We start from the raw sequence: 115343 nt of genomic DNA, 5'->3' as shown, positions 1-115343 counted from the left end.
AGCACGCTCTTTAACGGCAAAAGTACCAAAACCTACCAGTGCTACATCATCCCCTTCTTTCAGGGATTCAGTTACGGAAGCAATAATAGCATCTAACGCACGGCCAGCCGCAGCTTTAGAGATATCAGCCCCTGCAGCAATCTTGTCAATCAATTGAGATTTATTCACTCTTCTCTTCCTCTTTATAATTTATCTCGCACTTGAATCCTTCAAGGTGCGAACGCGCAGCAGTTATATCAGGCCAGCCATCCCCTTACAACACCCCTTAATAAGGGCAAGCCTAATCCGCCCTCTAACTTAACGAGACAAAAAAAGGCTGGCAAGTCCGAATTTACCTGCCAGCCCTTTTTTTATTAGTGCATTTTGCGCGAGGTCACTATTTTGCGGTTACAACCTGCATGCCAGACGGTTCATTTTGCAACGCGAGAGTCAGAACTTCCTCAATGCGTTTCACCGGATGGATGTCCAGATCGGCAATCACGTTGTCTGGAATCTCTTCCAGATCGCGTTTATTTTCGTAAGGAATTAACACAGTTTTAATTCCACCACGATGCGCCGCCAGCAGTTTTTCTTTCAAACCGCCGATTGGTAACACTTGACCACGCAAGGTTATCTCGCCCGTCATCGCCACATCGGCGCGAACCGGGTTACCGGTCAGGCAAGAAACCAGCGCAGTGCACATGGCAATACCGGCGCTCGGACCATCTTTCGGCGTCGCACCTTCCGGTACGTGCACGTGGATGTCGCGTTTTTCGTAAAAATCTGGATTGATCCCCAGTTTTTCCGCACGCGCACGAACCACCGTTAACGCCGCCTGAATGGACTCTTGCATCACTTCGCCCAGCGAACCGGTATAAGTGAGTTTACCTTTGCCAGGTACACATGCAGTTTCGATGGTCAGCAAGTCGCCGCCGACTTCTGTCCACGCCAGACCCGTTACCTGACCGACGCGGTTTTCGTTATCCGCACGACCATAGTCGAAACGCTGTACGCCAAGGTAGTCATGCAGGTTATCGCCGTTAATTTCGATATGTTTTAATGACTTATCGAGAAGTAACTGCTTAACCGCTTTACGGCACAGTTTGGAGATTTCACGCTCCAGACCACGCACGCCAGCCTCACGGGTGTAGTAACGAATAATGCCGATAATGGCGCTATCGTCGACGGTCAGCTCACCTTTTTTCAGCGCATTACGTTCAATCTGCTTCGGCAGCAGGTGACGTTTGGCGATGTTCAGTTTTTCATCTTCGGTGTAACCGGAGAGACGAATCACTTCCATACGATCCAGCAGCGGCGCCGGAATATTCATGGAGTTCGATGTCGCGACAAACATCACGTCGCTCAGGTCGTAATCCACTTCCAGGTAATGGTCGCTGAACGCCACGTTCTGCTCGGGATCCAACACTTCAAGCAGAGCGGAAGCCGGATCGCCACGCATGTCAGAAGACATTTTGTCGATTTCATCGAGCAGGAACAGCGGGTTTTTAACGCCCACTTTCGCCATTTTCTGGATCAATTTACCCGGCATTGAACCGATGTAAGTACGACGGTGGCCGCGGATTTCCGCTTCGTCACGCACGCCGCCCAGCGCCATACGAACATATTTACGTCCGGTAGCTTTGGCGATGGACTGACCCAGGGACGTTTTACCTACCCCCGGCGGCCCTACCAGGCAGAGGATCGGCCCCTTGATTTTGTTTACACGGCTTTGAACCGCAAGATACTCAAGGATGCGATCTTTCACGCGCTCCAGACCATAATGGTCGGTATCGAGGATCTCTTGCGCCTGACGCAGGTCTTTTTTGACCTTGCTACGCGCATTCCACGGCACCTGCACCATCCAGTCGATATAACCACGCACCACGGTTGCTTCAGCCGACATTGGAGACATCATTTTCAGCTTCTGCAATTCTGCTTCTGCTTTTTCTTTTGCCTCTTTTGGCATTTTCGCCGCATCGATTTTACGCTTCAGGGCTTCGTTTTCGTCCGGCGCGTCGTCCATTTCGCCGAGTTCTTTCTGAATGGCTTTCATTTGCTCGTTCAGATAGTACTCACGCTGGGATTTCTCCATCTGCTTTTTCACGCGGTTACGAATACGTTTCTCAACCTGCAGCAGATCGATTTCCGATTCCATCATCGCCATCAGATATTCCAGACGCTCGTTAACGTCGGACATCTCAAGAACGGACTGTTTGTCAGCCAGTTTCAGCGGCATATGCGCGGCAATGGTGTCTGCCAGACGCGCAGGATCGTCGATGCTGTTAAGCGACGTCAGCACTTCTGGTGGGATTTTCTTATTCAGCTTGATGTAGCCTTCGAACTGGCTGATTGCAGTACGCACCAGCACTTCCTGTTCCCGCTCCTCAATGGTCGGCGATTCCAGATACTCCGCCTTCGCAGAAAAGTGTTCGCCATTGTCAGAGAGCGCAGAAATACGCGCGCGCTGTAACCCCTCGACCAGCACTTTGACAGTGCCGTCAGGCAGCTTCAGCATCTGCAATATAGAGGCCACGGTCCCGACGGTGAAAAGATCGTTTACACCCGGCTCATCCGTTGAAGCTTCTTTCTGCGCGACCAGCATAATTTTTTTATCATGGTCCATCGCCGCTTCCAGACAACGGATAGATTTTTCCCGCCCGACAAATAAGGGGATGACCATGTGCGGATAAACCACCACATCGCGCAGCGGCAATACGGGGATTTCAATGCGTTCAGAACGCTCAGGATTCATAGAGCTCTCTCTTAGTTTAATTTCCGCCAGGTAATCAGATGACACAACTGTGCTTCACGCCATCTATTAACATGTACGTCAGTATATGGGGATGTTTCCCCCACATTCAACGTCGAGAATAGAGGAAAAATGAAAGGGGAGATAAAATCCCCCCTTTTTGGTTAACTGACTGTATGAAAATGGTTAATTATTCACCAGATGCCTGTTGTGCTTCCGGCTTACCATAAATCAGCAGCGGTTTGCTCTGGCCATCAATTACCGATTCGTCGATAACCACTTTTTCAACATCTTCCATAGACGGCAGATCGTACATGGTATCGAGCAGTGCGGCTTCTACGATGGAGCGCAGACCGCGGGCGCCGGTTTTACGCACCATCGCTTTCTTCGCGATAGCATCCAGCGCCTCGTCACGGAACTCCAGATCAACACCTTCCAGATTAAACAGCGCCTGATACTGCTTGGTCAGGGCGTTCTTTGGCTCTTTGAGGATCTGAATCAGGGCTTCTTCACTCAGTTCATTCAGCGTTGCTACAACTGGCAGACGACCGATGAACTCAGGGATCAGACCAAACTTGATCAGATCTTCCGGTTCAACCTGCGCCAGCAGCTCGCCTTCGCTTGCTTTGTCGGACTTCGCTTTTACCGTCGCGCCAAAACCAATGCCGGAGCCGGTTTCTACGCGATGGGAAATCACTTTATCCAGACCGGCAAACGCACCACCACAGATAAACAGGATCTTAGAGGTATCTACCTGCAAGAATTCCTGCTGCGGGTGTTTACGTCCACCTTGCGGCGGAACAGCAGCAACTGTACCTTCGATCAGTTTCAACAGTGCCTGCTGTACGCCTTCACCGGAAACGTCACGGGTAATAGACGGGTTGTCAGACTTACGTGAAATCTTGTCAATTTCATCGATGTAGACAATACCGCGCTGTGCTTTCTGTACGTCGTAGTCGCACTTCTGCAACAGTTTCTGAATGATGTTCTCAACGTCTTCGCCCACATAACCGGCTTCGGTCAGCGTGGTCGCATCGGCCATAGTGAACGGAACATCCAGCAGGCGTGCCAGCGTTTCAGCCAGCAGCGTTTTACCGGAACCGGTCGGACCGATCAGTAGAATGTTACTTTTGCCCAACTCGACGCCATTGCTGGTATCGCCATTGCGCAGACGTTTGTAGTGGTTGTATACCGCGACCGCCAGCACTTTTTTCGCCTGTTCCTGACCGATAACGTAATCGTCCAGGTGGTTGCGAATTTCATGCGGCGTCGGTAGCGCACTGCGTTCACGATGCGGTGCAACTTCTTTAATCTCTTCGCGAATGATGTCGTTACATAAATCAACACATTCGTCGCAGATATACACGGATGGTCCGGCAATCAGCTTGCGCACTTCATGCTGGCTTTTGCCGCAAAAAGAGCAGTACAACAGTTTGCCTGAGCCATCTTTGCGTTTATCTGTCATGGGTCAAAACCTCTTCTTTGTTCTTTGTGCCGCACACGACGACGCAAATGCCATTCTCAGGCGCAAGTCGCTTATAGCGTTGTGCCGCCCTGGATAAGTATAGCGGCACAGTTGCGCCTCTGGCATCAATTACGATGGGTCAGAATCGAATCGACCAGACCGTATTCCACCGCTTCAGGAGCAGAAAGGAAGCGATCGCGCTCGGTATCTCGTTCAATCTGTTCTAATGATTGACCCGTATGGAGCGCCATAAGTTCATTCATGCGCCCTTTAACTTTCAAAATTTCACGGGCATGAATTTCGATATCGGTCGCCTGGCCCTGATAGCCGCCCAGCGGTTGGTGAATCATCACGCGCGAGTTCGGCAGGCAGAAACGTTTACCTTTTGCCCCTGCGGTCAGCAGGAATGCGCCCATCGAGGCCGCCTGGCCCATACAGATGGTGCTGACATCAGGCTTGATAAACTGCATGGTGTCATAGATAGACATCCCGGCAGTGATCACTCCGCCTGGGGAGTTAATGTACAGATAGATATCTTTTTCTGGGTTTTCCGCTTCCAGGAACAGCATCTGCGCCACAATCAGGTTAGCCATGTGGTCTTCAACCTGGCCAGTCAGAAAAATAACGCGTTCCTTAAGTAGACGAGAATAGATATCAAAAGAGCGCTCACCGCGTGAGGTCTGTTCAATGACCATCGGCACCAGCGCCATATGGGGTGCAAAATTATCTCGTTCGCCGCTGTATGACATTTCCGTCTCCTGGATAAAATTGAAAAAACCTGCTGTACCGATTGTAACCTTATGGACGGATTATCAGCTAGTCCCTGTGTTATGGGTACGGCATCATCCTATTTCAAGCATAACAATCTTTTGTTGTTACGCTAACACCGAAAGAGCGTTTTCGCACGGTTCCATGCAAAATTCATGACAAAAAAAAGCCCACCACCTGGCGGTGACGGGCCTTTATGCGAATTTAGCGCGTTATGCTGCGTAAATTACGCCTGCTGGTTCATCAGCTCGTTGAAAGTGGTTTCTTTTTCAGTCACTTTCGCTTTCGCCAGTACAGCTTCAACAGCCTGTTCTTCCAGAGCCACGTTACGCATGTTGTCCATCAGCTCTTTGTTTTTGCTGTAGAACTCGATAACTTCTTTCGGATCTTCGTATGCAGAAGCCATCTCTTCGATCAGACCTTTCACACGCTCTTCGTCAGCTTTCAGCTCGTTGGTGCGGATAACTTCGCCCAGCAGCAGGCCAACAACTACGCGGCGTTTAGCCTGTTCTTCGAACAGTTCACGCGGCAGTTCCAGCGCTTGTTTCTCATTGCCGCCGAAACGCTGTGCAGCCTGGCGACGCAGAACGTCGATTTCGCTGTCGATCAGCGCAGCCGGAACGTCGATGTCGTTAGCTTTTACCAGACCTTCGATCGCCTGAGACTTAACGCGGTTACGAATGGCGCTCTTCAGCTCGCGTTCCATGTTTTTACGCACTTCAGCGCGCAGACCTTCTACGGAACCATCTTCAACGCCGAAACGTTTGATGAATTCAGCAGTCAGTTCCGGCAGTTCACGCTCTTCAACTTTCTTCAGGTTGATAGCGAATTTCGCTGCTTTACCCTTCAGGTTTTCTGCGTGGTATTCTTCCGGGAAGGTCACGTCGATGGTGAACTCTTCGCCCGCTTTGTGACCTTTGATACCGTCTTCAAAGCCCGGGATCATACGACCCTGGCCCATCGCCAGTACGAAATCAGACGCTTTACCGCCTTCGAACTCTTCGCCGTCTACAGAACCGGTGAAGTCGATGGTTACGCGGTCTTCTGCTTCAACAGCGCCGTCTTTTTCTTTCCAGGTCGCCTGCTGTTTACGCAGTGTATCCAGCATGCCGTCAACGTCAGCGTCGGTCACTTCAACGATCGGTTTTTCAACTTCGATCGCTTCCAGACCCTGCAGTTCAACTTCCGGATAAACTTCAAACTCTACAGAGTAGGTGAAGTCTTCACCCAGCTTGTATTCGCCCGGAACATAGGTCGGTGCGCCAGCCGGATTGATTTTTTCTTTAATGATGGCGTCAATGAAGTTACGGCTCATCAGGTCACCCAGAACGTCCTGGCGTACAGACGCGCCATAACGCTGAGCAACGATATTCATTGGCACTTTGCCTTTACGGAAGCCGTCAATACGTACTTTTTTCGCAACGTTGACCAGCTCGCTTTTAACAGCGGTTTCGATGCTGTCAGCAGCGATAGTAATCGTTACACGGCGGCCAAGGCCTTGAGTGGTTTCAACTGAAACTTGCATCTTGTTACCTCAAAAAATCACAGTGCTCGGTCAACTCTTACCCCGCGAGCACAGGTTGTTGGCTTCGCGGTACCGGGATGTTCTTATAATCAATCACATTCCCTGTTACCAGAATCATCCCGAAAGCATTCAAATGGACGCGGCATTATAGCGACATCACTTTTATGAGTCGAGAACGGTTATTGCACGCTACCGCGTATTTTTTCACAATTCCCGGGGAATTTTCGTCTGAATGCTGGGCAAAAAGCGCAAAATCCAGACAAAACAAAACGGCCCGTAGGCCGTTTTTCATAAAATCTTTAGCAACATACTGGAAAAGCGCCGACGGTTGCAAATGCGTTTTTACGCAATGCTTCCTGCTCCACGACAGGGAGGAGAGGCAAAAATGGTATCCTGCAACCCTTCCCATTCCTTAATAGTGTAAGTATGCAGAGCCAGCGCATGAACGGTAGTAGAGAGTTCCTCCGCTAAAGTACTGTAAATCATTCGATGACGATTCAGAAAACGTTCACCCATAAAACGATCGCTGACCAGCACAACTTTAAAATGGCTTTCAGAGCCGGCTGGGACATTGTGACGATAGCTTTCATCCACAACTTCGAGGAATACGGGTTGGAACGCAGTCCTTAATTTTTCTTCTATCCGCTCACGTATCATCATGAAATATCTCCTCCGACAACGCTGAGATGTCACCCATCCCTTTAAATACTAGCCGCTTTTACCGTTTCCATTACAGCTTAACAACAAATAATTAGCTTTCATCCTATTTTTTCTGTCAAGCGTATGAAGTTTACTGATTTAAAGATTGATTCACTGGCTTCACATCAGTGTTTCTTTTACTCAAGGCGATTATTTCGTCAACATAATGAATTTACATGTCTTACCCACTTCCCCTCGTCGTTGGCGATGTTATGATGGCGGGAATCTTTACCAAACACGCTTAAAAGTCTCTGAGAGCCAGAACATGTTCAAAAAAATCCTCTTCCCTTTAGTTGCTCTGTTTATGCTTGCAGGATGCGCAAAACCGCCAACAACCATTGAAGTTTCTCCGACAATGACGCTGCCACAGCAGGACCCAAGTCTGATGGGCGTCACCGTTAGCATTAATGGTGCCGATCAACGTACCGATCAGGCGCTGGCGAAAGTGACCCGCGATAATCAGATTGTCACCCTGACCGCCTCTCGCGATTTGCGTTTCCTGCTGCAAGAAGTACTGGAAAAACAAATGACCGCGCGTGGTTACATGGTCGGCCCAAATGGTCCGGTGAACTTGCAAATCATCGTTAGTCAGTTGTATGCGGACGTATCCCAGGGCAACGTGCGTTACAACATCGCCACCAAAGCAGATATCGCCATCATCGCTACCGCGCAGAATGGCAACAAGATGACCAAAAACTATCGTGCCAGCTACAACGTTGAAGGCGCTTTTCAGGCTTCCAACAAAAATATCGCCGATGCGGTTAACAGTGTGCTGACCGACACCATTGCTGACATGTCTCAGGACACCAGCATTCACGAATTCATCAAGCAGAACGCGCGTTAATTTCTGCCTTCTGGCCCGGTGAAAGCCGGGCCTGTAGACGCCCATGTCCAGTCAATATTTACGTATTTTCCAACAGCCACGTTCAGCCATTTTGCTGATCCTGGGTTTTGCTTCCGGGCTACCACTTGCCCTGACATCCGGCACGTTACAGGCGTGGATGACCGTTGAGAATATCGATCTTAAAACCATCGGTTTCTTCTCTCTGGTAGGCCAGGCTTATGTATTTAAATTTCTCTGGTCCCCGCTGATGGACCGCTACACCCCACCGTTCCTCGGACGTCGACGCGGTTGGCTGCTCGCTACACAAACTCTATTGTTACTGGCCATTGCGGCGATGGGTTTTCTCGAACCTGGCACCCAATTACGCTGGATGGCGGCACTGGCGGTGGTGATCGCTTTTTGCTCCGCCTCCCAGGATATCGTCTTTGATGCGTGGAAAACGGATGTACTTCCTGCGGAAGAACGCGGCGCAGGTGCAGCAATCAGCGTGCTGGGTTACCGTTTAGGGATGCTGGTTTCTGGTGGTTTAGCCTTATGGCTGGCAGATAAATGGCTGGGCTGGCAAGGCATGTACTGGTTGATGGCGGCGCTGCTGATCCCCTGTATTATCGCGACGCTTCTTGCACCAGAACCAACCGACACCATTCCTGTACCCAAAACGCTGGAACAAGCTGTTGTAGCACCGTTGCGAGATTTCTTTGGCCGTAATAATGCATGGCTGATTCTGCTGTTAATCGTTCTTTACAAACTGGGCGATGCTTTCGCCATGAGTCTGACAACCACCTTTTTGATTCGCGGCGTCGGATTTGATGCCGGTGAAGTGGGTGTAGTTAACAAAACGCTCGGTCTACTGGCAACCATCGTCGGCGCATTGTTCGGCGGAATTTTAATGCAGCGCCTGTCATTGTTCCGTGCGCTAATGATTTTCGGCCTTTTACAAGGTGCGTCCAACGCAGGTTACTGGCTGCTTTCCGTGACTGATAAGCATCTCTACAGCATGGGCGCGGCAGTCTTTTTCGAAAACCTGTGCGGTGGGATGGGTACATCGGCGTTTGTAGCGCTGTTAATGACTTTGTGTAATAAGTCATTTTCCGCCACCCAGTTTGCCCTGCTCTCGGCACTTTCTGCTGTCGGACGGGTTTATGTAGGACCTGTAGCAGGTTGGTTTGTTGAAGCTCACGGCTGGCCGACGTTTTATCTGTTCTCTGTTGCCGCCGCCGTACCTGGACTTATTTTGCTGCTGGTCTGCCGACAGACGCTGGAGTACACGCGGGTCAATGACAACTTTATCCCACGTACCGAGTATCCGTCAGGTTATGCCTTCGCCATGTGGATCCTTGCGGCAGGCTTCAGTTTGTTAGCCGTGTGGCTATTGCTGTTAACGATGGACGCCCTGGATTTGACCCACTTCTCCTTCCTGTCTGCTCTGCTGGAAGTCGGCGTTTTTGTCGCCCTGTGCGGAGTCGTGCTTGGTGGTTTACTGGATTATCTGGCGCTACGAAAAACGCATCTGACGTAATCTGTGAATATTATTTAGCTGTAGTAATCACCCGTCGTAATTATTACGGCTAAATAAACATCAGCATCGCTTAATAATATTTGTTCTTTTGTGCGGCTTAGATTTCGAAAATTATTGACGCTATTTATAGATTCTATTTTTTTACACGATTCAGCTAATGACACTTTATTTCCCCTCACCTGAAATGTCACATCAATGATAATTGATTGTTAAATAATTGTTTTGTTTTAAGATTGGTTATACCAATTGCCCTGCTACCACCCTTCTGTGCCTCCCTTTCGTTATAACGCCCTTTTGCAACAGCTTCTTAAAATCAACTTGATATGTTTTGCAACATATGTGACCCGACAGCCAAATCCAAGCAACAGGAATTTAATCATGTTTACAGTAATGTAACCTTCCCGTAAAATGCCCACACACTTTAAACGCCACCAGATCCCGTGGAATTGAGGTCGTTAAATGAGACTCAGGAAATACAATAAAAGTTTGGGATGGTTGTCATTATTTGCAGGCACTGTATTGCTCAGTGGTTGTAATTCTGCGCTATTAGATCCCAAAGGACAGATTGGTCTGGAGCAACGTTCACTGATACTGACGGCATTTGGCCTGATGTTGATTGTCGTTATTCCCGCAATCTTGATGGCTGTTGGTTTCGCCTGGAAGTACCGTGCGAGCAATAAAGATGCTAAGTACAGCCCGAACTGGTCACACTCCAATAAAGTGGAAGCTGTGGTCTGGACGGTGCCTATTTTAATCATCATCTTCCTTGCGGTACTGACCTGGAAAACCACTCACGCTCTTGAGCCTAGCAAGCCGCTGGCACACGACGAGAAGCCCATTACCATCGAAGTGGTTTCCATGGACTGGAAATGGTTCTTCATCTACCCGGAACAGGGCATTGCTACCGTGAATGAAATCGCTTTCCCGGCGAACACTCCGGTGTACTTCAAAGTGACCTCCAACTCCGTGATGAACTCCTTCTTTATTCCGCGTCTGGGTAGCCAGATTTATGCCATGGCCGGTATGCAGACTCGCTTGCATCTGATCGCTAACGAACCCGGTACTTATGACGGTATCTCCGCCAGCTACAGCGGCCCGGGCTTCTCAGGCATGAAGTTTAAAGCTATCGCCACACCAGATCGCGCCGCATTCGACCAGTGGGTCGCAAAAGCGAAACAGTCGCCGAACACCATGTCTGATATGACTACGTTCGAAAAACTGGCTGCGCCTAGCGAATACAACCAGGTGGAATATTTCTCCAACGTGAAACCAGATTTGTTTGCCGATGTGATTAACAAGTTTATGGCTCACGGTAAGAGTATGGACATGACCCAGCCAGAAGGTGAGCACAGCGCACACGAAGGTATGGAAGGCATGGACATGAGCCACGCGGAATCCGCCCATTAAAGGGGTTGAGGAAGAATAAAGATGTTCGGAAAATTATCACTTGATGCAGTCCCGTTCCATGAACCTATCGTCATGGTTACGATCGCTGCCATTATTTTGGGAGGTCTGGCGCTCGTTGGCCTGATCACTTACTTCGGTAAGTGGACCTACCTGTGGAAAGAGTGGCTGACCTCCGTCGACCATAAACGCCTCGGTATTATGTATATCATCGTGGCGATTGTGATGCTGCTACGTGGCTTTGCTGACGCCATTATGATGCGTAGCCAGCAAGCCCTTGCCTCGGCGGGCGAAGCGGGCTTCCTGCCGCCTCACCACTATGATCAGATCTTCACCGCGCACGGCGTGATTATGATCTTCTTCGTGGCGATGCCTTTCGTTATCGGTCTGATGAACCTGGTGGTTCCGCTGCAGATCGGCGCGCGTGACGTTGCGTTCCCGTTCCTCAACAACTTAAGCTTCTGGTTTACCGTTGTTGGCGTGATTCTGGTTAACGTTTCTCTCGGCGTGGGCGAATTTGCGCAGACCGGCTGGCTGGCCTATCCACCGCTATCGGGAATAGAGTACAGTCCGGGAGTCGGTGTCGATTACTGGATATGGAGCCTCCAGCTATCCGGTATTGGTACGACGCTAACCGGTATTAACTTCTTCGTTACCATTCTGAAGATGCGTGCGCCGGGCATGACCATGTTCAAGATGCCAGTATTTACCTGGGCATCACTGTGCGCAAACATTCTGATTATTGCCTCCTTCCCAATTCTGACGGTTACCGTCGCGTTGCTGACCCTGGATCGCTATCTGGGCACCCATTTCTTTACCAACGATATGGGTGGCAACATGATGATGTACATCAACCTGATTTGGGCATGGGGACACCCGGAAGTTTACATCCTGATCCTGCCTGTTTTCGGTGTGTTCTCCGAAATTGCGGCAACGTTCTCGCGTAAACGTCTGTTTGGTTATACCTCGCTGGTATGGGCAACTGTCTGTATCACTGTACTGTCGTTCATCGTCTGGCTGCACCACTTCTTTACGATGGGTGCGGGTGCGAACGTAAACGCCTTCTTTGGTATTACCACGATGATTATCGCCATCCCGACCGGGGTGAAGATCTTCAACTGGCTGTTCACCATGTACCAGGGGCGCATCGTGTTCCATTCTGCGATGCTGTGGACCATCGGTTTTATCGTCACCTTCTCGGTGGGCGGTATGACTGGCGTGCTGCTGGCAGTACCGGGCGCGGACTTTGTTCTGCATAACAGCCTGTTCCTGATTGCGCACTTCCATAACGTTATCATCGGCGGCGTAGTCTTCGGCTGCTTCGCAGGGATGACCTACTGGTGGCCTAAAGCGTTCGGTTTCAAACTGAACGAAACCTGGGGTAAACGCGCGTTCTGGTTCTGGATCATCGGCTTCTTCGTTGCCTTTATGCCGCTGTATGCGCTGGGCTTCATGGGCATGACCCGTCGTTTAAGCCAGCAGATTGACCCGCAGTTCCACACCATGCTGATGATTGCCGCCAGCGGTGCAGTACTGATTGCGCTGGGTATTCTCTGCCTCGTAATTCAGATGTACGTTTCTATTCGCGACCGCGACCAGAACCGTGACCTGACTGGCGACCCGTGGGGTGGCCGTACGCTGGAGTGGGCAACCTCTTCCCCGCCTCCGTTCTATAACTTTGCCGTTGTGCCGCACGTTCACGAACGTGATGCATTCTGGGAAATGAAAGAGAAAGGCGAAGCGTACAAAAAGCCTGACCACTATGAAGAAATTCATATGCCGAAAAACAGCGGCGCCGGTATCGTCATTGCGGCTTTCTCCACCATCTTCGGTTTCGCCATGATCTGGCATATCTGGTGGCTGGCGATTGTTGGCTTCGCAGGCATGATCATCACCTGGATCGTGAAAAGCTTCGACGAGGACGTGGATTACTACGTGCCGGTGGCAGAAATCGAAAAACTGGAAAACCAGCATTTCGATGAGATTACTAAGGCAGGGCTGAAAAATGGCAACTGATACTTTGACGCACGCGACTGCCCACGCGCACGAACACGGGCACCACGATGCAGGCGGAACCAAAATCTTCGGATTTTGGATCTACCTGATGAGCGACTGCATTCTGTTCTCTATCTTGTTTGCTACCTATGCCGTTCTGGTGAACGGCACCGCAGGCGGCCCGACAGGTAAGGACATTTTCGAACTGCCGTTCGTTCTGGTTGAAACTTTCCTGCTGTTGTTCAGTTCCATCACCTACGGCATGGCGGCTATCGCCATGTACAAAAACAACAAAAGCCAGGTTATCTCCTGGCTGGCGTTGACCTGGTTGTTTGGTGCCGGATTTATCGGGATGGAACTCTATGAATTCCATCACCTGATTGTTAACGACATGGGTCCGGATCGCAGCGGCTTCCTGTCAGCATTCTTTGCACTGGTGGGTACCCACGGTCTGCACGTCACTTCTGGTCTTATCTGGATGGCTGTGCTGATGGTGCAAATCGCTCGTCGTGGACTGACCAGCACTAACCGTACCCGCATCATGTGCCTGAGCCTGTTCTGGCACTTCCTGGATGTGGTGTGGATCTGTGTGTTCACTGTTGTTTATCTGATGGGGGCGATGTAATGAGTCATTCTAACGTGAGCGGCGGCGCATCCCATGGCAGCGTAAAAACCTATATGACAGGGTTTATCCTGTCTATCATTCTGACGGTAATTCCGTTCTGGATGGTGATGTCAGGTTCTGCCTCACCGGCCGTAATTCTGGGAACAATCCTGGCAATGGCAGTGGTACAGGTTCTGGTGCATCTGGTGTGCTTCCTGCACATGAATACCAAATCAGATGAAGGCTGGAACATGACGGCGTTTGTCTTCACCGTGCTAATCATCGCCATCCTGGTTGTAGGCTCCATTTGGATCATGTGGAACCTCAACTACAACATGATGATGCACTAAGAGCGGCGGTTATGATGTTTAAGCAATACCTGCAAGTAACGAAACCAGGCATCATCTTTGGCAACCTGATCTCGGTGATTGGGGGATTTTTGCTGGCCTCGAAGGGCTGCATTGATTATCCCCTGTTTATCTACACGTTGGTTGGGGTGTCACTGGTTGTGGCGTCGGGTTGTGTGTTTAACAACTACATCGACAGGGATATCGACAGAAAGATGGAAAGGACGAAGAATCGGGTGCTGGTTAAAGGCCTGATCTCTCCTGCTGTCTCGCTGGTGTACGCCACGTTGCTGGGTCTTGCTGGCTTTATGCTGCTGTGGTTTGGCGCGAATCCGCTGGCCTGCTGGCTGGGGGTGATGGGCTTTGTGGTGTATGTCGGCGTTTATAGCCTGTACATGAAACGCCACTCGGTTTACGGCACGTTGATTGGTTCTCTCTCTGGCGCAGCGCCGCCGGTGATCGGCTACTGTGCAGTGACCGGTGAGTTCGATAGCGGTGCAGCTATTCTGCTGGCTATCTTCAGCCTGTGGCAGATGCCTCACTCTTATGCCATCGCCATTTTCCGCTTTAAGGATTATCAGGCGGCAAACATTCCGGTTCTGCCGGTGGTGAAAGGCATTTCGGTGGCGAAGAATCACATCACGCTGTATATCATCGCCTTTGCCGTTGCCACACTGATGCTCTCTCTTGGCGGTTACGCTGGATATAAATATCTGGTAGTCGCTGCGGCAGTTAGCGTCTGGTGGTTAGGTATGGCCCTGCGCGGCTATAAAGTTGCTGATGACAGAATCTGGGCGCGCAAGCTGTTCGGCTTCTCTATCATCGCCATCACTGCCCTCTCGGTAATGATGTCCGTTGATTTTATGGTGCCGGACTCGCATACGCTGCTGGCTGCCGTTTGGTAACGCGACATTTCTGTTAAAAAGGTGCTACGGCACCTTTTTTCTTAGCATTAGAAACATATCCCCCACGAAATATTTACTAAAAAATCCGCTTGTTTACCCCAATCGTTTACCGCTTTACACTAGTCGCGAATTTAAAATAGAGGTGGTAATGAACGATTATAAAATGACACCAGGTGAGCGGCGTGCGACCTGGGGTTTAGGAACCGTATTTTCATTGCGCATGCTGGGCATGTTTATGGTTCTGCCGGTTCTGACCACGTACGGCATGGCCCTGCAAGGTGCCAGCGAAGCGTTAATCGGTATTGCCATTGGTATTTATGGTCTGACCCAGGCCGTTTTTCAGATTCCGTTTGGCCTTCTTTCCGACCGCATTGGCCGCAAACCATTAATTGTTGGCGGGCTGGCGGTGTTTGCTGCCGGTAGTGCTATCGCTGCGCTCTCTGACTCCATCTGGGGAATTATTCTGGGCCGGGCGTTACAAGGCTCTGGCGCGATTGCAGCTGCCGTTATGGCGCTGCTTTCCGATCTTACGCGCGAACAAAACCGCACCAAAGCGATGGCATTTATCGGCGTGAGTTTTGGCATTACCTTCGCCATTGCGATGGTGCTTGGCCCAATTATCACTCACAAACTTGGGCTACACGCGTTGTTCTGGATGATCGCTATACTGGCAACGACTGGCATCGCGTTGACCATTTGGGTTGTACCCAACAGCCGCACGCATGTACTTAATCGTGAATCCGGGATGGTGAAAGGCAGTTTCAGCAAAGTGCTGGCAGAACCGCGGCTACTGAAACTCAACTTTGGCATTATGTGCCTGCATATTTTGCTGATGTCGACCTTTGTCGCTCTTCCTGGGCAACTTGCTGGCGCAGGTTTTCCGGCGGCTGAACACTGGAAGATCTATCTGGCGACGATGTTAATCGCCTTTGGCTCGGTCGTGCCTTTCATTATCTACGCCGAAGTTAAGCGCAAGATGAAGCAAGTTTTTGTTTTTTGCGTAGGACTGATCGTGGTTGCGGAAATCGTGCTGTGGAACGCACAAACGCAGTTCTGGCAACTGGTGGTCGGCGTGCAGCTGTTCTTTGTGGCGTTTAATTTGATGGAAGCCCTTCTGCCCTCGCTTATCAGTAAAGAGTCGCCAGCAGGTTACAAAGGTACGGCGATGGGCGTTTACTCCACCAGCCAGTTTCTTGGCGTGGCGATTGGCGGTTCGCTGGGCGGCTGGATTGACGGCATGTTTGACGGTCAAGGGGTATTTCTCACTGGCGCAATGCTGGCAGCCGTGTGGCTGGCAGTCGCCAGTACCATGAAAGAACCGCCGTATGTCAGCAGCTTACGCATTGAAATCCCGGCGGACATTGCCGCAAACGGTGCGTTAAAAGTGCGTTTGTTGGAAACCGCGGGTGTCAAAGAAGTGTTGATTGCAGAAGAAGAACATTCGGCTTACGTGAAAATCGACAGCAAAGTGACGAATCGCTTTGAGGTTGAACAGGCAATTCGTCAGGCATAAAAAACGAGGCGAAATAGCCTGCTTCGCTACGCTTATCAGGCCTACAAAGTTGCAGCAATCTTTTGAATTTACAAACTGTTGTAGGCCTGATAAGGCATTCATGCCGCATCCGGCATGAATAAAACGCACGTATTCGCGATTAATCGCGGAAGTTTTTGAACTGGAACGGCTGACCGAGATCGCCACCGCGAACCATCGCCATGACAGCCTGCAAATCATCGCGAGATTTGCCCGTTACGCGGATCTCATCGCCCTGAATTTGCGCCTGCACTTTCAGTTTACTGTCTTTGATCATCTTAACGATTTTCTTCTGGGTCGCGCTTTCAATGCCCTGTTTCAGTTTCGCTTCCACAAACCAGGTTTTACCGCTATGAACGATATTTTCCGGTACATCCAGCGAACTGCCTTCAATGCCGCGCTTCAGCAGCTTGGCACGCAGAATATCCAGCAACTGATTGACCTGGAAATCGGACTCGCTCAACACTTTGATGGTTTTGCTGGCGTCGTTCAGCTCAAATGAGGCTTCAACGTTACGGAAGTCAAAACGGGACTCCACTTCGCGGCTCGCGTTATCTACCGCGTTACGCGCTTCCTGAAGATCAACTTCAGAAACAATATCGAAAGATGGCATCTTTTCCTCTCCCTTCATTTTTGATGCGAAGCATAATACCTGCAAAGTTAAATAACCGACAGTCCTGCACCAGGACGTATCCCTTAATTGTGCATAGTCACAACAGCATGCACAATTAAGGGATAGCCTTATTGAACACCCGGAGTGGTTGCGGGTGAGGAGGAACAATGAAAATTACCGTATTGGGATGCGGTGCCTTAGGGCAATTATGGCTTACAGCACTTTGCAAACAGGGGCACGAAGTTCAGGGCTGGCTGCGCGTGCCGCAACCTTATTGTAGCGTGAATCTGGTTGAGACTGACGGTTCGATATTTAACGAATCGCTGACCGCTAACGATCCCGATTTTCTGGCCACCAGCGATCTGCTACTGGTGACGCTGAAAGCCTGGCAGGTTTCCGATGCCGTCAAAAGCCTCGCGTCCACACTGCCTGTAACCACGCCAATACTGTTAATTCACAACGGCATGGGCACCATCGAAGAGTTGCAAAACATTCAGCAACCGTTACTGATGGGCACCACCACCCATGCGGCGCGGCGCGACGGCAATGTCATTATTCATGTGGCAAACGGTATTACGCATATTGGTCCGGCCCGTCAACAGGATGGCGATTACAGCTATCTGGCGGATATTTTGCAGACTGTGTTACCTGATGTCGCCTGGCATAACAATATTCGCGCCGAGCTATGGCGCAAGCTGGCAGTCAACTGTGTGATTAATCCACTGACCGCCATCTGGAATTGCCCGAACGGTGAACTACGCCATCATCCGCAAGAAATTATGCAGATATGCGAAGAAGTCGCGGCAGTGATCGAACGCGAAGGGCATCATACTTCAGCAGAAGATTTGCGTGATTACGTGATGCAGGTAATTGATGCTACAGCGGAAAATATCTCGTCGATGTTGCAGGATATCCGCGCGCTGCGCCACACTGAAATCGACTATATCAATGGTTTTCTCTTACGCCGCGCCCGCGCGCATGGGATTGCCGTACCGGAAAACACCCGCCTGTTTGAAATGGTAAAAAGAAAGGAGAGTGAATATGAGCGCATCGGCACTGGTTTGCCTCGCCCCTGGTAGTGAAGAGACTGAAGCGGTCACCGCTATCGACCTGTTGGTTCGCGGTGGTATTAATGTCACCACTGCCAGCGTCGCCAGCGATGGTAACCTTGCGATTACCTGCTCGCGCGGCGTGAAGCTGCTGGCGGATGCGCCGCTGGTCGAAGTTGCCGATGGCGAATATGACGTGATCGTACTGCCTGGTGGCATTAAAGGCGCGGAGTGTTTTCGTGATAACACTCTGCTTGTTGAAACTGTCAAACAGTTCCACCGTTCCGGGCGTATCGTCGCGGCTATTTGTGCCGTGCCAGCCACAGTGCTGGTGCCTCATGATATCTTCCCGATTGGCAATATGACCGGCTTCCCAACGCTGAAAGACAAAATTCCCGCTGAACAATGGCAGGACAAGCGCGTCGTCTGGGATGCACGTGTAAAACTGCTGACCAGCCAGGGGCCAGGTACAGCTATCGACTTTGGTCTGAAAATTATCGACCTGCTGGCTGGGCGCGAGAAAGCCCATGAAGTGGCATCACAACTGGTGATGGCGGCAGGGATTTATAATTATTACGAGTAGTGTCGGATGCGGTAAGCGTCGCATCTGGCCAGATGCGACGTAAAAACCACCAATTACGGGCGATACACCTTCACATTCTTAAAGCCCTGCTCGCGCAGATAGAGCGCCTGCAGACGGCTCATCACCCCACGCTCACACCACAACAGCCAGGTTTTGTTCTGGTCGAGATCGCCAAATTTGGTGCTCAGTTTATAGAACGGCAGAGAAACCACGTCGATGCCTTCAACTTTCAGCGGCTTATCTTCTTGTTCATCGATAGAACGGATATCGAGGATCACGTCGTTCGGGCCGAAACCATTGACGGTTTCCACTTCAACCACTTCCTGCTCGGTCTGCTGGGCGATTTCGCGGATATCAACGTTATTCGCTTCCTCAACCACTTTATCGAGAATGCTGAAGTCGAACTTCTCTTCTTCCGCTTCAATCTTCGACTTAACCGCTTTCACCGTCGGGCTTTTGGAGATCACGCCGCAATATTCCGGCATGGTGCGGGCAAAATCTTCAGTGCCAATCTGGCGAGCCAGGTTGATGATGTGTTCTTTGTCGTAAGAGATCAGCGGACGCAGGATCAGCGTATCGGAGACATTATCAATTAAACGCAGATTAGTCAGGGTCTGGCTGGACACCTGTCCCAGCGCCTCGCCGGTCACCAGTGCCTGTACGCCGTAACGTTCAGCCACTTTCGACGCGGCACGCACCATCATACGCTTGAGGATAACGCCCATCTGACCGTCGTCGATTTTCTCGAGAATTTCCCCGACTACCGGTTCGAAATTAATGGCGACAAAACGCACGCGGTGGGAGCTGCCAAAGCGATTCCACAGATAATGCGCCACCTGACGCACGCCAATTTCGTGTGCCGCGCCGCCGAGATTAAAGAAGCAGTAATGCACGCGGCAGCCGCGACGCATCAACATATAGCTGGAAACTCCGGAGTCAAAACCGCCGGAAATGAGCGACAATACATCTTCCTGAGTGCCGATCGGGAAACCGCCAATGCCTTCGTAGCGGCCTTTGATCAGCAGGAGACGATCGTCTTCGACTTCCAGATGGACAGTCACATCTGGATTCGTCAGCTTCACGCGTGCGGATTCAATATGTTGATTCAAACCGCCACCGACGTAACGTTCTACATCAATTGAGCTAAAATCATGCTTACCGCGGCGCTTCACGCGCACGCAGAAGGTTTTGCCTTCCAGCTGATCGCGATACTGAACCAACGCTTTCTCAAAAATATCGTGCATGTCGGTAAACGGCACGTCTTCGACTTCGAGAATATGGTGGATACCCGGAATGCGAGTCAGGGCGTCGCGGATGGCCAGACGCTGGTTTTCATCTTTCGCGCGAACTTCGATGTTATCCCAGTGGCGGACAACAGCGAGCGTCTCATCATAGTGCTTTAAAACGTTACGAATGTTCCCGGTAAGGATTTTTATAAAGCGCAAGCGCACAGATTGGCTCTTGATGGTGATTTCCGGGAACAATTTAATGATAAACTTCATGGCGGCAATGGTTCGTTGGCAAGTCTTAAGCGACTTGTTTAGGGAAAAATACAGCAGCCCACACCTGCGGCTGCATCCAGGCGCGGAAGTATACCACTAACATCGCTTTGCTGCGCACATCACCTTACCATTGCGCGTTATTTGCTATTTGCCCTGAGTCCGTTACCATGACGGGGCTAAAAATATTGAGAGTCAGACATTCATTATGCCGAAGAAAAATGAGGCGCCCGTCAGCTTTGAAAAGGCGCTGGGCGAGCTGGAACAGATTGTGACCCGTCTGGAAAGTGGCGACCTACCGCTGGAAGAGGCGCTGAACGAGTTCGAACGCGGCGTGCAGCTGGCACGTCAGGGGCAGGCCAAATTGCAACAAGCCGAACAGCGTGTACAAATTTTGCTGTCCGACAATGAAGACGCCTCTCCAACCCCTTTTACACCGGACAATGAGTAATGGACTTTCCGCAGCAACTCGAAGCCTGCGTTAAGCAGGCCAACCAGGCGCTGAGCCGTTATATCGCCCCACTGCCCTTTCAGAACACTCCCGTGGTCGAAACCATGCAGTATGGCGCATTATTAGGTGGTAAGCGCCTGCGGCCTTTCCTGGTCTATGCCACTGGTCAGATGTTCGGCGTAAGCATGAACACCCTGGACGCACCCGCCGCCGCCGTAGAGTGTATCCACGCTTACTCATTAATTCATGATGATTTACCGGCAATGGATGATGACGATCTGCGTCGCGGTTTACCAACCTGTCATGTGAAGTTTGGTGAAGCCAACGCAATTCTCGCTGGCGATGCTCTGCAAACGCTGGCGTTCTCGATTTTAAGCGATGCCGATATGCCGGAAGTGTCGGACCGCGACAGAATTTCGATGATTTCTGAACTGGCGAATGCCAGCGGTATTGCCGGAATGTGCGGCGGTCAGGCATTAGATTTAGATGCGGAAGGCAAACACGTACCTCTGGACGCACTCGAGCGTATTCATCGTCATAAAACAGGCGCATTGATTCGCGCCGCCGTTCGCCTTGGTGCATTAAGCGCCGGAGATAAAGGACGTCGTGCTCTGCCAATTCTCGACAAGTATGCAGAGAGCATCGGCCTTGCCTTCCAGGTTCAGGATGACATCCTGGATGTGGTGGGAGATACTGCAACGTTGGGAAAACGTCAGGGTGCCGACCAGCAACTTGGCAAAAGTACCTACCCTGCACTTCTGGGTCTTGAGCAAGCCCGGAAGAAAGCCCGGGATCTGATCGACGATGCCCGCCAGTCACTGAAACAACTGGCTGAACAGTCACTCGATACCTCGGCACTGGAAGCGCTAGCGGACTACATCATCCAGCGTAATAAATAAACAATAAGTATTAATAGGCCCCTGATGAGTTTTGATATTGCCAAATACCCGACCCTGGCACTGGTCGACTCCACCCAGGAGTTACGACTGTTGCCAAAAGAGAGTTTACCGAAACTCTGCGACGAACTGCGCCGCTATTTACTCGACAGCGTGAGCCGTTCCAGCGGGCACTTCGCCTCCGGGCTGGGCACGGTCGAACTGACCGTGGCGCTGCACTACGTCTATAACACTCCCTTTGACCAGTTAATCTGGGATGTAGGACATCAGGCTTATCCGCATAAAATTTTGACCGGACGCCGCGACAGAATCGGCACCATCCGTCAGAAAGGCGGCCTGCACCCGTTCCCGTGGCGCGGCGAAAGTGAATATGACGTATTAAGCGTCGGGCATTCATCAACCTCCATCAGTGCCGGAATTGGTATTGCTGTTGCTGCTGAAAAAGAAGGCAAGAATCGCCGCACCGTCTGCGTGATTGGCGACGGTGCGATTACCGCTGGCATGGCGTTTGAAGCGATGAACCACGCGGGCGATATCCGTCCTGATATGCTGGTGGTCCTCAACGACAATGAAATGTCGATTTCCGAAAATGTTGGCGCGCTCAACAACCATCTGGCGCAGCTGCTTTCCGGTAAGCTTTACTCTTCATTGCGTGAAGGCGGGAAAAAAGTTTTCTCTGGCGTGCCGCCCATTAAAGAGCTGCTCAAACGTACCGAAGAACATATTAAAGGCATGGTGGTGCCTGGCACGTTGTTTGAAGAGCTGGGCTTTAACTACATCGGCCCGGTTGACGGTCACGATGTGCTGGGGCTTATCACCACGCTTAAGAACATGCGCGACCTGAAAGGCCCGCAGTTCCTGCATATCATGACCAAAAAAGGTCGTGGTTATGAACCGGCAGAAAAAGACCCTATCACCTTCCACGCCGTGCCTAAATTTGATCCCTCCAGCGGTTGTTTGCCGAAAAGTAGCGGTGGCCTGCCGAGCTATTCAAAAATCTTTGGCGACTGGTTATGCGAAACCGCGGCGAAAGACAACAAGCTGATGGCGATTACGCCGGCGATGCGCGAAGGTTCCGGCATGGTCGAGTTTTCACGTAAATTCCCGGATCGCTATTTTGATGTAGCGATTGCCGAACAACACGCGGTGACCTTTGCTGCTGGTCTGGCAATTGGTGGGTACAAACCGATCGTAGCAATTTACTCCACCTTCCTGCAACGCGCCTATGATCAGGTGCTGCATGACGTGGCAATTCAAAAGCTGCCGGTCCTGTTTGCCATCGACCGTGCGGGCATTGTTGGTGCTGACGGTCAAACCCACCAGGGTGCTTTTGATCTCTCTTACCTTCGCTGCATTCCGGAAATGGTCATTATGACCCCGAGCGATGAAAACGAATGTCGCCAGATGCTCTACACCGGCTATCACTATAACGATGGCCCCTCGGCGGTGCGCTACCCGCGCGGCAATGCCGTCGGCGTTGAGCTGACGCCACTGGAAAAACTACCGATTGGCAAAGGCATTGTGAAACGTCGTGGTGAAAAACTGGCGATCCTTAACTTCGGTACGCTGATGCCGGAAGCGGCAAAAGTCGCAGAGTCGCTGAACGCCACGCTGGTCGATATGCGTTTTGTGAAGCCGCTTGATGAAACGTTAATTCTGGAAATGGCCGCCAGCCACGAAGCGCTGGTAACCGTTGAAGAAAACGCCATTATGGGCGGCGCAGGCAGCGGCGTGAACGAAGTGCTGATGGCACATCGTAAACCCGTGCCAGTGCTGAATATTGGCCTGCCGGACTTCTTTATTCCACAAGGAACTCAGGAAGAAATGCGCGCCGAACTCGGCCTCGATGCCACCGGTTTGGAAGCCAAAATCAAGGCCTGGCTGGCATAATCCCTACTCCACTCCTGCTATGCTTAAGAAATTATTCATGGCAGGAGTGGCAGCATGCAATACAACCCCTTAGGAAAAACCGACCTTCGCGTTTCCCGACTTTGCCTCGGCTGTATGACCTTTGGCGAGCCGGATCGCGGTAATCACGCATGGACACTGCCGGAAGAGAGCAGCCGTCCCATAATTAAACGCGCGCTGGAAGGCGGCATAAATTTCTTTGATACCGCCAATAGCTATTCTGACGGCAGCAGCGAAGAGATCGTCGGTCGCGCACTGAGGGATTTCGCCCGTCGCGATGACGTGGTCGTCGCGACAAAAGTTTTCCATCGCGTTGGTGATTTGCCAGAAGGTTTATCCCGCTCGCAAATTCTACGTTCTATTGACGACAGCCTGCAACGTCTCGGCATGGAGTATGTTGATATCCTGCAAATTCACCGCTGGGATTACAACACGCCGATTGAAGAGACGCTTGAAGCCCTGAATGACGTCGTAAAAGCCGGGAAAGCGCGTTATATCGGTGCGTCATCCATGCACGCCTCGCAGTTTGCTCAGGCGCTGGAACTGCAAAAACAGCACGGCTGGGCGCAGTTTGTCAGTATGCAGGATCACTACAATCTGATTTACCGCGAAGAAGAACGCGAGATGCTGCCGCTGTGTTATCAGGAGGGCGTGGCGGTGATCCCGTGGAGCCCGTTGGCGCGGGGTCGTCTGACACGCCCGTGGGGAGAAACCACTGCACGTTTGGTGTCTGATGAGGTGGGAAAAAATCTCTATAAAGAAAGCGATGAAAATGACGCGCAGATCGCAGAACGGTTAACTGGCGTCAGTGAAGAACTGGGCGCGACACGAGCACAGGTCGCGCTGGCCTGGTTGTTAAGCAAACCGGGCATTGCCGCACCGATTATCGGAACGTCGCGGGAAGAGCAGCTTGATGAATTGCTGAACGCGGTGGACATCACCTTGAAGCCGGAACAAATTGCCGAACTGGAAACGCCGTATAAACCGCATCCGGTGGTAGGTTTTAAATAGAAAGGTCGGCCTGATAAGACGCGACAAGCGTCCTATCAGGCATCGGTGCACAATCGCCGGATGCGGCGTGAACGCCTTATTCAGCCTACGACAGAATACCCAGCGGCCAGTGATGACCGATAAAGTACAGTATGCCAGCAGAAATCACCCCTGCGACAATATCGTCGATCATGATCCCCATACCACCATGCACATTGCGATCAAACCAGCGGATCGGCCACGGTTTCCACATATCCAGAATACGGAAAATAACAAACCCGGCGGCGACCCACTGCCAGTCATTGGTCGGCAGCGCCATCAGAGTGATCCACATGCCGATAAATTCGTCCCAGACGATACTGCCGTGATCGTGCACGCCCATATCTTTCGCGGTCTGATGGCAAAGATAAACGCCAATACAGATCCCCAGCATCACCACCAGAGAATAGAGCTGCCAGGGTAAAAAGGTCATCAGATACCAGAAGGGAATCGCCGCCAGCGACCCCATCGTGCCTGGAACGATCGGGCTTAACCCACTCCCGAATCCGACAGCAAGCAAATGCCACGGATTACTCATTTTCAGGCGACTTTTCGCGACATCTTTATGGCGTGGCAAAATGGTCATATCCTTTCCAGTCTAACGTGACAGGTTCGCCGTCACGAATAAAACAAAGCCCTTCGATATCGGCGGTCATTTGCCCGATACACGTAAACGGTACGCCAAGATGACCCAAAGCGACATCCAGCGCGCCACGGTTAAGTTCCGGCACAGTGAAACACAATTCGTAATCTTCGCCACCAGAGAGCGCCCAGCGCAACGCCTGTTCCGGTTCAACGTGGCGAGAAAGTGCGTCAGAAAACGGCAGCAATGTCAGATCAATACGTGCGCCGCAGTCGCTGGCTTTCACGATATGCCCGAGATCGGAAATCAATCCATCAGAGAGATCGATGGCTGAATTCGCAAGATCGCGCAGCGCCTGTCCCTGTAAAATACGCGGCGATGGGCGGAGATGGCGTTTGATTAAGTAGTCCGCATCTTTAGCGTCGGCCATATGGAGACGGTTCTGCAAGAGAGCCAGTCCGGCGGCGCTATCGCCCGGCGTGCCGGTCACATAAATCCAGTCCCCCGGCTTTGCACCAGAACGCGTTAAGGCTCGTCCCATTGGGACAAAGCCGTGGATACCCAACGTCATCGACAGTGGTCCACGCGTGGTGTCGCCACCAATGAGTTGCATATCGTAATAATTGAGGAGCTCAAACAAACTGTCGCTGAAGGACTCAAGCCACGGTTCGTCTACGTCCGGTAAGGTTAATGCCAGCGTCAGCCAGGCCGGATCGGCACCCATTGCCGCCAGATCGCTTAAGTTTACCGCCAGTGCCTTATACGCCAGATCCGCAGGATCGATATCAGGGAGGAAATGGTTGCCCGCTACCAGCGTATCGGTACTGATCGCCAGAGTCTGTTTTTCGGGGATATTGAGAAGTGCGCAATCGTCGCCGATGCCCAGTTCGACATCAAGACGAGAACTTCTTACACGGTCAAAATAACGGGCAATCAGGGAGAACTCGCCACATGCCATACGTTATGCCTCAGCAGGTAAAAAAGAAAAGGCCGGCGAGTGCGGAACTGTTTTTCCGTTACTCTGCCGGCCTGGATATCACTTTTTGTTAGGGCGAATCACAGGTGCTGCTTTATCCAGTACGCCGTTGACGAACTTATGGCTGTCTTCTGCGCCGAACGATTTCGCCAGTTCGATCGCTTCGTTAATGGCCACTTTGTACGGCACATCGCTACGTTTAGACAGCTCGTACAGCGCAATGCGCAGTACCGCTTTTTCTACCTGGCCCAGCTCTTCCAGCAGGCGGGACAGGTATGGCTTCATCAGTCCGTCGAGGTATGCGGTGTTAGTCGCCACCCCGGCCAGCAGCTCACGGAAGTACAGGATGTCAACGTCTTTTACATCCTGTTCAGCCAGGAACTGGTATTCAACATCAGCGATGTCGTTCTGGGACAACTGCCAGGAGTAGAGCGCCTGGACGGCACACTCACGAGCGCGGCGACGAGCAGCAGGTTTCACGGATTTCCCCTTACTAATTTCAGGCCTTGATGGCTTTCAATACATTAATCATTTCAAGCGCGGTCAGTGCAGCTTCTGCACCTTTGTTGCCAGCTTTGGTGCCAGCACGTTCAATCGCTTGTTCAATGCTTTCAGTGGTCAACACCCCAAAAGCAACCGGAATTTCGCTATCCTGGGCAACATGCGCCAGGCCGTTGCTTGCACCGCCAGCCACGTATTCAAAGTGGGCAGTGCCACCACGAATAACCGTCCCCAGCGCAATCACCGCGTCGTATTTACCGGTTTTAGCCAGTGCACCAGCCGCCAGCGGCAGCTCGTAGGCACCAGGCACCCAAACAACGGTAATGTTTTCATCTTTTACCTGACCGATACGTTTCAGTGCGTCAATCGCACCTTCCAGCAGGCTGTCATTGATAAAGTTGTTGAAACGCGCAATGGTGATGGCGACGCGAGCGTCCGGGGTAGCAACGTTAGCTTCAATAATGTTCATTTTCTTCCTTCGGGTTCGAGTATGGCCCCGCAGGGGGGCGGATTTTAGCATAATATTTCGTGCGCTGCTTCCCTTTCGAGCCGGGAGATCATGCACCCACTAAATGCAGGCAAACATCCGGGCCTACATGACGTATCTCTTTGAATTTAAATTGGGGGGCGTCGGCTAATTTCTCAAGCCCCGGCAGCGTACATAATCCGCGGGCGTCGCTACCTAATAGTTTAGGTGCGATATAGACAATCAGCTCATCGACTAAACCAGCCTGTAGCAATGCACCAGCGAGCGTTGGCCCCGCTTCCACCCAGATACTGTTAATCTGTTGCTTGCCGAGTTGCATCATCAGCACAACCAGATCCAGATGATCTTTATGCTCTGGAATCAGCAATGTACGCACCGTTTCCGGCCATTCACGAGAATCTTCCTGTGTACGCGCAAACCAGGTTTCGCCCGGCTGTTGCACGATTCGGTGTTCCGGCGTTACGCGATTTTGGCTATCAATGACTATCCGTACCGGCTGACGTAGATTTTGTTGCGGATAGAGCGCCTGAGTTTGTTCATCCAGTTCAGACCAACGCACCGTTAAGGCTGGATCGTCTGCCAGCACCGTGGCGCTGCTGGTTAAAATGGCATGACTTTGCGCGCGCAGACGTTGTACATCGCGCCGCGCCTGAGGTGAAGTGATCCACTGGCTTTCACCGCTGGCCATCGCTGTGCGGCCATCTAGTGACGCGCCAAGTTTCAACTGGATATAAGGAAAGCCGGTGCGCATCCGCTTGAGGAAGCCTTTATTCAATTGCTCGGCTTCACTCATCATCAGGCCGTGGCTGACGTCAATGCCGGCCTGTTGCAAACGGTAAAGTCCACGCCCAGCGACCTGCGGATTAGGGTCCTGCATCGCAGCAACCACGCGCGCAACGCCAGCAGCAATTAATGCGTCACAACAAGGTGGTGTACGACCATGATGACTACAAGGTTCGAGTGTCACATACGCCGTTGCGCCTTTGGCTTTTTCACCTGCCATGCGCAACGCGTGTACCTCGGCATGCGGTTCGCCCGCGCGGTGATGGTAACCTTCACCGACAATTTCGCCATCTTTCACAATGACGCAACCGACATTCGGATTAGGGTGAGTGGTGAAGCGTCCTCGTTGCGCCAGCTTTAGCGCCCGCGCCATGTATAACTCGTCCTGCACGGTTTAATCCTCCAGGCGCGCAATCTCTTCGCCAAATTCTTTGATATCTTCGAAACTGCGATAGACAGAGGCAAAACGGATATAGGCGACTTTATCGAGCTTTTTCAATTGCTCCATCACCAGATTGCCAATCATTTTGCTCGGCACTTCGCGCTCACCGGTGGCGCGGAGTTGCGATTTAATATGGTTGATCGCCATTTCGACGTCATCGGAACTCACCGGACGTTTTTCCAGCGCCCGCAGCATTCCGCTACGCAATTTTTCTTCATTAAACGGTTCGCGCACGTCGTTGCTTTTCACGACACGCGGCATAACCAGTTCCGCCACTTCAAAAGTAGTGAAACGTTCATTACACACCAGACACTGCCGACGGCGGCGTACGGAAGAGCCCTCGCTCACGAGACGAGAGTCAATTACCTTAGTGTCCACGGCGAAACAGAATGGGCAATGCATACGGCGTCCTGACCAGGTGATTAATAGAAATCTATTTTACCCTGAACTGACGATACAACAAAGGCGCAACGCTTTTGAGATAAAGGATCGATGCTTTCACGGCTTTAAGCCTCTACCATTAGACTTACTGTGACGAGAAAGGGACTACCTATGAACATTAACGTATGTTTTCGACTACTCCTGCTGGGAAGCCTGTTCAGCCTGAACGCCTGCGTACAGCAAAGCGAAGTGCGCCAGATGAAACACAGCGTCAACACGTTGAATAAAGAGATGACTCAGCTCAACAAAGAAACCGTCAAAATCACCCAGCAAAATACGCTAAACGCAAAATCCAGTAGTGGGGTATACCTGTTGCCAGGTGCAAATACACCGGCACGACTGGAAAGCCAAATTGGCACTTTACGTATGTCGCTGGTGAATATTGCGCCAAATGCAGATGACACCACTTTGACGTTACGGATTCAGGGCGAGTCCAATGATCCCTTACCCGCTTTCAGTGGAACCGTTGAATATGGGCAAATTCAGGGAACAACTGACAACTTTCAGGAAGTCAATGTGCAGAATCAATTGATTAACGCACCTGCCAGCGTCCTCGCTCCGAGCGATGTTGACATTCCGTTACAGTTAAATGGCATTTCAACAGACCAGTTAGGTTTTGTTCGCATCCACGACATTCAACCTGTTATGCAGTAAACGTTTTTCGGGGCGTTTTGTGCGTCCCGCAACATCCCCCCCTTCATTTTGTTACTCTGCTTACATCACCTGGATTGATAGTAAAAGTTTGCAACAAGGGTGAAAGTCAGTACAATTCCCGCCCGAATATGTGTATTCGTGAACGCAATCGATTACGTAAATGATAGAACTGTGAAATACAACATATTTTTGTGAGCAATGATTTTTATAATAGGCTCCTCTGTAATAGGAAATATTTAGAAACGCAATTTGCGCCTTTTTCACTCCCGCAAGGGATTTTCAAATAGTGGCATACATATGAAAAAAACATTACTGGCGGCCGGTGCGGTACTGGCGCTCTCTTCGTCTTTTACTGTCAACGCAGCTGAAAACGATAAACCGCAGTACCTTTCCGACTGGTGGCACCAGAGCGTTAACGTAGTTGGTAGCTATCACACTCGTTTCGGACCGCAGATCCGTAACGATACTTACCTGGAATATGAAGCATTCGCTAAAAAAGACTGGTTCGATTTCTATGGTTACGCGGATGCGCCGGTATTCTTCGGCGGTAACTCCGATGCCAAAGGTATCTGGAACCACGGTTCTCCGCTGTTTATGGAAATCGAACCGCGTTTCTCCATCGACAAGCTGACCAATACTGATCTTAGCTTCGGTCCGTTCAAAGAGTGGTACTTCGCGAACAACTACATTTACGACATGGGTCGTAACAAAGATGGTCGCCAGAGCACCTGGTATATGGGTCTGGGTACTGACATCGACACGGGTCTGCCGATGAGCCTGTCCATGAACGTGTATGCGAAATACCAGTGGCAGAACTACGGCGCAGCGAACGAAAACGAGTGGGACGGTTACCGTTTCAAAATTAAATACTTTGTGCCGATTACCGATCTGTGGGGCGGTCAGTTAAGCTACATCGGTTTCACCAACTTCGACTGGGGTTCCGATCTGGGTGATGACAGCGGTAACGCAATGAATGGTATTAAGACGCGTACCAATAACTCCATCGCTTCCAGCCATATTCTGGCTCTGAACTACGATCACTGGCACTACTCTGTCGTTGCACGTTACTGGCATGACGGTGGTCAGTGGAACGATGATGCAGAGCTAAACTTCGGTAACGGCAACTTCAACGTTCGCTCTACCGGTTGGGGTGGTTACCTGGTGGTAGGTTACAACTTCTGATTGTGAAAATGCCGGATCTTGTATCCGGCATTTTAGATTGTAGACAACGTACGCTTTGTTCATGCCGGATGCGGCGTAAACGCCTTATCCGGCCTACAAAAGCTACAAAAGCACGCAAATTCAATATATTGATGAGATTATGTAGGCCAGATAAGGCGTAGCGCATCAGGCAATTTTACGTTTGTCATCAATCTCAAACAGCGGATTTTATATCCGGCATTTTTTATCACTTCTTCTTATTCATCATCGCTTTTAAATCAGCAAACGGGTTGTATTTCGCTTCACCGACATCTTTCTGCGCATCTTCCCCGGCGATAACTGTCGTACCATACTGATCCGCTTCGGTATATTTCGAATGCTCATGATCGTGGCAATAGAGACAAAGCAATTCCCAGTTACTACCATCTTCCGGGTTATTGGTATGGTCATGATCGATATGGTGCACAGTTAGCTCACGCAAGTTGGAATAGACAAACTCGCGGGAACAGCGACCGCAGACCCACGGATAGAGCTTTAATGCTTTTTCGCGATAGCCGCTTTCTAACCGCGCATAGTTTTTTGGGATGATAGCCATGAAAAGTTACCTGGATGAAATGTAGGGTTACGCGCAGTTTCCCAAGATGGGGAGATTTTCGCAATCCTGAGTAAATAAATTCTCACATTACCAGTGACGGCGAGGTTCCATCTGCTGATGAAGAATTCGCGCAATGAGGATGTCATCTACTCTTATAACGTAATAAATAGTGTGAAACCTAAATGCGATCTTCTTTACCTCTGGAACCGCATCATAGTCTTGCCCTATCTCGGGCATTTGAGAGAGTGTATCCAGAAAAATGCCGAGAGAGTCGGTATAGCAATCCGCCTGCTCCTCACCAAACTTTCCCAGCGTGTAGTCATAGATCCCTCTGAAATCTTCAACAGCTTTTCCGCTAAGCTTATACACGATGTTTTTGCTTCCTTTCTGCTGCGATATCACGAAGCGTCATCGAACTTTCACCACTCTCAAGACCTTCAATAACAGCATTTCTAACAGCTTCATCCCTGGATTCTTGTTGTTCCAATAGACGAAGTGCCGAACGCATTACTTCACTGGCCGAGCCATAACGACCAGACTGGACCATCCGGGTAATGAAACTATCTAATTGTTCGCCAACGCTTACTGAGGTAATTTTGCGCATAAGCGATCTCCACGTATTAACTATTAATACAAAGTATATGTCAGAACTCTTTCTACAACCAAAGCTGTATTCAGTTGAATGTGCGGCAGGCGAAAAAAAACCGCAGCGCCAAAACGCCACGGTTTTTTTAACTGAACTGATTTAAAACACCCTTAAGGCAGAATTGACGGCTGATCCGCCCCTTCTTTTTCCACTTTCTGCTGCAGCATGTGTTCGCGCTTCATACCCAGTTTCAGAGCCAACGCAGATGCTACATAGATGGAAGACGCGGTACCGATGGTTACACCGATAAGCATGGTCAACGAGAAACCTTCCAGCACCGGGCCACCGAAGAGATACAGCATCAGGATAACCATCAAGGTGGTACCGGATGTGATCAAGGTACGGTGCAGCGTCTGAGTCAGCGACACGTTAAAGATTTCGTAAGGCGTACCGCGACGGATTTTGCGGAAGTTTTCACGAATACGGTCCGACACCACGATACTGTCGTTAAGCGAGTAACCGATAACCGACATCAACGATGCCACAATGGTCAGGTCTATCTCGATATGGAATAACGACAAAATACCCAGCGTAATGATAACGTCGTGCGCCAGTGCGATAACGACCCCTGCCGCCAGTCGCCACTCAAAACGGAAACCAACGTAGACAAGGATAGACAGCAACGCTGCCATCAGCGCCATCGCGCCGGTTTGCGCAAGGTCTGCCCCCACGCTCGGACCGACGAACTCAATACGCTTCACCGCCGCGTTCTGGTTAGTGGATTCGTTAATCACCTTCAGAACCTGGCTGCCCAGCACCTGACCGCCAGTTTCGCCTTCAGCAGGCGGCATGCGGACCATGATGTCGTGGCTGCTACCGAAGTTTTGCAGCATCGGCTCTTCAAAGCCCGCTTTCTGCAATGCATCACGCATTACGTCAATTTCAGCCGGTTTTTCGAGCGTAATTTCGATAACCGTACCACCGGTGAAATCCAGTCCCCAGTTAAAGCCGCGAACGCCCATAATGACGATAGCGGCAATTAACAGCAGACCAGAGATGCCAAAAGCCCAGTAGTCCCAGCGCATAAAGTCATAGACTTTACGGCCGTGGTTTAGTTGTTCAACAGTATATTCCTGTGCCACATCGCACTCCTCAGATTGACAGCTTCTTGACGCGCTTGCCGCCATATAGCAGGTTTACGATGGCACGCGTACCGACAATCGCGGTAAACATCGACGTCGCCACACCGATACCGGTAGTAATCGCGAACCCTTTAATTGCCCCGGTACCCACTGCATACAGGATGATGACTTTAATCAGCGTGGTGATGTTCGCATCGAAGATGGAACTGAATGCGCCACGATAACCTTCATCGATTGCCTGCTGAACAGTACGCCCATTGCTTAACTCTTCTTTAATACGTTCGTTGATCAGTACGTTCGCATCGACCGCTACCGCAAGGGTTAAGACGATACCCGCGATACCCGGCATACTCAGCGTCGCGCCAGGCAGCAGCGACATAATGCCGACAATCAAGATCAAGTTCGCAATCAGAGCACTGGTCGCAATCAGACCAAACTTCTTATAGAAGAGGATCATGAACAGAATAGAAACCAACAGACCGGCGAGACACGCCTCCAGCCCCTGTTCAATGTTCTGCATACCCAGGGTCGGGCCAATGGTACGTTCTTCAACAATCTGAATCGGTGCAATCAACGCACCGGCACGCAGCAGCAGCGACAGCTGACGCGCTTCGTTCGGGTTGTTGATACCGGTGATACGGAAGCTGTTACCCAGACGAGACTGGATATTCGCGATGTTAATCACCTCTTCCTGTTTCACCAGAACCGCACGACCGTTAGCATCTTTCTTGCCGCTGTCTTTGTACTCCACAAACAGGGTCGCCATCGGTTTACCGATGTTGTCCTTAGTGAAGTTAGACATGATGTTACCACCTGCGCTGTCGAGCGAGATGTTAACCTGCGGCTGGTTGTATTCGTCCTGGCTGGAAGTGGAGTCGGTGATATGATCACCGGTCAGAATCACGCGTTTGTACAGCACAACCGGCTGACCTTCGCGGGTCTGTTTCACTTCAGAGTCTCCCGGTACACGGCCAGATGCGGCAGCGGCCTGGTCAACGTTGGTGTTTACCAGACGGAACTCCAGCGTCGCGGTCGCGCCAAGAATCTCTTTCGCACGAGCGGTATCCTGAATACCTGGCAGTTCAACAACGATACGATCTGCGCCCTGACGTTGTACTACAGGCTCCGCCACACCAAGCTGGTTTACACGGTTACGCAGGATGTTAATGTTCTGCTGCACCGCATATTCACGCGCTTCACTTAGACGCGCATCGCTCATGACCGCGCGCAGCTGATTGCTGCCCTGGCTGCTAATGACCAGATCGGGATGGCGTTTGCTCAGATACGCAATGGCTTCATCACGGGCGTTGCCATCGCGGAAAGTGATGCTCAGACCGTAATTATTTTCTTTACGAACAGTGGTATACGGGATGCCTTTTTCACGCAGGTCGCTGCGCAGGCTATCGATATTTTGTTCCTGGAGCTTGCCAAGCGCGGTGTCCATATCCACTTCCATCAGGAAGTGAACGCCGCCACGCAGGTCAAGACCGAGCTTCATCGGTTCAGCGTGAATAGCTGCCAGCCAGCGCGGCGTTGCCGGGGCAAGGTTAAGCGCCACGACGTATTTGTCACCCATAACGCCCATTAATGCTTCACGAGCGCGTAACTGGGTGTCAGTGGAGTCGAAGCGCGCAAGAATAGCGCCCTCTTCCAGTGCCACAGACTTAGCAGTTATTTTTTCTTCTTGTAACGTTTTCTGGACCTGGATCAGCGTTTGCTCACTGGCGGCGACTCCGCGCGCGCCAGTGATCTGAACAGCCGGATCCTCACCAAACAGGTTGGGAAGCGCATACAGCAGACCGATGACAATCACCACGATCAGCATGACGTACTTCCACAAAGGATAACGGTTTAACACGGCAATTCCCTTAGGGAAAAATTTTAATTACAGCGCCTTCATGGTGCCTTTCGGCAGAACGGCGGCTACGAAGTCACGTTTAATAACTACTTCAGTGGTATCATTCAGCGCGATAGCAATGTAGCCGTTTTCTGCTACTTTGGTTACGCGACCGACCAGGCCACCGTTCGTCAGCACTTCATCACCTTTCGCGATGGAGTCCATCAGCTTTTTGTGTTCTTTGGTGCGCTTCTGCTGTGGGCGCAGGATCATGAAATAGAAAATCAGACCGAATACCACCAGCATCAAAATCAAAGACATCGGGCTACCTTGTGCCGGAGCACCCGTTGCCGCTACCGCATCAGAAATAAAAAAGCTCATTAAATTTCCCTCATTATTAATATTAATCAACGTTCAAAGGTGGTACTTCTCGCCCCTGACGCTGGTAAAAATCAGCTACGAAGCTCTCTAATTTACCCTCTTCAATAGCCTTGCGTAAACCCGCCATCAAACGCTGGTAATAACGAAGGTTATGAATGGTGTTGAGTCGCGCGCCTAATATTTCGTTGCAACGGTCGAGATGATGCAAGTAGGCACGTGAATAATTGCGACAAGTGTAGCAATCACACTCAGGATCGAGCGGCCCCGTGTCGCTCTTATACTTCGCATTGCGGATTTTCACCACGCCATCGGTCACGAACAGATGACCGTTACGCGCATTACGTGTTGGCATTACGCAGTCAAACATATCGATACCGCGACGCACGCCTTCAACCAGGTCTTCCGGTTTACCAACGCCCATCAGGTAACGCGGTTTGTCTGCCGGAATTTGCGGACACACATGCTCCAGAATACGGTGCATATCTGCTTTCGGCTCACCCACTGCCAGACCGCCGACAGCGTAGCCATCAAAACCGATATCTACCAGACCTTTAACAGAGATATCACGTAAATCTTCGTAAACGCTACCCTGAATGATACCAAACAACGCATTTTTGTTACCGAGGCTGTCAAAACGTTCGCGGCTACGCTTCGCCCAACGCAGCGACATCTCCATCGAACGTTTAGCGTAATCCCAGTCAGCAGGATACGGCGTACACTCGTCAAAAATCATGACGATGTCTGAGCCAAGATCGTATTGAATCTCCATCGATTTTTCAGGATCGAGGAAAATCGGGTCGCCGTTGATGGGGTTACGGAAGTGCACGCCCTGTTCGGTGATTTTACGGATGTCGCCAAGGCTGAAGACCTGGAAGCCGCCGGAGTCGGTAAGGATCGGGCCTTTCCACTGCATGAAATCGTGCAGGTCGCCATGCAACTTCATGATTTCCTGTCCTGGGCGCAGCCACAGGTGGAAAGTGTTGCCGAGAATAATTTGTGCGCCAGTGGCTTCAACTTCTTCCGGCGTCATCCCTTTTACGGTGCCGTAGGTGCCAACAGGCATAAAACAAGGCGTTTCCACTACGCCACGATCGAAGACCAGGCGGCCACGGCGTGCGCGACCGTCGGTGGTGTCCAGTTCAAATTTCATGTTTTCTCCACTACGTCAGAAAAACAGTCCAACGTTTAAACCTGCGCCGCGGAATTACTCCCCGACGCGCTCATTAATTGCCTGCGGATTGTACGTGATAAACATCGCATCACCGTAACTAAAAAAGCGATATTTCTCTTCTACCGCCGCTTTATAGGCGTTCATCGTGTGTTGATAACCGGCAAATGCTGAAACCAGCATAATCAGCGTTGACTCCGGCAGGTGAAAGTTAGTCACCAGCGCATCGACCACTTTGTACTGGAAGCCGGGATAGATAAAGATTTGTGTATCATCGAAAAACGGTTCAATCAGATCGTTTTTCGCCGCCTGGGCCGCGCTCTCAAGCGAGCGAACAGAGGTGGTGCCAACCGCAATCACCCGGTTACCGCGCGCTTTCGCCGCCAGCACCGCGTCTACCACATCCTGCGGCACTTCAGCGTATTCTGAGTGCATGATGTGGTCTTCAATGGTGTCGACACGTACCGGCTGGAACGTCCCCGCCCCCACGTGCAGGGTCACGAATGCCATCTCCACGCCTTTGGCGCGTAATTTTTCCAGCAGCGGTTCGTCAAAGTGCAGTCCGGCGGTCGGTGCTGCTACCGCGCCTGGTTTTTCGCTATAAACCGTTTGATAAAGTTCGCGGTCTGCATCTTCATCCGGACGGTCGATGTACGGCGGCAGTGGCATATGGCCGATGCTGTTGAGAATATCCAGCACCGAACGTTGATCATTAAATTCGACTTCAAACAGCGCGCCGTGACGAGCGGTCATTGTTGCTTTGATGCTTTCGTCATCGCCCAGAATCAGTTCAGCGCCCGGTTTTGGCGCTTTCGAGGCGCGAATATGCGCGAGAATGCGTTTGTCGTCGAGCATCCGCTCAACCAGCACTTCAATCTTGCCGCCGCTGGCTTTACGCCCAAACAGACGCGCCGGGATCACGCGGGTATTGTTAAAAACCAGAAGATCGCCAGGGTTGAGCTTGTCGAGTAAATCGGTGAAAGTACCGTGCGTCAGCGCGCCCGTCGGCCCGTCCAGCGACAGTAAACGACAGCTACTGCGTTCAGGCATTGGATAGTGGGCAATCAGGGATTCGGGCAATTCAAAGGAGAAATCTGTAACGCGCATGACACTGACTCAGACTAAAATAAGAGGCGGGTAGTCTAGTGCCGGGGCGCTCTCCCTGCAACCTTTACCCCCTTTGGATAGAATATAATCGATGAATTTTTTAGCTCACCTGCATTTAGCTCACCTGGCGGAAAGCTCGCTCTCTGGCAACTTACTGGCTGATTTTGTTCGCGGAAATCCTGACGAAAGTTTTCCGCCCGACGTGGTCGCAGGTATTCATATGCATCGGCGTATCGATGTGTTAACTGACAATCTGCCGGAAGTCCGCGAAGCGCGGGAGTGGTTTCGTAATGAAACGCGCCGTGTCGCGCCTATTACGCTGGATGTGATGTGGGATCACTTTCTTTCCCGCCACTGGTCGCAGCTGTCGCCCGATTTTCCGCTACAGGAATTTGTCTGTTATGCCCGCGAGCAAGTGCTTACCATTCTGCCGAACTCACCGCCGCGCTTTATTAATCTGAACAACTACTTATGGTCAGAGCAATGGCTGGTGCGCTATCGCGATATGGATTTCATCCAGAACGTGTTAAACGGCATGGCAAGCCGTCGCCCACGCCTGGATGCTCTGCGTGACTCCTGGTACGATTTAGACGCCCATTACGACGCCCTTGAAACCCGCTTCTGGCAGTTTTATCCGCGGATGATGGCGCAGGCTTCACGCAAAGCGTTATAAGGCATTAATTCATCCACACCGTGGCTGATATCGCGGGCAACGTCAGGATCCCGTCCACCCGTTGTCCGTTCCCTTCTTTGCATTGCCATTGCGCAACATTAAGCAACGGCGACGCGGGTAGCACTACTTCACACGCTTCACCACGGTTGATTGCCACCAGCACACGCTGCTGATTGAGCACACGCACAAACACCACCACGTTATCTTCGGCATACAACACCTGACAGCCGCCACGACGCAATGCCAGACTCTTCTTACGCAGCGCAATCATTCGCTGGTACAGCGCGAATAGCTCCGTATCTTGTTTTTCCGGGTCCCAGGGAAACGGTTTACGACAAAACGGATCGTTCTTGCCGTCCACTCCCACTTCATCGCCGTAATAAATACACGGCACGCCAGGCCAGGTGAACAGCCAGACGACCGCCAGTGGCAGACGTGCAACATCCCGCCCAAGTAACGTTTTAAATCGCGCGGTATCGTGACTGTCGAGCTGATTAAACATACGCAGTTGCTGTTGATGAGAAAGCCCGGCACGGTAATTGTCCATCCAGGTCATACAAATTTGAGCGTCAATCTGCTGCGGATCGTAAGAGACGTCGGTATTAGCGAGAAAGCCCCACAGCGGAAAAGTAAAGCCGCGATAGTTCATTGAGGCATCTTCCACATCGGCCTGTAACCATTGCCGCGCATCGCCAAAATACTCACCGACAATGTACGCTTCCGGCTGGGTTTCTTTCGCCGCCTCAGTGATGCCGGCGACATGCTGCAAATTATTGCGCGCCCCGCCCGCTTCCCCCAGCATATGCACCACATCCAGCCGCCAGCCGTCCATATTCCACGGCGCTTTCAGCCAGTGACGGACAATGCTGTCTTCACCGCGATAAATTTCATTCACCAGACTTTCCGACTGATAATCCAGTTTTGGCAGGCTGGCATAGCCCAGCCAGTCGAGCGCCGTGCCGTCATCGCGAAACGAGTACCAGTCGCGCCAGGGCGATTCGGGGTTGTGACAAGCGCCGCCCGTCCCGCGATTGTGCCTGTCAAACCAGGCATGAGAATCACCACTGTGGTTAAACACGCCATCCAGCATCAGCCGCATCCCTTGCTGCTGCGTGTTGTGCCTCAAACGCAGCAACGCTCCGTCGCCGCCAAACTGTGGATCGACGTGGCGATAATCTTCAGTATCGTATTTATGCACGCTGGGCGCTTTAAACACCGGATTAAGATACAGCGCCGTCACGCCAAGCTTTTTCAGGTACGGCAGTTTTTCGCTAATCCCGTCCAGATCGCCGCCATAGAATGTTGATCCGCCCGCCTGTGCCGTGATTGGTTCATCCCAGTCACGCAATATGATTTCCTGCCCGGCGGCGTGATGATAATAGACATGATCCTGATCGGCATTACGAGGCAGACTCCGGGCAAAACGATCCGGGAAGATCTGATAAAAAATCTGATCTGCCGCCCATTGTGGTCCGATATCCGGCACATCGACGGCAAACTGTTCCAGCCGTGCTGGCGGTACTGAGCTGAAACCTTGCGGCGTAAACCAACGCTGGCGATCGTGCCACAGCAATTTGAAACTGTAGCGCCGCCGTGGTTGCCCGGTAGCGAGAGAGAGCGCTCCCCGCCACGCCGTCACGCCAGGCTGCGGCTGACTGCGCTGTTTACGCATTGGTACTGACGTTTCTTCGTTATCGTTTTCCGTGCGCAGCATAATGCGCTGTGGCGGCTCTTCGCCCGTCAGCCACAGTGTAATAAGCAGTTGATCTTTGCTTTGCTTAACAAACGGGGACACCGGCAGGTGCCATGCATTCAACATCATAATTCCCCTGCGATTAAAATGTGATCACCTTGCCATAGCCTGATGCGGGATCAATCATCATCTGAAGGATATTTAAGGGAGGAGGACGGGGGCGGATAACTTTCGGAAGAGCCGGATCAGGTTTTGCTCCCGATCCGGCGACAAAAGGCAGGAATTAGTGGTTTTCTGCTAACTGTCGATCGTGGCGGCGTTTAAACATCCAGCCAATCAACAGCACCACAATCCACGCAAAACCGACATACAGAGAGATGCGCGTTTCAGGGTGATAACCAATCAGTCCGATGATAAAGACCAGGAAAATCAGCCCCGCGGTGGTTGTTGCCACCCCGCCAGGAACTTTAAATTTCAGCGCTTTAACTTCTTCTGGCGGTAGACGGCGACGGAAGGCAATCTGCGACAGCAGGATCATAATCCACACCCACACGGTGGCGAAGGTCGCCAGCGAAGCAATCACCAGGAAGACGTTTTCCGGCATGATGTAGTTCAGATACACCGCAAACAGCAGCGCAGTAGTCATTACCAGCACCGTGACCCACGGAATGCCGCGACGCGACGTTTTGCTGAAGATTTTCGGCGCGCTCCCCTGCTCTGCCATGCCGTGCAGCATACGGCCTACGCCAAACACGTCGCTGTTAATTGCCGACAGCGAGGCAGTCAGCACAACGAAGTTAAGAATGCTGGCGGCAAAGGTAATCCCCAAATGCTGGAACGTCAGCACGAACGGGCTACCAGCAGTACCTACCTGATTCCACGGATAGATAGACATAATGACGAACAGCGTACCAACATAGAACACCAGAATACGCATCGGCACTGAGTTAATCGCGCGCGGAATGGACTTCTCCGGCTCTTTCGCTTCACCGGCGGTAATACCAATAATTTCAATACCACCGTAGGCAAACATCACCATTTGCAGTGACATCACCATGCCAAGCCAGCCGTTACTGAAGAAGCCACCGTTGCTCCACAGGTTATGGATACCGGTCGGTTGCCCGCCGTTGCCAATCCCCCAGATGATGATGCCGAAACCAGCAACGATCATGATGATAATGGTGGCAACTTTAAAGAACGAGAACCAGAACTCCAGTTCGCCAAACACTTTCACGCTCATCAGGTTAATGGCGCAGATGATCAACACCACGCTCAACACCCAAATCCAGTGCGGCACCGTCGGGAACCAGACGCCCATATAGATACCGAAAGCGGTCACATCGGCGATGGCGACAATAAGGATTTCAAAGCAGTAGGTCCATCCGGTGATATAACCTGCCAGCGGGCCAAGGTTTTCCTGCGCATAACGCGAGAAAGAGCTGGCTGCCGGGTTATGTACCGACATTTCCCCCAGCGCCCGCATAATGATATATGCCGCGACACCACCGATAATATAGGCCAACAACACGCTCGGTCCGGCCATTTTGATGGCATCTGCCGAACCGTAAAACAACCCGGTGCCAATTGCTGAACCCAGTGCCATAAAGCGTATGTGTCGGGTACTTAGCCCACGCTTTAGCTTGTTCTTACTTTCCATCAATTCCTAACCCATCAACACAATAAAAAACCACGGGGCATCGCAGCCCCGTGGTTAAAACAAATGTTCAGTGATTTAGTGAGCGCTGGAGGTCACCTGACGACCTGCCGCGCGATCCCAGATAATGGCCAGAACCACCATCACCACTGTTGGCATTAACCACGCCAGACCTTGTTCGGCCAGCGGTAAACGCTGCGCCCAAGACGGTAAGATATCGCTGAATGCAGATGCTTTGATCCCGTCGAGAATACCAAAAAGCAGGCTGATAAACATCGGCGGAGCAATCACGCGGGACGAATTATGCCACCATGAGCGCGTAAAACTTAATACAACCAGTGCGATACACGGCGGATAAATAGCGGTCAGCACCGGTACAGAGATCTGAATCAGCTGGCTCAAGCCGAGGTTAGACACCACCATCGAGAAGCCGCCGAGGATAAACACCAGCGTACGATAAGAGAGTGGTACGTACTGAGCGAAGAATTCTGCACAAGCACAGGTCAGGCCAACAGCCGTAACCAGGCAGGCGATGAAGATTAACGCCGCCAGCAGGAAGCTACCGCCACCGCCAAAGGTGTGCTGAACGTAAGCATGCAGAATTGCCGCACCGTTCGCGGATTGATCAACCAGCGACGCGCTGTCTGACCCCAGACGGAAAAGCGCCAGGTACAGCAGAGTCAAACCAACACCCGCCATCAGGCCAGCCCAGACGGTATAACGGGTCAACAGACGCGCTTCGGTTACGCCGCGAGAACGCGCCGCGTTAACAATAACGATACCAAACACCATAGCGCCCAGCGTATCCATCGTCAGGTAGCCATTGACAAAACCGTTCGAAAACGCAGCGTTTTGATAGGCCTCAGTCGCCGTGCTAATCGAGCCCGCAGGCCAGACAATCGCCGCAACAGACAGGATGACCAGCGCAATAATTTTCAGCGGCGCGAGGAAGTTGCCCACGGTATCCAGCAGCTTGCCCGGATAGAGCGAAACCAGAATAACGATAGCGAAATAGACCAGGCTGTAGATAAACAGCGGCAATGCTGAGTCACCCGTCAGCGGCGCAATGCCCACTTCAAAGGAGACGGTTGCCGTACGCGGTGTTGCAAACAGCGGCCCGACAGCCAGGTAGCAGACCGTTGCCAGCAGCACACCTGCGACTTTACCGATTGGTGTGCTCAGACTGTCAACGCCGCCGCCAACTTTCGCCAGCGCCACTACCGTTAATACCGGCAGACCAACGGCAGTAATGAGGAAGCCGAATGCCGCAGTCCAGACGTGTTCGCCTGCCTGCAAACCGACCATAGGAGGGAAAATAATGTTACCTGCGCCAACGAACAACGCAAATGTCATAAAGCCCAGAGCGATGATATCGCGCGATCTTAATTGATGGGTCATAAATCATACTGCCTGTGGATGTGGTGTTGTAACGTTAAATTTTTGTGCCAATCCCTGGGGATGATACAGCGGTATATTTAAACAATTTTAGCGGGAAATACTCCCAACCAGGCGCGGCGAAGAATAGTTTTTCGATTTACCGCGTGAATGCAGTCAGTATGACAGCACCTGAAGCGCAATTTAAACGCTTATAACGTTTTAAAGCAAGAAGGGATCTAAAAACCAGAGGGATATAACGATAAGAAATCATTAACCAGTATAAAACGCTATTTCAGCGAAAAAGTTATGGCTAATCATGCGAACAAAAAATCACCAGGCATTGTAAAATTCAGCGCCCATTTTTTGACTGCAAAGAAAAAAAGCCAGCGTCAGCTGGCTTATGGCAATAAAAAATGACAAAGGCGGATTAATCGTTGTTTTTGGCAATTAAACGTTCCGGCAGAACAAAACTGAAACGCGTGCCTTTGCCCACCGTACTTTCAATATTGAGCCTGCTTTCGTGATGATTTACCGCATGCTTCACGATCGCTAACCCCAACCCGCTACCGCCGGTTTGTCGGGAGCGCGCTTTGTCTACACGATAAAAACGCTCGGTCAGGCGCGGAATATGCTCTGGTGCGATGCCCGGTCCATTATCTTCAACGCTAAATTCAGCACCGTGCGGCACTCGCTGCCAGCGCACCGTGATATGTGTGCCTTCCGGCGTATGATTCACTGCGTTATAGACCAGATTCGAAATCGCACTGCGTAGCTGGTCTTCATTGCCAGACACTTTGAGGTCGTTATCTATTTCAAAGGTAAATGTCTGTTTTTTATGGCTAAGAGTCTGAGCCTCACGCTCAACGACGCGCAGCATCATCGGCACATCAACCTTCTCATTAAGCAACTGCGTCGGTGCGGCTTCGATTTTCGACAGTGTCAGCAATTGCTTCACCAGCCCTTCCATCCGCTGGGTCTGCTCACGCATGGTGTGCAACGCTTTTTCGCGTACCGCGCCTTCCAGCGGCTGCTCATGCATCATCTCCAGGTAACCCTGTAACACCGTCAATGGCGTGCGTAACTCATGGCTTACGTTGGCAAAAAAGTTGCGCCGCGCCCCTTCCAGTTGATGCATTTGCGTGACGTCACGCGCCACCATCAACAGCTGTTTATGGGTATAAGGCATGACGCGAATTTCCAGATGCCGCCCGGTGTTGAGCACCAGATTGAGCGGGCGAGAAAAATCACGCGTTTTCAGATATTGCGTAAACTCCGGGTAACGCAGCAGGTTAAGGATGTTCTGCCCGTTATCTTCTGGCCAGCGCAGACCAAGAACTTGTTGCGCCAGACCATTACACCAGAAAATACCCCCCTCTTCCGTGGTCAGTACCACTGCATCGGGCAGTGACTCCGCCCCGCTACGAAAGCGTTTAATCAGATTGCCCAGTTCGCGGCGGCGTTTTTTATTACGCAGCTGCATCTGGTGTAAGCCATACAGCAGCGGTTCCCAGCTACCACGCCCCGGTGGCGGGGTCATACTGCGATCCACCCATAGCCACCATGAAAGGCGCAATAAATTCCAGAAATGCCAGATAAGCAGTCCTGTTACCGATGCCAGCAAAAACCAGGGCAGGTAACCAAAAAAAGCACCCAGGATGAAAGCCGGGATGCAGCAAAGTAGCAGCTCCAGCACCAGCCTTTTCCACGACAGCCGTTCCAGCACGTAAGATACTCCAGTTATGAAATTATAAGCCCTGCTCTGCGTCCGAAGAGCAAGGCGTTAAAAGCGGGTTGAAAAACGATATCCTGTACCGCGCACCGTCTGCACCATGCGGTCATGCCCGCCGGGTTCCAGTGCTTTACGCAAGCGGCGAATGTGAACATCGACCGTGCGGTCCTCCACATACACATTGGTTCCCCAGACGTGATTTAACAGCTGCTCGCGGCTGTACACGCGCTCGGGATGCGTCATAAAAAAGTGCAGCAGTTTAAATTCAGTCGGCCCCATCTCCAGTGGTTCTTCGCCCGCCATCACCCGGTGAGATGTCGGGTCCAGACTTAGCCCCTGCATCTCAATCACCTCTTCCACCGCCATAGGCGATATACGGCGCATCACCGCTTTAATCCGCGCCACCAGTTCCTTCGGGGAAAACGGCTTGGTGATATAGTCATCGGCGCCGGTTTCAAGGCCGCGCACGCGATCTTCTTCTTCCCCTCTGGCGGTCAACATCACTACCGGAATATCCCGGGTCATCGACTCACGCTTGAGATGTTTGATGAACTGGATACCGGAGCCTCCGGGTAACATCCAGTCGAGGAGAATTAAATCCGGCCAGGGTTCATTAAGTTGATTCACAGCACTGTCATAATCTTCCGCTTCGACCGGCTGAAAGCCATTTTGCTCGAGCACGAAGCAGACCATTTCGCGAATTGGAGCTTCATCTTCTACGACCAGAATACGTCTCGCCATGATTTGCCCTGTTGTAATAAATAGATTGCGATCGTTAATGCGACGTCATTATGCGTCAGATTTATGACAGATTTATGAAAAGCACGTCGCACATCCCTTCAGGTTATTGATTTCCGTGGCGCAGAAAAAAGCAAATAACATATCTGTTTGGGTATAATCGCGCCCATGCTTTTTCGCCAGGGAATCGTTATGCGCATCCTTCACACCTCAGACTGGCATCTCGGCCAGAACTTCTACAGTAAAAGCCGCGAAGCCGAACATCAGGCTTTTCTTGACTGGCTGCTGGAGACAGCACAAACCCATCAGGTGGATGCGATTATTGTTGCCGGTGATGTTTTCGATACCGGCTCGCCGCCCAGTTACGCCCGTACTTTATATAACCGTTTTGTTGTCAATTTACAGCAAACTGGCTGTCATCTGGTGGTACTGGCGGGAAACCATGACTCGGTAGCCACGCTAAATGAATCGCGCGATATCATGGCGTTCCTCAATACTACCGTGGTCGCCAGCGCCGGACATGCCCCACAAATTTTGCCTCGTCGCGACGGGACGCCGGGCGCGGTGCTATGCCCCGTTCCTTTTTTACGCCCGCGTGACATTATTACCAGCCAGGCGGGGCTTAACGGCATTGAAAAACAACAGCATTTGCTGACAGCGATCACCGACTATTACCAACAAAACTATGCAGATGCCTGCAAACTGCGCGGCGATCAGCCTCTGCCCATCATCGCCACGGGGCATTTAACGACCGTTGGCGCCAGTAAAAGTGACGCTGTGCGTGACATTTATATTGGCACGCTGGACGCTTTCCCGGCACAAAACTTTCCGCCAGCCGACTACATCGCGCTCGGACATATTCACCGCGCACAGATTATTGGCGGCATGGAACATGTACGCTATTGCGGCTCTCCTATCCCACTGAGTTTTGATGAATGTGGCAAAAGTAAATATGTCCATCTGGTGACATTTTCAAACGGCAAATTAGAGAGAGTGGAAAACCTGAACGTACCGGTAACGCAACCGATGGCGGTACTGAAAGGCGATCTGGCGTCAATTACCGAACAGCTTGAACAATGGCGCGATGTGCCACAGGAGCCACCTGTCTGGCTGGATATTGAAATCACTACTGATGAGTATCTGCATGATATTCAGCGCAAAATCCAGGCATTAACCGAATCACTGCCAGTCGAAGTATTGCTGGTACGCCGGAGTCGTGAACAGCGCGAGCGTGTGTTAGCCAACCAACAGCGTGAAACCCTCAGCGAACTTAGCGTCGAAGAAGTTTTCAATCGCCGTCTGGCACTGGAAGAACTGGATGAATCGCAGCATCAACGTCTGCAACATCTTTTCGCCACGACGTTGCAGACCCTCGCCGGAGAACACGAAGCATGAAAATTCTCAGCCTGCGCCTGAAAAACCTGAACTCATTAAAAGGCGAATGGAAGATTGATTTCACCCGCGAGCCGTTCGCCAGCAACGGGCTGTTTGCGATTACCGGCCCGACCGGCGCAGGAAAAACCACGCTGCTGGACGCCATTTGTCTGGCGCTGTATCACGAAACCCCGCGCCTCTCTAACGTTTCGCAATCACAAAATGATCTAATGACCCGCGATACCGCCGAATGTCTGGCGGAAGTGGAATTTGAAGTGAAAGGTGAAGCGTATCGCGCGTTCTGGAGCCAGAATCGGGCGCGTAACCAGCCGGACGGTAATTTGCAGGTGCCGCGCGTAGAGCTGGCGCGCTGCGCAGACGGTAAAATCCTCGCAGATAAAGTAAAAGATAAGCTGGAACTGACGGCAACGTTAACCGGGCTTGATTACGGGCGGTTCACCCGTTCGATGCTGCTTTCACAAGGGCAATTTGCTGCCTTCCTCAATGCGAAACCGAAAGAACGCGCGGAATTGCTAGAGGAGTTAACCGGCACCGAAATCTACGGTCAAATCTCCGCGATGGTCTTTGAACAGCATAAATCGGCCCGCACTGAACTGGAGAAACTGCAAGCGCAGGCCAGCGGCGTAGCGTTATTAGCGCCAGAACAGGTGCAATCGCTTACAGAAAGTTTGCAGGTACTCACTGACGAAGAGAAACAGTTACTCGCCGCGCAGCAGCAAGAACAACAATCACTTAACTGGTTAACGCGGAAGGATGAGTTGCAGCAGGAGGCCAGTCGCCGTCAGCAGGCACTGCAACAGGCGTTAGCTGAGGAAGAAAAAGCACAACCGCAACTGGCGGCGCTCGGCCTGGCGCAACCCGCGCGGCATCTACGTCCGCACTGGGAACGAATCACAGAGTATTCAACAGCGCTGGCACATACTCGTCAGCAGATTGAAGAAGTGAATACTCGCTTACAAAGCACAATAGCGCTTCGCAGCGGCATTCGTCACCAGGCGGCAAAACAGTCGGCAGAATTACAACAGCATCAACAAACACTGAATGCATGGTTACAGGAACACGACCGTTTCCGTCTGTGGAACAACGAACTGGCTGGATGGCGCGCGCAGTTTGCCCAACAGGCAAGCGATCGCGGGCATCTGCGGCAATGGCAACAGCAGTTAACCCATGCGCAGAAAAAACTTAATGCGCTTCCGACGCTCTCTTTGGCATTAACTGCCGATGAAGTTGCCACCGCCCAGGCGCAACATGTTGAACAACGTCCGCTGCGTCAGCGCCTGATTGCGCTGCATGGGCAGATTATTCCCCAGCAAAAACGCCTGGCGCAGCTACAGGCCGCTATCCAGAACGTCACTCAGGAACAGACGCAACGTAACGCTGCACTTAACGAAATGCGCCAGCGTTATAAGGAAAAAACGCAACAGCTTGCCGACGTCAAAACCATTTGCGAGCAGGAAGCACGCATTAAAACGCTGGAAGCCCAACGCGCGCAGTTACAGGCGGGTCAGCCGTGTCCGCTTTGTGGTTCCACCAGCCACCCGGCGGTCGAGGCGTATCAGTCGCTGGAACCAGGCGTTAATCAGGCCCGGCTATTAACGCTGGAAAACGAAGTGAAAAAGCTCGGCGAAGAAGGCGCAGCGCTGCGAGGACAACTGGACGCATTAACAAAGCAGCTTCAGCGTGATGAGAACGAAGCGCAAAGCCTCCGGCAAGATGAGCAAGCACTTACTCAAGAATGGCGTGCACTAACGGCCAGTCTCAATATCACCTTGCAGCCGCAGGACGATATTCAACCGTGGCTTGCCACCCAGGAAGAGCACGAAAAACAACTGCAATTACTCAGTCATCGTCATGAATTGCAGGCGCAAATTGCCGCGCATAATCAGCAAATTTCCCAGTATCAACAACAGATTGAACAACGCCATCAGCAACTCTCTGCAGCGTTAGCAAGTTACTCGCTGGCATTGCCACTGGAAGATGAAGAAGAAAGCTGGTTGTCGGCGCGCCAGCAAGAAGCACAGAGCTGGCAGCTGCGCCAGAACGAATTAACCGAGTTGCAAAACCGTATTCAGCAGTTGACGCCAATTCTGGAAACGCTGCCGCAAAGTGATGAACTACCGCATAGCGAAGAAACGGTGGCGCTGGAAAACTGGCGGCAAGTTCACGAACAATGCCTCGCGTTACAAAGCCAGTGGCAAACCTTACAGCAACAGGAGGTTCTGGCAGCGCAAAGTCTGCAAAAAGTTCAGGCGCAGTTTGACTCCGCGCTACAGGACAGCATTTTTGACGATCAGCAGGCATTTCTTGCGGCGTTAATGGATGAACAGACGCTAACTCAGCTGGAACAGCTGAAACAGAATCTGGAAAACCAGCGTCGTCAGGCACAAGCGCTGGCAACTCAGGCGGCAGAAACACTGACACAACATCAACAGCAACAGCCTGGCGGACTGGATCTCACGTTGGCTGCGGAACAGATTCAGCAGGCGTTAGCACAAACTAACCAAAAATTACGTGAAAATACCACTCGCCAGGGGGAAATTCGCCAGCAGCTGAAGCAGGATGCAGACAACCGTCAGCAACAACAAACCTTAATGCAGCAAATTGCACAGACGACCCAGCAGGTCGAGGACTGGGGATATCTTAATTCGCTGATTGGCTCCAAAGAGGGCGATAAATTCCGTAAGTTCGCTCAGGGGCTGACGCTGGACAATCTGGTCCATCTGGCTAATCAGCAACTTACCCGGCTGCACGGGCGCTACCTGTTACAGCGTAAAGCCAGCGAGGCGCTGGAAGTCGAGGTTGTCGATACCTGGCAGGCAGATGCGGTACGCGATACTCGTACGCTTTCCGGCGGCGAAAGTTTCCTCGTGAGCCTGGCACTGGCGCTGGCGCTTTCGGATCTGGTCAGCCATAAAACGCGTATTGACTCGCTGTTCCTCGATGAAGGTTTCGGTACGCTGGATAGCGAAACGCTGGATACCGCCCTTGATGCCCTGGATGCTCTGAACGCCAGTGGTAAAACTATCGGGGTGATTAGCCATGTTGAAGCGATGAAAGAGCGTATTCCGGTGCAGATTAAAGTGAAGAAGATCAACGGACTGGGCTACAGCAAACTGGAAAGCGCGTTTGCGGTGAAATAACTATTCAGCAGGATAATGAATACAGAGGGGCGAATTATCTCTTGGCCTCGCTGGTCGTTATCCTGCAAGCTATCACTTTATTGGCTACGGTGATTCGTAGCCGTCCTGGTGGTTGTGATGGTGGTATGAAAAAAGTCATTTTATCTTTGGCTCTCGGCACATTTGGCCTGGGGATGGCCGAATTTGGCATTATGGGCGTGCTCACGGAGCTGGCACATAACGTTGGCATTTCGATTCCTGCCGCCGGGCATATGATTTCGTATTATGCACTGGGAGTGGTGGTCGGGGCGCCGATAATCGCGCTTTTTTCCAGCCGCTACTCGCTCAAACATATCTTGTTGTTTCTGGTGACTTTGTGCGTCATCGGTAACGCCATGTTCACGCTCTCTTCGTCTTACCTGATGCTCGCCGTTGGCCGCCTGGTTTCCGGTTTTCCGCATGGCGCATTTTTTGGCGTCGGGGCGATTGTGTTATCGAAAATTATCAAGCCCGGCAAAGTCACCGCTGCCGTGGCGGGTATGGTTTCCGGGATGACGGTCGCCAATTTGTTGGGCATTCCTCTGGGGACGTATTTAAGTCAGGAATTTAGCTGGCGCTACACCTTTTTATTAATCTCTGTCTTTAATATTACTGTGATGGCATCGGTCTATTTTTGGGTGCCGGATATTCGTGACGAGGCGAAAGGAAACCTGCGCGAACAGTTTCACTTTTTACGTAGCCCCGCGCCGTGGCTAATTTTCGCCGCCACCATGTTTGGCAATGCGGGTGTGTTTGCCTGGTTTAGCTACGTAAAACCTTACATGATGTTTATTTCCGGTTTTTCGGAAACGGCGATGACCTTCATTATGATGCTGGTCGGGTTGGGGATGGTGCTGGGCAATGTGCTAAGTGGCCGGATTTCCGGACGTTACTCGCCGCTACGCATTGCGGCAGTGACGGACTTCATTATTGTACTGGCAATGCTGATGCTTTTTTTCTTCGGCGGCATGAAAACAACGTCGCTTATTTTTGCTTTTATATGTTGTGCGGGATTATTCGCCCTCTCAGCACCGCTGCAAATTCTGCTCCTGCAAAATGCCAAAGGCGGAGAATTATTAGGTGCCGCAGGTGGGCAAATAGCGTTTAACCTCGGTAGCGCCGTGGGCGCTTATTGCGGCGGGATGATGCTGACGCTGGGGCTGGCGTATAATTACGTGGCGTTGCCTGCCGCCCTGCTCTCGTTTGCTGCGATGTCGTCGTTGCTGTTGTATGGTCGCTATAAGCGCCAGCAAGTGGCGGAGAGTCCGGTGCTGGCAAAACCGCTGGGGTAGGTTGCAGCCACGGTGCACAGTGCCGGATGCGGCGTACAGGTCTGCTCATTTTGTAGGCCTGATAAGAGGCGGCAAGCGTCGCATCAGGCATCGGAGTACGATGTCGGATGCGGCGCGAGCGCCTTATCCGACCTACGTTAGTCTTGTGGCCATAACCACGCGGCACCGCGTACGCCGCTGGAATCACCGTGCTTCGCCTTACGCACCGGCGTTTCACATTCTCCGCCGAAGACAAATTGTTTAATCAGCGGCGGAACTGTTTGATATAAACGGTCAACATTGCTCATCCCTCCTCCCAGGACAATCACATCCGGGTCGAGAATATTCACCACATGCGCCAGCGACTTCGCCAGTCGTAGCTCATAGCGACGCAATGCCAACTCTGCTACCGGATCGCGTTCTTCAACGAGACGAATAATTTCACTACCTTTCAGCGCATGTCCGCTCAACCGATGATAATCCGTGGCAAATCCGGTCCCCGAAATAAAGGTTTCAATACAACCTTGTTTACCGCAATAACAAGGGACTTCTTCGCGATAACGCAGTTCATCTTCGTCCATCCACGGTAGCGGATTGTGTCCCCACTCGCCTGCCGTGCCGTTGCCGCCGATATGCGCCCGCCCATTGAACGCCACGCCCGCGCCGCATCCCGTGCCAATAATCACGGCAAATACCGTCTGCGCTCCCGCTGCCGCGCCATCTACCGCTTCCGAAACCGCCAGACAGTTGGCATCATTTGCCAGGCGCACTTCCCGCTGCAACCGCGCGCTTAAGTCTTTATCGAATGGCTGACCGTTAAGCCAGGTCGAATTAGCGTTTTTCACCACACCGGTATACGGTGAAATCGAGCCAGGAATGCCCATCCCCACCGTTCCACGCTGCCCCGTCGCCTGCTCCGCCATCTCCACCAGCGTGGCGATCGTTTCTATGGTCTGGCGGTAATCATCACGCGGCGTGGGCAGACGATGGCGGTACAACTGCTCCCCTGCATCGCCCAGTGCAATGACTTCTGTTTTGGTGCCGCCTAAATCGATACCTATACGCACGGTACTCTCCTTATTTTTTTCAATATCAATAGCGTAGAGACGGACAACCGGATTGGCAATGCAAGGCCGCCGACAATTCGTTATCATGCCCGCTAAATTTAACGACAAGGCCGTGGAAATTATCATGCTGTGGTTCAAAAATTTAATGGTTTACCGTCTTAGCCGCGAAATTTCGCTGCGCGCAGAAGAGATGGAAAAACAGCTAGCCTCGATGGCATTTACCCCATGCGGCAGCCAGGATATGGCGAAGATGGGCTGGGTTCCTCCGATGGGATCGCACAGCGATGCGTTAACGCACGTTGCCAATGGTCAAATTGTTATCTGCGCGCGCAAAGAAGAAAAAATTCTCCCGTCTCCGGTCATTAAACAAGCGCTGGAAGCGAAAATCGCCAAACTGGAAGCCGAGCAAGCGCGTAAGCTGAAGAAAACCGAAAAAGATTCGCTGAAAGATGAAGTGCTGCACTCTCTGCTGCCTCGCGCCTTCAGCCGTTTCAGCCAGACCGTGATGTGGATCGACACGGTGAACGGTTTGATCATGGTGGACTGCGCCAGCGCCAAAAAAGCGGAAGATACGCTGGCTCTGCTGCGTAAAAGCCTGGGTTCGTTACCGGTTGTGCCATTGAGCATGGAAAACCCGATTGAACTGACGCTAACCGAATGGGTACGCTCCGGTAGCGCGGCACAGGGCTTCCAGTTACTCGATGAAGCCGAGCTGAAATCACTGCTGGAAGATGGCGGTGTGATCCGCGCGAAGAAACAGGATCTGACCAGCGAAGAGATCACCAATCACATTGAAGCCGGAAAAGTGGTGACTAAACTGGCGCTCGACTGGCAGCAACGCGTTCAGTTTGTAATGTGCGACGATGGTTCGCTCAAGCGCCTGAAGTTCTGCGACGAACTGCGCGATCAAAACGAAGATATCGACCGCGAAGATTTTGCCCAGCGTTTTGACGCCGATTTCATCCTGATGACCGGCGAACTGGCAGCGTTAATTCAAAACCTGATCGAAGGATTGGGTGGCGAAGCGCAACGTTAATCGCTGGTTTGCCTTCAATGCCGGATGCGACGCCTGGTGCGTCTTATCCGGCGTACAAAGCCATGCCAGGCATTAATATACTCATTCGCTACGTCGGGCGATGATTTTTAACGCTGCAATATTATGCGTTTTACGCCGTGACCTCATTTTAATTCCTCAAGCTTATTGCGCGCTTCACTACGAATTTGCCGTGTCGATCCGGTTTTAACTAATTCTCGCAATTGTTGCGGATCCGGATGATCGGCAAATAACAATAATGATGGATCCTCTTTTAACCACGCCGTTTTCACCTCAGCAGGCAGTTGCGGGTTGGCAATCGCTCTCTGACGATCCTGCGATGTCACCAATGCTGTAAATGCGGAAGTCGGCGTATGCACATTAATCAACGCCGTTTTACGTAATTGTTCATGTCGACTTTGCAGCAATGCCAGCCAAAACTCGTCATCAGGCTTATCTGTCAGCTTATCCAGCTCGATTAAAATAACGCTATCATCATCATTCCAGCGACGTAATCCTCTATCACATTGCCTACGGTTACTATTTGTCATGTCTGTAACAGACAGCGCCCAGTCAGAATTAAAGCGATATTGCTTATCAAGACGGGTAATAATCTCTGATGGTAAATCATTTTTATCAAATAACTGATTGCGCATCCGGTAACGATATTCAGCCGGTAAATCAGGCAGCAAATCGATGGCGTCATTGAGCATTACTTCATCTACCACGCCATTATCAATCAGTTCCAGTTGTATATCATACGCCTGCTCCTGATCTTCTTGCCGTTTGCTCATCATTAACTGCAATGTGCGCTGCCACAATTTTTTCTTATATTCCAACGGCAGCAGTTTATCATGTGCTAATTCATTCCAGACGGCGGGGTTATCATAATGTGTCAGGAGATAATTAATCACTTCAGTTGACGTCAGATAACGCGCACCTTCACGTAAATATTGTACATCTTCTTTTGCCAGCGACAGTTGGCGCGCTTCTGGTAAAGCAATAAATAATGCCATAACTATATTTTTATGATCTTTATTATCAAGATACATTTGATCTGCAATACGTTCAATATCGGCAATACTCATGTTTGCAGAAAGCCGCGTAATTTTTAGCTCCGCAAGGGCATGAGCTAAGGCTTCACGGACCTTAAGTGATTTATCGTTACTCAGCGCCACGGCTTGTCGTGTAGTCAAATCTGCACCGGCAATTCGTTCGCGTAGTTCCTCATCATCGCTGTTTATCAGTTCATCCACTACGGATGCAGGTGCCAGCCACGCGTAATCGTACTGGCTGACTAACGTCTTACGAACAATCGGAAACGGACTCTGGCTTAATAGGGCAATGTTTTCTGGAGACAGATTATCCTGCCTGGCCTGCTCGAGTTGGACGCTCTCAACAGGGGTCGACATTAATTTTTCATTCACTTCTGGTGAAATATCGCTGTTCTTAATCAGTCCTTTCGCCACTGCCTGGTCTTTAATAAAAGGTGCGGTGAGTAAATGCATTTGCCTGGCGGGCCAACGCTGCGCCATATATTCCCGTGTCTGGTCATCAGGATGCTGTAGCAATTGCAGCATAACAGCGGTTGGTAGACTCTCCATGCGAGTCAGAAAACGCACCACCAGCGGATCTTCATGCTTAATGTTGCCAGCCGGAAATTTTGCGACCTTGCCCTGTTCAATCCACTGCAATTTTTCACTTAACTCCGATACAGGTTTATCGCGAAACAACGGTAATCCCTGAGCAACTCTGGCTGCCACGCTGTCATAATCGGGATAGACATTTAACACATCGTCAGTTTGAATTTCAGTAATCTCATAGAGATCGGGCTCAAACAGCGAATACGCTTTTCGAATATTCGCATCCCAGTCATAGTTTTCACTGCTGGAATCTTCGTTGATATAAAACTCAGCGTTATTAACCTCAAATTGCGTCGCCTTGTCTGAAACAATAATTCCGCGAGCAGTAATTCCTTTCATTACTTCAAAGTTATGATCATTATAATTAGCATAGACTAAACCTTTCGCTTTCATCTCACCTTTGACGTACGCGAAATCATGATTAATAAAGTTGTCGACAATCACATTGCCCAACACAATGAGTTGACCATTACCTGTCGAATAATCATCATAATCACCATTAATGGTTAAATTCCCCTTAACCACCAATGTATGCTTATTACTAAAATTGCTGGATATTGATAAATCTCCATTATGGTAATACCAACGAATGTTATTTTTAAGCATATACGAGGCTTCCATACTATCATCGGTTTCCTCTTTCACTCCATTACGTTCTTCTGCAGTCATGATATGGAAATCTGATTTAATAAGATCATCGCTAGTGATCCACTCTGCAGCGTAAGTATTTTCGGTGGCAATAAATACAACCATACAGATGATCAATATTTTTATTTTATTCATAATCTTCACTGATATTAATATCAACCTTGATAGATTATGAATATATCGAAAATAGAAAAATTAGCAGCAACGGAGATTTTATTATTCGTGAAATAAGGAATATTTCAGAAAAATGCCCTCCCATTCAGACGGGAAGGCGCGATATTACAGATAGCGACACAGATAGGAGGTCGGTTCGGCAACTTGCAGATGGAACTCGCTGTGGCCGGGAACATTAAATACTTCACCAGCTTCATACACGCGCCAGTCGGTGGCGCCAGGCAGCAAAACATTCAGCGCCCCGCTGACAACCGTCATCTCTTCGGGCTCCGCAGTACTGAACGTATATTCGCCTTCAACCATCACACCGACGCTGGCGCGGCCAGTATCGCTGCTGGTAAAACCGATCGATTTCACTTTTCCGGAAAAGTATTCGTTACTTTGAAGCATAAACTGGCCCTGTCAGGTGGTTTAACATCTTCTTCACTATAGGGGCCAAAGGTGCTAACTGTCACGTAAAATTACACCAGCAATTCCGCCGCCAACCTTGCAATCAATACGTTAGAGAGCAAAACAGGTACATCGAGCTTTTTTTGCAGTAAATCGCGATGACGCTGATTAAATCCTAAACAATCCAGCATGATGACATCCGCCCCATTCGCCAACAATTCTTTCCCGGCATCAATGATTTTCTGTTCCGAATCATGAATGGGATTTCCCAGCGAAAATAGTGGTGTTCTCTGCAAAATTTGCCATTTTTGCGCCTGAACGGCCAAAAGCTCTTCTACTGGTACAATAACACCGACCTGGTGACCTTCAACAATGGAGGAAACCAACGGTGGGAGAATGCGCAAAGGCTCGAGGAAGATCGTATTTCGCGCTGTCATATTACTAATGTTGGCCGTACTCATTAGCAAAATAACGTCATAATCCTGATTATCGAGTACCTCAATCACGCTTTGTAAATCACGCTCCACTTTACGGCGCGAAACGTGGGCCAGCTGGTTATCATTTAATAATGTCAGAATAGTTTCTTCGCCTGCTTCTGGCGCGTACTCCGCCATCACCTCTTCGCGGCTTAACTTCCCCAGCAGGCTATGATGGGAAATATTATTTTCGTCAATGTACTCCGTCAGAAGCGGCAAAACTTCATGCATTGGTACAATGCCGATGGTCAAAATCGCCAACGACGCGCTCATTGTCTTCCACCTTTCTTTTTTCGTCGTTAATTACCGGGCAAATACTAAGCACCACAGCGGACGCTTGCCGATGCTACAAATGCAAAAAAGCGTAGCAGCAGACGCGCACGGCATAATGTAAAGATTCCCAATAGTTCCAGTAATGGATTGTTATTGTTTAATATTCTAATTATTTGAAAAACATGAATTGCGAAAAATGTGATGCAGGTCCGTTGTAATAGCACTCAGAGTCCCTTCCGAGCAGTTTGATGCGGTCACTCTTTATCAGGGTCCTCATAGCGCTTTTTAGCATCCATCGCCTCCTGGGCCGTAGGATGTTCGCTGATCAAAGAGTCTGGTTTGGGATGATCGGCTCGCAGCTGATACCAGGTCACAGTCTGTCCTTGCTGGCCTTTTTCTACCGAAACGATTCTGGCTTCTCGAGGATAAGGCGGTTTCGTTGGCATTGTTCTTCCTTATTTCACGGGATGAACATTAAGTATAGGTGCCAGGACCATCACAGTTTGCCGTTTGTGCCAAAGCGGTTCGAATTTCAGAGATTACCTGGCTGGGTTCGTTATTAGCGTCGACGATAATATGCGCAACTTCACGATATAATGCATCGCGTTCTTCCAGCACTTCCTGAACTTCTTCACTTAACGGTTTTCCTGTGAGTGTTGGCCGTAAATCCTCCTCTGGCGCTGCTTGCAGACGATTTACCAGCACTGACACCGGCGCGCACAAGTAAACCACAATCCCGTTATTACGCATGTAGTGGCGATTAAATTCCGTCAGAATAATACCGCCGCCCGTCGCGATAACGGTGGATGGCGCAGTAACTGCTTCCAGAGCTGCGCTCTCCCTGGCGCGAAATCCTGCCCACTCTTCCCTTTCGACGATCTCTGCTACCGTCATATTGAGTTGTGATTGCAACCATTGGTCGGTATCAACAAACCGACAGTTGAGCGAATCGGCAAGGGCCATTCCGACCGTTGTTTTACCACAGCCCCGAGGCCCGATCAGAAAAAGAGGTTGTGTCATCGTGGGTTTTCCCCAAAAGGTCGCAATGCGGCGAAAGCCGGTTTCGTAAGAATAACGATCATACCATCAAACTAGTACAATTTCGATTGTAAAGAAATAATTCCACTTAAGGAGCGAGCTTCAATACATCCCTTACTATATCAAGAAATAAGCGAGAATGAAGTGTAAATAATAAATTACATTTACGAACGGTTACGTTGAACTTCCAGCCACCACTTTTCAAGTTCAGCCGCAAATGCCTGGCGGTCACGTTGCGAAAAACTATCTGGCCCTCCGGTCTGGATCCCGCTGGCTCGTAGGGTATCCATAAAATCGCGCATCGTCAGACGTTCACGAATAGTCGCAGGTGTGTACCGTTCGCCACGCGGATTAAGTGCTGCCGCCCCTTTCTCGATGGCTTCAGAAGCCAAAGGAATATCTGCGGTTATCACCAAATCGCCCGCCTCACACTGACGAACAATTTCATTATCGGCAACGTCAAAACCTGCCGCGACGCGTAGCGTGCGAATAAACTGCGATGGCGGCACGCGTAAACTCTGATTTGCCACCAACACCAGCGGCATCTGCATACGTTCTGCCGCGCGATACAGAATCTCTTTAATTACATTGGGACACGCATCGGCGTCCACCCATATTGTCATAAGGCTATCCTCTGTTGAGTAATCTTCTATTGTGTCGCGCTTTTGCCTTCCGGCATAGTTCTGTTTATGCTTCTGACCAGGCGCTTTTCAAAATAACGAATTCACGGCAGGAGTGTGGCAATGGAAAAGAAAATCGGTTTTATTGGCTGCGGCAATATGGGAAAAGCCATTCTCGGCGGTCTGATTGCCAGCGGTCAGGTCCTTCCAGGGCAAATCTGGGTGTATACCCCCTCCCCGGATAAAGTTGCCGCCTTACATGAACAGTTTGGTATCAACGCTGCAGAATCAGCACAGGAAGTGGCGCAAATCGCCGATATCGTCTTTGCAGCCGTCAAACCGGGCATAATGATTAAAGTCCTTAGCGAAATCACTTCCAGCCTGAATAAAGACTCTCTGGTGGTTTCTATCGCCGCAGGCGTTACGCTCGACCAACTTGCCCGGGCGCTGGGTCACGACCGGAAAATTATCCGCGCCATGCCGAATACCCCCGCGTTGGTCAACGCCGGGATGACATCCGTAACGCCAAACGCGTTGGTCACTCCCGAAGATACTGCCGATGTACTGAATATTTTCCGTTGCTTTGGCGAGGCGGAAGTCATTGCTGAACCGATGATCCACCCAGTGGTTGGTGTGAGCGGTTCTTCGCCAGCCTATGTCTTCATGTTTATCGAAGCGATGGCCGACGCCGCTGTGCTGGGCGGGATGCCACGCGCGCAGGCCTACAAGTTTGCCGCCCAGGCGGTAATGGGTTCCGCGAAAATGGTGCTGGAAACCGGCGAACATCCGGGCGCCTTGAAAGATATGGTCTGCTCACCAGGAGGCACAACCATTGAAGCGGTACGCGTTCTGGAAGAGAAAGGCTTCCGTGCCGCGGTGATCGAAGCGATGACGAAGTGTATGGAAAAATCAGAAAAACTCAGCAAGTCCTGATGACTCTCACCGGACGTCAGGCCGCCACTTCGGTGCGGTTACGTCCGGCTTTCTTTGCTTTGTAGAGTGCCATATCAGCCGATTTCAGCCACTCACGGTAGTGACTCATTTGCGGATTCAGCGGCGCGATACCGACGCTTATCCGTAATATTACCTGTGGCGTATTTGGCAGGCGTAATGCCTTTAATCCTTCATGCACACGTAACATGGCAGTAATGGCGTTTTCGGCTGGCGTACCAGACATAATCACCGCAAATTCATCACCGCCAAAGCGACCAATCACATCACTGCCACGCAGGGTAATTTGTAACTGTCGGGTAAGGGCAACAATCGCTTCATCACCCACATCGTGACCCCATGTATCGTTGATACTTTTAAAATGGTCAATATCGATAATCAATAGCGTCGCATCGCGATTGTGTCGGCGACAGTTATCAAACTCATTACGTAGCATGATTTCCCAGTGACGTCGGTTGTAAACGCCCGTCATGCCGTCGCGGGTACTCATGACCTGCAATCTTCGTTTATGTTCAGCCAGTTTGGTCGCTGTCTGGTAGCTGACCCAGCCAAACAGCAGAGGATAAATGACGATAATAGGAAGGGAGAGCCACCATTCCAGCGGCGCACTCTTAAGCGACACCGTGATCCCCGTGAGTTCGAGAGTGACAAGGCAGGAAACAGCCATCAGCACCAAACCGGCGACAAACAGACGGGGGCCGCCTGCCCCCATCAAATTCAGGCACATAATCATCAGCATTGCGATCGAAGGCAGCACGTTTACGCCCATCACGCCTACCCACATACCAGCTAACACTGCATCAGTTTTTAAGTTGTATATTTCCCGGCCAAGCGGATCAACGGCCCTGCTCGCCAACTGCCAGGCTAAATGCGGCCAGACAAACGCCCAGCCAACCAACACCAGCCACCACCAGCCTGACAGCGGGTGCGAGACCAGTGTCGAAGCGATTGGTAAGAACATCCCGGCCAGTCCTACCGCACGCGGTAGTCTCACGCGACGGGCGAAGCGCAGCCCGGATCGCTGATGTTCGTTTTGAGGAGCTAATGGTGGTATCTCCCCGTGCGCCGCCGCTTTTTTGAAAAAATTTTCATCATTCATTATTTTTGGGAACATTCAGAAACAATTTTCCCAAATTATAGAGATGGGGCTAAAGGCGGGAGTATGATATTTCGGGTGAGCCATTTTCTTAACTCACCCGTTAGCACTATAGGTATTACGCGGCTTTCTTGAGGCAGGCACTCATAAACTTATTACGATCATCACCTTTCAGAGATTGCTGCGTCGCCTGGCTATTACATTCGCGCATCTTCTGCTGCTGCGGCGTCAAACTCTTTTCACCAGGCGCAGATTTGCTGTTCTTCAGGCAATCACTCATGTATGTCTTACGGGCATCCCCTTTCAACGCCTGGGCTGTCGCCTGTTGATTACAGGAAGTCATACGCTGTTGTTGTGGGGTTAACGTTCTCTCGGCAGCGCCGACAGTGGTTAAAAAAACCAGACCGAATAGCAGGGTAACCAGTAATGTTATTTTCATAGCACCATCCCTCTTCACATTTTAACCAGGAGCGTTTGCGCCCTTGATCTGCCTTTAAGTCTGGTTGCTAACAGCAAAAAAACCACCCGACGGCCAAAATTAGCCGCCGGGCTCGGTGTTATTTCAACCCAAGTGCAGCTTTCATGGTGTAGAAGAGATCGGTCTGATCGGTCAAACCAACCACATTCGCAGCGTGTGGACCATATGCAGCAATACGTAACTGGCTACCGGTATGCTCTTGTGAATCCTCTTCGGAGTTCCCGTAACTCATCACCATCACTGCGCCATCTTTGGTGTTTAACGCCTGAGTCAGCCCCGGCGCTTTGGTATCCGGCGCGACAATCTGGCTGGTGTGGGCGTGGTCAGCGGTGACCACCACCAGTGTGTTGCCATCCTTTTTGGCAAATTCCAGCGCCCGCTGTACGGCTTCATCGAGATCGACCGTCTCGCCAATTTGGCCACAAGGATTCGCGGCGTGATCCTGTTTATCGATCGACGCACCTTCAACTTGCAGGAAGAATCCTTTCTCATTTTTGCTCAGTAGCTCAATAGCTTTATCGGTCATCTGCGCCAGCGTAGGCACACTGTCATTGCGTTGCGGATTCGGGGTACAGGTGACTGCAGGTTTATCGATGTTACCGTGATAAGACGCCTTTGGTCCTTTCCAGCGCACAGGCATATTGCCGTCGGCAAATAATCCGAGCAGTGGTTTTTGTTGGTTAGCTTCCGTCACCGCAGTCAGCGATGCGGCATCGCTGACTAACTGATAACCGCGCGCCAGCGCCTGTTCACGCAGCGTTTTTCCCTGCCATTCACCGGCGGTTGCTGTTTCTGCAAACGTTTTTGCGCCGCCGCCAAGCGTAACATCCGCACGGGCGTTAAGCAGTTGTTCGGTAATCGATCCTTTTCCACCTTTTTCCAGCGCGTTGCTCGGGCATTTTTCGCTGGTAACGCTCGGACCATAGCATTTGCGCGAGGTCACATGCGCCACTAGCGCGGCGGGAGTAGCATCTTGTATTTCAGCTGTTGAAACGTTGCCGGTCGCCAGTCCTGCGGCTTTTGCCATTTCCAGAATCGTTGGATGATCTTTTTCATGAATATCGACACCCAGCGCGCCGTTATACGTTTTGACACCAGTTGACCAGGCCGTTGCTGACGCGGCGGAGTCGGTCACGTAGTCTGGTTTTCCGGTTTTTTTATCCAGCGCATAATGGGTGTATTGTCCGGTAAGCGGTAAGGCATCGATCCCTTTAAAAAAACCGCCCGCGCCTTCAGCATAATTGCGTGCGGCAGTGATTTCCGAATCCCCCATCCCATCACCAATCAATAAAATAATATTTTTTGCGTGTTTATCGCTAAGAGAGTCGCGTAAGGCTGCCGTCTGATCACTCGTTAATCGGCGAGCGCCACCTGGCGCAGTAATATCACCCTGTGCCGCCCGGTTTTCCAGAATTGGCATCTCTGGTGTCCGGGCTTTAGTAACAGGGGTAAACAGTAACGGCAAGAGAGCCAGTGCAATAGTGCTTTGTTTCACTTTATTTTCTCCATGTACAAATACATTAAAAAATAAAAACAAAGCGACTATAAGTCTCTGGCATGACAGCATTATGACAACTGTTGAAGGTTTAACTTTTTACTGACGAGGATGCCTCAATAACTTCTTTACGTAATCGCGCAGCAGCTCCGTATCATCATCTGGAATGCTGGCATCGGGCTTTACCGAGTATAGCGCTCCTTCAACCTGATCAATCAACCGCTGTTGGTCATTTTGCGCCATGTTGCGAAGCATCGCAGTAACGATAATCTCTAGTGCTTCGACCTGCGCGCACAATTCTTTCGACTCCTCTTCCTTTTGGGCAAGCTTAAATAACAACTCAGCAATGAGATTTTTCATATCTGTATTTCCTTATCCAAAGTATGGAGAAGTTAACATTATGTTTCACAACTGCATAGAGTCTTGATGTAGTATTTTTATGACAGAGGAAATAGTTTTAGCAAATATTTTTTTCACATTTATCAGCGAAACGTTTCTCTATTTTTAATATAATTCCACACATAAAATATAGGCATGTAATTATTAATGTTTTTTATAATAAAAAGTTATAGAATATACCCTCTTGGTTAACTTATTATTACGCATAATAACCATCCGGGCAGTAATTCACAGCAGTGAATAAATTAGTTTCCCGTTCATCATTTTTGTGATTTTGCGCACATAATTTAACCAGCGATGAATCTTAACCAGCAGGCTGCACGCTTTGTCAGCAGAAGATTGCAACAAACTGTCAGAAGGCCGCGAATCCCCCGTTTTGTCGTGGTAATGTATGCTCTTTGTGTTCTACGGGATAGGTTTTTAAGATGGAAAAACTGCGGGTAGGAATCGTTTTTGGTGGAAAGTCAGCAGAACATGAAGTGTCTCTGCAATCGGCAAAAAACATTGTCGATGCCATTGATAAAAGTCGCTTTGACGTTGTGCTGCTGGGCATTGATAAACAAGGGCAATGGCACGTCAGCGATGCCAGCAATTATTTGCTGAACGCAGACGATCCTGCCCATATTGCGCTGCGCCCTTCGGCCACCAGTCTCGCGCAGGTGCCTGGTAAACATGAACAGCAACTTATTGATGCGCAGAACGGTCAGCCGTTGCCAACGGTGGATGTCATTTTCCCAATTGTCCACGGTACGTTGGGTGAAGATGGTTCCTTGCAGGGAATGCTGCGAGTCGCCAATCTACCGTTTGTCGGTTCCGATGTTCTGGCGTCTGCCGCCTGTATGGATAAAGACGTCACTAAACGTCTGCTGCGTGACGCTGGATTGAACATCGCGCCATTTATTACCCTGACGCGCGCCAATCGCCACAAAATCAGCTACGCCGAAGTGAAGTCTAAACTTGGGTTGCCGCTGTTTGTAAAACCAGCTAATCAGGGGTCCTCTGTTGGCGTCAGCAAAGTGACCAGCGAAGAGCAGTATGCGCTTGCTGTCGATCTGGCGTTCGAGTTCGATCACAAAGTGATCGTTGAGCAAGGGATCAAAGGTCGTGAGATCGAATGCGCGGTTCTGGGTAATGACAATCCGCAAGCCAGTACCTGTGGCGAGATCGTACTGACCAGCGATTTCTACGCCTACGACACCAAGTACATTGACGAAGATGGCGCGAAAGTGGTGGTTCCGGCGGACATTGCACCGGAAATCAACGATAAGATTCGGGCGATTGCTGTTCAGGCTTACCAGGCGTTGGGATGTGCTGGCATGGCGCGTGTAGACGTCTTTTTAACGCCGGAAAACGAGGTGGTGATCAACGAGATCAACACGCTGCCAGGGTTCACTAACATCAGTATGTATCCGAAGCTGTGGCAAGCCAGTGGCCTGGGCTACACCGACCTGATCACACGTTTGATTGAGCTGGCGCTGGAGCGTCACGCAGCGGATAACGCATTGAAAACCACGATGTAATATTCAAACGCCCGGTAATATTATTATTGGGCGTTTAATATTAATGGCAAACGTAAGATTGCCTGATGCGCTTTGCTTATCAGGCCTACCAGATTTTCGTAGGCAGGATAAGGCGTTCACGCCGCATCCGGCGCATTTTGTCAGCACTCCCCCTCTGTTATTGGGCGTTTTCAGTATCTTCTTCGCGACGGCGAATAATCAGTCCCGCCAGCCAGAAGCTAATCACCCACGTCACCAGCCCCACCGCATAGGTTTGCCAGCCTTTTGCTTCAAACCCCAGCAACCCCACTACACCATTAAAAATGAAAATAAGGCCAATGGAAAACGCATAGTAATGCCAGTCGCGGCGGATTTTCACAGGCAGATTCATGGCAGCTCCGTTAACGAAAAACAACATCCTCGCATATTCTGCAACATTCGTCTGTGTCGTAGACTGCACTTTCAGAATCGTTAAAAAATTTAACTTAAAGTTACCATTTTGTGACTCACGGCCAATATTCACGCTTCGGGAATATTCCCAACATCAATTTACCATGATTCTGATATTGACAATCTCAATGACCTGTCAGACTTGCCATAAGCCGCTGGTATCACACCAGAAGAGAAGCAGATGACTTCCGGAGGTTTTTATGGCTGATTTCACCCTGTCAAAATCGCTGTTTAGCGGAAAATATCGCGATGCCTCTTCAACGCCTGGCAACATTGCCTACGCATTGTTTGTGCTGTTTTGCTTTTGGGCTGGGGCGCAATTGCTAAATTTGTTGGTGCATGCACCAGGTGTCTATGAGCGTTTAATGCAGGTCCAGGAGACTGGCCGCCCACGGGTAGAAATTGGTCTGGGGGTAGGCACCATTTTCGGGCTGATCCCGTTTTTGGTTGGCTGCTTCATCTTTGCGGTGGTTGCGGTGTGGCTGCACTGGCGACATCGCCGCCAGTAAGATTTATTTTGCCAGATGCGGCGTACACATCTGGCCTACGATTACCTTTTGGTCACTGCTTCATACAGCGCGCTCGCCTTTCATCGACGCGCTTCGCAAACCATGCAGTGGTAAGGTTACGGGTGATTTTCGGGCTTTCTAGTTGAATACCGGGCAACATCTCACGCGGTAGCGATTTACCCGTTTTCGCTTCGGCGAGTTGATAAACCTTCTTATACAGCGCCGTCTCTTCAAAAGAGAAACTATCCCCTTTCTCTAGCTGACGACGAATTTCGCTGTCGCTCATTCCCAGTTTGCCCGCCAGCTTACGCGTCGCCAGTTCTGTTTTCCCGGGTTCTTTACTGTCGTAACGAATTAAATCACCATCCAGCGCCAGCTTCACGCCACTGGCTTTGCTGACCGCATTCTGAAACGCGGCATTACGACTGGCGTACCAACCGGCATTAAAATCGGCGAAACGGAAAATCGGCGCGCTATAGCTGGCAGGATAATTGAGTAAATGGTAAGTACCGAACCATAATCCGCCGCGACGACTGAAGACTTCCTGACGTACCGTACCGTCCATTTTCCACGGATACCCCCTGGTATGCTGTTCGGCAAAGGCAATGCTGACCTGCATCGGCCCACCGGTGCGCACCGGGTTAAGCGAACCAAACAGCGTCTGCCCCATCGGCACCATGCTGATCAGATCGTCAAAAATTGCACTCAGCTGCTTTTCCGTGCGCACGGAATCTAACCGTTCGCTGTAGCTTTTGCCGTTTGGCGATTTGATTTTTAGCGCGGTATGGACCAGAAATGCAGGGATGTGCATCCGTTCGGCGCGGCGGTCAATCTCTTGCCAGGCGATTTTACTTAATCCTGGAACGACCGGATCCGCCTGATAATTTGACTCCTGCTGCGCCACCGCCAGCACCGAGCAGACATTTTCCATTGTCGGTGCCAGCCCCTGACTTTCAAAAGTGGTGGCAAGATCTTTCGCCCAGGCATCGCGGTCTTTTACGCTGGCGGGTAACTTCTGCCGCACCACGCTCGCAACATCTATCGCTTTTTCGCCCTTTTTCAACGGCTGTGGCGCCTGACTGCTACACCCCGCTAAAACCAGAACCGCCAACAATGAAAGCGAAGACAGATGATTGACTCGCGACATTACCTCTCCTTTTTAGCTCAATGTATGGGTTACCTCCTGAATTTTGTCATTATCCAGTTCATGTTCAAAGCTGCGCAGACGTTTGTAGATCGACATCAACTCGACCAGCGTGGTCCATGAGTTAATCAGATACTGGAAAGCGCCGCGAACCTGCCCAAAAACGTTGGTGATTTGGGTCATCAGGCCGAGCGTAATCGTACCGGCAACAATCGACGGAAACAGCAAGAACAAACCGAAAACGTTATCGACCTGCAGGTAGAGAATGCGGGCGATATTGAAATACATATAGTGAAAATAGAGGCGGAAATAGTTCTTCCGTACCGCGCTGAACAACTCACGCACCGTTGGCGGTGTTGCACGCGTGGCGTCGTCTTCACCGTAGACTAACTCTTTACGGTAGGCGGCTTCTACTCGCTGGTTTTTAAACTCAAGCCCCGGCAGTTTGATCCCCACTACCGCCAGTAATCCGGTCCCCATCAACGACCAGACAATCGCGGCAATCACCAAACCATACGGAATATGCCCAACAACCGGCAACTCTGGCACGTGCGCGGAGAGCGTCACCAGCACCGGCAAGAAGGCGATCAGCGTCATGATGGCGTTAATAAAGCTGACGCCCATATTCTCAAGCGTTGAGGCAAAACGCATGGTGTCTTCCTGCACACGCTGCGCGGCCCCTTCGATATGGCGCAGTTGCTGCCAGTTCGCCATGTAGTATTCGTTCATTGCCGTACGCCAGCGGAACACGTAGTGGCTGACAAAGAAGTTGTTCAGCACACTGATAACCACCGCAATCAGCGCAATCCCCAGAAAGACACCCACTTCGCGATAAAACTGTTCGATGGTCACTTTATGCGGCGAACTGAGCGCGGTTTGAATCAGGTCATAAAACGGTGCATACCAGGCGTTGACAGCCACACCGACTTCCACCAGAAACCAGGTAACGAAGATAATTAGCGCAGTGCCGAGTATTGACCAGTATTGCCAACGATGCGGGCTGTAGATAAACCAGAACAGCGCAAAAAGTCCTACGCAAACAATGTAATAAGCGTAAAAAACCAGGAAATCTAACGACCAGAAACGGGCGGCGCTAATCGGGATCTGCCCAGAAGCCCCGATGATGCGGGCAACCCAGTCACCTCCTCCGGCTTGCCAGAAGATTACGGCAATCAATGCCCAAACAAAGGCCGAGAGAAAAAAGGCTCCCGGTTTTGGGAAAAAAGACTTAAACATATGCACTCCTGCTAGGTTCTTATCGTTTTGGCAACTGCTGTGTATTAACCGTATGGCCGCTTCAAAGAGTCAGCCAAATGAAACCGTCCACTGTGACCAACCGCGGGGCGCTTAGTTCGTCCTCCTGGCTGGAAGAATTGTTTCGACGGATTTCACAAACAAAAGATTGTTTACATAAGCGTATTAACACGTACAGGATCACAAATGCAGACATTGGTGAGCAGGAAAAAGATCGTGTTTACGCGCCGTTACGTTTTTAACACTATTATTGCACTAATTTGCGCTTTGCAATCCATCAACGAGTAGTATAAATACGCTCAGTTACCTTCATTTAATTTATGGACACCACCGTTGAAACGTAGTCTGCTTTTTTCTGCCGTGCTGTGTGCGGCGTCATTGACCTCTGTCCACGCGGCGCAACCTATCGCCGAACCTGAATTCGCCTCTGATATTGTTGATCGCTATGCCGACCATATTTTTTACGGCAGCGGTGCCACCGGGATGGCGCTGGTCGTTATCGACGGCAATCAGCGTGTCTTTCGCAGTTATGGCGAAACTCGCCCTGGTAATAACGTTCGCCCGCAGTTGGATTCGGTAGTACGTATTGCTTCGCTCACCAAGTTGATGACCAGTGAGATGCTGGTGAAATTGCTGGACCAGGGGACAGTGAAGTTAAACGATCCACTGAGTAAATATGCTCCACCAGGCACACGAGTACCGACTTACAATGGAAAGCCCATTACGCTGGTGAATCTGGCTACCCATACCAGCGCCCTGCCCCGTGAACAGCCCGGCGGCGCGGCAAATCGTCCGGTGTTTGTCTGGCCGACGCGCGAGCAACGCTGGAAATACCTTTCAACGGCGAAGCTAAAAGCCGCGCCAGGCAGCCAGGCTGCGTACTCCAACCTTGCGTTTGACCTGCTGGCGGATGCGCTGGCGAATGCGTCCGGCAAGCCTTATACCCAGTTGTTTGAAGAGCAGATTACCCGTCCGCTGGGGATGAAAGACACTACCTACACACCATCACCGGACCAGTGCCGCCGTTTGATGGTTGCCGAGCGCGGCGCCAGTCCGTGTAACAATACGCTGGCGGCCATTGGCAGCGGCGGCGTTTATTCCACACCAGGCGATATGATGCGCTGGATGCAGCAATATTTGTCTTCTGATTTTTATCAGCGTAGTAACCAGGCGGATCGCATGCAGACGCTGATTTATCAGCGTGCACAGTTTACGAAAGTGATTGGCATGGATGTGCCAGGCAGAGCGGATGCTCTCGGTTTAGGCTGGGTGTATATGGCACCGAAGGATGGACGTCCGGGTATTATTCAGAAGACCGGTGGTGGCGGTGGTTTCATTACCTATATGGCAATGATCCCGCAAAAAAATATCGGTGCGTTTGTGGTCGTTACCCGTTCACCATTAACACGGTTTAAAAATATGAGCGATGGCATCAATGATTTGGTGACTGAACTGAGCGGGAATAAACCGCTGGTCATTCCCGCTTCCTGATTAATACTCTGAAGGCAAACGGTTGATAGCGACCAGTTTGCCTTTATTCATTTCGATATAGCCGCCCTTGCGTAAAGCCGCAAGAACTTCTGCCACCACGGAGCGTGATATGCGTGTACGTTGATGGATATAATTCATTACACCAATGCGTGAGCGTAATTCATCATTCCAGTCAATCATTGATAATAGCGTCGCACGGATTTGCTCGTAGGAATTATGCCCAATAAGCTGCACATCGCGTAATTCCAGAATTCTATTTTGCCAGGCTAACCAGTAAAAAGCGTCTCGCCAGAGTTGATTTTGTTCAATAAGTGTAATGGTTTGTTTAGCTGGCAGATGATATCCCGTACAATTTCCTTCTGATATTAATTTGTATGGTATATCGTTTTTCATTAAACCATCAGCCAGTCCCATAATAAAAGGTGCCTGGGTAATGCCGATAAGTACGTTTTCCTCTCTACGCAGAGAGATAATGCCTTCTAAAATAACGAAAGTATCTTCGCTGTTGACATCACTTGAAAATATAACTTGCTTTTCATTATTAAACTCGAAGCGCGTGCCGTATCTGGACAAACATTTATCGAGCTTACCAAATTCCTGAAGAGGTTTAACTACAGATAACATTTGCGCGTCCTTTGCAGTAATGCCCGTCAAATCCTTGACGGGCATTATTTAGATTAAATTACCAGTATTTCTTCAGAGTGAAGAATATTACCAGGTATATTTAACACCCACGTTCGCGGACCAATCTTGATCTACGTCACCACCACCGAGATAGCTAGCATCGGTATAAGCGCTGAAGTTCTTGGTGAAGCTGAACTGAGTACCCAGACCAACACGTACTGCAGACCCTTCAGTACCGTTATCGATGGAATCGCCGTTCACATCGTTATCGTTGTTAGAGTCGTCGTAGACGTAAGCCAGTTTGAAGTACGGAGTCAGAGCCTGGTCTTCGCTGTAAGTGAAGGTATAACCAGCATCTACACCCAGTTCATAACGCATGCTGTCGTAAGACTGACCGTCAACTTTCATGTCGTTGCTCAACTGGTAGTCATCACCAGACTGGAACAGACCAGAAATGCTGCCGTAAGGAGTTACGTAACCAGCATCACCCAGTTTGAAGTCGTAACCGGCTTTCAAACCGAAGCCCCACGCGTCAGAGTTGGTGCTACCGTCAACGTAAGTACCGTTGCTCATGGTTGCAGACAGATCGTTGTTGAAGTGAGAGTAGCTCAAGCTACCATCAACAAAGATGTTGTTTGCGAAGCGAGCAGAAGAGTAGATGTAAGCAGACTGACTGTCTTGATCCACCTGACCAGAACGGTCATTCATGTCGCCTTTACCGAAGCCTGCAGCTGCACCGACGATCCACTTAGCGTTGTTACCATCAATTTTGGTATCAACACCGACCATGATGCCGTTAACATCCTGATCGTAGTCAATGGTACCGTTGTTGCCGTTGAAATTACCACCGAAGTAGCTTACCCATGCGCCGCCGTTATCAGCCAGGCCATGACGAGAGTTGGTCAAACGAGTACCAACGGTGTCTTGTTCCAGGTTCCAGATATTGGTGTTTGCAGACGGGATGCTCAACGCCATGTTAGCGTAGTCAGTCAGCTCGGTCTGATGCAGAACAACAGTGTTACCTTCCTGACGAGCTTCGTAGGTGTATGCACCCAGGTCAGCTTTGTTAGCAGCAGAGAAGGTAGCGTTGGTGTTGACGTCGTTTACATAGATAATTTCTTTATCTTTGTAATCAGCGATTGCGCCAGCGCCAGTTGCGTTGTCGATACGAACTTTGTAGTTACCGGTTGCCGCAACAACGTTGTCTACAGAGCTGTTATCCAGTTCAGTACCGTTATCTACGTCACCGTTACCATTGATAGTCAGGTGACCATCAGAGTTCATAGCAACAATACCATAGCCGTAGTTAGCCTGAGCAGTGTCCCAGGTACGGTCGTTCACCAGGTCAGCGTTCAGAACATAATCGCTACTGTTGATATCGAACACACCAGAAACTACGTTGCCGTTGTGGTCAGCGATGTTGCCGCTAGTCAGTTCCAGTTTGTCAGTACGGAATGCTTCAGTATCAAACTGATCAACGTTCACATCCAGTACACCACCGTTAGTTACGGTGATGGTATTGGCATACAGGTTAGAATAGTTATTCCAGCCAGTAGATTCGGTTAAATTAACGGTACTGTAGCTATCAACAGTCAGGTGGTCTGTAGCTACCAAACCATCTTCCCCAATGTTCATGGAAGAACCGTTGGTTAAGCCAATGGTATCTGACACCAGAGAGGAATCAGTAACATTTACCTGAGAGCCGTTATTTACGGCTAATGTATCAATTACTGAGCTATTAACAGTATTCCATTCTGAACCATTGTTCAGTGCTACGTTAAATACGCCGCTCTGGAATACTTTGTTGTCAATGATACGGCCCCAATCGTTAGCTTCAATGGTGGCACCAGGAGTCAGGCTATTCGGCGCGACATCATACATATCTGCCGGAGCAATTACTTCAGCACTCATGTTTGCTGAACCAACCCACTTACTACCGTTGTCCAGGGTAATGTTCAGTTCATCAACGTTCTGAGCATCATCTACCCAACCGCCGTTGGTATCAAGGACACCGTCGCCGTTGCTGTCATGACCAGTGGAATAGAAGAAGACACCGTCATTATTCCAGTGGCTTGTAAACTCGACATCACCCAACAGGGTTGAATGGTCAAAGTATACATTGTTTTTCATGGAATAATTTGAGCCAGCATTGTCAGAGAACGACAGAGCTACGTCATTTGCGCCACCATTACCAGCGTAATCACTTGGTTCAGCAGATTTACCGAAGAAGCCATTACTTTCTTCAAGCGGAGTCTGTGATCCTGAAGTTACAGTGGAGTTAGACACATTAATGTTGTTGTCCCACTGATGATATTCGCTAGTATAAGTCGTGTTGCTAGTATTGCCTTCAGACAGAGCAATACCCGCTACACGGGAGTTGTTGGTAATATTGATATTGCTTTCAACATCAAGATTTACTGCAACACCCAAAGCGGTATAGAACGTTTCATTGGTTGACTTAGATTTATCACCATCAAGATATGTGTCAGTGAAGTAAAGAGCTTCATAGTCATCATCAATGGTTGAGTTAGCGATGTTCAGCGTAAATACATCACCGTCATACCAGTTCTGATCAATAACAGCATCACCAGACTGAACGAACCTATAACCATCGCTATATTCACCTGTATCTTTGTCATAAGTGAAGTAGCCACGGGGCTGCATGGAGGTGATTGAACCATGAATCACAGAATTAGTGATATCTACCTGGTTGGTTGTACCAGAGGCATAATCATGATTCAGGTAGTAGGTAGAAATCGTGCCGTTTACAGTGTCACCGTTAAATGACTGGTCGAAATCACCATTGGTGTTGTTGTAGTAAACAAAGCCATTATAATCTACATAGTTACCATCAACAGTATTCGGTTGGTCCATATTGCGCCAATCCAGAGCAGTAGTTGGATTGTCGTAATAAGTCCAGGTATCATAAGTAGTTGCATTAGCCTGAGAGGTGATAGCCAGAGTGCAAGCCAATGCTAATTGTGATACTACAAGTTTCTTTTTCCAGGAGTGCATTTGTCATCCCTCCTCAGGGACGTAATAAGTTGATCCATCAATTATCAATGCATAGAAAACATATTATGTTTCGCGTTTACGATTATGCGGCGTTACAGATGAATGGTTCAATTATTCTTTCCCCTAAGTCCGAATGTGGACATATAGAAAAAACATCCACGCACGCAAAGAATAAATTGACAAAACACAGCATTTCAACACGTTAATGAAAGCATTAATTTTGAAACATAGCCTATGAAAATATCAAACCAACAAATCAGATAAATAATGTATCAATAAACAATGAACTTTAATTCATTCAATTTTTGACAGCCAAACCAAATCAGCAAAAACAATAACCGAGAACTATAAATAAAAATTAAAAATATTTTCAGTGAATATAAATTTATTGCTGTTTCTATTAAAAAGATGTCCTGGCTTCTCTTTCATTCTCTTCTTGTCAACATCACGACAACTTTCGTAAAACACTCCCGCCCAGCATCAGGTATACTGTGCGCCTCAATTCCACAAACATCAGGCAGACCATGACAGACTTAATCCAACGCCCTCGTCGCCTGCGCAAATCTCCTGCGCTGCGCGCAATGTTTGAAGAGACAACACTTAGCCTTAACGACCTGGTGTTGCCGATCTTTGTTGAAGAAGAAATTGACGACTACAAAGCCGTTGAAGCCATGCCCGGCGTGATGCGCATTCCAGAGAAACATCTGGCACGCGAAATTGAACGCATCGCCAATGCCGGTATTCGTTCGGTAATGACTTTCGGCATCTCTCACCATACCGATGAAACCGGCAGCGATGCCTGGCGGGAAGATGGCCTGGTGGCGCGTATGTCGCGCATCTGCAAGCAGACTGTGCCTGAAATGATCGTTATGTCAGACACCTGCTTCTGTGAATACACGTCTCACGGTCACTGCGGCGTGCTGTGCGAGCATGGCGTCGACAACGACGCAACCCTCGAAAATTTAGGCAAACAAGCGGTGGTTGCCGCTGCCGCCGGTGCAGACTTCATCGCCCCTTCCGCTGCAATGGACGGTCAGGTGCAGGCAATTCGCCAGGCGCTGGATGCTGCAGGCTTTAAAGATACGGCGATCATGTCGTATTCAACCAAATTCGCCTCCTCCTTTTATGGTCCGTTCCGTGAAGCTGCCGGAAGTGCATTAAAAGGCGACCGTAAAAGCTATCAGATGAACCCAATGAACCGTCGCGAGGCGATTCGTGAGTCACTGCTGGATGAAGCCCAGGGCGCAGACTGCCTGATGGTTAAACCAGCCGGAGCATACCTCGACATCGTGCGAGAGCTGCGTGAACGTACTGAATTGCCGATTGGCGCGTATCAGGTGAGTGGCGAGTATGCGATGATTAAATTCGCCGCGCTGGCAGGTGCTATAGATGAAGAGAAAGTGGTGCTCGAAAGCTTAGGTTCAATTAAGCGTGCGGGTGCGGATCTGATTTTCAGCTACTTTGCGCTGGATCTGGCCGAGAAGAAGATTCTGCGTTAATGATCATTATGCCGGGTAATCCCTACCCGGCACTTCCCCTTTATCCCGCCCGATAAAACGGTTTATCCCCGAGGATCGTCGCCCGATGCATTATCCGCCGCTGTGGCAGGTAATTCGCATTCGCATAGTGCTGAGTCACGCGGTTATCCCAAATCGCAATATCATTTGGCTGCCAGCGCCAGCGCACCTGAAACTCCGGCTTGGTGATATGGGCGAATAAAAAGCCTAACAAGGCTTCGCTCTCTTTCTCGCTAACATCAACAATTCGCGTGGTAAAGCCTTCATTAACAAACAGAGCCTGTTTGCCGCTCACCGGATGAGTACGCACCACTGGATGCAACAATGGCGGATTTTTCGCAACCGCCTCGCGCCAACGTTGATGTTCCTCTTCGGTTTTGCGGTACTTGTATTCCGGGAACGATTTACGGAAATCATGCTCCGCACGCAGTCCGCTCAAAAGCTGACGGAAAGGAACAGAAAGCGCCTCATATGCCGCGATACCACTGGTCCAGAGCGTATCGCCACCGGTCGATGGCAACTCTTTCGCTGCCAGAATCGCCCCTGCGGGCGGCGTCTCAATAAATGTCACATCGGTGTGCCAGTTGTCGTTATCCGGCGGATTATCGTTATGGGTGTCCAGTACAATGATCTCGTCAACCCCTTCGGCATGAGGATAAACAGGATGAATATGCAGTTCGCCAAAACGCTGGGCCAGCGCACGTTGCTGCTGTGGCGTAATCGCCTGTTCACGCACAAACACCACCTGATGGCGAAGCACCGCATGGTAAAGCTGTTCAAACTGATTATCGCTTAACGGGCGCGTCAGGTCGGCACCCGAAATTTGTGCGCCAATATACGGCCCCAGCGGGGTAATGCTCAGACGTTCACTCATTGTACTTCTCCATGCCAGGGCGTCAGGCGGCGCTGTAACGCGCGCAGACCCAGTTCTAAAAGAAAGGCGATAATCGCAATCACCACGATCCCCGCCAGCACCACATCAGTCGCGAGAAACTCCCCCGCAGACTGAACCATAAAACCTAAGCCTCGCGTCGCGGCAATCAGCTCCGCCGCCACCAGCGTAGACCAGCCTACCCCCAGACCAATGCGTAATCCGGTGAGGATTTCCGGCAGCGCACCAGGCAAAATGACAAACCACAGCACCTGCGCACGGCTGGCCCCCAGCGACTGCGCTGCACGAACGCGAACCTGCTGCGCGCTTTTCACCCCCGCCAACGCCGACATCGCCACCGGTGCAAAAATCGCTAAATAGATCAGTAAGATTTTCGAGGTTTCGCCAATACCAAACCAGATCACCATCAGCGGCAAATAGGCCAGCGGCGGCACGGGACGATAAAGCTCGATTATCGGATCCAGAATGCCGCGCACCGTTGGGCTAAGTCCCATCGCGATCCCGACAGGAATACCGATCAACACCGCCGCAAGTAACGCCAGCATAATACGTGTCAGGCTGGCGGCCAGATGCTGCCACAGCGTGGCGTCCATAAATCCTTGCGGTCCGGCAATGGTGAGCAGTTTTTCCAGTACCTGTTGCGGCGGTGGCAAAAACAGCGGGCTAATCAGTTGCAGCGCCGCCACCGTCCACCATACGGTGAGTAAAACCGCTAACGTGCCAACGCTTAAGGTCACTTGCCGCGAGAGCGGCCAGCGCCATTTCAACCGACGCGAATGCAGTTTTTCGTTAATGAGCACGCTCATGAGAACGCCTCCCGTTGCTCAAATACGCGGCTTAAAACATATTCGCGCATGGCAATAAACTGTGGATCGGACTTGATGCTGCGACTCGATTCTCCCGCAACAAAGCGGTGAGCGAAGTCGAGCGGCAGACGCTCCAGCACACGCCCCGGCCCAGGCGAAAGCAGAACCAGTTCGGTCGCCATAAACACCGCTTCCTCTATATCGTGAGTAATCAACAATACCTGCTTGCCAGTCTCCTGCCAGAGTTTCAGCAACAAGGTTTGCATCTGATCGCGGGTAAAGGCGTCCAGCGCGCCAAACGGCTCATCGAGTAATAACAGTTGAGGATTTGCCGCCAGCGCGCGGGCAATCCCCACCCGCTGACGTTGGCCACCAGAAAGCTGCCAGATGAAGCGTTTTTCTGCGCCTTCCAGACCCACTTTTTTCAGCATCTGGCGAGCGATTTCCAGACGCTGCATTTTCTCCATCCCCGCCAGTTGCAGACCGAACGTCACGTTGTCCTGCACATTGCGCCACGGTAGCAATCCTTCATTCTGAAAAACCACGCCACGTTCTGCCCCCGGTCCCTGAATGCGTTTGCCCGCCAGTTGAATGCTCCCGTGCTGGTAAGGCACAAAACCGGCAATCAAATTCAGCAAGGAGGTTTTACCGCAGCCTGACGGTCCCAGCACTACCAGCAGCTCGCTGCTTTCCAGCGTCAGGTTGATATCTTCCAGCACCGGTTTGCCGCCATAATCGGCGTAAAGATGAGAGATTTGCAGCATCCACTTCTCCTTTTATTGCACGAAGCGAGAGGTAACGTACTGGCTGTAATCATTCGCCACGGCGGGGACTTTGCCCTGATCTTTCAAAAACTGGGCGGTATCGATGATCGCTTTGTTCACCGGTCCGGTCAGTTCTGCTGTTTGCTGCTGCGGCGTCAGATAGGTGTTTCCCTTCACCAGCCCCGGTACGTCACCTTCCGGTACACCGCTTAAGCGCGCCAGTTTGCTGATGTTTTCCGGCTGTTTCAGCCACGCATCAGGGTTAGCAATGTACGGTTGCTGGGCAGCGATGGCGCTTTTAGCGAATGCTTTCACTACCTCAGGATGTTTCTCGGCAAAATCTTTACGTACTACCCAGACATCCAGCGTCGGTGCGCCCCACTGCCCTACCTGTTCAGAATCGGTCAGCACCTTGCCGTCTTTTTCCAGGGCGTTAACCGCCGGTGCCCAGACGTAAGCACCATCAATATCTCCCCGTTGCCAGGCGGCGATAATCGCGGGCGGTTGCAGGTTCACAATCTCCACTTGTCCAGGTTTAATACCCCAGTGTTTCAGCGCAGCCAGCAGGCTGTAGTGCGTGGTGGAGATAAACGGCACGGCAATACGTTTACCAATCAAGTCATCCGGTTTACTGATGGCTTTCTTCACCACCAACGCCTCGGAGTTGCCCAGTTTTGACGCCAGCAAAAAGACTTCAATTGGCACCTGTTGGCTGGCTGCCACCGCTAATGGGCTGGAGCCAAGATTTCCAATTTGCACATCACCCGAAGCCAATGCCCGAACGATACTGGCCCCGCTGTCAAACTTACGCCAGTCCACCGTCGCCCCGCTCTCTTTGGCAAAGGTGTTATCAGCCTGAGCCACCTTCGCTGGTTCGGCGGAGGTTTGATACGCAACGGTGACGTTCACCGCCTGCGCCTGAAAAGCGATGAATGCCAGTGCGACAAGAAGTGTGTTACGCGATGAAATTGCCATGATTGTCTGCTCCCCTGTCTTGTTATAGGTGCAGTATTCGCGGACAAAGCCATTTGATAAAAGAATTAGTCGTTATGGCAAAGATGATTTCATTCTTAGCAAAAAAACAGCAAAGGAAAGATTAAATATGCAATTACCCCACTCTAACAACTCAGTAAATTACTGCACTTCACTTTATCAACGCATAAACAAGCAGATTATGAGGCTTATTATTTCATTAATAGCAATACATACAATGAAATTATTATATTCGAATTACATATATCACTGTATCATTCTCAATCAACCTCATAATATATTCACATAGCATATATATACAATGTTTGTGTTCAGAACATATTTTTTAAATGCAATTAATTGACAAACTAAATCACATTTAAATACAATATATAAAACAATATAACTATACAAACCAAACACACAAACACTTAACATATGAACTACATAAAAAATCACCCAGTCGTATTCCCGTGTCTGAAAGTCCCTTGCCTTTCAGTTATTAGCAATATTTAACACTTATAAAATTAGCATCTTACTGCGCCAGAGATTACGTCTCTGTGCGTATCGCTGCGCTTGTAGTATAATAATTAAAATGGAGTGTCATTAAGTGGATAAGGTTTTAGACTCAGCCATCCTTTCTTCGGAAAATAAAAGAAAGGGTATCCTTGCTATTGGCGCACATCCTGACGATATAGAATTAGGCTGTGGCGCATCGCTAGCTCGCCTTGCGCAAAAAGGAATTTATATTGCTGCTGTGGTGATGACTACCGGCAATTCTGGCGTAGATGGAATAATCGATCGCCACGAAGAATCACGCAACGCCCTAAAGATATTAGGGTGCCAACAAACTATTCATCTTAATTTTGCTGACACCCGCGCTCATTTACAGCTCAATGATATGATTTCTGCCCTGGAAAACATTATTAAAAATGAAATTCCCTCTGATATAGAAATCACTCGTGTATACACCATGCATGATGCCGACCGTCATCAGGATCATCTTGCCGTCTATCAGGCTTCAATGGTTGCCTGCCGTTCTATTCCACAAATTCTCGGCTATGAAACGCCAAGCACCTGGCTTTCATTTATGCCTCAGGTTTTTGAATCCGTGGAAGAAAAATATTTTTCTCTTAAACTGACTGCGTTAAAAAAACATCAAAGTCAGAGCCAGCGAGATTATATGCGCCCGGAGCGTCTGCGTGCTGTTGCACAATTTCGCGGACAACAGGTCAATAGCGATCTGGGTGAAGGCTTTGTTATTCATAAAATGATTCTTTGAGCAGATTAAATGAAAACCTGGATCTTTATATTTATGGCCGTAGCAATGTTGCTATGGTTTTTAAGTACGCTAAGACGCAAGCCCAGCCAAAAGAAAGGCTGTATTGACGCTATTATACCTGCTTATAACGAAGGCCCGTGTCTGGCGCAGTCACTGGATAATCTGCTGCGTAACCCTTATTTTTGCCGGGTAATTTGCGTTAACGACGGCTCCACGGACAATACCGAAGCGGTCATGGCAGAAGTCAAACGCAAATGGGGCGACCGCTTTATTGCCGTCACGCAAAAAAATACCGGTAAAGGTGGTGCGCTGATGAATGGCCTCAATTACGCCACCTGCGACCAGGTTTTTTTAAGTGATGCCGACACCTATGTTCCGCCCGATCAAGACGGAATGGGCTATATGCTGGCAGAAATTGAGCGCGGTGCTGATGCAGTAGGCGGCATTCCCTCTACTGCGTTGAAAGGCGCAGGCCTGTTACCGCATATCCGCGCGACCGTAAAGTTGCCGATGATTGTTATGAAGCGCACGCTACAGCAGCTCCTGGGCGGCGCACCGTTTATTATCAGCGGTGCCTGTGGGATGTTCCGTACAGATGTATTGCGTAAGTTCGGTTTCTCTGATCGGACTAAAGTCGAAGACCTTGATCTCACCTGGACATTGGTGGCGAACGGCTACCGTATTCGGCAGGCGAATCGCTGCATCGTATACCCACAGGAATGCAACAGCCCGCGTGAGGAGTGGCGTCGCTGGCGGCGCTGGATTGTGGGCTACGCAGTCTGTATGCGTCTGCATAAAAAGCTTTTATTTAGCCGCTTCGGTATATTCAGTATTTTCCCCATGCTGTTGGTCGTGCTCTATGGCGTTGGGATTTATCTGACCACCTGGTTTAATGAATTAATCACCACCGGGCCACATGGCGTAGTGTTGGCAATGTTTCCGCTTATCTGGGTCGGCGTAGTTTGTGTTATTGGTGCTTTTAGCGCCTGGTTTCATCGTTGCTGGTTGTTGGTGCCTTTAGCACCACTTTCCGTTGTGTATGTATTATTAGCTTATGCCATCTGGATTATTTATGGACTTATTGCCTTTGTTACTGGACGCGAGCCTCAGCGTGACAAACCCACCCGTTATTCCGCACTGGTGGAAGCGCCAACCGCTTATTCCCAACCATCTGTCGCAGGAACTGAAAAGCTATCTGAAGCTTAATATTAAAGAGAAAAATATTCAGATAGCAGACCAGGTGATTATTGATGAAAGCGCCGGTGAAGTTGTTATCGGCGCCAATACCCGTATTTGTCACGGTGCGGTTATTCAAGGACCGGTCGTGATTGGCGCAAACTGCCTGATAGGTAATTATGCGTTTATTCGCCCCGGCACGGTAATCAGCAATGGCGTAAAAATTGGTTTTGCCACTGAAATAAAAAATGCGGTTATTGAAATGGAAGCGATGATTGGACCGCAATGTTTTATTGCCGATTCCGTTGTTGCAAGCCAGGCATATTTGGGCGCACAAGTGCGTACCAGTAACCATCGACTGGATGAACAGCCAGTATCTGTTCGCACCCCAGAGGGTATTATCGCTACCGGCTGCGATAAATTAGGTTGTTATATTGGTCAGCGTTCACGTCTTGGCGTGCAGGTAATTATTTTACCTGGGCGAATTATTTCACCGAACACGCAACTTGGCCCGCGCGTGATTGTAGAACGTAATTTACCTACCGGAAATTATTCACTCCGGCAAGAGCTTATCCGTACAGGAGATTAAAATGATAAAACGGACGTTATTAGCGGCGGCAATCTTTAGCGCATTGCCCGCTTATGCCGGGTTGACTTCTATTACCGCAGGCTACGATTTTACCGATTATTCTGGCGACCATGGCAACCGTAATTTAGCGTATGCTGAACTGGTGGCGAAAGTTGAAAACGCAACGCTGCTTTTTAATCTTTCCCAGGGGCGCCGTGATTATGAGACTGAACGATTCAATGCCACTCGTGGTCAGGGCGCTGTCTGGTACAAATGGAATAACTGGCTGACAACCCGCACAGGGATTGCCTTTGCCGATAATACTCCGGTTTTTGCTCGCCAGGATTTTCGTCAGGATATTAACCTGGCCCTGCTGCCAAAAACGCTGTTCACGACCGGTTATCGCTACACCAAATATTACGATGATGTTGAAGTCGATGCCTGGCAAGGCGGCGTATCGCTCTACACTGGCCCGGTGATCACCAGCTATCGCTATACCCATTATGACTCCAGCGATGCGGGCGGCAGTTACAGCAATATGATTTCCGTACGTCTGAATGACCCACGCGGCGGCGGTTATACTCAACTTTGGCTTAGTCGTGGGACGGGAGCTTACACCTACGACTGGTCGCCAGAGACGCGTCACGGCAGCATGAAGAGCGTCAGTTTACAACGTATCCAGCCTTTGACAGAGCAGCTTAATCTGGGAGTGACTGTCGGTAAAGTATGGTACGACACGCCAACCGATGATTATAACGGCCTGCAATTCGCTGCTAATCTGACCTGGAAATTCTGATTCTTTCCGCCGCCTGCTATCCGGGCGGCAATCCCATGTGATTAGCGCCCAAACACTCTTCTTCCCTCTTCGTTTCCTCCAGATATCCCCCCACATTCATCGGATAAATTTTATTCTCTAGTGTTATATACTATAGGGGGGTATGCATTGACACATAGCATACCCCCCTATAGTATATTGCGTGCAGATGATGAGGTGCGAAATGCCCAGTACTCCGGAAGAGAAGAAAAAGGTCCTTACTCGAGTTCGTCGTATTCGGGGGCAGATTGATGCTCTGGAACGGTCGCTGGAGGGGGATGCCGAATGCCGTGCCATACTCCAACAGATAGCCGCCGTTCGGGGCGCGGCTAACGGGCTGATGGCAGAAGTTCTTGAAAGCCATATCCGGGAAACGTTTGACCGAAATGACTGCTACAGCCGCGAAGTCAGCCAATCCGTTGACGACACTATTGAACTGGTTCGAGCCTATCTTAAATAGCTGAATCTATTACCATATTGAGGAAAAGCGAGATATGAAATCACGTGCTGCCGTTGCATTTGCTCCTGGTAAACCACTGGAAATCGTTGAAATTGACGTTGCACCACCGAAAAAAGGTGAAGTGCTGATTAAAGTCACCCATACCGGCGTTTGCCATACCGACGCATTTACCCTCTCCGGCGATGACCCGGAAGGTGTATTCCCGGTGGTTCTCGGTCACGAAGGGGCTGGCATTGTGGTTGAAGTTGGTGAAGGCGTAACCAGCGTGAAACCTGGTGACCATGTGATCCCGCTTTACACCGCAGAGTGCGGCGAGTGTGAGTTCTGTCGCTCTGGCAAAACCAACCTCTGTGTCGCGGTTCGCGAAACTCAGGGCAAAGGGCTGATGCCAGATGGTACCACCCGTTTTTCTTACAACGGGCAGCCCCTTTATCACTACATGGGCTGTTCTACATTCAGTGAATACACCGTGGTCGCGGAAGTGTCTCTGGCAAAAATTAATCCAGAAGCAAACCATGAACACGTCTGCCTGCTGGGCTGTGGCGTAACCACTGGCATCGGCGCGGTGCATAACACCGCTAAAGTCCAGCCAGGTGATTCTGTTGCTGTGTTTGGTCTTGGCGCAATTGGTCTGGCGGTGGTTCAGGGCGCTCGTCAGGCGCAAGCAGGACGAATTATCGCTATCGATACCAATCCGAAGAAATTCGATCTGGCGCGTCGCTTCGGTGCCACCGACTGCATTAATCCGAATGACCACGACAAACCGATTAAAGATGTCCTGCTGGATATCAACAAATGGGGTATCGACCATACCTTTGAGTGCATCGGTAACGTCAACGTGATGCGTGCGGCGCTGGAAAGTGCGCACCGCGGCTGGGGGCAATCGGTGATCATTGGGGTGGCTGGCGCCGGTCAGGAAATCTCAACGCGTCCCTTCCAGCTGGTCACCGGACGTGTATGGAAAGGTTCTGCGTTTGGTGGCGTGAAAGGTCGTTCCCAGTTACCGGGTATGGTTGAAGATGCGATGAAAGGTGATATCGACCTGGAACCGTTTGTGACGCATACCATGACCCTTGATGAAATTAATGACGCCTTTGATCTGATGCATGAAGGCAAATCCATTCGAACTGTAATTCGTTACTAATTTCCCGCTGGTTTTACCCCGGGCAGCCGTCCGGGGAATTAACCATGAGATAATAGCTGATGTAACTCATTGAAAAAAAATGCCAGCTTTGGCGGCTGGCAAAATGTGTATCGGCATTACTCCCAATCACTTAATTGTGAAATGAATGTCGGCGTCTATCTCCCACCAAAAGCCGCGAGTGAAAAATTGCCGGTGCTGTACTGGCTTTCGGGCCTGACCTGCAACGAGCAGAATTTCATTACCAAATCGGGGATGCGGCGCAAACACCTTATCCGTCCTACATTTCGCCCATAAACCGTAGGCATGATAAGACGCGCAAAGCGTCGCATCAGGCATCAGTGCACTATGTTTACCACATCAAATCATCAGGCACTTTGAAGTCGGCATACGGATCGTCTTCATCCTGCTCTTCGGCGCTGAGTGCACTATGCAACACAATACAGCTGGCATCACGCTGGGCAATTTTATCAGCAACGCTTGCCGGAATAATGGCGTACTCACCTTCACCGTTGTTATCGACCAGCAAGCGGGCAATCGCCAGGCGGCCATTAATCAACTGCGTTTGCGTGAGTTTATCGACAAAGATTTTCTTAATCAGATTACCGTCAGTGAAGTTAAAACCGATATCGCCATTAGCAATAGTGATACGGTTCATTTCAATGAGCTGCTTCACCTGAGCTTTATATTCTTTCGCTAACGCCGCTTGTTTTTGTTGCTCGCTAAGTTGTTTATCGCGCTCAAGCTGTGCCTTTTTATTTTCTTCTACCGCCGCCCGAGCTTCACGTGCCTGAACGCGCGATTTTTTCGCCGTTCTCTCGACCTTCGCCGCTTTTTTGCTGGTGACTAATCCTGCTTTGAGCAACTGCTCTTGTAAGGTAAGTTTTGCCATCTTTGTTTCCAAACCCGCTGAATAATTTTTAGCGAGTATACCTGTAAACGCCGTAGGTGTATTGGGGGCAAGTCCCTTTCCCCCCTGCTTAATAAGGCGCGTCAGGCATCGGTGCACGGCTGCATTCGGGATTTCCGACTCATCAAAACAAACACCGCTAACCCAGCAACAAGAATACCCGGCGCAGAAGCGGCCATTACGCCAACCGTGCCAGTGCCTAATGCCAGCATTTTCCCGGCCAGCAACGGACCGCTCATGGCACCAAGACGCCCTACCGCCACGGCTGTTCCCACACCTGTTGCGCGGATCTGCGAGCTGTAAAACAACGGTGCCAGTGCATACAAAACGCTTTGCCCGCCTGTTGCAAACAACCCCGCGACGAATCCCGCCAGCAACATACCGTTAAATGACGACACCGTTCCCAGCGCCAGCAGCGAAGCTAACATGCCGCTATAAATCAGTAACGACATGGCCATTGGTCGCAGCTTATCCATCAACGCGCCCAAAATTAACGTTCCGCTTGCCGCCCCCATTTGCAGTGCAAACATCACCCCTGCCGCCTGCGATGGCTGGAATCCTTGCTCCACCAAAAGCATCGGCAGCCAGTTGATCAACATGTAGACCACCAGCAGAGTGAAGAAATAACACAACCACAGCAGCAGCGTCGCGGTGGCCGTGGCTGGCGCAAATAACGCACGCAGCGGTGGCGCGGCCTGTTTTTCACCAGCGAAAACCGCCGACTCCGGCAGCCAACGCATTAACAGCGGTACTAAAATCAACGGCACCACACCGCCTACCCAGAACACCGTTTGCCAGGCTAAGTTTGCCCCTGCAAAACCCAGCGTTGCCGCCAGCGCCGCGCCAATGGGAACTCCGCAATACATCAGGCTCACTGCCGTCCCGCGAAAACGTGGCCCCGCCGCTTCAGACGTCAGGGCGATAAGATTCGGCAACGCGGCCCCCAGCCCGACACCGGTCATCAGCCGCGCAAATACCAGCGATGGGAAATCCCAGGCAATAGCCGTTGCCAGCGAGAACAAACCAAACAGCGCAACTGAGCTAATCAAAATACGCTTACGACCATAACGGTCCGCCAGCATTCCGCCAACCAGCGCGCCGGGTAGCAACCCGAGGATTCCAGCGCTGAATATCCAGCCCATTTGCATTTTATCGAGTGCGAAAGCCTGGGCGATACCACCCGCTGCAATGCCAGCCGCCTGAAGATCCAGTCCTTCCATCAGAGCGACCAAAAAACAAAGCCCGATGGTCAGCATCAGGCGAGATGAAGATGATGAAGGGGTACGAGTCGACATAAGATGAACCTCGTTGCGAGTACAGGTGAATCGCGGCTGATACATTGCCAACCGCGTAATCAGAACCATTTAACGACTGCCTACAGGCGAAATGTAGGCCGGATAAGGCGTTTATGCCGCATCCGACACCTGAGCACCTTTGCCTGATGCGACGCTAACGCGTCTTATCAGGCCTACGATGGGCAGGCATTTGTCAGCAGTCAGAATTATTTGTTGTTACGCAGATCCAGTGCCACGTCGACAATCATATCCTCCTGGCCACCAACCATCCGGCGTTTGCCCAGCTCAACGAGAATATCCACCGCGCTTAAGCCATAACGCGCCGCCGCCGTTTCACAGTGACGCAGGAAGCTGGAGTAAACGCCAGCGTATCCCAACGCCAGCGTTTCGCGATCGACCCGTACCGGACGATCCTGCAACGGACGCACCAGGTCGTCAGCGGCATCCATTAACGCATAGAGATCGGTCCCGTGCTGCCAGCCCAGTTTATCCGCGGCAGCAATAAACACTTCCAGCGGCGCGTTACCTGCGCCCGCGCCCATTCCCGCGAGGCTGGCGTCGATTCGGTCACAGCCCTCTTCCACCGCCGCGATAGAGTTCGCCACGCCAAGACTCAAATTATGGTGAGCGTGCATGCCGGTTTGCGTTTCCGGTTTCAGCACTGCTTTCAGGGCGCGGAAACGGTCACGGATATCGCTCATGTTCATCGCACCACCAGAATCCACCACATAAATACAGGTCGCGCCGTAGCCTTCCATCAGCTTTGCCTGCTGCGCGAGATTTTCCGGCGTGGTCATGTGACTCATCATCAAAAAGCCAACGGTGTCCATTCCGAGCTCGCGGGCGTATTGAATATGCTGGGCGGAAACATCAGCTTCGGTACAGTGCGTTGCCACACGAACCACCCGCGCGCCAGCCTGATAAGCATTTTTCAGATCGTGAATAGTGCCGATTCCTGGCAGCAGCAACGTCGCGATTTTGGCGTGCGTCACCACATCCGCCGCCGCTTCAATCCATTCAAGGTCGCTATGTGCGCCGAAACCATAGTTAAAGCTGGAACCCTGCAAACCGTCGCCATGGGCCACTTCAATCGAATCCACGCGGGCATCGTCCAGTGCTTTGGCAATCTGGCGGACGTTTTCCAGCGAATACTGATGACGAATGGCATGCATACCGTCACGCAACGTGACGTCCGAAATATAAAGTTTTTTACCGTTCATGCCGCTTCTCCTGCCTTGCGCGCCAGTGACTGGGCCATTTTTTCCGCTGTCGCCAGCGCACTGGAAGTCATAATGTCGAGGTTGCCCGCATAGGCAGGCAGATAATGCGCTGCGCCTTCGACTTCCAGCCAGACCGCCGTTTTCAGCCCGGAGAACTGACCCACGCCCGGTAAATTAACCGGTTTATCCTGCGGGATGACTTCAAACTGCACGCGCTGTTTCAGGCGATAACCTGGTACGTAAGCCTGCACCGCCTCAGCCATTTCATTGATCGAAGCTTCGATATCATCTTGTGAAGCTTCGTCGCTCAGTACATACACCGTGTCGCGCATCATCAACGGTGGCTCTGCTGGGTTAAGCACGATAATCGCCTTCCCTTTTGCCGCACCGCCCACCACTTCAATGGCTCGCGAAGTGGTTTCAGTAAATTCATCGATATTGGCACGCGTGCCGGGTCCGGCAGATTTACTGGCAATAGAAGCGATAATTTCAGCGTAATGAACACGTGCCACGCGTGAAACTGCCGCCACCATCGGAATGGTGGCCTGGCCACCGCAGGTGACCATGTTAACGTTCAGTTGTTCGACATTCGCATCGAGGTTAACCACCGGCACGCAATAAGGGCCGATGGCAGCAGGCGTCAGGTCAATTAGGCGAATATCTGGTTTCGCTTCACGCAGAGCGGCATCGTTTTTCACATGCGCGCCCGCGCTGGTGGCATCAAATACAATGTCGATATCAGCAAATTCAGGCATGTTCATCAGTCCGATTACCCCTTCATGGGTGGTGGCGACGCCCATGCGTCTGGCACGCGCCAGCCCGTCGGACTGTGGGTCAATGCCGACCATTACCGCCATCTCCAGATGCTGACCATGACGCAAAACTTTAATCATCAGATCGGTGCCAATATTGCCAGAACCGATAATGGCAACTTTACGCTTACTCATGACTGACTTCCTTTTGTCGCTGCGCTTGAAAATGTCGCGGCAACTGAACCTATGCCTTCGATATGGGCTTCAAAACGATCGCCCGCATTTACTGCCACCATCGGACCTAATGCCCCGGTAAGAATGATATCTCCGGCGCGTAGCGGTTCACCCAGGCTAGCCATTTTGCGTGCCAGCCAGACGGCGGCGTTAAGCGGATGCCCCAGACATTCGCTGCCGCGCCCGCTGGAAACTTCTTCGTTATTACGCGTCATCTTCATGGCGCAGTTTTTCAGGTCTACCCCCGCCAGACGTTGCGCCGGACCGCCGATGACATACACCCCGCAGGAGGCGTTATCTGCCACCGTATCGACAAACTGAATCGACCAGTCGCGAATACGGCTGCCCACCACTTCCAGCGCCGGAAGTACCCATTCAATGGCGTTATACAGTTCGTTAAACGTGGTATCGGTCGCGGGCAAATCGCGGTTTAAAACCAGTGCGATCTCCGCTTCAATGCGGGGTTGCAGGACGCGCGAAAAAGGAATGGTTTCATTATCGCCATAACACATGTCGGCAAATAACGTCCCAAAATCCGGTTGATCAACGCCCAGTTGTTGTTGCACTTTCGGATGCGTCAGTCCCACTTTGCGCCCCACCACTCGCCGCCCCTGCGCGACGTCATGTCGCACATTGATGCGCTGAATCGCGTAGGCGGCTTTAGCGTTTTCAATACCAATCAGATCGCGCAGAGGCGCAATCGCTTCGCCCTGCTCTGCGGCGCGGCGTAAATCCGCCGCCAGTTGCTCAAGAGTCTGCTTCGTCATGACCGCTCCTTAAGGACGTGCGAGGAAATTCAGCACCAGTTGGTTGAAAGCATCTGCATGTTCCCACTGCGCCCAGTGACCACAGTCGCGGAAGATATGCAGTTCAGAACCGGCGATGCCAGAAAGCAGACGTAGACCCGCATCCATCGGCACAAAGCGGTCGTTGCGTCCCCAAACAATCAGAGTCTGTGCTTTGATTTCCGCCAGACGTGGACCAAAATCCGGGAACTGTTTCGGATTGGCTTCCAGGCTCTTAACGAAGTTTTCCAGGTGATCGCGGCACGACAGCATATTATTCAGGCGCGCTTCAAACAGGGCGTCGGTCAAATCGCTGGTATCGAAAACGAAGATATCCATCATCAGCTTCAGATTTTCGATAGTAGGCTGGCGGTAGAGCTGATTTAGTCGCTTAATGCCTTCGGTTGGCATCGGCGTAAACAAACTCATGCCCCCCGTACCGCCGCCCATCAGCACCAGTTTGCCAACACGCTCCGGCCAGTTAAGGGTGAACGCCACAGAACTGTGGCCGCCCATCGAGTTGCCCAGTAGGTGAATTTTGGCGATATCCAGTTGATCCACCACGCTTTTAAGGATGCGCGCATTAAGATCCGATCGTGAACCACTGTTAACGATCGAATCGCTCTTACCCCAGCCCGGACAATCCAGCAGGATCACCCGATAGCCCGCCTCTACCAGCGGATCGATATTGCGGCTGAAGTTCGCCCAGCCCGTGGCTCCCGGGCCGGAACCGTGCAGCAGGACAACGGTTTCGTCGCCTTGCCCGCAGTCATTAAAATGGATGCGCAGCGTTTTACCCGCTTCTTCTACATTCAGAAAACGGCTGGTGGCGGCTTCGGTTTGTGGCTGATAACTCATCATCTTCTCCTGCATATTCAGTTCTCTGTTCTGGCGCTTAACGAGCCAAATCCGGCAATCCACTCCGGGATTGGGCGGTAATAACGCCCTTCGCTACGCCAGTTGCCAAACGCAGAAATAGCGGCAAAAGCGGCGACCCAGGTTTTGATTTCATGTGTCGACTTTCCGGCAATGGCGGAAAGCTCTTCGTTACTGACGGCATCCAGCTCCTGAATGCGCCCCTGCTCCAGCAAAGTCATGAACTGGTTATCCCAAATCGGGTTTAGCGGATGCAGAGTTCTCTGATCCTCAACAAACTTCTCCGCGGCGCTAATCACCCGTTGCTGGCGCATTTCGCGCTCATTGGCGGGCAAATCTTTCCCGCTACCCAACAGACGATCGCGCATATGGGCATCGGCTTTTGCCAGTTCTGGCACCGGCGGCTGATGGGAAAGCCCACCGGAACCAACGAACAGCACGCGCTTATTCAGTGTACTGGTGAAACGGCCAATGGCTTCCCCCAACATGCGAGTACGCTGGAAACCGGGCAGCGGCGTGGCGACGCCGTTGATGAACACAGGCAGAACCGGCACCTTATCCAGTCCGCCGAGCAGGAACTCCAGCGGCTGGGCGAACCCGTGATCCACCTGCATACAGTAAGAAACGGCAAGATCGATCCCGCTCTTCATGACGGCATGCGCACAAGCCTCCGCCAGCTCCACAGGCACGGGAAGTTCTCCTGCCGCACTGCCGAAATCACCAATTGCCGTCGCCCCAACGCCTAAACAGAACGGCGGCATCACGTCATAGAAAAAACCGTTGTAGTGATCTGGCGCAAACAGCACCACCAGCTCAGGGGAGAAAGCCGCAATACGCTCGCGGGCGCTGGCAATCACACCATTGACCTCATCGAGTATCTCTTGCGCCGGGTCGACATACCCCACCAGCGGCGAGTGGGAAAGACAGTGAAGATAAGCGTGCATATCAGGCTACCTTTTCGACAGAAACGTCGGCATCAGGGCGGGTCAGCGTCATCACCGACGCCAGTTTATTCAGCGTATTGCCCAGGGTTTGCGGAATGGCAGTGGCGGCAACAAAGCGATCCGGGCGCATCACCACCAGCGAAGCATTATGTTGTGCAAACCAGCTACGCAGGCGACCTTGCGCATCTCCCACGCGTAGCACGCCATCGTGGTTATCCTGCGCAGTATGAATTTGCACTTCCGGCACCACCTGGATGAAACGAGTACCCAGCGCGCGCCACTGCTGGATTTGCTCATCGCTCATCCCCCACAGTGGATTGCATCCCCAGCCAATTACCGCGAAGTTCGCGCCGATCGCGTTATCGAGCAGCGTCACGTCGCCGTTTTCCAGCGTGACTTTCGGCTGAATAAACATCTTGCCAACCGGAGAGTGCTTCGCCTCGCCCTCACGCACCAGCGCACCGGCATAATATTGCGGCATCGGCTTGAAGCGCATTTCGAGGAAGTAGCGTTTTACTGGCGGCAGATAATTGAGCAGCCAGGAAACGCCGTCACGTAACGTACCCTGCCAGCGTTTCGGCGGAGCCAGCACGTTGCCCGCCGTCACCGACAGGTCAATCATCGCTTTGGCGTGATCGCGACGTTCTTGTTGATAGGTATCGAGCAGCGCATCGCGGGCTTTCCCCTGGATAACCAACGCCAGTTTCCAGGCGAGATTAAAGGCGTCGCGCATACCGCTGTTATAGCCCTGTCCCTGCCACACCGGCATGATGTGCGCGGCATCGCCCGCCAGCAGTACGCGGTCAATACGAAAACGTTGCGCCAGTCGCGCGTTGTGGGTGTAGACACGCTGGCGAATCAATTCGACGTTGTCCGGATTAGGCAGCACTTTGCTTAACAGCTTGCGCATGTTTTGCGGCTCACGCAGCTGCTCCTCGGTTTCTCCCGGCATCACCATAAATTCAAAGCGACGTACCGCATGAGGCAGCGCGGCGGAAACATACGGACGCACCGGATCGCAACACAAATAGATATGCGGCGTGCTTAACGGATCGTTGGCGATATCCACCACAATCCACTGATTTGGCGCGGTTTTACCTTCAAACGGCACGTTCAGGGTGCGACGAACAAAACTTGCCCCACCGTCACAGGCCACCAGCCATTGGGCTTTGACAGTTTCCCGCTGCCCTTCTGCCGTTTTCAGGTGCAAGGTCACTTCGTCATCTTGCTGGCTGAAGGCCTCCAGCTCGCGGGAAAACAGGCAGCGTACATTCGGAAAACGCGACAACCCTTCCAGCATCACCGCATCGACCTGCGGCTGAATAAAGGCGTTACGGCGCGGCCAGCCAAATTCATCAGTCATTGGCTGAATGTCAGCAAAACAGCGGCCTTTTGGGGTGAGAAAACGCATCGCGTGCCACGGCGTGGTGTGCGGTAAAACATGATCAACGAGGCCGACCGACTGCATGGTGCGCAGCGCCTCGTCATCAATGCCAATCGCACGCGGATAGTCGATCAACTTATCGAGTTTCTCCACCACCAGCACCTCAATGCCCATCTGGCCGAGATAGTTCGCCATCATCAGCCCGACCGGACCGGCACCCGCGATCGCCACCTGAACGCTATGGTTAACAGCAGGCTGAATATCAGGGTGTTGTGTTGCCATTTCAGTACCTCACGACTCGGACAAAATACCGTTGCGCGCACAGTAAGCCGCAACTTATTTTGTTAAAAATATGTAAATGATTTTTTATTGTGTGGTCAGTATAGGAAGGGAGTTTTCGGCTACAATCAAAACATGCCTGAATGTGCACCAGGTGCACAACGTTGTTTTAACTATAGAAATGTCAATTAATATGCAAAACGATGAGCAGACAGAATACAAAACCGTACGCGGATTAACCCGCGGCCTAATGTTATTAAATATGTTAAATAAACTTGACGGCGGTGCCAGCGTCGGGCTACTGGCGGAACTCAGCGGCCTGCATCGCACCACGGTGCGGCGGCTGCTGGAGACGCTGCAGGAAGAGGGATATGTCCGACGCAGTACCTCCGATGACAGTTTTCGTCTGACTATCAAAGTGCGGCAATTAAGCGAAGGATTTCGTGACGAACAGTGGATTTCTGCGCTGGCGGCCCCACTATTGGGCGATCTGTTGCGCGATGTGGTGTGGCCGACAGATGTTTCCACGCTGGATGTTGACGCAATGGTAGTACGCGAAACCACTCACCGTTTCAGTCGATTATCCTTTCACCGGGCAATGGTCGGGCGGCGTTTACCGCTTCTGAAAACTGCATCAGGCATGACCTGGCTGGCCTTTTGTCCAGAAAAAGAACGCCAGGCGTTAATCGAAATGTTAGCCGCCCGCCCCGGTGATGACTATCAACTGGCACGGGAACCGTTAAAGCTGGATGCCATTCTGGCGCGTGCACGCAAAGAAGGTTACGGACAGAACTACCGCGGCTGGGATCAGGAAGAGAAAATAGCCTCTATCGCCGTACCGCTGCGCAGTGAACAACAGGTGATTGGCTGTCTGAATCTGGTGTATATGGCCAGCGCGATGACCATCGAACAGGCGGCAGAAAAACATCTTCCGGCGCTGCAACGGGTAGCAAAACAGATCGAAGAAGGGGTGGAATCGCAGGCTATCCTGGTGGCCGGACGGCGAAGTGGCGTGCATTTACGTTAACGCCGCCGAATGGCGCAAAACCTTTCGTGGTATGGCATGATAGCGCCCGGAAGAGAGTCAATTCAGGATGGTGAATGTGAAACCAGTAACGCTATACGATGTCGCAGAGTATGCCGGAGTCTCTTATCAGACCGTTTCCCGCGTGGTGAATCAGGCCAGCCACGTTTCTGCGAAAACGCGGGAAAAAGTGGAAGCGGCAATGGCGGAGCTGAATTACATTCCCAACCGCGTGGCACAACAACTGGCGGGCAAACAGTCGTTGTTGATTGGCGTTGCTACCTCCAGCCTGGCCCTGCACGCGCCGTCGCAAATTGTCGCGGCAATTAAATCTCGCGCCGACCAACTGGGTGCCAGCGTGGTGGTGTCGATGGTAGAACGAAGCGGCGTCGAAGCCTGTAAAGCGGCGGTACACAACCTTCTCGCGCAACGCGTTAGCGGTCTGATCATCAACTATCCGCTGGATGACCAGGATGCTATTACCGTGGAAGCGGCCTGTGCTAATGTTCCGGTTTTGTTTCTTGATGTCTCTGACCAGGCCCCCATCAACAGTATTATTTTTTCCCATGAAGACGGTACGCGACTGGGCGTGGATCATCTTGTCGAATGGGGTCACCAGCAAATCGCCCTGTTAGCAGGCCCATTAAGTTCTGTCTCGGCGCGTCTGCGCCTGGCGGGCTGGCACAAATATCTCAAACACAATCAAATTCAGCCAATAGCGGAACTGGAAGGCGACTGGAGCGCCATGTCCGGTTTTCAACAAACCATGCAGATGCTGAATGAGGGTATTATTCCCACCGCGATGCTGGTTGCTAACGATCAGATGGCGTTGGGCGCAATGCGCGCCATTACTGAGTTTGGGCTGCGCGTCGGCGCGGATATCTCGGTAGTGGGATACGACGATACCGAAGACAGCTCATGTTATATCCCGCCGCTAACCACCATCAAACAGGATTTTCGTCTGCTGGGGCAAACCAGCGTAGACCGCTTGCTGCAACTCTCTCAGGGGCTGGCGGTAAAAGGAAATCAGCTACTGCCCGTTTCACTGGTGAAAAGAAAAACCACCCTGCCACCCAATACGCAAACCGCCTCTCCCCGCGCGTTGGCAGATTCATTAATGCAGCTGGCAAGGCAAATTTCCCGTCTGGAAAGCGGACAGTGAGCGCAACGCAATTAATGTGAGTCAGCTCACTCATTAGGCCCCCCAGGCTTTACACTCTATGCGTCAGGCTCGTATGTTGTGTGAAATTGTGAGCGGATAACAATTTCACACAGGATACAGCTATGACCATGATTACGGATTCACTGGCCGTCGTATTACAACGTCGTGACTGGGAAAACCCTGGCGTCACGCAACTTAATCGCCTTGCAGCACATCCCCCTTTCGCCAGTTGGCGTAATGGCGAAGAAGCCCGCAATAATCACCCTTCCCGACAGTTGCGCAGTCTGAATGGTGAGTGGCAATTTGCCTGGTTTCCCGCTCCTGAAGCAGTGCCGGAAAGCTGGCTGGAGTACGATCTTCCTGACGCCGATTGCGTATCAGTGCCATCAAACTGGCAGATGCACGGTTACGATGCCCCCATCTACACCAACGTAACCTACCCCATTGCGGTCAATCCGCCGTATGTTCCCGCAGAGAATCCGACAGGATGTTACTCGCTCACATTTACTATTGATGAAAGCTGGCTACAGGAAGGCCAGACACGGATTATTTTTGATGGTGTTAACTCAGCGTTTCATCTGTGGTGCAACGGACGCTGGGTCGGTTACGGGCAAGACAGCCGTTTGCCGTCTGAATTTGATCTGAGTGACTTTTTACGCGCCGGAGAAAACCGCCTCGCGGTGATGGTGCTGCGCTGGAGTGACGGCAGTTATCTGGAAGATCAGGATATGTGGCGGATGAGCGGCATTTTCCGCGACGTCTCACTGCTGCACAAACCGACCACGCAAATCAGCGACTTCCATGTTGCTACCCATTTTAATGACGATTTCAGCCGCGCCGTGCTGGAGGCTGAAGTTCAGATGTACGGCGAGCTGCGCGATGAGCTGCGGGTAAGCGTATCTTTATGGCAGGGGGAAACGCAGGTCGCCAGCGGCACCGCACCTTTCGGCAGCGAAATTATCGATGAGCGCGGCGGTTATGCCGATCGCGTCACGCTACGTCTGAACGTCGAAAACCCGACGCTGTGGAGCGCCGAACTCCCGAACCTCTATCGTGCGGTGGTTGAACTGCACACCGCCGATGGCACGCTAATTGAAGCGGAAGCCTGTGATGTTGGTTTCCGCCAGGTGCGGATTGAAAATGGCCTGCTGTTGCTGAACGGCAAGCCGTTGCTGATTCGCGGCGTTAACCGTCACGAGCATCATCCCCTGCACGGTCAGGTCATGGATGAACAGACGATGGTGCAGGATATCCTGCTGATGAAGCAGAACAACTTTAACGCCGTGCGCTGTTCACATTATCCGAACCATCCGCTGTGGTACACGCTGTGCGACCGCTACGGCCTGTATGTGGTGGATGAAGCTAATATCGAAACCCACGGCATGGTGCCAATGAATCGTCTGACCGATGATCCGCAGTGGCTGCCAGCAATGAGCGAACGCGTAACGCGGATGGTGCAGCGCGATCGTAATCACCCGAGCGTAATTATCTGGTCGCTGGGGAATGAATCAGGCCACGGCGCTAATCACGACGCGCTGTATCGCTGGATTAAATCTGTCGATCCTTCACGTCCGGTGCAGTATGAAGGCGGCGGAGCAGACACCACGGCAACCGATATTATTTGCCCGATGTACGCGCGCGTGGATGAAGACCAACCCTTCCCGGCAGCGCCAAAATGGTCTATCAAAAAATGGCTTTCGCTGCCAGGAGAGACGCGCCCGCTGATCCTTTGTGAATATGCCCACGCGATGGGTAACAGTCTTGGCGGCTTTGCTAAATACTGGCAGGCGTTTCGTCAGTACCCACGTTTACAGGGCGGCTTCGTCTGGGACTGGGTGGATCAGTCGCTGATTAAATATGATGAAAACGGCAACCCGTGGTCGGCTTACGGCGGTGATTTTGGCGATACGCCGAACGATCGCCAGTTCTGCATGAACGGTCTGGTCTTTGCCGATCGCACGCCGCATCCGGCACTAACAGAAGCAAAACACCAACAGCAGTTTTTCCAGTTCCGTTTATCCGGGCGAACCATCGAAGTGACCAGCGAATACCTGTTCCGTCATAGCGATAACGAAATCCTGCACTGGTCGGTGGCGCTGGATGGTAAGCCGCTGGCAAGCGGTGAAGTGCCTCTGACTGTCGCTCCACAAGGTAAACAGTTGATTGAACTGCCTGAACTGCCACAGCCGGAGAGCGCCGGGCAACTTTGGTTCACAGTACGCGTGGTGCAACCGAACGCGACCGCGTGGTCAGAAGCCGGACACATCAGCGCCTGGCAACAGTGGCGACTGGCGGAAAATCTCAGTGTGACGCTCCCCTCAGCGCCCCACGCCATCCCGCAACTGACCACCAGCGAAACGGATTTTTGCATCGAGCTGGGTAATAAGCGTTGGCAATTTAACCGTCAGTCAGGCCTTCTTTCACAGATGTGGATTGGCGATGAAAAACAACTGCTGACGCCGCTGCGCGATCAGTTCACCCGTGCACCGCTGGATAACGACATTGGCGTGAGTGAAGCGACCCGCATTGACCCGAACGCCTGGGTCGAACGCTGGAAGGCGGCAGGCCATTACCAGGCCGAATCGGCGTTGTTGCAGTGTACGGCAGAGACGCTTGCCGACGCGGTGCTGATTACGACTGTCCACGCCTGGCAGCATCAGGGGAAAACCTTATTTATCAGCCGGAAAACCTACCGAATTGATGGACACGGTGAGATGGTCATCAGTGTGGATGTTGAAGTGGCGAGCGATACGCCGCATCCGGCGCGGATTGGCCTGACCTGCCAGCTGGCACAGGTAGCAGAGCAGGTAAACTGGCTCGGATTAGGGCCGCAAGAAAACTATCCTGACCGCCTTACTGCGGCCTGTTTTAACCGCTGGGATCTGCCATTGTCAGACATGTATACCCCGTACGTCTTCCCGAGCGAAAACGGTCTGCGCTGCGGGACGCGCGAATTGAATTATGGCTCACACCAGTGGCGCGGCGACTTCCAGTTCAATATCAGCCGCTACAGCCAACAACAACTGATGGAAACCAGCCATCGCCATCTGCTGCACGCAGAAGAAGGCACATGGCTGAATATCGACGGTTTCCATATGGGGGTTGGTGGCGACGACTCCTGGAGCCCGTCAGTGTCGGCGGAATTCCAGTTGAGCGCAGGTCGCTATCATTACCAGTTGGTCTGGTGTCAAAAATAATAATAACCGGGCAGGCCATGTCTGCCCGTATTTCGCGTAAGGAAATCCATTATGTTCTATTTAAAAAACACAAACTTTTGGATGTTCGGCTTATTCTTTTTCTTTTACTTTTTTATCATGGGGGCCTATTTCCCGTTTTTCCCGATTTGGCTACATGACATCAACCATATCAGCAAAAGTGATACGGGTATTATTTTTGCCGCTATCTCTCTGTTCTCTCTGTTATTCCAACCGCTGTTTGGTCTGCTTTCTGACAAACTCGGGCTGCGCAAATACCTGCTATGGATTATTACCGGCATGTTAGTGATGTTTGCGCCGTTCTTTATTTTTATCTTTGGCCCATTGTTACAATACAACATTTTAGTAGGATCGATTGTTGGTGGTATTTATCTTGGCTTTTGTTTTAACGCCGGTGCGCCCGCGGTAGAAGCATTTATCGAGAAGGTCAGCCGTCGCAGTAATTTCGAATTTGGTCGCGCGCGGATGTTTGGCTGCGTTGGCTGGGCGCTGTGTGCCTCGATTGTCGGCATCATGTTCACCATCAATAACCAGTTTGTATTCTGGCTGGGTTCTGGCTGCGCACTCATCCTCGCCATTTTGCTCTTTTTCGCCAAAACGGACGCCCCTTCTTCCGCGACGGTTGCCAATGCCGTAGGCGCCAACCATTCTGCATTTAGCCTTAAGCTGGCACTGGAACTGTTCAGGCAGCCAAAACTGTGGTTTTTGTCGCTGTATGTTATTGGCGTTTCCTGCACCTACGATGTTTTTGACCAACAGTTTGCTAATTTCTTCACTTCGTTTTTTACCTCCAGTGAACAGGGGACGCGGGTATTTGGCTACGTAACGACGATGGGCGAATTACTCAACGCCTCGATTATGTTCTTTGCGCCGCTGATTATTAATCGCATTGGTGGGAAAAACGCCCTGCTGCTGGCTGGCACCATTATGTCTGTACGTATTATTGGCTCATCGTTCGCCACCTCGGCGCTGGAAGTGGTTATTCTAAAAACGCTGCATATGTTTGAAGTACCGTTCCTGCTGGTGGGCTGCTTTAAATATATTACCAGCCAGTTTGAAGTGCGTTTCTCAGCGACAATTTATCTGGTCTGTTTCTGCTTCTTTAAGCAGCTGGCGATGATTTTCATGTCTGTTCTGGCGGGCAATATGTATGAAAGCATCGGTTTCCAGGGCGCTTATCTGGTGCTGGGTCTGGTAGCGCTGGGCTTCACCTTAATTTCCGTGTTCACACTTAGCGGCCCCGGCCCGCTTTCCCTACTGCGTCGCCAGGTGAATGAAGTCGCTTAAGCAAGCAATGTCGGATGCGGCGCGAGCGCCTTATCCGACCTACTTATAAAATGGAATAATCGTAATGAACATGCCAATGACCGAAAGAATAAAAGCAGGAAAGCTATTTACCGATATGTGCGAAGGTTTACCTGAAAAAAGACTTCGTGGAAAAGAGTTAATGTATGAGTTTAATCACTCGCGCCCATCGGAAGTTGAAAAAAGGGAAAGCCTGATTAAAGAAATGTTTGCCACAGTAGGAGAAAATACCTGGATAGAGCCGCCTGTCTATTTCTCTTATGGTTCCAACATTCATATAGGTCGCAATTTTTACGCAAATTTCAATTTAACTATTGTCGATGACTACACGGTAACTATCGGTGATAACGTACTGATTGCACCCAACGTTACTATTTCCGTTACGGGACACCCGGTACACCATGAATTAAGAAAAAACGGAGAGATGTACTCTTTTCCGATAACGATTGGTAATAATGTCTGGATCGGGAGTCATGTGGTCATTAATCCAGGCGTCACCATCGGGGATAATTCTGTTATTGGCGCGAGTAGTGTCGTCACAAAAGACATTCCGCCAAACGTCGTTGCCGCTGGTGTTCCTTGTCGGGTTATTCGCGAAATAAACGACCGGGATAAGCAATATTATTTCAAAGATTATAAAGTTGAGTCTTCAGTTTAAATTAGCAAAATTGCCTGATGCGCTCCACTTATCAGGCCTACAAGTTCAGTAATCTACGTAGGCCGGATAAGGCGTTCGCGCCGCATTATGCCTCTTTGACCCACAACTGTGGAAAACGTGTCGGTGCAAAGCGCAGGGTTATGATCATCAGCCCAACGACGCACAGCGCATGAAACATCCAGTCCATCAGGTAATTGCCACTGATACTACGCAGCACGCCAGAAAACCAGGGGGAAAGCCCGGCGATGATAAAGCCGATCCCCTGCATAAATGCCACCAGCTTGCCAGCAATACCCGGTTGTGGAGAGTGGTCGAGCGCCAGCAGCAAACAGAGCGGAAACGCACCGCCCAGACCTAATCCGCACACCATCGCCCACAATACCGGCAATTGTAACGGCAGCCAGATAAAGCCGCAGAAACCGACCAGTTGTAACGCCAGTGCCAGCATTAACAGTTTGCGCCGATCCTGATGGCGAGCCATGGCAGGCATCAGTAACGCCCCCGCAGCTTGCCCAAGCGTCATCAATGCCAGCAAAGAACCGCTGTACTGCGCGCTGGCACCGATCTCCATATAAAAAGCGGGTAACCAGGCAATCAGGCTGGCGTAACCGCCGTTAATCAGACCGAAGTAAAGCCCCAGCGTCCAGGCGCGGGGAGTGAATACCACGCGAACCGGAGTGATTGTCGAGTTGTGAGATGAAGAGGCCTGGCGATTGCTCTGCCACCACCAGGCAAAGAGCGCAACAATAGCAGGCAACGCCCACCAGGCGAGTGTTTGATACCAGGTTTCGCTGTGTTGAACTAACCAGGGCGTCAGGGCGGCGCCTAGCCCACCACCACCCATCAGTGCCGCAGACCACAGCCCCATCACCACTGGCGTACGCTGCTGAAACCGCCGCTTAATCACCGAAGGCATCACCGCCTGAATAATGCCAATCCCTACCCCACCGAGCAGTGCGCTACTGAGCAGCAGCGCACTATAAGGGTAAAGCTCACGCATCAATGCACCGACGGCAATCAGCAACAGACTGATGGCGACGCTGCGACGTTCGCTGACGTACTGTTGCAGCCAGCCTCCGGCCAGTGCCAGCCCGCCCATGGTGACCACTGGCAGAGCCGTCAACAGGGCAGCTACGCTAAAGCTCATTCCGCTCGCCTGGCGCAATTGCGGTAGCAGTGGCCCAACGGAGGTGAGCAGTGGTCGCATATTAAGACCAATCAGCACCAGAACCAGCAGCATCGTGAACGTCTTTTGATGGTCGCGCATGGCTGTCAGAACGGTTTGGTCGGCAGATATTTACCATCTAAGGTGATGACCGCACGTTCGCCACCTTCCGGGTCCGCCACTTTCTTGACGTCGAGTCTGAAGTTAATCGCGCTGATAATGCCATCGCCAAACTTCTCATGTACCAACGCTTTCAGGGTAGTGCCGTACACCTGCAACATTTCATAGAAACGGTACATCGTTGGGTCGGTTGGCACACGGTCATCAATGCAGCCACGCAGTGGAATCATCTGCAACAGTAGAATGGCGTCTTCGTCGAGATCCAGCTTCGCCCCAACCAGGCGAGCGGCGTCGGCAGGAAGCGCCTGCTGCCCCAGCAAAGCAGCGGTCACAAAGGCTTCTGCCAGACCGGTGCCGTCGGCAATCTCAGCAAATGAGAGATCTTTTTTAGCTTTGCAGAGCAGAATGCTATCGGCGAGATCAAGACGAATATTGCGGTTAATTTGCGACTGAATCATGGTAAATCTCCTGATGGATTAAAAGTATGGTTACGCTGCGGTTTGCTGGCGTGGTGATATGGCACAAACGCCGGGATTAGCTGCCAGTGGCACGAACTGGCGAGTTGCGCCGTCAAAGGCTGTGATGCAGCCGCTTTCAATGTCGTAGACCCAGCCATGCAGGGCGATCCGCCCCTCTTCAAGCGCCAGGCGCACCGATGGATGAGTTTGCAGATTAGCCAACTGAGCAATCACGTTTTCACGCACCATCGCCGCAGCTTTGGACGGTAAATCGCTATGTGGCCGCGCCTCATTAACGACGCGGGCAGAATCGGCATAACGCAGCCAGTGAGAGACGGCAGGCATATGGTCCATGCACTGGCAGCTGGCAATAGCGGTCATTGCGCCACAGTTGGAATGACCGCAAATCACAATGTCGGATACACGAAGCGCGGCGACGGCATACTCCACCGAAGCGGAGACACCACCGGGTTCCGGCCCATAAGAAGGAACGATATTGCCCGCGTTGCGAATAACGAACAGATCGCCGGGTTCGCGTTGTGTCACCAGCTCAGGGACCAGACGGCTGTCGGAGCAGGAGATAAAAAGGGTGCGCGGGCTTTGCTGTGTCGCCAGCTGTTTAAACAAGGCTTCCCGCTCAGGAAATGCCTCGCGCTGGAATTTAAGGAATCCGTCAATAATCTCTTTCACCGTTAACCTCTGTCTGTCTCTGGAATGAGAGGCAGACTACTCGCCGATTGCTATAAGGTAAAAGACTCATTTATGATGAGTTCTATTGGATTTACTTATAGGTTGGCGAATGCTCTCTCGACATATCAATTACTTTCTTGCCGTGGCAGAACATGGCAGCTTCACCCGTGCCGCCAGTGCATTGCACGTATCCCAGCCTGCGCTTTCCCAGCAGATTCGTCAGTTAGAGGAGAGTTTAGGCGTGCCGCTGTTTGACCGTAGCGGGCGAACGATTCGCCTCACCGATGCGGGGGAAGTCTGGCGACAATACGCCAGCCGGGCGTTACAGGAACTGGGAGCGGGTAAACGGGCAATCCATGATGTTGCCGATCTGACACGTGGCTCGTTGCGTATCGCCGTCACGCCTACTTTTACGAGCTACTTTATCGGCCCCTTAATGGCGGATTTCTATGCACGTTACCCCGGCATCACACTCCGGCTACAGGAAATGTCGCAGGAGAAAATCGAAGATCTGCTTTGCCGCGATGAACTGGACGTTGGAATTGCCTTCGCGCCTGTGCATTCGTCGGAGCTGGAGGCCATTCCTTTACTTACAGAAAGTTTAGCGTTGGTGGTGGCGCAACATCATCCGCTGGCTGACCATGAACAGGTGGCGTTGAGTCGCTTGCATGATGAAAAACTGGTCCTGCTCAGTGCGGAATTTGCCACAAGGGAGCAAATTGACCACTACTGCGAGAAAGCCGGGCTGCATCCACAGGTGGTCATTGAGGCGAACTCAATTAGCGCGGTTCTGGAACTGATTCGCCGCACCGCCCTTTCCACCTTGCTGCCTGCAGCGATTGCCACACAACATGATGGGCTTAAAGCTATTTCTCTTGCCCCGCCACTACTGGAAAGAACGGCAGTTTTGTTGCGGCGGAAAAATAGCTGGCAGACTGCCGCCGCGAAGGCATTTTTACAAATGGCGTTGGATGAATGCGCGGATGCTAGCGGGAATGAATCACGGTAGCCACTGACACAGGTCAGTGGCTGAAATTGCCTGATGCGCTACGCTTATCAGGCCTACGAGTTTAGTGCTCTACGTAGGCCGGATAAGGCGTTCACGCCGCATCCGGCATAAACTACGCTCGCTGTAACCCAGCCGATCAGCGTTTGTAATCAATGGGTTCCGGCTGCTCCAGATACACAGTGGTTTGTGCCGGTTGTGTACTGGCAATCACCTTACCGCCACGTACCGAATAACGTACCGGAACCTGACGGCGCAGCGCGTCAAATCCATTTTCAGCCGGCAGGATAATCAGGTTAGCGCTGTTTCCGGCGGCAATGCCGTAATCCTGCAAATTCAGCGTTCTGGCACTATGGTGGGTGATTAAATTCAGGCCATCGTTAATCTGCCCGTAGCCCATCAACTGGCAAACATGCAGCCCCATATGCAGCACTTGCAGCATATTTGCCGTCCCCAGCGGATACCACGGATCGAAAACATCATCATGACCAAAGCAGACGTTAATGCCTGACTCCAGCATCTCTTTAACGCGCGTAATGCCGCGACGTTTTGGATAAGTATCGAAACGCCCTTGCAGATGAATATTAACCAGCGGATTGGCGACAAAGTTAATACCGGACATTTTCAGCAAGCGGAACAGGCGTGAGGTATACGCCCCGTTATAGGAGTGCATTGCCGTGGTGTGGCTGGCGGTGACGCGCGCGCCCATTCCTTCACGGTGCGCCAGGGCGGCAACGGTTTCGACAAAACGTGACTGCTCATCGTCGATCTCATCACAGTGAACATCGATCAGGCGGTCGTATTTTTGCGCCAGGGCGAAGGTTTTATGCAGCGACTCCACGCCGTATTCGCGGGTAAATTCAAAATGCGGAATCGCCCCAACAACGTCTGCCCCTAAGCGCAGCGCCTCTTCCAGCAACTCTTCGCCGTTGGGATACGACAAAATCCCTTCCTGCGGGAAGGCAACGATTTGCAGATCAATCCACGGCGCGACTTCCTGCTTCACTTCCAGCATTGCTTTCAGCGCAGTCAGCGTTGCATCCGAAACATCGACATGGGTACGCACATGCTGAATGCCGTTGGCAATCTGCCATTTCAGCGTTTGCCATGCGCGTTGTTTCACATCGTCATGGGTTAATAACGCTTTGCGCTCGGCCCAGCGTTCAATGCCTTCAAACAGCGTACCGGACTGATTCCAGTTAGGTTGCCCGGCGGTTTGCGTGGTGTCCAGGTGAATATGCGGCTCCACAAACGGCGGTAAAACTAAACCTTGCTCTGCATCCAGACTGTTTTCAGTGACGGGCATAACGCCAGATTGCGCATCAATGGCGCTGATTTTGCCGTTCTGCAAATGAATCTGCCACAGCCCCTCTTTGCCGGGTAACCGGGCGTTAATAATTGTTTGTAAAGCGTTATTCGACACTGTTAGCCTCCACATGCGTCATTGCTGCTGTCGTTTTACGATTCAAAATCGGGTTAAGGATCAGATAGCTCAGTGCGCCACCTAATACAGCGTTGACCGGAACAATCCCCGGTAACCAGTGGCCTGCGGCAATCCCCAGCGCGACCGCCAGAATCGCCACCCAATTGACACTCATCATACGCGTGGTCGCAAAGTGCTCATAGCGGCGACGGTTCATCAGATAGTCGGCGATGATCACGCCACCTACCGGAGGAATCGCTGCCGAAAGGAAAGTCAGCCAGCCGACAAAATTGTTGTACAGCCATAATGCGCAGACCGTACCGATAATACCGTTGATTACCGAAAGGGTTTTGCTCGACATACCGGTAATGTTGGCGAAACCTAAGCCCGACGCATAGAGCGCGTTATCGTTGGTGGTCCAGATATTCAGCCCCAGCACCACAATCGCGGGCAACAGCAGGCCCTGAGCAATCATCACATCAGAAATATCTGCCATGCCCAGCGCCGCAGCGCCTGCCGCGCCGAAAATAAACATCAACGAGTTGCCGAGGAAGAAGGCCACCATCGCCACCAGCACCGCCAGTTTGGCATTGCGACCAAACCGGACAAAGTCAGCGGTGAGCGTACCCGCACTGATAAATGACCCAACAACCAGCGCCAGCGCGACATTGAAATCTAACGGTTGTGCGGGAACGACCGCTTTTAATGCGTCCAGACCGCCCATGCCGTTAACGGCCAGCCACACCGAATAACCGCCAAGACAGGCAATAGCCGGAACCGCAATCACCGAAAGAACGGTCAGCGCCGAAATGCCAAAGAAGACGGTGACGGTCATCAGTAAACCGGAGACGGCAATCAGCAAATTAATATCCAGCCCGGTCGCCTTGCCCACGGGAATGGCAAACATCGCCACGCCAACGCCAAACCAGCCAACCTGGGTGCCGCCCAGCAGCAGTGAAGGCAGCCATGAGCCTTTAACACCAAACGAGAAGCGAGCAAGAAGATGAGTGGTCAGGCCGGTTTTTGCGCCAATATAACCAAGAAATGAAGTGTAAATACCGAGGAGAAGATTACCGATGAGGACTGCGAGGAAGAAATCATGATAGCTAAGACCGGTTCCGAGAGTGCCGCCAGTCCACATACTAGCGGAAAAGAAGGTTAATCCCAGCATGACGAACGTCAATGCCAATACCCCTTTCCGCGCCGACTGCGGGACTGGCCCCTGGCTAAAGTTGTTATCTTGCGACACGAAATTCCTCCGTTTGCTGTTTAAAACCCAAAAAATCCGCCGCATTCTATTCATCTGAAGATAAAAAGCAATCGTTTCCGTGGGGAAATGTATTTTTTATATGAATGAGTGAAAAAAGGTGGGGAAAAAATTATCTGTGTAAAAACAGTGGGTAGGCATGATAAGACGCACCAGCGTCGCATCAGGCATCGGTGCACGGCTGTCGGATGCGGCGCGAGCGCCTTATCCGACCTACCGATCCGGCACAGACCTGTAGGCGTGATAAGACGCACCAGCCTCGCATCAGGCATCGGTGCACGCCTGTCGGATGCGGCGCGAGCGCCTTATCCGACCTACCGATCCGGCACAGACCTGTAGGCGTGATAAGACGCACCAGCCTCGCATCAGGCATCGGTGCACGCCTGTCGGATGCGGCGCGAGCGCCTTATCCGACCTACGGTTCAGGCCTGTAGGCATGATAAGACGCGCCAGCGTCGCATCAGGCATCGGCGCACGACTGTCGGATGCGGCGCGCGACACATCCGACAATACCTTATTCTTCCATCGCCTGGCGGATCTGATCCAACGACGCAGGATCATCAATGGTCGTCAGATCCCCCGGATCGCGACCTTCGCAAATTGCCTGGATCGTGCGGCGCAGCATTTTTCCGGATCGTGTTTTCGGCAATTGCGAGACAAACCAGACGTGCGCCGGGCGGCCAAAGTTGCCAATCTGGCTATCCACCAGCGCCATTATCGCCTTCTCTTGCGAGTGCGCCACATCACGGTCTTCCAGGCTGTCGCTCTCTTTCGGAATGACAAACGCCACCGCCACCTGCCCTTTCAGCGCATCTTTCACCCCAACCACCGCCACTTCGGCAACGCCCGGATGGCTGGAGATACTCTCTTCAATCTCACGCGTCCCCAGCCGATGCCCGGCAACATTAATCACGTCATCGGTACGCCCGAGAATAAAGTGATACCCGTCAGCGTCGCGGATGCCCCAGTCAAACGTGGCGTAAACCGGGCGGGAAAACAGCGACCAGTAAGTCTTTACAAAGCGCTCGTCGTCGCCCCAGATGGTTTGAATACAGCCCGGCGGCAGCGGCCCTTCCACCACCAGCATCCCTTTCTCATTGACACCGCACGGTTCGCCGGTGGCTTCGTTGAGCAACTGCACGTTGTAGCCATACATCGGCACGCCGGGGCTTCCCAGACGCGTCGGCCTGTCGTCCAGACCGCGAGCAATCGCCATAATCGGCCAGCCGGATTCGGTCTGCCAGTAATTGTCGATGACCGGCACATCCAGCGTATTGCTCACCCAACTGGCGGTCGGCTCATCCAGCGGTTCTCCGGCCAGATAGAGCACTTCCAGCGACGAGAGATCGTGTTTGCGAATTTCAGCGGTAGGGAATTTTTTCAGCACGCGAATGGCGGTCGGCGCCGAGAACATACGGCTCACCTGATATTTCTCGACGATTTTCCACCACACGCCGCAGTCCGGCCAGGTCGGCAATCCTTCGTAAACAATGGTCGCCATCCCTGCCAGCAGCGGCGCGTAGACGATATACGAATGCCCTACTACCCAGCCGATATCCGACGCACAAAAGAACACACCGCCCGCTTTGCCGCCAAAAATGGTTTCCATCGAGGTCGCCAGCGCCACCGCATAACCGCCGACATCACGCTGCACGCCTTTAGGTTTGCCGGTCGTGCCGGAGGTGTAGAGAATGCAGGAGGTTTCGTTGGATTCCAGCCAGGCCACGGGGACTCGCGCACCAATATGCTGATGACGCAACGAAGCGAAATCGACATCCCGCCCACTGACGCGCGCCATTTTCGCCAGCCCGCGATCCACCAGTAAAACGTGGCGCGGCTGGTGCTGCGCCTGGCTTATCGCATCGTCGAGCAATTTTTTATACGGAATGATTTTGCCACCGCGCGCGCCTGCATCTGCCGAGACAATCAGCACCGGTCTGGCATCATCAATCCGCGCCGCCACGCTGTGCGAGGCAAAACCACCAAATACCACCGAATGAATAGCGCCAATGCGCGCGCAGGCCAGTAGCGTAATATGCGCTTCGGCAATCATCGGCATATACACCAGCACCCGATCGCCACGCTGCACGCCCAGTGAGCGCAGCATTGACGCCACCGCATTCACTTCGTCATACAGCTGGCGAAAGGTGAAGGTACGCTCTTCTTCTGTTTCTGAAGAGACGGCAATCAATGCCAGCGCCTCTGGCTGTTTCTCCAGCCAGCGGTCGATGGCGTTGTGGCACAAGTTGGTTCGGCCTTCACAAAACCAACGGGCAAACGGTGGATTGCTGTGATCGAGCGTTTGCGTAAAGGGCGTCTGCCAGTCGATACGCTGGGCCTGCTCGGCCCAGAACTGCTCCGGTTCGTTAATCGAACGCTGATAAAATTCGCTAAAAGACATAATGCTCTCCTGTTGAACTTACGCCTTACCGCTGTTTGCTTAAATGACGTACAGGTCGAGATACTCGTTGACCGACATCTGTTCGAGGCGAGCTCTGTCGAGAGAAACGTCCAGAATGCGCTGCTGCTGGCGAGTCGGGAACTGGCGCGCGAGATTGATTTTGAATTTATCGACCAGTTTCGGAATGCCGTCCTGGCGGCGGCGAGCGTGACCAATTGGGTACTCCACCACCACTTCTTCAAAACGCGTGCCGTCGGTGAACTCAAGGGTAATGGCATTGGCGATGGCGCGTTTTTCCGGGTCGTGGTAGTCAGCGGTAAATGCCGGATCTTCAAAGCAATTGATCTTCTCACGCAGGGCGTCGATGCGTTTATCTTGCGCAACGTTGTCTTCGTAATCTGCCGCCGTTAAGCGCCCGAACAGCAGCGGGATCGCCACCATGTACTGAATGCAGTGGTCACGGTCAGCCGGGTTATTGAGCGGCCCTTTTTTGTCGATGATGCGAATACAGGCTTCGTGGGTGCGAATGGTCACTTTTTCGATATCTGCCGCCGTTTTACCTGCCACCTGCATCTGTTCATAGAGCGTCATCGCCGCCTCAACTGCCGTCTGGGAGTGGAACTCCGCCGGGAAGGAGATTTTGAACAGCACATTTTCCATCACGTAGGAACCGTACGGACGCTGGAAGCGGAACGACTCACCTTTAAAGGAGACATCGTAGAAGCCCCACACCGGCGCGGTCAGGGCTGACGGATAACCCATTTCGCCCGTTTTCGCCATCAGCGCCAAACGTACCGCGCGAGACGTCGCATCGCCCGCCGCCCAGGATTTACGCGTGCCGGTGTTCGGCGCATGGCGATAAGTGCGCAGCGACTGACCGTCTACCCACGCCAGTGAAACGGCGTTGAGGATTTCCTCGCGGGTCAGGCCGAGCATTTCAGCTACCACGGCGGTGGAGGCGACTTTCACTAACAGAACGTGGTCGAGGCCGACGCGGTTAAAGGAGTTTTCCAGCGCGATGCAGCCCTGAATCTCATGGGCTTTGATCATTCCAGTCAGCACCTGTTTCATGGTCAACGGCGCTTTGCCGCTGGCGACCGCGTTGCGTGAAAGCCAGTCCGCCGTTGCAAGAATGCCGCCGAGGTTGTCAGAAGGATGGCCCCATTCCGCCGCCAGCCAGGTATCGTTGAAATCGAGCCAGCGGATCATCGCGCCGATGTTAAATGCCGCCTGGACGGGGTCGAGCTGGAACTGAGTTCCGGGGACGCGCACGCCGTTAGGTACGACGGTGCCGGGGACAATTGGCCCCAACAGTTTTTTACAGGCCGGGTATTCAAGAGCTTCCAGACCGCAGCCGAGAGTGTCGAGCAGGCAGTAGTGCGCGGTGTCGTAGGCCACTCTGGAGCTGATTTCGTAGTTCATGACGTAATCGACGATATCAACGATTTCACGGTCGAATTCCGGGCGGATGTTGTTGATTTGAGCTGACATTGGGTACGTTTCCTTATTGTTATTCGTAGAGGTTTACTGGCGCTTATCCAGCGCGACAAACGGGCGCTCTTCCGGTCCAGTGTAATTCGCCGAAGGGCGGATAATTTTGTTGTCCTGACGTTGTTCGATAATGTGCGCCGCCCAGCCGGTGACGCGGGCGATAACAAACAGTGGAGTGAACATCTCGGTGGGAACGCCCATCATGTTGTAGGAAACAGCGGAGAACCAGTCGAGATTGGGGAACATCTTTTTCGTCTCCCACATCACCGTTTCCAGGCGATCGGCAATGTTGTACATCTTCAGCGAGCCGCCTTCCTGCGAGAGCTGCTTCGCCACACGCTTGATCACCTGATGGCGCGGGTCGGCGATGGTATAAACCGGATGCCCAAAACCAATCACCACCTCTTTGTTTTCCACGCGCTTGCGGATATCCGCTTCGGCTTCGTCCGGCGTTTCGTAGCGTTGTTGGATCTCCAGCGAGACTTCATTCGCCCCGCCGTGCTTCGGCCCACGCAGTGCGCCGATTGCGCCGATAATGGCTGAATACATGTCAGAGCCAGTGCCGGCAATCACCCGGCTGGTAAAGGTGGAGGCGTTAAACTCATGCTCGGCGTACAGCACCAGCGAAATCTGCATCGCCTTTTCCCAGCTTTGCGATGGCTTTTCGCCATGCAACAGATGCAGGAAGTGACCGCCGATAGAGTCGTCATCGGTTTCCGGCTGGATACGTTCTCCGTTGTGGCTGTAGTGATACCAGTAGAGAAGAATCGAACTCAGCGACGCCAACAGTTTGTCGGCAATATCCCGCGCACCAGAGACGGTATGCCCCTCTTTTTCCGGCAGCGTGCAGCCGAGCGCGGAAACGCCGGTGCGCATGACATCCATCGGGTGCGACGCCGCAGGTAGGGCTTCCAGCACGGTACGCACGTTAGCCGGTAAGCCACGCAGGGCTTTCAGTTTCGTTTTGTAGGCGGCAAGTTCGTCACGGGTCGGCAGTTTGCCGTGGATCAGCAGATGCGCCACTTCTTCAAATTCGCAATGTTCTGCCAGATCAAGAATATCGTAGCCGCGGTAGTGCAGATCGTTGCCGCTTTTGCCTACAGTACAAAGCGCGGTGTTACCCGCCGGAACGCCGGAAAGTGCCACAGATTTTTTCGGTTTAATGACATGGGTACTGTTTTGCAGGATCGTTGTGTCGCTCATGTTGTCCTCGTCATTGTAATCATTTGTAGGGTCGGGATTGTTGCCGGATGCGACGCTGTGCGTCTTATCCGACCTACAGTTCAGTACACTCCGTAGGCCTGATAAATCGCGTCAGCGACGCATCAGGCATCGGTTGTCGGATGCGACGCTGTGTGTCTTATCCGACCTGCAGCTCAGTTCCCCCGTAGGCCTGATAAGTCGCGTCAGTGACGCATCAGGCATCGGTTGTCGGATACAACCAACGGACGTTTCTTCTTATTTCGCCTGGCTACGGGCAAACAGGTCGTCGAGTTTCTCTTCGTACTGGTAGTAGTTGATGCTTTCGTACAGTTCGTTGCGGGTTTGCATGGTGTCGATGACGCTTTTCTGCGTGCCTTCCTGACGCAGGACGTTGTAGACATGTTCAGCGGCGCGGTTCATGGCGCGGAATGCTGACAGGGGGTAGAGCGCCATCGCCACATGGGCGCTGCGTAATTCGTCGGTGGTAAACAGCGGTGTTGCACCAAATTCAGTAATGTTGGCAAGGATCGGCACCTGCACCGCATCGGCAAACTGGCGGTACATGGCGAGTTCGGTAATCGCCTCCGGGAACAACATCTCGGCACCGGCTTCAACGTAGGCCTGCGCGCGCTCAATCGCGGCGTCCAGCCCTTCTACTGCCAGCGCATCGGTGCGCGCCATGATCACAAAATCAGGATCGGTTTTCGCATCCACCGCCGCACGGATCCGATCCACCATCTCCTCTTTTGAGACGATCGCTTTGTTCGGGCGATGACCACAACGTTTCGCACCTACCTGATCTTCAATATGTAAGCCCGCCGCGCCTGCTTTGATCATCGATTTCACAGTGCGGGCGACGTTAAAGGCCGAAGAGCCAAAACCGATGTCTGCATCCACCAGCAGCGGCAGCGAACAGACGTCAGTGATACGGCGAATATCGGTCAGCACATCATCAAGAGTAGAAATACCGAGATCGGGCAGCCCCAGAGAACCTGCCGCCACGCCACCGCCGGAGAGATATATCGCCTGATATCCGGCACGCTGCGCCAACAGCGCATGGTTAGCGTTAATGGTGCCGACAATTTGCAACGGGGTTTCTTTGCTCAGTGCAGCGCGAAACGCTTTGCCTGGAGAGTGTAGAGACATAGCCCATCCTTTGTTATCAACTTGTTATTTGCGTTAATAAACACAAAGCAAGGGGTGTGCCAGAATTATTAAAAATAAAATAAGTAATGCATTTCAATTGCTTAATTAAAACATTCTTACTTAATGCGCAAATATGCGTTTCAGTTAACGTTTCAGGAAATGTTTCACCGCGTTTCATTGCAACAATTATGAAACAAGACTAAACCCAATATTCGGTTTCTTAACTTTGCGGTGCGCTATGGCACATCCACCACGGCTGAATGACGACAAACCAGTTATCTGGACAGTATCGGTGACGCGGCTGTTCGAGCTGTTTCGCGATATCAGCCTCGAGTTTGATCATCTGGCGAACATCACCCCTATCCAGCTTGGCTTTGAAAAAGCGGTGACCTACATCCGCAAGAAACTGGCAAACGAACGCTGCGACGCTATCATCGCTGCTGGCTCTAACGGCGCGTATCTGAAAAGTCGCCTGTCGGTGCCGGTAATTCTGATTAAACCGAGCGGATTCGATGTGTTACAGGCACTGGCAAAAGCGGGAAAACTCACGTCTTCTATCGGCGTTGTCACTTATCAGGAAACCATTCCGGCGCTGGTCGCGTTTCAAAAAACCTTTAATTTGCGTCTCGACCAACGTAGCTACATTACCGAAGAAGACGCACGCGGGCAGATTAACGAGCTCAAAGCTAATGGCACCGAAGCCGTGGTCGGCGCGGGGCTGATTACCGATCTGGCAGAAGAAGCCGGAATAACCGGAATTTTTATCTATTCTGCTGCCACCGTGCGCCAGGCGTTCAGCGATGCGCTGGATATGACGCGTATGTCTCTGCGGAATAATGCCCACAACACGACCCGCAACGCCCTGCGTACTCGTTACGTGCTGGGCGATATGCTTGGTCAATCGCCACAAATGGAACAGGTGCGGCAGACTATTTTGCTGTATGCCCGCTCCAGTGCGGCGGTGTTGATTGAGGGGGAAACGGGGACGGGCAAAGAGCTGGCGGCCCAGGCGATTCATCGGGAATACTTTGCCCGCCACGAAGCGCGACAGGGCAAAAAGTCGCATCCGTTTGTTGCCGTTAACTGCGGAGCGATTGCCGAATCATTGCTGGAAGCGGAGCTGTTTGGCTATGAGGAAGGGGCATTTACCGGCTCACGACGCGGAGGTCGCGCCGGGCTGTTTGAAATTGCTCACGGCGGCACGCTGTTTCTTGATGAGATTGGCGAAATGCCGCTGCCATTGCAGACTCGCCTGTTACGAGTGCTGGAAGAAAAAGAGGTTACCCGCGTCGGCGGGCATCAGCCTGTTCCGGTAAGTGTGCGGGTCATTAGCGCCACCCACTGCAATCTGGAGGAGGATATGCTACAAGGTCAGTTTCGCCGTGATCTGTTTTATCGTCTGAGTATTTTGCGCCTGCAATTACCCCCACTGCGCGAGCGGATTACAGATATTCTGCCGCTGGCAGAGAGCTTTTTGAAAGTGTCACTGGCGGCGCTCTCCGCCCCGTGTTCTGCTGCGTTACGTGAGGGGTTAAATACCTGCCAGGTGGTTTTATTGCACTATGAGTGGCCGGGAAATATTCGAGAACTGCGCAATATGATGGAGCGACTGGCGCTATTTTTAAGTGTGGAACCGACGCCGGATTTAACGCCGCAATTTTTGCAGCAATTATTGCCAGAATTGACACAAAAATCAGTTAACGTTATCGCCCCAGCCTTGCTGACACCCCAACAAGCACTGGAGAAATTTAATGGTGATAAAACAGCAGCGGCGAATTATTTAGGCGTCAGCCGAACAACGTTCTGGCGGCGGCTGAAAAATTAAATTGCCGGATGCGGCGTGAACGCCCTATCCGGCCTACAAAATCATGAATTTCAATATGTTGCGTTCACCGATAGACGTGCGCATCGGGCATGTTTATATGAATTTCAGAATTACTTCTTCTTATAGATATTTGCCGTGCCGTGGATCTTATTGTCAGTCTGACCGGAGGTCAGTACCAACACATCAGCACCTTTTTCATCCGCTTTTTTGATCAAATCTTCTTTTGCATCTGCAGTCGACATTTCATTACTTGTTGAAATATCACCTATTTTTTCATATTGCGATTCAACCTTTTCAAATTCCGCTTTGGTCATCAATTCAGCGGCATAGACGTTTGTGACAACAAAAGCTAACGCACCAACTAAGAGCTTAGTTCCAGTTTTCATAGGTGAACTCCATAATGTGTGATTGGCTAATGCCCTGAAGCTAACAGTCATCATCAGGGTTGATTAATAAGTAGTTCAGCGGTTAGGAAAAATCCACAGGAAAAGAAAATATATTTGTATTGTTCTTAATGGGGGCTACACTAGCCCCACCGTTTAATACAATTATCGATAGCACGACTTAAATTATTTTTCACAAAAATCTGAAATATCCAACCAGCACAAAAATCAATGCAAAACTCACACTTCTATTGCTATTTTTCCGAATAACAAAACCAACAAAACATATTAATATGATTTTTATTGGTTTTATTGAATTCATTTACATAAACATTCAGATAATTCATCATTATTTTATTTAAAAACAATAAAAAAACATGGCAACATCACTTATTAACCGCCAAATTCTAAAGATACAATGAACAACCAATAGTTGAACAATCTTCTAATAGGCCACATTGAAGCTATTATTCTATAACTGCATGCTTAAGCCTTATTAGATAGCTGGAGAAAAGCACTGCAATGAAACACATCTCGCCATATGATTTTTAAGGATGAAAGTAAGTGATATGAAGTTAACAAAACATGCTTTATCAACGCTGTCTATAGCCATTTTAACCATATTATTTACGCCAGAATCCCTGGCCATCACCCCACCTATAAATTCAGATAGTAATGTTGTCATTAATAATAATGAAGAGGTAAAACTCATTGCCTCAGAGGGCTACGATCCCGGATGGGAGCATTTTAAATCATTGAAAGTAGGTGAAGACTCTAATGGTTCATTGCTCATTGATAATCTTTCATTTACCACTTCATCAGCCAGCATTGGTAATCATGCTGAAGGCACCATCACTTTAACCAATCATACCAACTGGCAGCTCGGCACCTCTAACTCCAATATTTTTTTGGGCACTAACGAAGGGTCCGGTACGTTATACGTATTAGATGGCAGTAAGATAAGTGGCCTGCAATCAATAAGAATCGGTGAGTTTTATGGTGATGCCAGGGGGACGTTGGTTATTGATGGGGAAAACTCATCAGTCACCACTAACATTGCTATTGTTGGCGATCAGGGAACGGGAAAAGTATCTGTTACTAATGGCGGAACACTCACTTCCCTGAAACAACTGAATATTGGGTATGTTAACGCACATTCTCCTTTGTCAGCTAACCAGAGTAGTTATGGAGAAGTTCAGGTTGCCGACAAAAACTCAACAGTAAATGCCCCATATATACTTCTGGGCGGATATGACCCATCCTCTACTTCTGATACTACCGGGGTCCTCACTGTCAGCAAAGATGCCGTAATCAATGCGAGTTTATATATCATGGTTGGCGTCTCCTCTAACGGAACAGGAGTGTTAAATATTGGAGGGGCGCAAGGTGAAGCTGCGCAGCCTGCTGGTTCAATTAATACTCCCGTCATTATTTTAGGAGGGGCAAATACCTCTACTACGTCGATAGTAAACTTTAATCACACCAATGCTAATTTTGTTCTGGCCGTACCCATAGATGGCAAAGGCCAGGTTAACCAGGTCGGCTCCGGAACGACAACATTATCCGGTATGAATAACTATGACGGTAATACCTATATAACCAAAGGTGTAGTGGCATAGTGAATTTGGCCACCTGAATAGAGGTGATATCATCACCTCATAGTCAAAAC

Annotated in this window: 105 protein-coding genes and 1 pseudogene (1 of these 106 running past the window's edge); 41 read left to right on the top strand and 65 right to left on the bottom strand. The window is 51.3% G+C overall.

All coding sequences use genetic code 11. The features are described from left to right. The 6 genes from hupB to bolA all read right to left on the bottom strand — a co-directional run. Positions 1–186, bottom strand: the 5' portion of a protein-coding gene (gene hupB / locus A9180_RS06305; protein ID WP_254892905.1) for a nucleoid-associated protein HU-beta. It extends 105 nt beyond the left edge of the window; 186 of the gene's 291 nt are visible here — the first part of the coding sequence; the start codon lies at positions 184–186; its stop codon lies beyond the left edge, outside the window. 190 nt (positions 187–376) lie between these two features. Further along, on the bottom strand, positions 377–2731 hold the full coding sequence (gene lon, locus A9180_RS06300) for an endopeptidase La (protein WP_064527151.1): 2355 nt from the start codon (positions 2729–2731) through the stop codon (positions 377–379). Between the two features lie 187 nt (positions 2732–2918). Further along, on the bottom strand, positions 2919–4193 hold the full coding sequence (clpX, locus tag A9180_RS06295) for an ATP-dependent protease ATP-binding subunit ClpX (protein WP_001529766.1): 1275 nt from the start codon (positions 4191–4193) through the stop codon (positions 2919–2921). A gap of 125 nt (positions 4194–4318) precedes the next feature. After that, on the bottom strand, positions 4319–4942 hold the full coding sequence (gene clpP / locus A9180_RS06290; protein ID WP_000122253.1) for an ATP-dependent Clp endopeptidase proteolytic subunit ClpP: 624 nt from the start codon (positions 4940–4942) through the stop codon (positions 4319–4321). 245 nt (positions 4943–5187) lie between these two features. After that, entirely contained in the window at positions 5188–6486 is a 1299-nt protein-coding gene (tig, locus tag A9180_RS06285; RefSeq protein ID WP_001198386.1) for a trigger factor, read from the bottom strand. A gap of 342 nt (positions 6487–6828) precedes the next feature. Beyond that, entirely contained in the window at positions 6829–7146 is a 318-nt protein-coding gene (bolA, locus tag A9180_RS06275; RefSeq protein WP_000973458.1) for a transcriptional regulator BolA, read from the bottom strand. 304 nt (positions 7147–7450) lie between these two features. Between bolA and A9180_RS06270 the strand changes: the two genes are divergently transcribed. From A9180_RS06270 to A9180_RS06235, 8 genes are all read left to right on the top strand, one after another. Then, entirely contained in the window at positions 7451–8029 is a 579-nt protein-coding gene (locus tag A9180_RS06270; protein WP_000473501.1) for a lipoprotein, read from the top strand. Positions 8030–8072: 43 nt separating this feature from the next. Further along, positions 8073–9548: a muropeptide MFS transporter AmpG gene (ampG, locus tag A9180_RS06265; RefSeq protein ID WP_064527148.1), complete on the top strand. Its 1476-nt coding sequence runs from the start codon at positions 8073–8075 to the stop codon at positions 9546–9548. Positions 9549–10007: 459 nt separating this feature from the next. After that, positions 10008–10955, top strand: a complete 948-nt coding sequence (cyoA, locus tag A9180_RS06260) for a cytochrome o ubiquinol oxidase subunit II (protein WP_064527146.1) — start codon at positions 10008–10010, stop codon at positions 10953–10955. Positions 10956–10976: 21 nt separating this feature from the next. Further along, positions 10977–12968: a cytochrome o ubiquinol oxidase subunit I gene (cyoB, locus tag A9180_RS06255; protein ID WP_000467154.1), complete on the top strand. Its 1992-nt coding sequence runs from the start codon at positions 10977–10979 to the stop codon at positions 12966–12968. Next, positions 12958–13572, top strand: coding sequence for a cytochrome o ubiquinol oxidase subunit III (locus A9180_RS06250; RefSeq protein WP_000179822.1), 615 nt, complete (start codon positions 12958–12960; stop codon positions 13570–13572). The genes cyoB and A9180_RS06250 overlap by 11 nt, the downstream gene beginning before the upstream one ends. Continuing rightward, positions 13572–13901, top strand: a complete 330-nt coding sequence (locus A9180_RS06245) for a cytochrome o ubiquinol oxidase subunit IV (protein WP_000019801.1) — start codon at positions 13572–13574, stop codon at positions 13899–13901. Before A9180_RS06250 ends, A9180_RS06245 begins: the two co-directional genes overlap by 1 nt. Positions 13902–13912: 11 nt before the next feature. After that, positions 13913–14803, top strand: a complete 891-nt coding sequence (gene cyoE, locus A9180_RS06240) for a heme o synthase (protein ID WP_064527144.1) — start codon at positions 13913–13915, stop codon at positions 14801–14803. A 148-nt stretch (positions 14804–14951) separates the two neighbouring features. Next, positions 14952–16316: an MFS transporter gene (locus A9180_RS06235; RefSeq protein WP_064527142.1), complete on the top strand. Its 1365-nt coding sequence runs from the start codon at positions 14952–14954 to the stop codon at positions 16314–16316. A gap of 139 nt (positions 16317–16455) precedes the next feature. Here A9180_RS06235 and yajQ read toward each other — a convergent pair whose 3' ends face one another. Continuing rightward, positions 16456–16947, bottom strand: coding sequence for a nucleotide binding protein YajQ (gene yajQ / locus A9180_RS06230; RefSeq protein WP_001138904.1), 492 nt, complete (start codon positions 16945–16947; stop codon positions 16456–16458). 167 nt (positions 16948–17114) lie between these two features. Between yajQ and panE the strand changes: the two genes are divergently transcribed. Further along, on the top strand, positions 17115–18026 hold the full coding sequence (gene panE, locus A9180_RS06225) for a 2-dehydropantoate 2-reductase (protein WP_000705865.1): 912 nt from the start codon (positions 17115–17117) through the stop codon (positions 18024–18026). Then, the gene (gene yajL, locus A9180_RS06220; RefSeq protein WP_064527140.1) at positions 17989–18579 is read left to right on the top strand and encodes a protein deglycase YajL; all 591 of its coding nucleotides are present in this window, start codon (positions 17989–17991) and stop codon (positions 18577–18579) included. The genes panE and yajL overlap by 38 nt, the downstream gene beginning before the upstream one ends. Before the next feature lie 53 nt (positions 18580–18632). Here the strand turns inward: yajL and thiI are convergent, their stop codons facing one another. Continuing rightward, complete coding sequence (gene thiI / locus A9180_RS06215) at positions 18633–20081, bottom strand: tRNA uracil 4-sulfurtransferase ThiI (protein ID WP_021550342.1); 1449 nt, start codon at positions 20079–20081, stop codon at positions 18633–18635. Between the two features lie 205 nt (positions 20082–20286). Here thiI and xseB point away from each other — a divergent pair, with 205 nt between their 5' ends. Genes xseB through yajO form a run of 4 tightly spaced genes read left to right on the top strand, consistent with a single transcriptional unit; the run spans position 20287 to position 24344 of the window. Continuing rightward, a complete protein-coding gene (gene xseB / locus A9180_RS06210) occupies positions 20287–20529 on the top strand; it encodes an exodeoxyribonuclease VII small subunit (protein ID WP_064527138.1) in 243 nt (80 codons plus the stop codon). Then, positions 20529–21428, top strand: coding sequence for a (2E,6E)-farnesyl diphosphate synthase (gene ispA, locus A9180_RS06205; RefSeq protein ID WP_064527136.1), 900 nt, complete (start codon positions 20529–20531; stop codon positions 21426–21428). Before xseB ends, ispA begins: the two co-directional genes overlap by 1 nt. 24 nt (positions 21429–21452) lie before the next feature. Beyond that, positions 21453–23315, top strand: coding sequence for a 1-deoxy-D-xylulose-5-phosphate synthase (gene dxs, locus A9180_RS06200; protein WP_064527134.1), 1863 nt, complete (start codon positions 21453–21455; stop codon positions 23313–23315). A gap of 54 nt (positions 23316–23369) precedes the next feature. Then, a complete protein-coding gene (gene yajO / locus A9180_RS06195) occupies positions 23370–24344 on the top strand; it encodes a 1-deoxyxylulose-5-phosphate synthase YajO (RefSeq protein ID WP_064527132.1) in 975 nt (324 codons plus the stop codon). An 85-nt stretch (positions 24345–24429) separates the two neighbouring features. On the opposite strand, the gene pgpA is transcribed toward yajO, so the two are convergent. The 6 genes from pgpA to nrdR all read right to left on the bottom strand — a co-directional run bounded on the left by pgpA (position 24430) and on the right by nrdR (position 28536). Continuing rightward, entirely contained in the window at positions 24430–24948 is a 519-nt protein-coding gene (gene pgpA / locus A9180_RS06190) for a phosphatidylglycerophosphatase A (protein ID WP_000154044.1), read from the bottom strand. Continuing rightward, entirely contained in the window at positions 24926–25903 is a 978-nt protein-coding gene (thiL, locus tag A9180_RS06185; protein ID WP_064527129.1) for a thiamine-phosphate kinase, read from the bottom strand. The genes pgpA and thiL overlap by 23 nt, the downstream gene beginning before the upstream one ends. A 78-nt stretch (positions 25904–25981) precedes the next feature. Continuing rightward, entirely contained in the window at positions 25982–26401 is a 420-nt protein-coding gene (gene nusB / locus A9180_RS06180; protein WP_000801121.1) for a transcription antitermination factor NusB, read from the bottom strand. 19 nt (positions 26402–26420) lie between these two features. Beyond that, positions 26421–26891 carry a 6,7-dimethyl-8-ribityllumazine synthase gene (ribE, locus tag A9180_RS06175; RefSeq protein ID WP_001021161.1) on the bottom strand — a complete coding sequence of 157 codons (471 nt, stop codon included), beginning with the start codon at positions 26889–26891 and terminating at the stop codon, positions 26421–26423. Positions 26892–26979: 88 nt separating this feature from the next. Next, positions 26980–28083, bottom strand: coding sequence for a bifunctional diaminohydroxyphosphoribosylaminopyrimidine deaminase/5-amino-6-(5-phosphoribosylamino)uracil reductase RibD (gene ribD, locus A9180_RS06170; RefSeq protein WP_064527127.1), 1104 nt, complete (start codon positions 28081–28083; stop codon positions 26980–26982). Positions 28084–28086: 3 nt separating this feature from the next. Further along, entirely contained in the window at positions 28087–28536 is a 450-nt protein-coding gene (nrdR, locus tag A9180_RS06165) for a transcriptional regulator NrdR (RefSeq protein WP_064527125.1), read from the bottom strand. Positions 28537–28686: 150 nt separating this feature from the next. On the opposite strand from nrdR, the gene A9180_RS06160 reads away from it, so the two are divergent. Together A9180_RS06160 and tsx are read left to right on the top strand one after the other, a co-directional pair. Then, positions 28687–29229, top strand: a complete 543-nt coding sequence (locus A9180_RS06160) for a DUF3251 domain-containing protein (protein WP_064527123.1) — start codon at positions 28687–28689, stop codon at positions 29227–29229. Between the two features lie 297 nt (positions 29230–29526). After that, the gene (tsx, locus tag A9180_RS06155; RefSeq protein ID WP_064527121.1) at positions 29527–30411 is read left to right on the top strand and encodes a nucleoside-specific channel-forming protein Tsx; all 885 of its coding nucleotides are present in this window, start codon (positions 29527–29529) and stop codon (positions 30409–30411) included. A 226-nt stretch (positions 30412–30637) separates the two neighbouring features. Here tsx and yajD read toward each other — a convergent pair whose 3' ends face one another. The 8 genes from yajD to queA form a co-directional block, all read right to left on the bottom strand. Next, positions 30638–30985, bottom strand: coding sequence for an HNH nuclease YajD (yajD, locus tag A9180_RS06150; protein ID WP_000974823.1), 348 nt, complete (start codon positions 30983–30985; stop codon positions 30638–30640). A gap of 87 nt (positions 30986–31072) precedes the next feature. After that, the gene (locus tag A9180_RS06145; protein WP_064527119.1) at positions 31073–31354 is read right to left on the bottom strand and encodes a type II toxin-antitoxin system RelE/ParE family toxin; all 282 of its coding nucleotides are present in this window, start codon (positions 31352–31354) and stop codon (positions 31073–31075) included. After that, on the bottom strand, positions 31347–31589 hold the full coding sequence (locus A9180_RS06140; protein ID WP_001226938.1) for a type II toxin-antitoxin system ParD family antitoxin: 243 nt from the start codon (positions 31587–31589) through the stop codon (positions 31347–31349). The genes A9180_RS06145 and A9180_RS06140 overlap by 8 nt, the downstream gene beginning before the upstream one ends. 152 nt (positions 31590–31741) lie before the next feature. Next, positions 31742–32713 (bottom strand): protein translocase subunit SecF, encoded by a 972-nt coding sequence (secF, locus tag A9180_RS06135; protein WP_000046638.1) that lies wholly within the window; start codon positions 32711–32713, stop codon positions 31742–31744. Between the two features lie 10 nt (positions 32714–32723). Next, positions 32724–34571, bottom strand: coding sequence for a protein translocase subunit SecD (gene secD, locus A9180_RS06130; protein WP_064527117.1), 1848 nt, complete (start codon positions 34569–34571; stop codon positions 32724–32726). A gap of 27 nt (positions 34572–34598) precedes the next feature. Beyond that, a complete protein-coding gene (gene yajC, locus A9180_RS06125) occupies positions 34599–34931 on the bottom strand; it encodes a preprotein translocase subunit YajC (protein ID WP_000007629.1) in 333 nt (110 codons plus the stop codon). A gap of 22 nt (positions 34932–34953) precedes the next feature. Continuing rightward, positions 34954–36081: a tRNA guanosine(34) transglycosylase Tgt gene (gene tgt / locus A9180_RS06120; RefSeq protein WP_000667317.1), complete on the bottom strand. Its 1128-nt coding sequence runs from the start codon at positions 36079–36081 to the stop codon at positions 34954–34956. A 54-nt stretch (positions 36082–36135) separates the two neighbouring features. Beyond that, positions 36136–37206: a tRNA preQ1(34) S-adenosylmethionine ribosyltransferase-isomerase QueA gene (queA, locus tag A9180_RS06115; RefSeq protein WP_064527115.1), complete on the bottom strand. Its 1071-nt coding sequence runs from the start codon at positions 37204–37206 to the stop codon at positions 36136–36138. Positions 37207–37297: 91 nt separating this feature from the next. On the opposite strand from queA, the gene acpH reads away from it, so the two are divergent. Next, positions 37298–37879, top strand: a complete 582-nt coding sequence (gene acpH, locus A9180_RS06110) for an ACP phosphodiesterase (RefSeq protein WP_064527113.1) — start codon at positions 37298–37300, stop codon at positions 37877–37879. A 4-nt stretch (positions 37880–37883) separates the two neighbouring features. On the opposite strand, the gene malZ is transcribed toward acpH, so the two are convergent. The 5 genes from malZ to phoB form a co-directional block, all read right to left on the bottom strand. Then, entirely contained in the window at positions 37884–39701 is a 1818-nt protein-coding gene (malZ, locus tag A9180_RS06105; protein WP_064527111.1) for a maltodextrin glucosidase, read from the bottom strand. A 154-nt stretch (positions 39702–39855) separates the two neighbouring features. After that, positions 39856–41229: a proline-specific permease ProY gene (gene proY, locus A9180_RS06100; protein WP_064527110.1), complete on the bottom strand. Its 1374-nt coding sequence runs from the start codon at positions 41227–41229 to the stop codon at positions 39856–39858. 75 nt (positions 41230–41304) lie between these two features. Further along, entirely contained in the window at positions 41305–42624 is a 1320-nt protein-coding gene (gene brnQ, locus A9180_RS06095; RefSeq protein ID WP_000149639.1) for a branched-chain amino acid transporter carrier protein BrnQ, read from the bottom strand. 406 nt (positions 42625–43030) lie between these two features. After that, on the bottom strand, positions 43031–44326 hold the full coding sequence (phoR, locus tag A9180_RS06090) for a phosphate regulon sensor histidine kinase PhoR (RefSeq protein ID WP_064527108.1): 1296 nt from the start codon (positions 44324–44326) through the stop codon (positions 43031–43033). A gap of 57 nt (positions 44327–44383) precedes the next feature. Then, entirely contained in the window at positions 44384–45073 is a 690-nt protein-coding gene (phoB, locus tag A9180_RS06085; RefSeq protein ID WP_000113933.1) for a phosphate response regulator transcription factor PhoB, read from the bottom strand. A 189-nt stretch (positions 45074–45262) separates the two neighbouring features. Here phoB and sbcD point away from each other — a divergent pair, with 189 nt between their 5' ends. From sbcD to araJ, 3 genes are all read left to right on the top strand, one after another. Continuing rightward, entirely contained in the window at positions 45263–46465 is a 1203-nt protein-coding gene (gene sbcD, locus A9180_RS06080; RefSeq protein ID WP_064527106.1) for an exonuclease subunit SbcD, read from the top strand. Continuing rightward, on the top strand, positions 46462–49605 hold the full coding sequence (gene sbcC, locus A9180_RS06075) for an exonuclease subunit SbcC (RefSeq protein WP_064527104.1): 3144 nt from the start codon (positions 46462–46464) through the stop codon (positions 49603–49605). Before sbcD ends, sbcC begins: the two co-directional genes overlap by 4 nt. Before the next feature lie 125 nt (positions 49606–49730). Beyond that, entirely contained in the window at positions 49731–50915 is a 1185-nt protein-coding gene (gene araJ, locus A9180_RS06070; RefSeq protein WP_064527184.1) for an MFS transporter AraJ, read from the top strand. A gap of 137 nt (positions 50916–51052) precedes the next feature. Here the strand turns inward: araJ and mak are convergent, their stop codons facing one another. Next, positions 51053–51961, bottom strand: a complete 909-nt coding sequence (gene mak, locus A9180_RS06065; protein ID WP_064527102.1) for a fructokinase — start codon at positions 51959–51961, stop codon at positions 51053–51055. A 124-nt stretch (positions 51962–52085) separates the two neighbouring features. On the opposite strand from mak, the gene rdgC reads away from it, so the two are divergent. Then, on the top strand, positions 52086–52997 hold the full coding sequence (gene rdgC, locus A9180_RS06060) for a recombination-associated protein RdgC (RefSeq protein ID WP_064527182.1): 912 nt from the start codon (positions 52086–52088) through the stop codon (positions 52995–52997). A gap of 143 nt (positions 52998–53140) precedes the next feature. Here rdgC and A9180_RS22630 read toward each other — a convergent pair whose 3' ends face one another. The 6 genes from A9180_RS22630 to A9180_RS06025 all read right to left on the bottom strand — a co-directional run bounded on the left by A9180_RS22630 (position 53141) and on the right by A9180_RS06025 (position 58259). Beyond that, complete coding sequence (locus tag A9180_RS22630) at positions 53141–55420, bottom strand: DUF2773 domain-containing protein (RefSeq protein ID WP_149025968.1); 2280 nt, start codon at positions 55418–55420, stop codon at positions 53141–53143. Positions 55421–55564: 144 nt separating this feature from the next. Continuing rightward, positions 55565–55849: a pyrimidine/purine nucleoside phosphorylase gene (gene ppnP / locus A9180_RS06050; RefSeq protein ID WP_064527100.1), complete on the bottom strand. Its 285-nt coding sequence runs from the start codon at positions 55847–55849 to the stop codon at positions 55565–55567. Between the two features lie 71 nt (positions 55850–55920). Beyond that, positions 55921–56598 (bottom strand): AroM family protein, encoded by a 678-nt coding sequence (locus A9180_RS06045; RefSeq protein WP_064527098.1) that lies wholly within the window; start codon positions 56596–56598, stop codon positions 55921–55923. A 254-nt stretch (positions 56599–56852) separates the two neighbouring features. After that, entirely contained in the window at positions 56853–57044 is a 192-nt protein-coding gene (gene yaiA / locus A9180_RS06035) for a protein YaiA (RefSeq protein WP_064527094.1), read from the bottom strand. A 28-nt stretch (positions 57045–57072) separates the two neighbouring features. Further along, positions 57073–57618 (bottom strand): shikimate kinase AroL, encoded by a 546-nt coding sequence (gene aroL, locus A9180_RS06030; RefSeq protein WP_064527092.1) that lies wholly within the window; start codon positions 57616–57618, stop codon positions 57073–57075. Between the two features lie 182 nt (positions 57619–57800). Beyond that, the gene (locus tag A9180_RS06025) at positions 57801–58259 is read right to left on the bottom strand and encodes a YaiI/YqxD family protein (RefSeq protein ID WP_064527091.1); all 459 of its coding nucleotides are present in this window, start codon (positions 58257–58259) and stop codon (positions 57801–57803) included. A 120-nt stretch (positions 58260–58379) separates the two neighbouring features. On the opposite strand from A9180_RS06025, the gene proC reads away from it, so the two are divergent. After that, a complete protein-coding gene (gene proC / locus A9180_RS06020; protein WP_064527089.1) occupies positions 58380–59189 on the top strand; it encodes a pyrroline-5-carboxylate reductase in 810 nt (269 codons plus the stop codon). A gap of 16 nt (positions 59190–59205) precedes the next feature. Here the strand turns inward: proC and adrA are convergent, their stop codons facing one another. The 4 genes from adrA to iraP all read right to left on the bottom strand — a co-directional run bounded on the left by adrA (position 59206) and on the right by iraP (position 62636). Then, entirely contained in the window at positions 59206–60321 is a 1116-nt protein-coding gene (adrA, locus tag A9180_RS06015) for a diguanylate cyclase AdrA (protein WP_064527086.1), read from the bottom strand. Between the two features lie 100 nt (positions 60322–60421). Continuing rightward, positions 60422–60742, bottom strand: coding sequence for a phosphate starvation-inducible protein PsiF (gene psiF, locus A9180_RS06010; RefSeq protein WP_064527085.1), 321 nt, complete (start codon positions 60740–60742; stop codon positions 60422–60424). A 118-nt stretch (positions 60743–60860) separates the two neighbouring features. Continuing rightward, positions 60861–62276: an alkaline phosphatase gene (gene phoA / locus A9180_RS06005; protein ID WP_064527083.1), complete on the bottom strand. Its 1416-nt coding sequence runs from the start codon at positions 62274–62276 to the stop codon at positions 60861–60863. Positions 62277–62375: 99 nt separating this feature from the next. Then, entirely contained in the window at positions 62376–62636 is a 261-nt protein-coding gene (gene iraP / locus A9180_RS06000; protein ID WP_064527081.1) for an anti-adapter protein IraP, read from the bottom strand. Between the two features lie 464 nt (positions 62637–63100). Here iraP and ddlA point away from each other — a divergent pair, with 464 nt between their 5' ends. Next, positions 63101–64195, top strand: coding sequence for a D-alanine--D-alanine ligase (ddlA, locus tag A9180_RS05995; protein WP_064527079.1), 1095 nt, complete (start codon positions 63101–63103; stop codon positions 64193–64195). 157 nt (positions 64196–64352) lie between these two features. On the opposite strand, the gene A9180_RS24165 is transcribed toward ddlA, so the two are convergent. Then, positions 64353–64565 carry a DUF2754 domain-containing protein gene (locus A9180_RS24165; RefSeq protein WP_064527178.1) on the bottom strand — a complete coding sequence of 71 codons (213 nt, stop codon included), beginning with the start codon at positions 64563–64565 and terminating at the stop codon, positions 64353–64355. Positions 64566–64824: 259 nt separating this feature from the next. Between A9180_RS24165 and A9180_RS05985 the strand changes: the two genes are divergently transcribed. Further along, positions 64825–65133: a YaiY family protein gene (locus A9180_RS05985; RefSeq protein WP_064527077.1), complete on the top strand. Its 309-nt coding sequence runs from the start codon at positions 64825–64827 to the stop codon at positions 65131–65133. A gap of 52 nt (positions 65134–65185) precedes the next feature. On the opposite strand, the gene yaiW is transcribed toward A9180_RS05985, so the two are convergent. Continuing rightward, a complete protein-coding gene (gene yaiW / locus A9180_RS05980; protein WP_064527075.1) occupies positions 65186–66280 on the bottom strand; it encodes a surface-exposed outer membrane lipoprotein YaiW in 1095 nt (364 codons plus the stop codon). Positions 66281–66292: 12 nt separating this feature from the next. Continuing rightward, on the bottom strand, positions 66293–67513 hold the full coding sequence (gene sbmA / locus A9180_RS05975; protein WP_064527073.1) for a peptide antibiotic transporter SbmA: 1221 nt from the start codon (positions 67511–67513) through the stop codon (positions 66293–66295). A 351-nt stretch (positions 67514–67864) separates the two neighbouring features. On the opposite strand from sbmA, the gene ampH reads away from it, so the two are divergent. Continuing rightward, positions 67865–69022: a D-alanyl-D-alanine-carboxypeptidase/endopeptidase AmpH gene (gene ampH, locus A9180_RS05965; RefSeq protein ID WP_064527069.1), complete on the top strand. Its 1158-nt coding sequence runs from the start codon at positions 67865–67867 to the stop codon at positions 69020–69022. Here the strand turns inward: ampH and iprA are convergent, their stop codons facing one another. Both iprA and A9180_RS05955 read right to left on the bottom strand, forming a co-directional pair. Then, the gene (iprA, locus tag A9180_RS05960) at positions 69023–69646 is read right to left on the bottom strand and encodes a hydrogen peroxide resistance inhibitor IprA (protein ID WP_064527067.1); all 624 of its coding nucleotides are present in this window, start codon (positions 69644–69646) and stop codon (positions 69023–69025) included. A gap of 87 nt (positions 69647–69733) precedes the next feature. Next, the gene (locus tag A9180_RS05955) at positions 69734–72661 is read right to left on the bottom strand and encodes an autotransporter outer membrane beta-barrel domain-containing protein (RefSeq protein ID WP_064527065.1); all 2928 of its coding nucleotides are present in this window, start codon (positions 72659–72661) and stop codon (positions 69734–69736) included. 524 nt (positions 72662–73185) lie between these two features. Here A9180_RS05955 and hemB point away from each other — a divergent pair. Then, on the top strand, positions 73186–74160 hold the full coding sequence (gene hemB, locus A9180_RS05950; RefSeq protein WP_001295337.1) for a porphobilinogen synthase: 975 nt from the start codon (positions 73186–73188) through the stop codon (positions 74158–74160). Between the two features lie 40 nt (positions 74161–74200). Here hemB and tauD read toward each other — a convergent pair whose 3' ends face one another. From tauD to tauA, 4 genes are read right to left on the bottom strand one after another with little or no spacing between them, the layout of a single operon-like run. Then, on the bottom strand, positions 74201–75052 hold the full coding sequence (gene tauD, locus A9180_RS05945) for a taurine dioxygenase (RefSeq protein WP_064527063.1): 852 nt from the start codon (positions 75050–75052) through the stop codon (positions 74201–74203). Continuing rightward, positions 75049–75876 carry a taurine ABC transporter permease TauC gene (gene tauC / locus A9180_RS05940; protein ID WP_064527061.1) on the bottom strand — a complete coding sequence of 276 codons (828 nt, stop codon included), beginning with the start codon at positions 75874–75876 and terminating at the stop codon, positions 75049–75051. Before tauC ends, tauD begins: the two co-directional genes overlap by 4 nt. Continuing rightward, positions 75873–76640: a taurine ABC transporter ATP-binding subunit gene (gene tauB / locus A9180_RS05935; RefSeq protein ID WP_064527059.1), complete on the bottom strand. Its 768-nt coding sequence runs from the start codon at positions 76638–76640 to the stop codon at positions 75873–75875. The genes tauC and tauB overlap by 4 nt, the downstream gene beginning before the upstream one ends. Before the next feature lie 12 nt (positions 76641–76652). Continuing rightward, complete coding sequence (gene tauA, locus A9180_RS05930; RefSeq protein ID WP_064527057.1) at positions 76653–77615, bottom strand: taurine ABC transporter substrate-binding protein; 963 nt, start codon at positions 77613–77615, stop codon at positions 76653–76655. A gap of 607 nt (positions 77616–78222) precedes the next feature. Between tauA and A9180_RS05925 the strand changes: the two genes are divergently transcribed. The 7 genes and pseudogenes from A9180_RS05925 to A9180_RS22615 form a co-directional block, all read left to right on the top strand. Then, positions 78223–78894, top strand: a complete 672-nt coding sequence (locus tag A9180_RS05925) for a PIG-L deacetylase family protein (RefSeq protein WP_064527055.1) — start codon at positions 78223–78225, stop codon at positions 78892–78894. Between the two features lie 9 nt (positions 78895–78903). Further along, positions 78904–80100 (top strand): glycosyltransferase, encoded by a 1197-nt coding sequence (locus A9180_RS05920; protein WP_064527053.1) that lies wholly within the window; start codon positions 78904–78906, stop codon positions 80098–80100. Then, positions 80066–80659: an acetyltransferase gene (locus tag A9180_RS05915; RefSeq protein WP_225221455.1), complete on the top strand. Its 594-nt coding sequence runs from the start codon at positions 80066–80068 to the stop codon at positions 80657–80659. The genes A9180_RS05920 and A9180_RS05915 overlap by 35 nt, the downstream gene beginning before the upstream one ends. Position 80660: 1 nt before the next feature. After that, positions 80661–81434, top strand: a complete 774-nt coding sequence (locus A9180_RS05910) for a YaiO family outer membrane beta-barrel protein (protein WP_064527051.1) — start codon at positions 80661–80663, stop codon at positions 81432–81434. Between the two features lie 202 nt (positions 81435–81636). Beyond that, the gene (frmR, locus tag A9180_RS05905; RefSeq protein ID WP_001141271.1) at positions 81637–81912 is read left to right on the top strand and encodes a formaldehyde-responsive transcriptional repressor FrmR; all 276 of its coding nucleotides are present in this window, start codon (positions 81637–81639) and stop codon (positions 81910–81912) included. Positions 81913–81946: 34 nt separating this feature from the next. Further along, on the top strand, positions 81947–83056 hold the full coding sequence (frmA, locus tag A9180_RS05900) for an S-(hydroxymethyl)glutathione dehydrogenase (protein ID WP_064527049.1): 1110 nt from the start codon (positions 81947–81949) through the stop codon (positions 83054–83056). Positions 83057–83125: 69 nt separating this feature from the next. After that, positions 83126–83317 (top strand): annotated as a pseudogene (locus A9180_RS22615) (alpha/beta hydrolase-fold protein); the annotation flags it as partial. Positions 83318–83405: 88 nt separating this feature from the next. Here the strand turns inward: A9180_RS22615 and A9180_RS05895 are convergent. The 8 genes from A9180_RS05895 to A9180_RS05860 all read right to left on the bottom strand — a co-directional run bounded on the left by A9180_RS05895 (position 83406) and on the right by A9180_RS05860 (position 91735). Continuing rightward, positions 83406–83945: a DUF2058 domain-containing protein gene (locus tag A9180_RS05895; protein WP_064527047.1), complete on the bottom strand. Its 540-nt coding sequence runs from the start codon at positions 83943–83945 to the stop codon at positions 83406–83408. A gap of 101 nt (positions 83946–84046) precedes the next feature. Further along, complete coding sequence (gene mhpT, locus A9180_RS05890) at positions 84047–85258, bottom strand: 3-(3-hydroxy-phenyl)propionate transporter MhpT (protein ID WP_064527044.1); 1212 nt, start codon at positions 85256–85258, stop codon at positions 84047–84049. Positions 85259–85464: 206 nt separating this feature from the next. Then, the gene (mhpE, locus tag A9180_RS05885; protein WP_064527041.1) at positions 85465–86478 is read right to left on the bottom strand and encodes a 4-hydroxy-2-oxovalerate aldolase; all 1014 of its coding nucleotides are present in this window, start codon (positions 86476–86478) and stop codon (positions 85465–85467) included. Beyond that, on the bottom strand, positions 86475–87425 hold the full coding sequence (mhpF, locus tag A9180_RS05880) for an acetaldehyde dehydrogenase (protein WP_064527039.1): 951 nt from the start codon (positions 87423–87425) through the stop codon (positions 86475–86477). The genes mhpE and mhpF overlap by 4 nt, the downstream gene beginning before the upstream one ends. Beyond that, complete coding sequence (mhpD, locus tag A9180_RS05875) at positions 87422–88231, bottom strand: 2-keto-4-pentenoate hydratase (protein WP_064527037.1); 810 nt, start codon at positions 88229–88231, stop codon at positions 87422–87424. Before mhpD ends, mhpF begins: the two co-directional genes overlap by 4 nt. A gap of 9 nt (positions 88232–88240) precedes the next feature. Beyond that, positions 88241–89107: a 2-hydroxy-6-oxonona-2,4-dienedioate hydrolase gene (gene mhpC, locus A9180_RS05870; protein WP_064527035.1), complete on the bottom strand. Its 867-nt coding sequence runs from the start codon at positions 89105–89107 to the stop codon at positions 88241–88243. 17 nt (positions 89108–89124) lie between these two features. Next, positions 89125–90069 carry a 2,3-dihydroxyphenylpropionate/2,3-dihydroxicinnamic acid 1,2-dioxygenase gene (gene mhpB, locus A9180_RS05865; RefSeq protein WP_064527033.1) on the bottom strand — a complete coding sequence of 315 codons (945 nt, stop codon included), beginning with the start codon at positions 90067–90069 and terminating at the stop codon, positions 89125–89127. A 1-nt stretch (position 90070) separates the two neighbouring features. After that, positions 90071–91735, bottom strand: a complete 1665-nt coding sequence (locus tag A9180_RS05860; protein WP_064527031.1) for a bifunctional 3-(3-hydroxy-phenyl)propionate/3-hydroxycinnamic acid hydroxylase — start codon at positions 91733–91735, stop codon at positions 90071–90073. 190 nt (positions 91736–91925) lie between these two features. On the opposite strand from A9180_RS05860, the gene A9180_RS05855 reads away from it, so the two are divergent. The 5 genes from A9180_RS05855 to lacA all read left to right on the top strand — a co-directional run bounded on the left by A9180_RS05855 (position 91926) and on the right by lacA (position 99096). Continuing rightward, positions 91926–92759: a DNA-binding transcriptional regulator gene (locus A9180_RS05855; protein ID WP_064527175.1), complete on the top strand. Its 834-nt coding sequence runs from the start codon at positions 91926–91928 to the stop codon at positions 92757–92759. A 67-nt stretch (positions 92760–92826) separates the two neighbouring features. Beyond that, a complete protein-coding gene (gene lacI / locus A9180_RS05850; RefSeq protein WP_149025966.1) occupies positions 92827–93918 on the top strand; it encodes a DNA-binding transcriptional repressor LacI in 1092 nt (363 codons plus the stop codon). Between the two features lie 122 nt (positions 93919–94040). Beyond that, positions 94041–97115 carry a beta-galactosidase gene (lacZ, locus tag A9180_RS05845; RefSeq protein ID WP_064527029.1) on the top strand — a complete coding sequence of 1025 codons (3075 nt, stop codon included), beginning with the start codon at positions 94041–94043 and terminating at the stop codon, positions 97113–97115. Positions 97116–97166: 51 nt separating this feature from the next. Next, on the top strand, positions 97167–98420 hold the full coding sequence (lacY, locus tag A9180_RS05840) for a lactose permease (RefSeq protein ID WP_064527027.1): 1254 nt from the start codon (positions 97167–97169) through the stop codon (positions 98418–98420). 64 nt (positions 98421–98484) lie between these two features. Then, positions 98485–99096 carry a galactoside O-acetyltransferase gene (gene lacA, locus A9180_RS05835; protein WP_064527025.1) on the top strand — a complete coding sequence of 204 codons (612 nt, stop codon included), beginning with the start codon at positions 98485–98487 and terminating at the stop codon, positions 99094–99096. Between the two features lie 85 nt (positions 99097–99181). On the opposite strand, the gene cynX is transcribed toward lacA, so the two are convergent. From cynX to cynT, 3 genes are read right to left on the bottom strand one after another with little or no spacing between them, the layout of a single operon-like run. Further along, positions 99182–100363, bottom strand: coding sequence for a cyanate transporter CynX (cynX, locus tag A9180_RS05830; RefSeq protein ID WP_064527023.1), 1182 nt, complete (start codon positions 100361–100363; stop codon positions 99182–99184). Positions 100364–100368: 5 nt separating this feature from the next. Further along, positions 100369–100839, bottom strand: coding sequence for a cyanase (cynS, locus tag A9180_RS05825; RefSeq protein WP_064527021.1), 471 nt, complete (start codon positions 100837–100839; stop codon positions 100369–100371). Between the two features lie 30 nt (positions 100840–100869). Then, positions 100870–101529, bottom strand: coding sequence for a carbonic anhydrase CynT (cynT, locus tag A9180_RS05820; RefSeq protein ID WP_064527019.1), 660 nt, complete (start codon positions 101527–101529; stop codon positions 100870–100872). 109 nt (positions 101530–101638) lie between these two features. Here cynT and cynR point away from each other — a divergent pair, with 109 nt between their 5' ends. Then, positions 101639–102538, top strand: a complete 900-nt coding sequence (gene cynR / locus A9180_RS05815) for a transcriptional regulator CynR (protein WP_064527017.1) — start codon at positions 101639–101641, stop codon at positions 102536–102538. Positions 102539–102674: 136 nt separating this feature from the next. On the opposite strand, the gene codA is transcribed toward cynR, so the two are convergent. The 6 genes from codA to prpB all read right to left on the bottom strand — a co-directional run bounded on the left by codA (position 102675) and on the right by prpB (position 111466). After that, entirely contained in the window at positions 102675–103958 is a 1284-nt protein-coding gene (gene codA, locus A9180_RS05810) for a cytosine/isoguanine deaminase (protein WP_064527015.1), read from the bottom strand. Beyond that, entirely contained in the window at positions 103948–105207 is a 1260-nt protein-coding gene (gene codB, locus A9180_RS05805) for a cytosine permease (RefSeq protein WP_000076233.1), read from the bottom strand. The genes codA and codB overlap by 11 nt, the downstream gene beginning before the upstream one ends. A gap of 532 nt (positions 105208–105739) precedes the next feature. Next, positions 105740–107626 (bottom strand): propionate--CoA ligase, encoded by a 1887-nt coding sequence (gene prpE, locus A9180_RS05800; RefSeq protein ID WP_064527013.1) that lies wholly within the window; start codon positions 107624–107626, stop codon positions 105740–105742. Positions 107627–107665: 39 nt separating this feature from the next. After that, the gene (prpD, locus tag A9180_RS05795; RefSeq protein ID WP_064527011.1) at positions 107666–109117 is read right to left on the bottom strand and encodes a 2-methylcitrate dehydratase; all 1452 of its coding nucleotides are present in this window, start codon (positions 109115–109117) and stop codon (positions 107666–107668) included. Positions 109118–109150: 33 nt separating this feature from the next. Then, entirely contained in the window at positions 109151–110320 is a 1170-nt protein-coding gene (gene prpC, locus A9180_RS05790) for a 2-methylcitrate synthase (protein WP_064527009.1), read from the bottom strand. Positions 110321–110575: 255 nt separating this feature from the next. Then, positions 110576–111466, bottom strand: coding sequence for a methylisocitrate lyase (prpB, locus tag A9180_RS05785; RefSeq protein ID WP_032280350.1), 891 nt, complete (start codon positions 111464–111466; stop codon positions 110576–110578). A gap of 238 nt (positions 111467–111704) precedes the next feature. Here prpB and prpR point away from each other — a divergent pair, with 238 nt between their 5' ends. Next, on the top strand, positions 111705–113291 hold the full coding sequence (prpR, locus tag A9180_RS05780; protein ID WP_064527007.1) for a propionate catabolism operon regulatory protein PrpR: 1587 nt from the start codon (positions 111705–111707) through the stop codon (positions 113289–113291). 110 nt (positions 113292–113401) lie between these two features. Here prpR and yahO read toward each other — a convergent pair whose 3' ends face one another. Further along, positions 113402–113677 (bottom strand): DUF1471 family periplasmic protein YahO, encoded by a 276-nt coding sequence (gene yahO / locus A9180_RS05775; RefSeq protein ID WP_000848012.1) that lies wholly within the window; start codon positions 113675–113677, stop codon positions 113402–113404. Between the two features lie 566 nt (positions 113678–114243). On the opposite strand from yahO, the gene A9180_RS05770 reads away from it, so the two are divergent. After that, entirely contained in the window at positions 114244–115293 is a 1050-nt protein-coding gene (locus A9180_RS05770; RefSeq protein ID WP_064527005.1) for a hypothetical protein, read from the top strand. The last annotated feature ends 50 nt before the right edge of the window (positions 115294–115343 follow it).

Source organism: Escherichia sp. B1147, from assembly GCF_001660175.1.
Taxonomy (GTDB): domain Bacteria; phylum Pseudomonadota; class Gammaproteobacteria; order Enterobacterales; family Enterobacteriaceae; genus Escherichia; species Escherichia whittamii.
The sequence above is the reverse complement of the archived record's forward strand: the minus strand, read 5'-3'. Positions and strand labels throughout refer to the sequence as shown.

Coding starts and splice junctions, on each gene's coding strand:
- lon (WP_064527151.1), bottom strand. CDS start 2,731: ATGAATCCTGAGCGTTCTGAACGCATTGAAATCCCCGTATTGCCGCTG.
- clpX (WP_001529766.1), bottom strand. CDS start 4,193: ATGACAGATAAACGCAAAGATGGCTCAGGCAAACTGTTGTACTGCTCT.
- clpP (WP_000122253.1), bottom strand. CDS start 4,942: ATGTCATACAGCGGCGAACGAGATAATTTTGCACCCCATATGGCGCTG.
- tig (WP_001198386.1), bottom strand. CDS start 6,486: ATGCAAGTTTCAGTTGAAACCACTCAAGGCCTTGGCCGCCGTGTAACG.
- bolA (WP_000973458.1), bottom strand. CDS start 7,146: ATGATGATACGTGAGCGGATAGAAGAAAAATTAAGGACTGCGTTCCAA.
- A9180_RS06270 (WP_000473501.1), top strand. CDS start 7,451: ATGTTCAAAAAAATCCTCTTCCCTTTAGTTGCTCTGTTTATGCTTGCA.
- ampG (WP_064527148.1), top strand. CDS start 8,073: ATGTCCAGTCAATATTTACGTATTTTCCAACAGCCACGTTCAGCCATT.
- cyoA (WP_064527146.1), top strand. CDS start 10,008: ATGAGACTCAGGAAATACAATAAAAGTTTGGGATGGTTGTCATTATTT.
- cyoB (WP_000467154.1), top strand. CDS start 10,977: ATGTTCGGAAAATTATCACTTGATGCAGTCCCGTTCCATGAACCTATC.
- A9180_RS06250 (WP_000179822.1), top strand. CDS start 12,958: ATGGCAACTGATACTTTGACGCACGCGACTGCCCACGCGCACGAACAC.
- A9180_RS06245 (WP_000019801.1), top strand. CDS start 13,572: ATGAGTCATTCTAACGTGAGCGGCGGCGCATCCCATGGCAGCGTAAAA.
- cyoE (WP_064527144.1), top strand. CDS start 13,913: ATGATGTTTAAGCAATACCTGCAAGTAACGAAACCAGGCATCATCTTT.
- A9180_RS06235 (WP_064527142.1), top strand. CDS start 14,952: ATGAACGATTATAAAATGACACCAGGTGAGCGGCGTGCGACCTGGGGT.
- yajQ (WP_001138904.1), bottom strand. CDS start 16,947: ATGCCATCTTTCGATATTGTTTCTGAAGTTGATCTTCAGGAAGCGCGT.
- panE (WP_000705865.1), top strand. CDS start 17,115: ATGAAAATTACCGTATTGGGATGCGGTGCCTTAGGGCAATTATGGCTT.
- yajL (WP_064527140.1), top strand. CDS start 17,989: ATGAGCGCATCGGCACTGGTTTGCCTCGCCCCTGGTAGTGAAGAGACT.
- thiI (WP_021550342.1), bottom strand. CDS start 20,081: ATGAAGTTTATCATTAAATTGTTCCCGGAAATCACCATCAAGAGCCAA.
- xseB (WP_064527138.1), top strand. CDS start 20,287: ATGCCGAAGAAAAATGAGGCGCCCGTCAGCTTTGAAAAGGCGCTGGGC.
- ispA (WP_064527136.1), top strand. CDS start 20,529: ATGGACTTTCCGCAGCAACTCGAAGCCTGCGTTAAGCAGGCCAACCAG.
- dxs (WP_064527134.1), top strand. CDS start 21,453: ATGAGTTTTGATATTGCCAAATACCCGACCCTGGCACTGGTCGACTCC.
- yajO (WP_064527132.1), top strand. CDS start 23,370: ATGCAATACAACCCCTTAGGAAAAACCGACCTTCGCGTTTCCCGACTT.
- pgpA (WP_000154044.1), bottom strand. CDS start 24,948: ATGACCATTTTGCCACGCCATAAAGATGTCGCGAAAAGTCGCCTGAAA.
- thiL (WP_064527129.1), bottom strand. CDS start 25,903: ATGGCATGTGGCGAGTTCTCCCTGATTGCCCGTTATTTTGACCGTGTA.
- ribE (WP_001021161.1), bottom strand. CDS start 26,891: ATGAACATTATTGAAGCTAACGTTGCTACCCCGGACGCTCGCGTCGCC.
- nrdR (WP_064527125.1), bottom strand. CDS start 28,536: ATGCATTGCCCATTCTGTTTCGCCGTGGACACTAAGGTAATTGACTCT.
- A9180_RS06160 (WP_064527123.1), top strand. CDS start 28,687: ATGAACATTAACGTATGTTTTCGACTACTCCTGCTGGGAAGCCTGTTC.
- tsx (WP_064527121.1), top strand. CDS start 29,527: ATGAAAAAAACATTACTGGCGGCCGGTGCGGTACTGGCGCTCTCTTCG.
- yajD (WP_000974823.1), bottom strand. CDS start 30,985: ATGGCTATCATCCCAAAAAACTATGCGCGGTTAGAAAGCGGCTATCGC.
- A9180_RS06140 (WP_001226938.1), bottom strand. CDS start 31,589: ATGCGCAAAATTACCTCAGTAAGCGTTGGCGAACAATTAGATAGTTTC.
- yajC (WP_000007629.1), bottom strand. CDS start 34,931: ATGAGCTTTTTTATTTCTGATGCGGTAGCGGCAACGGGTGCTCCGGCA.
- tgt (WP_000667317.1), bottom strand. CDS start 36,081: ATGAAATTTGAACTGGACACCACCGACGGTCGCGCACGCCGTGGCCGC.
- queA (WP_064527115.1), bottom strand. CDS start 37,206: ATGCGCGTTACAGATTTCTCCTTTGAATTGCCCGAATCCCTGATTGCC.
- acpH (WP_064527113.1), top strand. CDS start 37,298: ATGAATTTTTTAGCTCACCTGCATTTAGCTCACCTGGCGGAAAGCTCG.
- malZ (WP_064527111.1), bottom strand. CDS start 39,701: ATGATGTTGAATGCATGGCACCTGCCGGTGTCCCCGTTTGTTAAGCAA.
- proY (WP_064527110.1), bottom strand. CDS start 41,229: ATGGAAAGTAAGAACAAGCTAAAGCGTGGGCTAAGTACCCGACACATA.
- brnQ (WP_000149639.1), bottom strand. CDS start 42,624: ATGACCCATCAATTAAGATCGCGCGATATCATCGCTCTGGGCTTTATG.
- phoB (WP_000113933.1), bottom strand. CDS start 45,073: ATGGCGAGACGTATTCTGGTCGTAGAAGATGAAGCTCCAATTCGCGAA.
- sbcD (WP_064527106.1), top strand. CDS start 45,263: ATGCGCATCCTTCACACCTCAGACTGGCATCTCGGCCAGAACTTCTAC.
- sbcC (WP_064527104.1), top strand. CDS start 46,462: ATGAAAATTCTCAGCCTGCGCCTGAAAAACCTGAACTCATTAAAAGGC.
- araJ (WP_064527184.1), top strand. CDS start 49,731: ATGAAAAAAGTCATTTTATCTTTGGCTCTCGGCACATTTGGCCTGGGG.
- rdgC (WP_064527182.1), top strand. CDS start 52,086: ATGCTGTGGTTCAAAAATTTAATGGTTTACCGTCTTAGCCGCGAAATT.
- A9180_RS22630 (WP_149025968.1), bottom strand. CDS start 55,420: ATGAATAAAATAAAAATATTGATCATCTGTATGGTTGTATTTATTGCC.
- ppnP (WP_064527100.1), bottom strand. CDS start 55,849: ATGCTTCAAAGTAACGAATACTTTTCCGGAAAAGTGAAATCGATCGGT.
- A9180_RS06045 (WP_064527098.1), bottom strand. CDS start 56,598: ATGAGCGCGTCGTTGGCGATTTTGACCATCGGCATTGTACCAATGCAT.
- yaiA (WP_064527094.1), bottom strand. CDS start 57,044: ATGCCAACGAAACCGCCTTATCCTCGAGAAGCCAGAATCGTTTCGGTA.
- aroL (WP_064527092.1), bottom strand. CDS start 57,618: ATGACACAACCTCTTTTTCTGATCGGGCCTCGGGGCTGTGGTAAAACA.
- A9180_RS06025 (WP_064527091.1), bottom strand. CDS start 58,259: ATGACAATATGGGTGGACGCCGATGCGTGTCCCAATGTAATTAAAGAG.
- proC (WP_064527089.1), top strand. CDS start 58,380: ATGGAAAAGAAAATCGGTTTTATTGGCTGCGGCAATATGGGAAAAGCC.
- adrA (WP_064527086.1), bottom strand. CDS start 60,321: ATGTTCCCAAAAATAATGAATGATGAAAATTTTTTCAAAAAAGCGGCG.
- psiF (WP_064527085.1), bottom strand. CDS start 60,742: ATGAAAATAACATTACTGGTTACCCTGCTATTCGGTCTGGTTTTTTTA.
- iraP (WP_064527081.1), bottom strand. CDS start 62,636: ATGAAAAATCTCATTGCTGAGTTGTTATTTAAGCTTGCCCAAAAGGAA.
- ddlA (WP_064527079.1), top strand. CDS start 63,101: ATGGAAAAACTGCGGGTAGGAATCGTTTTTGGTGGAAAGTCAGCAGAA.
- A9180_RS24165 (WP_064527178.1), bottom strand. CDS start 64,565: ATGAATCTGCCTGTGAAAATCCGCCGCGACTGGCATTACTATGCGTTT.
- A9180_RS05985 (WP_064527077.1), top strand. CDS start 64,825: ATGGCTGATTTCACCCTGTCAAAATCGCTGTTTAGCGGAAAATATCGC.
- yaiW (WP_064527075.1), bottom strand. CDS start 66,280: ATGTCGCGAGTCAATCATCTGTCTTCGCTTTCATTGTTGGCGGTTCTG.
- sbmA (WP_064527073.1), bottom strand. CDS start 67,513: ATGTTTAAGTCTTTTTTCCCAAAACCGGGAGCCTTTTTTCTCTCGGCC.
- iprA (WP_064527067.1), bottom strand. CDS start 69,646: ATGTTATCTGTAGTTAAACCTCTTCAGGAATTTGGTAAGCTCGATAAA.
- A9180_RS05955 (WP_064527065.1), bottom strand. CDS start 72,661: ATGCACTCCTGGAAAAAGAAACTTGTAGTATCACAATTAGCATTGGCT.
- hemB (WP_001295337.1), top strand. CDS start 73,186: ATGACAGACTTAATCCAACGCCCTCGTCGCCTGCGCAAATCTCCTGCG.
- tauD (WP_064527063.1), bottom strand. CDS start 75,052: ATGAGTGAACGTCTGAGCATTACCCCGCTGGGGCCGTATATTGGCGCA.
- tauC (WP_064527061.1), bottom strand. CDS start 75,876: ATGAGCGTGCTCATTAACGAAAAACTGCATTCGCGTCGGTTGAAATGG.
- tauB (WP_064527059.1), bottom strand. CDS start 76,640: ATGCTGCAAATCTCTCATCTTTACGCCGATTATGGCGGCAAACCGGTG.
- tauA (WP_064527057.1), bottom strand. CDS start 77,615: ATGGCAATTTCATCGCGTAACACACTTCTTGTCGCACTGGCATTCATC.
- A9180_RS05920 (WP_064527053.1), top strand. CDS start 78,904: ATGAAAACCTGGATCTTTATATTTATGGCCGTAGCAATGTTGCTATGG.
- A9180_RS05910 (WP_064527051.1), top strand. CDS start 80,661: ATGATAAAACGGACGTTATTAGCGGCGGCAATCTTTAGCGCATTGCCC.
- frmR (WP_001141271.1), top strand. CDS start 81,637: ATGCCCAGTACTCCGGAAGAGAAGAAAAAGGTCCTTACTCGAGTTCGT.
- frmA (WP_064527049.1), top strand. CDS start 81,947: ATGAAATCACGTGCTGCCGTTGCATTTGCTCCTGGTAAACCACTGGAA.
- A9180_RS05895 (WP_064527047.1), bottom strand. CDS start 83,945: ATGGCAAAACTTACCTTACAAGAGCAGTTGCTCAAAGCAGGATTAGTC.
- mhpT (WP_064527044.1), bottom strand. CDS start 85,258: ATGTCGACTCGTACCCCTTCATCATCTTCATCTCGCCTGATGCTGACC.
- mhpE (WP_064527041.1), bottom strand. CDS start 86,478: ATGAACGGTAAAAAACTTTATATTTCGGACGTCACGTTGCGTGACGGT.
- mhpF (WP_064527039.1), bottom strand. CDS start 87,425: ATGAGTAAGCGTAAAGTTGCCATTATCGGTTCTGGCAATATTGGCACC.
- mhpD (WP_064527037.1), bottom strand. CDS start 88,231: ATGACGAAGCAGACTCTTGAGCAACTGGCGGCGGATTTACGCCGCGCC.
- mhpC (WP_064527035.1), bottom strand. CDS start 89,107: ATGAGTTATCAGCCACAAACCGAAGCCGCCACCAGCCGTTTTCTGAAT.
- mhpB (WP_064527033.1), bottom strand. CDS start 90,069: ATGCACGCTTATCTTCACTGTCTTTCCCACTCGCCGCTGGTGGGGTAT.
- A9180_RS05860 (WP_064527031.1), bottom strand. CDS start 91,735: ATGGCAACACAACACCCTGATATTCAGCCTGCTGTTAACCATAGCGTT.
- A9180_RS05855 (WP_064527175.1), top strand. CDS start 91,926: ATGCAAAACGATGAGCAGACAGAATACAAAACCGTACGCGGATTAACC.
- lacI (WP_149025966.1), top strand. CDS start 92,827: ATGGTGAATGTGAAACCAGTAACGCTATACGATGTCGCAGAGTATGCC.
- lacZ (WP_064527029.1), top strand. CDS start 94,041: ATGACCATGATTACGGATTCACTGGCCGTCGTATTACAACGTCGTGAC.
- lacY (WP_064527027.1), top strand. CDS start 97,167: ATGTTCTATTTAAAAAACACAAACTTTTGGATGTTCGGCTTATTCTTT.
- lacA (WP_064527025.1), top strand. CDS start 98,485: ATGAACATGCCAATGACCGAAAGAATAAAAGCAGGAAAGCTATTTACC.
- cynX (WP_064527023.1), bottom strand. CDS start 100,363: ATGCGCGACCATCAAAAGACGTTCACGATGCTGCTGGTTCTGGTGCTG.
- cynS (WP_064527021.1), bottom strand. CDS start 100,839: ATGATTCAGTCGCAAATTAACCGCAATATTCGTCTTGATCTCGCCGAT.
- cynR (WP_064527017.1), top strand. CDS start 101,639: ATGCTCTCTCGACATATCAATTACTTTCTTGCCGTGGCAGAACATGGC.
- prpE (WP_064527013.1), bottom strand. CDS start 107,626: ATGTCTTTTAGCGAATTTTATCAGCGTTCGATTAACGAACCGGAGCAG.
- prpD (WP_064527011.1), bottom strand. CDS start 109,117: ATGTCAGCTCAAATCAACAACATCCGCCCGGAATTCGACCGTGAAATC.
- prpC (WP_064527009.1), bottom strand. CDS start 110,320: ATGAGCGACACAACGATCCTGCAAAACAGTACCCATGTCATTAAACCG.
- prpB (WP_032280350.1), bottom strand. CDS start 111,466: ATGTCTCTACACTCTCCAGGCAAAGCGTTTCGCGCTGCACTGAGCAAA.
- prpR (WP_064527007.1), top strand. CDS start 111,705: ATGGCACATCCACCACGGCTGAATGACGACAAACCAGTTATCTGGACA.
- yahO (WP_000848012.1), bottom strand. CDS start 113,677: ATGAAAACTGGAACTAAGCTCTTAGTTGGTGCGTTAGCTTTTGTTGTC.
- A9180_RS05770 (WP_064527005.1), top strand. CDS start 114,244: ATGAAGTTAACAAAACATGCTTTATCAACGCTGTCTATAGCCATTTTA.